Origin of the sequence: Corynebacterium heidelbergense, assembly GCF_028609845.1 — a bacterium.
Taxonomy (GTDB): Bacteria; Actinomycetota; Actinomycetes; order Mycobacteriales; family Mycobacteriaceae; genus Corynebacterium; species Corynebacterium heidelbergense.
In genome coordinates, this window is the sequence record NZ_CP063191.1 from 572,328 (window position 1) to 686,632 (window position 114,305).

General features: G+C 62.7%; 100 protein-coding genes, 5 tRNA genes, 1 other RNA gene and 2 pseudogenes (2 of these 108 cut by a window edge). 58 read left to right on the top strand and 50 right to left on the bottom strand.

Annotated features, from left to right (window positions below; translation table 11 throughout):
* Positions 1-615: the 3' portion of an NAD-dependent succinate-semialdehyde dehydrogenase gene (locus tag CHEID_RS02525; RefSeq protein ID WP_112770329.1), read on the top strand. Its footprint begins 1,062 nt before the window's first position; only the last 615 of its 1,677 coding nucleotides appear in the window; its start codon lies off the left edge, out of view; its stop codon occupies positions 613-615.
* Positions 616-754: 139 nt separating this feature from the next.
* Here the strand turns inward: CHEID_RS02525 and hisN are convergent, their stop codons facing one another.
* Both hisN and CHEID_RS02535 read right to left on the bottom strand, forming a co-directional pair.
* Complete coding sequence (hisN, locus tag CHEID_RS02530) at positions 755-1,771, bottom strand: histidinol-phosphatase (protein ID WP_112770378.1); 1,017 nt, start codon at positions 1,769-1,771, stop codon at positions 755-757.
* Positions 1,772-2,404: 633 nt separating this feature from the next.
* Complete coding sequence (locus tag CHEID_RS02535; protein WP_112770355.1) at positions 2,405-3,286, bottom strand: inositol monophosphatase family protein; 882 nt, start codon at positions 3,284-3,286, stop codon at positions 2,405-2,407.
* A 144-nt stretch (positions 3,287-3,430) separates the two neighbouring features.
* Between CHEID_RS02535 and prfB the strand changes: the two genes are divergently transcribed.
* Complete coding sequence (gene prfB, locus CHEID_RS02540) at positions 3,431-4,567, top strand: peptide chain release factor 2 (protein ID WP_112770356.1); 1,137 nt, start codon at positions 3,431-3,433, stop codon at positions 4,565-4,567.
* Between the two features lie 412 nt (positions 4,568-4,979).
* Here the strand turns inward: prfB and CHEID_RS02545 are convergent, their stop codons facing one another.
* On the bottom strand, positions 4,980-8,696 hold the full coding sequence (locus CHEID_RS02545) for a bifunctional proline dehydrogenase/L-glutamate gamma-semialdehyde dehydrogenase (RefSeq protein WP_273661227.1): 3,717 nt from the start codon (positions 8,694-8,696) through the stop codon (positions 4,980-4,982).
* A 1,711-nt stretch (positions 8,697-10,407) separates the two neighbouring features.
* Here CHEID_RS02545 and CHEID_RS02550 point away from each other — a divergent pair.
* Positions 10,408-11,691: a type IV toxin-antitoxin system AbiEi family antitoxin domain-containing protein gene (locus tag CHEID_RS02550; RefSeq protein WP_112769385.1), complete on the top strand. Its 1,284-nt coding sequence runs from the start codon at positions 10,408-10,410 to the stop codon at positions 11,689-11,691.
* A gap of 13 nt (positions 11,692-11,704) precedes the next feature.
* Here the strand turns inward: CHEID_RS02550 and CHEID_RS02555 are convergent, their stop codons facing one another.
* The gene (locus tag CHEID_RS02555) at positions 11,705-13,720 is read right to left on the bottom strand and encodes an AbgT family transporter (protein WP_438825430.1); all 2,016 of its coding nucleotides are present in this window, start codon (positions 13,718-13,720) and stop codon (positions 11,705-11,707) included.
* Positions 13,721-14,140: 420 nt separating this feature from the next.
* Here CHEID_RS02555 and ftsE point away from each other — a divergent pair, with 420 nt between their 5' ends.
* The 5 genes from ftsE to ssrA all read left to right on the top strand — a co-directional run bounded on the left by ftsE (position 14,141) and on the right by ssrA (position 17,942).
* A complete protein-coding gene (ftsE, locus tag CHEID_RS02560; RefSeq protein ID WP_112769384.1) occupies positions 14,141-14,830 on the top strand; it encodes a cell division ATP-binding protein FtsE in 690 nt (229 codons plus the stop codon).
* A gap of 19 nt (positions 14,831-14,849) precedes the next feature.
* Positions 14,850-15,752 carry a permease-like cell division protein FtsX gene (gene ftsX, locus CHEID_RS02565; RefSeq protein ID WP_273661228.1) on the top strand — a complete coding sequence of 301 codons (903 nt, stop codon included), beginning with the start codon at positions 14,850-14,852 and terminating at the stop codon, positions 15,750-15,752.
* A 39-nt stretch (positions 15,753-15,791) separates the two neighbouring features.
* A complete protein-coding gene (smpB, locus tag CHEID_RS02570) occupies positions 15,792-16,358 on the top strand; it encodes an SsrA-binding protein SmpB (RefSeq protein WP_112769382.1) in 567 nt (188 codons plus the stop codon).
* A gap of 47 nt (positions 16,359-16,405) precedes the next feature.
* Positions 16,406-17,515, top strand: a complete 1,110-nt coding sequence (locus CHEID_RS02575) for a hypothetical protein (RefSeq protein WP_112769381.1) — start codon at positions 16,406-16,408, stop codon at positions 17,513-17,515.
* A gap of 45 nt (positions 17,516-17,560) precedes the next feature.
* Positions 17,561-17,942, top strand: a transfer-messenger RNA (tmRNA) gene (gene ssrA / locus CHEID_RS02580).
* Between the two features lie 116 nt (positions 17,943-18,058).
* Here ssrA and CHEID_RS02585 read toward each other — a convergent pair.
* On the bottom strand, positions 18,059-19,432 hold the full coding sequence (locus CHEID_RS02585) for a metallophosphoesterase (RefSeq protein WP_238599303.1): 1,374 nt from the start codon (positions 19,430-19,432) through the stop codon (positions 18,059-18,061).
* 744 nt (positions 19,433-20,176) lie between these two features.
* On the opposite strand from CHEID_RS02585, the gene CHEID_RS02590 reads away from it, so the two are divergent.
* Positions 20,177-21,280, top strand: coding sequence for an esterase/lipase family protein (locus CHEID_RS02590; protein WP_146743850.1), 1,104 nt, complete (start codon positions 20,177-20,179; stop codon positions 21,278-21,280).
* Between the two features lie 166 nt (positions 21,281-21,446).
* Here CHEID_RS02590 and CHEID_RS02595 read toward each other — a convergent pair whose 3' ends face one another.
* Together CHEID_RS02595 and CHEID_RS02600 are read right to left on the bottom strand one after the other, a co-directional pair.
* Positions 21,447-22,217 (bottom strand): SDR family oxidoreductase, encoded by a 771-nt coding sequence (locus CHEID_RS02595; RefSeq protein WP_112769379.1) that lies wholly within the window; start codon positions 22,215-22,217, stop codon positions 21,447-21,449.
* 110 nt (positions 22,218-22,327) lie between these two features.
* Positions 22,328-23,776 carry an alanine/glycine:cation symporter family protein gene (locus tag CHEID_RS02600; protein WP_112769378.1) on the bottom strand — a complete coding sequence of 483 codons (1,449 nt, stop codon included), beginning with the start codon at positions 23,774-23,776 and terminating at the stop codon, positions 22,328-22,330.
* A 221-nt stretch (positions 23,777-23,997) separates the two neighbouring features.
* Here CHEID_RS02600 and pgm point away from each other — a divergent pair, with 221 nt between their 5' ends.
* From pgm to CHEID_RS02620, 4 genes are all read left to right on the top strand, one after another.
* Complete coding sequence (gene pgm / locus CHEID_RS02605) at positions 23,998-25,668, top strand: phosphoglucomutase (alpha-D-glucose-1,6-bisphosphate-dependent) (RefSeq protein WP_112769377.1); 1,671 nt, start codon at positions 23,998-24,000, stop codon at positions 25,666-25,668.
* Between the two features lie 161 nt (positions 25,669-25,829).
* A complete protein-coding gene (locus CHEID_RS02610; protein WP_238599302.1) occupies positions 25,830-26,696 on the top strand; it encodes a DsbA family protein in 867 nt (288 codons plus the stop codon).
* A 217-nt stretch (positions 26,697-26,913) separates the two neighbouring features.
* Positions 26,914-26,986 (top strand) — tRNA-Ala (locus tag CHEID_RS02615).
* Between the two features lie 607 nt (positions 26,987-27,593).
* Positions 27,594-28,001 carry a hypothetical protein gene (locus CHEID_RS02620; protein ID WP_112769376.1) on the top strand — a complete coding sequence of 136 codons (408 nt, stop codon included), beginning with the start codon at positions 27,594-27,596 and terminating at the stop codon, positions 27,999-28,001.
* A gap of 187 nt (positions 28,002-28,188) precedes the next feature.
* Here the strand turns inward: CHEID_RS02620 and CHEID_RS02625 are convergent.
* A tRNA-Leu gene (locus CHEID_RS02625) sits at positions 28,189-28,263 on the bottom strand.
* A 1,370-nt stretch (positions 28,264-29,633) separates the two neighbouring features.
* Here CHEID_RS02625 and CHEID_RS02630 point away from each other — a divergent pair.
* Both CHEID_RS02630 and CHEID_RS02635 read left to right on the top strand, forming a co-directional pair.
* Positions 29,634-30,059, top strand: a complete 426-nt coding sequence (locus tag CHEID_RS02630) for a hypothetical protein (protein WP_112769374.1) — start codon at positions 29,634-29,636, stop codon at positions 30,057-30,059.
* Between the two features lie 91 nt (positions 30,060-30,150).
* Entirely contained in the window at positions 30,151-30,414 is a 264-nt protein-coding gene (locus CHEID_RS02635; RefSeq protein WP_112769373.1) for a hypothetical protein, read from the top strand.
* A 91-nt stretch (positions 30,415-30,505) separates the two neighbouring features.
* On the opposite strand, the gene CHEID_RS02640 is transcribed toward CHEID_RS02635, so the two are convergent.
* From CHEID_RS02640 to CHEID_RS02650, 3 genes are all read right to left on the bottom strand, one after another.
* Positions 30,506-30,736: a hypothetical protein gene (locus tag CHEID_RS02640; protein WP_112769372.1), complete on the bottom strand. Its 231-nt coding sequence runs from the start codon at positions 30,734-30,736 to the stop codon at positions 30,506-30,508.
* Positions 30,737-30,884: 148 nt separating this feature from the next.
* Positions 30,885-30,959: transfer RNA gene (locus CHEID_RS02645), tRNA-Leu, on the bottom strand.
* A gap of 887 nt (positions 30,960-31,846) precedes the next feature.
* The gene (locus CHEID_RS02650) at positions 31,847-32,167 is read right to left on the bottom strand and encodes a hypothetical protein (RefSeq protein ID WP_112769978.1); all 321 of its coding nucleotides are present in this window, start codon (positions 32,165-32,167) and stop codon (positions 31,847-31,849) included.
* 213 nt (positions 32,168-32,380) lie between these two features.
* On the opposite strand from CHEID_RS02650, the gene CHEID_RS02655 reads away from it, so the two are divergent.
* Positions 32,381-32,453 (top strand) — tRNA-Ala (locus tag CHEID_RS02655).
* Positions 32,454-32,886: 433 nt separating this feature from the next.
* Here the strand turns inward: CHEID_RS02655 and CHEID_RS02660 are convergent.
* Positions 32,887-33,507, bottom strand: coding sequence for a suppressor of fused domain protein (locus CHEID_RS02660; protein ID WP_146743888.1), 621 nt, complete (start codon positions 33,505-33,507; stop codon positions 32,887-32,889).
* A gap of 458 nt (positions 33,508-33,965) precedes the next feature.
* Between CHEID_RS02660 and CHEID_RS02665 the strand changes: the two genes are divergently transcribed.
* The 4 genes from CHEID_RS02665 (at position 33,966) to CHEID_RS02680 (ending at position 38,183) form a co-directional block, all read left to right on the top strand.
* Complete coding sequence (locus CHEID_RS02665) at positions 33,966-35,126, top strand: MFS transporter (RefSeq protein ID WP_112769976.1); 1,161 nt, start codon at positions 33,966-33,968, stop codon at positions 35,124-35,126.
* Between the two features lie 171 nt (positions 35,127-35,297).
* The gene (locus tag CHEID_RS02670) at positions 35,298-36,626 is read left to right on the top strand and encodes an NAD(P)/FAD-dependent oxidoreductase (protein WP_112769975.1); all 1,329 of its coding nucleotides are present in this window, start codon (positions 35,298-35,300) and stop codon (positions 36,624-36,626) included.
* A 7-nt stretch (positions 36,627-36,633) separates the two neighbouring features.
* Positions 36,634-37,182, top strand: a complete 549-nt coding sequence (locus CHEID_RS02675; RefSeq protein WP_112769974.1) for a GNAT family N-acetyltransferase — start codon at positions 36,634-36,636, stop codon at positions 37,180-37,182.
* Positions 37,179-38,183 carry a uracil-DNA glycosylase gene (locus CHEID_RS02680; protein WP_238599380.1) on the top strand — a complete coding sequence of 335 codons (1,005 nt, stop codon included), beginning with the start codon at positions 37,179-37,181 and terminating at the stop codon, positions 38,181-38,183. The genes CHEID_RS02675 and CHEID_RS02680 overlap by 4 nt, the downstream gene beginning before the upstream one ends.
* Positions 38,184-38,281: 98 nt before the next feature.
* On the opposite strand, the gene CHEID_RS02685 is transcribed toward CHEID_RS02680, so the two are convergent.
* Complete coding sequence (locus CHEID_RS02685) at positions 38,282-39,412, bottom strand: NADP-dependent oxidoreductase (RefSeq protein ID WP_112769973.1); 1,131 nt, start codon at positions 39,410-39,412, stop codon at positions 38,282-38,284.
* 106 nt (positions 39,413-39,518) lie between these two features.
* Here CHEID_RS02685 and CHEID_RS02690 point away from each other — a divergent pair, with 106 nt between their 5' ends.
* From CHEID_RS02690 to CHEID_RS02700, 3 genes are all read left to right on the top strand, one after another.
* Entirely contained in the window at positions 39,519-39,839 is a 321-nt protein-coding gene (locus CHEID_RS02690; protein WP_181645945.1) for an Imm51 family immunity protein, read from the top strand.
* A gap of 261 nt (positions 39,840-40,100) precedes the next feature.
* Positions 40,101-40,751: a vitamin K epoxide reductase family protein gene (locus CHEID_RS02695; protein ID WP_238599379.1), complete on the top strand. Its 651-nt coding sequence runs from the start codon at positions 40,101-40,103 to the stop codon at positions 40,749-40,751.
* A gap of 12 nt (positions 40,752-40,763) precedes the next feature.
* Positions 40,764-41,273: a thiol-disulfide oxidoreductase DCC family protein gene (locus CHEID_RS02700; protein WP_112769972.1), complete on the top strand. Its 510-nt coding sequence runs from the start codon at positions 40,764-40,766 to the stop codon at positions 41,271-41,273.
* Between the two features lie 38 nt (positions 41,274-41,311).
* On the opposite strand, the gene nadE is transcribed toward CHEID_RS02700, so the two are convergent.
* Positions 41,312-42,151: an ammonia-dependent NAD(+) synthetase gene (nadE, locus tag CHEID_RS02705; RefSeq protein ID WP_112769971.1), complete on the bottom strand. Its 840-nt coding sequence runs from the start codon at positions 42,149-42,151 to the stop codon at positions 41,312-41,314.
* 464 nt (positions 42,152-42,615) lie between these two features.
* Here nadE and ykgO point away from each other — a divergent pair, with 464 nt between their 5' ends.
* The 9 genes and pseudogenes from ykgO (at position 42,616) to serB (ending at position 54,126) form a co-directional block, all read left to right on the top strand.
* On the top strand, positions 42,616-42,738 hold the full coding sequence (ykgO, locus tag CHEID_RS02710; RefSeq protein WP_005288826.1) for a type B 50S ribosomal protein L36: 123 nt from the start codon (positions 42,616-42,618) through the stop codon (positions 42,736-42,738).
* A gap of 691 nt (positions 42,739-43,429) precedes the next feature.
* Positions 43,430-43,906 (top strand): annotated as a pseudogene (locus CHEID_RS10475) (gluconokinase); the annotation flags it as partial.
* Between the two features lie 266 nt (positions 43,907-44,172).
* Positions 44,173-45,651, top strand: a complete 1,479-nt coding sequence (locus CHEID_RS02720) for a GntT/GntP/DsdX family permease (protein ID WP_112770374.1) — start codon at positions 44,173-44,175, stop codon at positions 45,649-45,651.
* Positions 45,652-46,474: 823 nt separating this feature from the next.
* Positions 46,475-46,705: a glutaredoxin-like protein NrdH gene (gene nrdH / locus CHEID_RS02725; protein ID WP_112769827.1), complete on the top strand. Its 231-nt coding sequence runs from the start codon at positions 46,475-46,477 to the stop codon at positions 46,703-46,705.
* A 105-nt stretch (positions 46,706-46,810) separates the two neighbouring features.
* Complete coding sequence (nrdI, locus tag CHEID_RS02730; RefSeq protein WP_112769828.1) at positions 46,811-47,254, top strand: class Ib ribonucleoside-diphosphate reductase assembly flavoprotein NrdI; 444 nt, start codon at positions 46,811-46,813, stop codon at positions 47,252-47,254.
* Between the two features lie 158 nt (positions 47,255-47,412).
* Complete coding sequence (gene nrdE / locus CHEID_RS02735; protein WP_112769829.1) at positions 47,413-49,575, top strand: class 1b ribonucleoside-diphosphate reductase subunit alpha; 2,163 nt, start codon at positions 47,413-47,415, stop codon at positions 49,573-49,575.
* Positions 49,576-49,644: 69 nt separating this feature from the next.
* Positions 49,645-50,640, top strand: a complete 996-nt coding sequence (nrdF, locus tag CHEID_RS02740) for a class 1b ribonucleoside-diphosphate reductase subunit beta (protein ID WP_112769830.1) — start codon at positions 49,645-49,647, stop codon at positions 50,638-50,640.
* 234 nt (positions 50,641-50,874) lie between these two features.
* A complete protein-coding gene (ctaD, locus tag CHEID_RS02745) occupies positions 50,875-52,575 on the top strand; it encodes an aa3-type cytochrome oxidase subunit I (RefSeq protein ID WP_112769831.1) in 1,701 nt (566 codons plus the stop codon).
* Between the two features lie 306 nt (positions 52,576-52,881).
* On the top strand, positions 52,882-54,126 hold the full coding sequence (serB, locus tag CHEID_RS02750) for a phosphoserine phosphatase SerB (RefSeq protein ID WP_181645930.1): 1,245 nt from the start codon (positions 52,882-52,884) through the stop codon (positions 54,124-54,126).
* Positions 54,127-54,220: 94 nt separating this feature from the next.
* Here the strand turns inward: serB and CHEID_RS02755 are convergent, their stop codons facing one another.
* The 3 genes from CHEID_RS02755 to CHEID_RS02765 all read right to left on the bottom strand — a co-directional run bounded on the left by CHEID_RS02755 (position 54,221) and on the right by CHEID_RS02765 (position 59,886).
* Positions 54,221-55,816 carry an AMP-binding protein gene (locus CHEID_RS02755; protein WP_112769833.1) on the bottom strand — a complete coding sequence of 532 codons (1,596 nt, stop codon included), beginning with the start codon at positions 55,814-55,816 and terminating at the stop codon, positions 54,221-54,223.
* A 563-nt stretch (positions 55,817-56,379) separates the two neighbouring features.
* Complete coding sequence (locus tag CHEID_RS02760) at positions 56,380-58,524, bottom strand: ATP-dependent DNA helicase (RefSeq protein ID WP_273661233.1); 2,145 nt, start codon at positions 58,522-58,524, stop codon at positions 56,380-56,382.
* Between the two features lie 75 nt (positions 58,525-58,599).
* Positions 58,600-59,886 (bottom strand): nicotinate phosphoribosyltransferase, encoded by a 1,287-nt coding sequence (locus CHEID_RS02765; RefSeq protein ID WP_273661461.1) that lies wholly within the window; start codon positions 59,884-59,886, stop codon positions 58,600-58,602.
* Between the two features lie 342 nt (positions 59,887-60,228).
* Here CHEID_RS02765 and clpS point away from each other — a divergent pair, with 342 nt between their 5' ends.
* Genes clpS through murI form a run of 4 tightly spaced genes read left to right on the top strand, consistent with a single transcriptional unit; the run spans position 60,229 to position 63,545 of the window.
* A complete protein-coding gene (clpS, locus tag CHEID_RS02770) occupies positions 60,229-60,546 on the top strand; it encodes an ATP-dependent Clp protease adapter ClpS (RefSeq protein WP_181645932.1) in 318 nt (105 codons plus the stop codon).
* 39 nt (positions 60,547-60,585) lie between these two features.
* Positions 60,586-61,203, top strand: coding sequence for a DUF2017 domain-containing protein (locus CHEID_RS02775; protein ID WP_112769835.1), 618 nt, complete (start codon positions 60,586-60,588; stop codon positions 61,201-61,203).
* Positions 61,204-61,221: 18 nt separating this feature from the next.
* Complete coding sequence (locus CHEID_RS02780; RefSeq protein WP_273661234.1) at positions 61,222-62,640, top strand: P1 family peptidase; 1,419 nt, start codon at positions 61,222-61,224, stop codon at positions 62,638-62,640.
* Positions 62,641-62,681: 41 nt separating this feature from the next.
* Positions 62,682-63,545 carry a glutamate racemase gene (gene murI, locus CHEID_RS02785; protein ID WP_112769035.1) on the top strand — a complete coding sequence of 288 codons (864 nt, stop codon included), beginning with the start codon at positions 62,682-62,684 and terminating at the stop codon, positions 63,543-63,545.
* Between the two features lie 652 nt (positions 63,546-64,197).
* Here the strand turns inward: murI and CHEID_RS02790 are convergent.
* Positions 64,198-64,953, bottom strand: coding sequence for a hypothetical protein (locus CHEID_RS02790; protein ID WP_181645876.1), 756 nt, complete (start codon positions 64,951-64,953; stop codon positions 64,198-64,200).
* Between the two features lie 118 nt (positions 64,954-65,071).
* Here CHEID_RS02790 and CHEID_RS02795 point away from each other — a divergent pair, with 118 nt between their 5' ends.
* On the top strand, positions 65,072-65,242 hold the full coding sequence (locus tag CHEID_RS02795; protein ID WP_181645877.1) for an LPXTG cell wall anchor domain-containing protein: 171 nt from the start codon (positions 65,072-65,074) through the stop codon (positions 65,240-65,242).
* A 103-nt stretch (positions 65,243-65,345) separates the two neighbouring features.
* On the opposite strand, the gene CHEID_RS02800 is transcribed toward CHEID_RS02795, so the two are convergent.
* Positions 65,346-66,566 carry an alpha-hydroxy acid oxidase gene (locus CHEID_RS02800; RefSeq protein WP_112769016.1) on the bottom strand — a complete coding sequence of 407 codons (1,221 nt, stop codon included), beginning with the start codon at positions 66,564-66,566 and terminating at the stop codon, positions 65,346-65,348.
* A 222-nt stretch (positions 66,567-66,788) separates the two neighbouring features.
* On the opposite strand from CHEID_RS02800, the gene CHEID_RS02805 reads away from it, so the two are divergent.
* The 6 genes from CHEID_RS02805 (at position 66,789) to CHEID_RS02830 (ending at position 77,171) form a co-directional block, all read left to right on the top strand.
* Positions 66,789-67,610: an MBL fold metallo-hydrolase gene (locus CHEID_RS02805; RefSeq protein ID WP_112769036.1), complete on the top strand. Its 822-nt coding sequence runs from the start codon at positions 66,789-66,791 to the stop codon at positions 67,608-67,610.
* A 172-nt stretch (positions 67,611-67,782) separates the two neighbouring features.
* Positions 67,783-68,217 (top strand): hypothetical protein, encoded by a 435-nt coding sequence (locus CHEID_RS02810; RefSeq protein ID WP_133258540.1) that lies wholly within the window; start codon positions 67,783-67,785, stop codon positions 68,215-68,217.
* Positions 68,218-68,327: 110 nt separating this feature from the next.
* On the top strand, positions 68,328-73,331 hold the full coding sequence (locus CHEID_RS02815; protein ID WP_112769037.1) for a DEAD/DEAH box helicase: 5,004 nt from the start codon (positions 68,328-68,330) through the stop codon (positions 73,329-73,331).
* Positions 73,332-74,434: 1,103 nt separating this feature from the next.
* Positions 74,435-75,475, top strand: coding sequence for a ParA family protein (locus CHEID_RS02820; protein WP_112769018.1), 1,041 nt, complete (start codon positions 74,435-74,437; stop codon positions 75,473-75,475).
* Positions 75,475-76,194: a hypothetical protein gene (locus CHEID_RS02825; protein WP_146743826.1), complete on the top strand. Its 720-nt coding sequence runs from the start codon at positions 75,475-75,477 to the stop codon at positions 76,192-76,194. Before CHEID_RS02820 ends, CHEID_RS02825 begins: the two co-directional genes overlap by 1 nt.
* A gap of 671 nt (positions 76,195-76,865) precedes the next feature.
* Entirely contained in the window at positions 76,866-77,171 is a 306-nt protein-coding gene (locus CHEID_RS02830) for a hypothetical protein (protein WP_112769019.1), read from the top strand.
* A 230-nt stretch (positions 77,172-77,401) separates the two neighbouring features.
* Here the strand turns inward: CHEID_RS02830 and CHEID_RS02835 are convergent, their stop codons facing one another.
* Both CHEID_RS02835 and CHEID_RS02840 read right to left on the bottom strand, forming a co-directional pair.
* On the bottom strand, positions 77,402-77,674 hold the full coding sequence (locus CHEID_RS02835; RefSeq protein WP_238599255.1) for a BRCT domain-containing protein: 273 nt from the start codon (positions 77,672-77,674) through the stop codon (positions 77,402-77,404).
* Between the two features lie 75 nt (positions 77,675-77,749).
* Positions 77,750-77,977, bottom strand: a pseudogene (locus CHEID_RS02840) (3'-5' exonuclease family protein); the annotation flags it as partial.
* Positions 77,978-78,445: 468 nt separating this feature from the next.
* Here CHEID_RS02840 and CHEID_RS02845 point away from each other — a divergent pair.
* The 5 genes from CHEID_RS02845 (at position 78,446) to CHEID_RS02865 (ending at position 85,230) form a co-directional block, all read left to right on the top strand.
* Positions 78,446-80,554 carry a DUF262 domain-containing protein gene (locus CHEID_RS02845; protein WP_238599256.1) on the top strand — a complete coding sequence of 703 codons (2,109 nt, stop codon included), beginning with the start codon at positions 78,446-78,448 and terminating at the stop codon, positions 80,552-80,554.
* Between the two features lie 65 nt (positions 80,555-80,619).
* Complete coding sequence (locus tag CHEID_RS02850; RefSeq protein WP_146743827.1) at positions 80,620-80,805, top strand: hypothetical protein; 186 nt, start codon at positions 80,620-80,622, stop codon at positions 80,803-80,805.
* 603 nt (positions 80,806-81,408) lie between these two features.
* On the top strand, positions 81,409-83,298 hold the full coding sequence (locus CHEID_RS02855; RefSeq protein WP_181645878.1) for an McrB family protein: 1,890 nt from the start codon (positions 81,409-81,411) through the stop codon (positions 83,296-83,298).
* A gap of 34 nt (positions 83,299-83,332) precedes the next feature.
* Entirely contained in the window at positions 83,333-84,649 is a 1,317-nt protein-coding gene (locus tag CHEID_RS02860) for a 5-methylcytosine restriction system specificity protein McrC (protein WP_112769023.1), read from the top strand.
* Between the two features lie 74 nt (positions 84,650-84,723).
* The gene (locus tag CHEID_RS02865; protein WP_238599257.1) at positions 84,724-85,230 is read left to right on the top strand and encodes a GNAT family N-acetyltransferase; all 507 of its coding nucleotides are present in this window, start codon (positions 84,724-84,726) and stop codon (positions 85,228-85,230) included.
* Positions 85,231-85,257: 27 nt separating this feature from the next.
* Here CHEID_RS02865 and CHEID_RS02870 read toward each other — a convergent pair whose 3' ends face one another.
* The gene (locus CHEID_RS02870) at positions 85,258-86,472 is read right to left on the bottom strand and encodes a GIY-YIG nuclease family protein (protein ID WP_112769024.1); all 1,215 of its coding nucleotides are present in this window, start codon (positions 86,470-86,472) and stop codon (positions 85,258-85,260) included.
* A gap of 686 nt (positions 86,473-87,158) precedes the next feature.
* Here CHEID_RS02870 and CHEID_RS02875 point away from each other — a divergent pair.
* The 4 genes from CHEID_RS02875 to CHEID_RS02890 all read left to right on the top strand — a co-directional run bounded on the left by CHEID_RS02875 (position 87,159) and on the right by CHEID_RS02890 (position 91,045).
* Positions 87,159-88,121 (top strand): hypothetical protein, encoded by a 963-nt coding sequence (locus tag CHEID_RS02875; RefSeq protein WP_146743828.1) that lies wholly within the window; start codon positions 87,159-87,161, stop codon positions 88,119-88,121.
* An 82-nt stretch (positions 88,122-88,203) separates the two neighbouring features.
* Positions 88,204-88,986: a ribonuclease PH gene (gene rph / locus CHEID_RS02880; RefSeq protein WP_112769026.1), complete on the top strand. Its 783-nt coding sequence runs from the start codon at positions 88,204-88,206 to the stop codon at positions 88,984-88,986.
* A gap of 7 nt (positions 88,987-88,993) precedes the next feature.
* A complete protein-coding gene (locus tag CHEID_RS02885; RefSeq protein ID WP_112769027.1) occupies positions 88,994-89,638 on the top strand; it encodes a non-canonical purine NTP pyrophosphatase in 645 nt (214 codons plus the stop codon).
* A 42-nt stretch (positions 89,639-89,680) separates the two neighbouring features.
* Positions 89,681-91,045, top strand: a complete 1,365-nt coding sequence (locus CHEID_RS02890; protein ID WP_112769028.1) for an amidohydrolase — start codon at positions 89,681-89,683, stop codon at positions 91,043-91,045.
* Between the two features lie 52 nt (positions 91,046-91,097).
* On the opposite strand, the gene CHEID_RS02895 is transcribed toward CHEID_RS02890, so the two are convergent.
* Together CHEID_RS02895 and CHEID_RS02900 are read right to left on the bottom strand one after the other, a co-directional pair.
* Positions 91,098-91,439 carry a DUF3817 domain-containing protein gene (locus tag CHEID_RS02895; protein WP_273661464.1) on the bottom strand — a complete coding sequence of 114 codons (342 nt, stop codon included), beginning with the start codon at positions 91,437-91,439 and terminating at the stop codon, positions 91,098-91,100.
* A gap of 92 nt (positions 91,440-91,531) precedes the next feature.
* Positions 91,532-92,101, bottom strand: a complete 570-nt coding sequence (locus CHEID_RS02900) for a hypothetical protein (protein WP_181645879.1) — start codon at positions 92,099-92,101, stop codon at positions 91,532-91,534.
* Between the two features lie 196 nt (positions 92,102-92,297).
* Between CHEID_RS02900 and CHEID_RS02905 the strand changes: the two genes are divergently transcribed.
* Positions 92,298-92,379: transfer RNA gene (locus CHEID_RS02905), tRNA-Leu, on the top strand.
* 258 nt (positions 92,380-92,637) lie between these two features.
* Here CHEID_RS02905 and bcp read toward each other — a convergent pair.
* Positions 92,638-93,153 carry a thioredoxin-dependent thiol peroxidase gene (gene bcp / locus CHEID_RS02910; protein ID WP_112769029.1) on the bottom strand — a complete coding sequence of 172 codons (516 nt, stop codon included), beginning with the start codon at positions 93,151-93,153 and terminating at the stop codon, positions 92,638-92,640.
* Between the two features lie 136 nt (positions 93,154-93,289).
* Between bcp and CHEID_RS02915 the strand changes: the two genes are divergently transcribed.
* Both CHEID_RS02915 and CHEID_RS02920 read left to right on the top strand, forming a co-directional pair.
* Positions 93,290-93,568: a DUF3618 domain-containing protein gene (locus CHEID_RS02915; protein WP_112769030.1), complete on the top strand. Its 279-nt coding sequence runs from the start codon at positions 93,290-93,292 to the stop codon at positions 93,566-93,568.
* 2 nt (positions 93,569-93,570) lie between these two features.
* Complete coding sequence (locus CHEID_RS02920) at positions 93,571-94,671, top strand: AbrB family transcriptional regulator (RefSeq protein ID WP_238599254.1); 1,101 nt, start codon at positions 93,571-93,573, stop codon at positions 94,669-94,671.
* Here CHEID_RS02920 and CHEID_RS02925 read toward each other — a convergent pair.
* Positions 94,657-95,658 carry an LLM class flavin-dependent oxidoreductase gene (locus CHEID_RS02925; RefSeq protein ID WP_181645880.1) on the bottom strand — a complete coding sequence of 334 codons (1,002 nt, stop codon included), beginning with the start codon at positions 95,656-95,658 and terminating at the stop codon, positions 94,657-94,659. The two genes, CHEID_RS02920 and CHEID_RS02925, sit on opposite strands and share 15 nt — an antisense overlap.
* Positions 95,659-95,808: 150 nt before the next feature.
* On the opposite strand from CHEID_RS02925, the gene CHEID_RS02930 reads away from it, so the two are divergent.
* On the top strand, positions 95,809-96,525 hold the full coding sequence (locus CHEID_RS02930) for a hypothetical protein (RefSeq protein WP_112769032.1): 717 nt from the start codon (positions 95,809-95,811) through the stop codon (positions 96,523-96,525).
* 30 nt (positions 96,526-96,555) lie between these two features.
* On the opposite strand, the gene CHEID_RS02935 is transcribed toward CHEID_RS02930, so the two are convergent.
* Together CHEID_RS02935 and CHEID_RS02940 are read right to left on the bottom strand one after the other, a co-directional pair.
* Positions 96,556-96,927 carry a hypothetical protein gene (locus CHEID_RS02935; RefSeq protein ID WP_146743829.1) on the bottom strand — a complete coding sequence of 124 codons (372 nt, stop codon included), beginning with the start codon at positions 96,925-96,927 and terminating at the stop codon, positions 96,556-96,558.
* A 230-nt stretch (positions 96,928-97,157) separates the two neighbouring features.
* Positions 97,158-97,361 carry a hypothetical protein gene (locus CHEID_RS02940; protein WP_112769034.1) on the bottom strand — a complete coding sequence of 68 codons (204 nt, stop codon included), beginning with the start codon at positions 97,359-97,361 and terminating at the stop codon, positions 97,158-97,160.
* A gap of 669 nt (positions 97,362-98,030) precedes the next feature.
* Between CHEID_RS02940 and CHEID_RS02945 the strand changes: the two genes are divergently transcribed.
* Complete coding sequence (locus tag CHEID_RS02945) at positions 98,031-98,690, top strand: tyrosine-type recombinase/integrase (protein WP_112769956.1); 660 nt, start codon at positions 98,031-98,033, stop codon at positions 98,688-98,690.
* On the opposite strand, the gene CHEID_RS02950 is transcribed toward CHEID_RS02945, so the two are convergent.
* The 21 genes from CHEID_RS02950 to CHEID_RS03050 all read right to left on the bottom strand — a co-directional run bounded on the left by CHEID_RS02950 (position 98,683) and on the right by CHEID_RS03050 (position 113,902).
* Complete coding sequence (locus CHEID_RS02950) at positions 98,683-99,816, bottom strand: collagen-like domain-containing protein (protein WP_146743885.1); 1,134 nt, start codon at positions 99,814-99,816, stop codon at positions 98,683-98,685. The genes CHEID_RS02945 and CHEID_RS02950 overlap by 8 nt on opposite strands.
* On the bottom strand, positions 99,813-101,324 hold the full coding sequence (locus tag CHEID_RS02955; protein WP_112769957.1) for a hypothetical protein: 1,512 nt from the start codon (positions 101,322-101,324) through the stop codon (positions 99,813-99,815). The genes CHEID_RS02950 and CHEID_RS02955 overlap by 4 nt, the downstream gene beginning before the upstream one ends.
* Complete coding sequence (locus CHEID_RS02960) at positions 101,321-103,255, bottom strand: phage tail family protein (protein ID WP_112769958.1); 1,935 nt, start codon at positions 103,253-103,255, stop codon at positions 101,321-101,323. Before CHEID_RS02960 ends, CHEID_RS02955 begins: the two co-directional genes overlap by 4 nt.
* Before the next feature lie 120 nt (positions 103,256-103,375).
* On the bottom strand, positions 103,376-103,651 hold the full coding sequence (locus CHEID_RS02965) for a hypothetical protein (RefSeq protein ID WP_112769959.1): 276 nt from the start codon (positions 103,649-103,651) through the stop codon (positions 103,376-103,378).
* Positions 103,652-103,653: 2 nt separating this feature from the next.
* Positions 103,654-104,091: a hypothetical protein gene (locus tag CHEID_RS02970; RefSeq protein ID WP_112769960.1), complete on the bottom strand. Its 438-nt coding sequence runs from the start codon at positions 104,089-104,091 to the stop codon at positions 103,654-103,656.
* Positions 104,092-104,577, bottom strand: a complete 486-nt coding sequence (locus CHEID_RS02975) for a hypothetical protein (RefSeq protein WP_112769961.1) — start codon at positions 104,575-104,577, stop codon at positions 104,092-104,094.
* Between the two features lie 3 nt (positions 104,578-104,580).
* Entirely contained in the window at positions 104,581-104,919 is a 339-nt protein-coding gene (locus CHEID_RS02980) for a hypothetical protein (RefSeq protein ID WP_112769962.1), read from the bottom strand.
* A gap of 2 nt (positions 104,920-104,921) precedes the next feature.
* Positions 104,922-105,215 carry a hypothetical protein gene (locus CHEID_RS02985; RefSeq protein WP_146743886.1) on the bottom strand — a complete coding sequence of 98 codons (294 nt, stop codon included), beginning with the start codon at positions 105,213-105,215 and terminating at the stop codon, positions 104,922-104,924.
* A gap of 13 nt (positions 105,216-105,228) precedes the next feature.
* The gene (locus CHEID_RS02990; RefSeq protein ID WP_181645943.1) at positions 105,229-106,797 is read right to left on the bottom strand and encodes an HK97 family phage prohead protease; all 1,569 of its coding nucleotides are present in this window, start codon (positions 106,795-106,797) and stop codon (positions 105,229-105,231) included.
* 3 nt (positions 106,798-106,800) lie between these two features.
* Positions 106,801-107,109: a hypothetical protein gene (locus tag CHEID_RS02995; RefSeq protein WP_146743887.1), complete on the bottom strand. Its 309-nt coding sequence runs from the start codon at positions 107,107-107,109 to the stop codon at positions 106,801-106,803.
* 81 nt (positions 107,110-107,190) lie between these two features.
* Positions 107,191-107,931, bottom strand: a complete 741-nt coding sequence (locus tag CHEID_RS03000) for an N-acetylmuramoyl-L-alanine amidase (RefSeq protein WP_112769967.1) — start codon at positions 107,929-107,931, stop codon at positions 107,191-107,193.
* Positions 107,924-109,000 (bottom strand): phage portal protein, encoded by a 1,077-nt coding sequence (locus CHEID_RS03005; RefSeq protein WP_112769968.1) that lies wholly within the window; start codon positions 108,998-109,000, stop codon positions 107,924-107,926. Before CHEID_RS03005 ends, CHEID_RS03000 begins: the two co-directional genes overlap by 8 nt.
* A 68-nt stretch (positions 109,001-109,068) precedes the next feature.
* Positions 109,069-109,281 (bottom strand): hypothetical protein, encoded by a 213-nt coding sequence (locus CHEID_RS03010; RefSeq protein WP_112769969.1) that lies wholly within the window; start codon positions 109,279-109,281, stop codon positions 109,069-109,071.
* The gene (locus CHEID_RS03015; RefSeq protein WP_273661235.1) at positions 109,281-110,684 is read right to left on the bottom strand and encodes a terminase; all 1,404 of its coding nucleotides are present in this window, start codon (positions 110,682-110,684) and stop codon (positions 109,281-109,283) included. Before CHEID_RS03015 ends, CHEID_RS03010 begins: the two co-directional genes overlap by 1 nt.
* Positions 110,674-111,099, bottom strand: a complete 426-nt coding sequence (locus CHEID_RS03020; protein WP_273661236.1) for a hypothetical protein — start codon at positions 111,097-111,099, stop codon at positions 110,674-110,676. The genes CHEID_RS03015 and CHEID_RS03020 overlap by 11 nt, the downstream gene beginning before the upstream one ends.
* Before the next feature lie 165 nt (positions 111,100-111,264).
* A complete protein-coding gene (locus CHEID_RS03025; protein ID WP_273661237.1) occupies positions 111,265-111,534 on the bottom strand; it encodes an HNH endonuclease in 270 nt (89 codons plus the stop codon).
* On the bottom strand, positions 111,531-111,824 hold the full coding sequence (locus tag CHEID_RS03030; RefSeq protein ID WP_112770385.1) for a WhiB family transcriptional regulator: 294 nt from the start codon (positions 111,822-111,824) through the stop codon (positions 111,531-111,533). The genes CHEID_RS03025 and CHEID_RS03030 overlap by 4 nt, the downstream gene beginning before the upstream one ends.
* A gap of 148 nt (positions 111,825-111,972) precedes the next feature.
* Entirely contained in the window at positions 111,973-112,422 is a 450-nt protein-coding gene (locus CHEID_RS03035) for a hypothetical protein (RefSeq protein ID WP_146743929.1), read from the bottom strand.
* Positions 112,423-112,808: 386 nt separating this feature from the next.
* Positions 112,809-113,264 carry a hypothetical protein gene (locus CHEID_RS03040; RefSeq protein WP_112768873.1) on the bottom strand — a complete coding sequence of 152 codons (456 nt, stop codon included), beginning with the start codon at positions 113,262-113,264 and terminating at the stop codon, positions 112,809-112,811.
* On the bottom strand, positions 113,261-113,440 hold the full coding sequence (locus CHEID_RS03045; protein WP_112768874.1) for a hypothetical protein: 180 nt from the start codon (positions 113,438-113,440) through the stop codon (positions 113,261-113,263). Before CHEID_RS03045 ends, CHEID_RS03040 begins: the two co-directional genes overlap by 4 nt.
* A 93-nt stretch (positions 113,441-113,533) precedes the next feature.
* Positions 113,534-113,902 carry a hypothetical protein gene (locus tag CHEID_RS03050; protein WP_112768875.1) on the bottom strand — a complete coding sequence of 123 codons (369 nt, stop codon included), beginning with the start codon at positions 113,900-113,902 and terminating at the stop codon, positions 113,534-113,536.
* A 57-nt stretch (positions 113,903-113,959) separates the two neighbouring features.
* On the opposite strand from CHEID_RS03050, the gene CHEID_RS03055 reads away from it, so the two are divergent.
* Positions 113,960-114,115, top strand: coding sequence for a hypothetical protein (locus CHEID_RS03055; protein ID WP_273661238.1), 156 nt, complete (start codon positions 113,960-113,962; stop codon positions 114,113-114,115).
* A gap of 35 nt (positions 114,116-114,150) precedes the next feature.
* On the opposite strand, the gene CHEID_RS10535 is transcribed toward CHEID_RS03055, so the two are convergent.
* A protein-coding gene (locus tag CHEID_RS10535) for a helix-turn-helix transcriptional regulator (protein ID WP_112768876.1) crosses the window boundary here: on the bottom strand, positions 114,151-114,305 show its 3' portion. Its footprint extends 28 nt past the window's final position; 155 of the gene's 183 nt are visible here — the last part of the coding sequence; its start codon lies beyond the right edge, outside the window — the gene reads right to left on this strand; the stop codon is at positions 114,151-114,153.

Genomic DNA, 114,305 nt, shown 5'->3' on the forward strand with positions numbered 1-114,305 from the left:
ATGGTGAGCGCCGATCAGTTAGAGAAGGTGGCCGGTTTGGTGGAGCGGGCTGTGGCGGAGGGGGCCACGGTGGAGCTCGGGGGCTACCGGCTCACGGAGGAGAAGTTGGCCCAGATGAAAAGCACCGGCGCTGGTGCGGAGGAGGGTTCCACCGTAGGCGATGGTGGACCGGGCGAGCAGCTCGCCGCGGCCGCCGGCGATGCTGGTGCGCCCGAAACCAACACGCCTCTGCTCACCGCGACGGACCTGGATCCCGCGGGCTACTGGTACCCGCCGACGGTGCTGAGCGGGGTGTCCAACACATCCGAAATCGCCAACGAGGAAATCTTCGGACCCGTGCTTGCGATCCAGACCGTCGACAGCGACGAGGAGGCTCTCCGCATCGCCAACGACACCCCATTCGGCCTGGCCGCGTACGTCATGGGCGAGAAGTTGGAGGCCACGATGAAGTTCGCGGAGCAGTTGGATGCCGGGATGGTTGGGGTCAACCGCGGTGTTATTTCGGACGCCAGCGCCCCGTTTGGTGGCGTCAAACAATCTGGGCTTGGCCGGGAGGGCGGGTTCGAGGGCATCGAGGAGTACCTGGAGACGGTGTACCTCGCGCTCGGCGTGTAGCGCCCTCGGCGGGTAGAGGCAGGCCGCTCCCCGGAGCGCCGGTGCCACACCCCCGCCCGCCGCTAGGCACAGCCTCCGGCGGCTAGAGGCCGCCCGGCCCGGAGCGCCGTTGCCACACCCCAATGGGGAAACTGCTGGCCTAGAAGTGGTTGAGGGTGGCGTCGTGCAAAAGACCATTGGACGCCACCGCCGAACCGCCATGCGGACCATCCACGCCTTCCAACGACGTGAAGCGCCCGCCCGCCTCGGTGACGACCGGCACGAGGGCCGCGAGGTCCCACAGGTTGACCTCGGGCTCCGCGGCGATGTCGACGGCCCCCTCCGCGACCAGCATGTACGACCAGAAATCGCCGTATCCGCGCAGGCGCCAGGCCTCGTCGGTGAGGGAGATGAGCTGCTCCCGCAGGCCTCGCTCGGCCCATCCGTTAAGGGAGCTGATCGCGATGGAGGCGTCCGCGACGTTCCGCACCTTCGACACGCGCAGGCGACGCGGGGCGCTGCTGGGGACGTGCTCCGGACTCGCGACGGCCGGGGCTGCAAAGGATCGCCACGCGCCGTTGCCCTGGGAGGCCCACCAGCGGCGGCTCAGAGCCGGGGCCGAGACCACGCCGACCACCGGTTCGCCGTTGACGACGAGGCTGATCAAGCTGGCCCACACCGGCACGCCGCGGACGAAGTTCTTCGTGCCGTCGATGGGGTCGAGGACCCACTGGCGGCCCTCCAGCGTGGGGTTGCCGCCGAATTCTTCGCCGAGGATGGCGTCGCCGGGGCGGTGAGCTGCGAGGATGTCACGGATTTCGCGTTCGACGGCCGTGTCCGCATCCGAGACCGGGGTGAGGTCGGGCTTCGACTCCACCTGCAAGTCCTCCGCCTCGAAGCGCGCCATTGTGATCTTGTCTGCGGCGTCGGCGAGCTTGAGGGCGAGGTAGAGGTCGTCCGCGAGGCTCGGCGAGGTGGGTGTACTGCGGTCGTCGGCGGTGCGGCCGGTGGCGTGGCCGGTTGCGGTGCCGCCGTCGGCCTGGTTATTGCTCGCATGGTCTGCTGAGGGTGGGTTGGCCTGTCGTGAATGGGGTGCGGTGCGGCCGTCGCTAGCGTGTTTGGTTGCGGGTGGGTTGGCCGCGTTGCGGTCGGATGCACCGGGCTCGGTCGCGCTCATGGTGTCATCCTAACCGTCTTCGGTGGGGTTGCGCTTCTTGAAATCTTGAGGACGCCACCTCAAACGCGCAGCACAGCGTTACCCGTGAATATTGAAGTGGAAGTTGGGAAAACTTAGTGGGCCTTAGCGACTGGGCCGAATAACTCGCCTTCTGGAAGTGCGGGGTGGGGACACAGCATTCCGACGGCTCGTATTGGTGAGTGAGGCTGATAGCTGGTTGCGGGAAGGGAGCCCGACGGCTCGCAGCGGGAAAAGAGTCAGCCGAACCGGGAGAGGGGGCGTTTTCCCGGACGGTGTTTGGGGGTGGCTCCTGGGGTTTTGCGGGTGGGGCGGGTGGAAGTGTCCGGGGTTTTGGCCCTCTTGGGGCGAAGTGTCGTGTGGGCGAGTGTCACCTGGGCCAGAAGGTGCTGGTGGGGCGTCGGCACGGAGGGGTGAATCCAGCGGGTAAGCGTGCCAACTGGGGCCAGTGGTGTTGGCGCTATCCCGATGAAGTGGGGCGGGGGACGGTGCGCCGGGAGAGAGGCTTGCAGGTGCCGTGGGGAGTTGAAAGGCGTTCGCCGTGCTGGGACGTGGGCCCAGCGCCGGGGGTGTGCCGGAGCGTGAGCCCAGCGACAGGGGGTTGAGCCCGCCGAACTATCCGGCCGCGCCGCCCTCGCTCAACACCTGGCGCACTTGCGCCACCGCCCGCGGCGAACCCGCCACGAACCACTCCAAACCACCGCTCGCGACCCGCTCTGCCGCACCTCCTGCGCCCTCCACGAGGGCGCGCCCCGGCAACCAGTCCCAGCTCGCCACCGAATGCTGCATCCAACACCCAATCTGACCAGTGGAAACGCACCCCAGGTCCACCGAAGCGGAACCGAGCATCCGAACGGTCGCGAAACTCTCCGCCACAGAAACCCACGTGTCGCAGATCGCAGGTGTCGCGAAATCGCCCGGATGGAGGTAACCCCCGAGGCACGTCAATTCGCACGGCGGACCACTTAATTCGGGCGCGCTGTTGGTGGCGTCGTGACCAAAAGAATCCGGCGACCCAAATCCGGCCACGGCCTTGCCATCCAACGTCGTCGGAGTTTCCGGTCCGCCGAACCACGTGTACCCCATTGCTGGCCGATGAACCGCTCCGAAAATCAGCCGAGACGGATTATCCGGATCCCCCTCCACCAGTGCCAACGCCGAGCACCAGTAGTCGGAACCCGTCGAAAAATTGTATGTTCCATCCACCGGATCGATAACCCACACGCGCCCGGACGTGCTCGGACGAGCGGCACCCTCCTCGCCGAGAATCCCATCCTCCGGCCGCACATTCGCCAGCACACCCGCGACGAAGGCCTCGGCAACGCGGTCGGCCGCAGTCACGACATCGCTCACAGACGTCTTCTGCTCCGTCTGCAACCCCGCCTCCCGCATTCGCCACGCCATCCGTCCAGCGTTGAACACCAGGGCTTGCGCGAGGTGTTCATCACTATCGTCCGCGTGGGCAATTGTGAACGTTTTGACCAGCGCGGAGACCATGTCATCGGAAACCGGAGAGGGATGCTGTGGAACCGGACCGTGGTCGCCACTATCGCCCCCGCTAGCGTCGGCGCCGGAAACAGAAGAGGAGGGGTTAGAAGGCATGCGTTCCATTGTGCCTGCCCCCGGGTAGACTTGCCGACTATGCACCCCGAAGTTTCCGCCGATCTTGCCGACCTCGACCGCACGCTCACCACGATCGAGAAGGTGCTGGACCTGGAGGAATTGTCTGACCGGGTCCGGGAGCTGGAAGACCAGGCGGCGGATCCGTCGTTGTGGGACGACCCGGAGCACGCGCAATCGGTGACGTCTGAGTTGTCGCGTGTGCAAGGGCAGCTCAAGCGGATTCGGGGATTGCGGCAGCGGTTGTCGGATGTGCCGGTCATGTATGAGATGGCCGAGGAGGAAGCAGCCGAGGATCCTACGGCTGCCCGTGATGCAAACGCAATGGCTGGGGAGGAACGCGAAAGTTTGCGTCGTGAGATTGAATCCCTGGAAGTGACGACCATGCTTTCGGGCGAGTATGACCAGCGCGAAGCCGTTGTTTCGATTCGCTCCGGGGCCGGTGGGGTGGATGCGGCCGATTGGGCCGAGATGCTTATGCGTATGTACACGCGGTGGGCTGAGAAGGCCGGGCACAAGGTTGATATCTACGATATTTCTTACGCGGAGGAAGCGGGTATCAAGTCCGCAACTTTCGTTGTTCATGGGGAATATTTGTATGGCACGTTAAGTGTTGAGCAGGGGGCTCATCGGCTGGTTCGTATCAGTCCGTTTGGCAGTGGGGACAAGCGCCAAACCTCTTTCGCTGAAGTTGAAATTTTGCCCGTTGTGGAGCAGACGGACCATATCGACATCCCGGAGTCGGACATTCGGGTGGATGTCTATCGGTCTTCCGGTCCGGGTGGGCAGTCTGTGAATACGACGGATTCAGCAGTGCGTATCACTCACAATCCGACGGGGATTGTCGTGACGTGTCAGAACGAAAAATCGCAGATTCAGAACAAGGCTTCAGCTCTGCGGGTGTTGCAGGCGAAGTTGCTGGAGCGGAAGCGGCAAGAAGAGCGAGCTGAATTGGATGCGCTAGGTGCCGGGGGAAATGCCTCGTGGGGTAACCAGATGAGATCCTACGTGCTCCATCCCTATCAGATGGTCAAGGATTTGCGGACGAATTTCGAGGTCAACGACCCTTCAAAAGTTCTAGACGGCGATCTGGATGGATTTTTGGAGGCTGGTATCCGGTGGCGCATGGCTCAGCAGCAGGAGGCGACTGGGAGGTAGACAGTCTGCTTGCGTTAGGGGGGCGATTGGTAGTGGGGAGCTTGGTGGGGCTGGTGAGGTAAAGCGGGTTTGGGAGGCGGGGCCGGTTTGCCTGGTGTGGGGGCGCAGCGGCTTTCTTTTTTTGGGGGTGGGGGGCGTTTTCCCGGACGGTTGGTGGGTGGTGTTTCCGGGTTTTGCCTGGTGGCGGGTTCTGAGGTGTCCGGGGTTTTGCCCCTAGCTGTGGGAGCGTGGGGTGGAAGTGGCGAGAGTGGTGGAAGTGACGGTAATGGCGAAGTGGCGGGCGGGCGAAGGGGGGGGCGGGGAAGGGGGTCATAGTCGAAGCAGCGCCCCCCCCTGCCGCGGGCGCTAGGCTCCTGGCGTCCGGAAACGCGAGACCCCTACTGCGGGCGCCAGGCCCCTGGCGTCCGAAAATCTACGGCGTCAAGCCATGGATGTAACCGAACCGATGCTCGGTCGTCGAAATCGCCTGCTCCAGCAGCAACGGCAGCAACTCGCGGCGCCCATCCGGCAGCACATCGCGGTCCAAAATCACCGACCCGGACTGCGCCGCTGCCTCGTAGAACGCCTCCGGGCTCGCCCCCAACGCCCGCACTCGCGCCGACTGGGCGGTAGAGACCTCCGCGGCGAACTCCATGTCGTTGCTGACCCGCATCCGCTTGCCCAGCTCCCCCCACTCCAGCGCGACCTCCTGCGTCGCGGAAACGTCCAGCTCCGTCCCGGTCGCCGCGCTCGCCAGGTACAGACGCAGCAAATCCCGCGGCCGCGCCCCCGCATTCACCCGCACGCGCAACGGCTCCAGCAGCGGCTTGTACCGGAACACGTTGGACTCCACCACCAGCGCCGTCTTATCGTGCTCCACCCCAAACTCCGTGGACCAGGCGTGCGCGTCGGATTCCGCCGCCCGTCGCAGCCACACGTGGTCCTCCTCCGTCAGTTTCGGGGACCCCAGCCCGCGAATCTCCCGTAGCAGTTGCGTGATGTGGGTGGGCAGCGTCCCGGGCGTTAGCTCGCTGACATCACCTTCCGTCCACACCCCCTGCTGGGCAACGTAGTTCGGCCCGCCGGCCTTCGCCCCGCCGCCGATGGCCGAGTTCTTCCACCCGCCGAAGGATTGCCGCTGCACGATCGCCCCGGTGATGCCCCGCTCCACGTAAGCGTTCCCGACCTCCACTTTCTCGCGCCACAGCGCGGTCTCGTCGCGGTCGATGGTGTGGATCCCGCCAGTGAGCCCGTAGCCGGTGGAGTTCTGCCACTCGATCGCCTGCTCCAGCGTCTCGGCGTGCATGATCCCGGCCACGGGCCCGAAGCATTCGTGCGTGTGGAACCAGCTGCCGGGCTTCACGCCGTCGCGCAGCCCGGGGCTCCACAACGTGCCCTCCTCGTTCAGCCGACGCGGCTCGACCAGCCATTTCTCGCCCTTTTCCAGCTTCGTCAGCCCGCGCAGCAGTTTCTCCCCGGGGGCTTCGATCACGCCATTCATCCACGTGGATAGGTCGTGACCGGGGCCGACTTTGATGGACTTGACGGCATCCACTAGCTGCCCAATGAAGCGCTGGGAGGTTCCCATGGATCCGACCGTGATGATCAGCGACGCGGCGGAGCATTTCTGCCCGGCATGGCCGAAGGCGGAGCGGTAGACGTCCGCGACGGCCAGGTCGGGGTCCGCGGCGGGTGTGACGATGATGGCGTTTTTCCCGGAGGTTTCCGCGTTGATGGCCATGCGGGGTTTCCAACTGCGGAACAACCGTGCCGTTTCGGAGGCACCGGTGAGGATCACGGAGTCAACGTTGTCATGCGAGACCAGGCGTTTCCCGGCATCCGCCTCGTCGGTGTTGACCAGCTGCAGCATGTCCTCGGTGATGCCGGCGCTGCGCAGCACGTCCACGAACACCTCGGCGATCCGGAGCACCTGCGGCGCGGGTTTGAGTAGCACGCAGGCCCCGGCGGCGAGGCATCCGCCGATGGGGATCGCGATGGGGAAGTTCCAGGGCGGGGTGACGACGACCGCGCGGTAGGGGGTGAACACGGAGCCCCGCACGCGGTCGAGCTCGCGGGCGGATTCGGCGTAGTAGCGCGCGAAGTCGATGGCTTCGGAGACTTCGGGGTCCGTTTCGGCGACGGTTTTGCCCGCTTCGAATACGGCTGCGGAGATGAGGCGGCCGCGGTTGTTGGCGAGGGCGTCTGCCGCCCGGTCGAGGATGTCGGCGCGTTCGTGGCCGGTTTTGCGGGACCATGCGGCGGCGGCGCGGATGCAGCGATCGACGGCGTTGTCGACTGCGGCGGGGTCGGTGATCAGCGGCGATGTCGCGGGGCCGGGGTTGGCTTCGGGGGATACGAGGCCTTGGGCCCAGGCGCGGTTGGCGGGCAGGGAGGGGTCGGTGTCCGGTTCGTTGACGAAGTTGCCGGGTGTGCCGCCGGAGCGTGTGCCGAGTTGCTGCGCTTCCTCCTCGAGGCGGTTTTGCGTGCGCCGGGGGCCCGCGAAGGTGGTCCAGCGGTCCCGCACGGAATGCCGGAAGCGCAGTTCTTGGGCTTCCATCGGGGACATGCCGCCGAGGCGGGTGGCCGCGGTGTTGTGGTTGCGGCGGTTGGTGGTGGGGGTTGTTTTTCCTTCTGGACGCCAGGAGCCGGACGCCTGGTCTGCGGTCTCCCCGGCGGGGTCCTCAGCCCCGTCGGGCGCGAACAGTGCATAGAGGAAATTCTGTTTTGCGCCGTTTTCCTCTAGGCGCCGCACGAGGTAGCTGACGGCGACATCGAAGTCCTCCTTCTTGACCACGGGGGTGTACAGGATGAGGTTGCCGACGACCTCGCGCACCGCTTTCGCCTGGGCGGGGGCCATGCCCTGCAGCATCTCAATATCTAGCTGGCGTTCCACGCCGCGCTCGACGGCGAGCTCGTGCGCGAGTGCCACGTGATACAGGTTGTGCGAGGCCACGCCGACGCGCAGGGTGTCGGCGCGTTCGGGTTGCAGGACCCAGTCGATGAGGCGGACGTAGTTGGCGTCCACCTCCGCTTTCGTGAGGTACGGGGCCTGGGGCCAGTCGTGGACTTCGCTGTCCACGCGCTCCATCGACAGGTTCGCGCCTTTCACGAGGCGTACCTTGATGGGCGCTCCGCCGGCGGCTCGTCGCCGGTCGGCGAAGTCGGAGAGCCGCTCGAGCGCGTCGAAGGTATCGGGAAGGTAGGCCTGCAGCACGATGCCGACCTGGAGGGGCAGGAACTCCTCTTCCGCGAGGAGCTCGGTGAACAGCTTGAGGGTGAGCTCCAGGTCGCGGTACTCCTCCATGTCCAAGTTGATGAATGGGTGCGGGGTGCGGGAGAGCGCCTGACGGTAGAGCGGCCGGAGCCGTTGCTTGAGTCGCTCGGTGGAGCCCTCCACGTCCCAGTGGTTGAGCTGCGAGACGACGGAGCTCGCCTTCACGGAGACGTAGTCGACCCGGGGGTTTTGCAGCAGGCGGATGGTTTCGTCCAGTCGGCGCTGGGCCTCCTTCTCGCCGAGCACGGCCTCGCCGAGGAGGTTGAGGTTCAACTGGATCCCGTCGGCTTTTGCGCTGTCGAGGAGGTCATCGAGCGCTTGGCTATTGGCGTCCAGAACTAGGTGGCTGACCGTGTTTCGCAGGTACTGGCGAGCAATGGGCATGACGACGTTTGGCAGCAACGGTGCTGCGACGGCGCCGGCGGTGACGAGAACGGAGGCGATGAGGCCCATGAAGCCGGGCACGGGCTCGCGGCGGCGGGTGGGGTGCGCGATTTTGGCGAATTCCGCGGCGGCGACTTTGTTGTCCTCGGGGCGGGCGACGCGGTCGACGAAGGCGAAGGTGAATTCGACGCCGTGAGGGTCGTGGACCATGTCCGCGAGCTGGTTCGTGGATTTGGAGGTTTCCTTGACCTCGAGCCACTTTTCCGCGCGGTTGATGGCGCGGTCCACGGCGGCCTCGACGTCGCCGCTGTTTGGGGGCGGGGTGTGGGCGCTGGTGGCGGTGGTGCGCTGCTTGGTGGTGTTGCGCGGGTCGGGGTTGGTGTCGGTGGTTCGCGGGCAGGGGGTGGTGTTGGTGGCGGTGTCTTGCTGGTCGGGGGTGTTGGTGGTGTTGCGCGGGGAGGAGTTAGTGCTGCCGTTAGTGGTTGGTCGCATGATGTCTCCTGTCGTAGTCGTGGGGGCTGTGGCCTGTAGCGAGTGGGGGGGGAGGAGTTGCTCGGGTCTGGTCGTCGCTTTCAGTGAGGTCGGAGTCGGGCTGGGGTTTGTTCGTGCGCGGTCTGGTGTGTGTCTGCTTCCGGGTCGGTGTGCGCCTGTGCTCGGGTCTGTGATGCTTGGGTCTAGGTGGGTCGACTAGTCGGACAGGGGTTGGACAGTATCGCCTTTGGGGGCGTTTCCCCGGACGGCTCGGGCCAAGATTGCTGGGATATTACCGGTATCAGGTCTGATAGTGTCCGGGGTTTTGCCCCTTTTCTGGCGATGCAGCCGGTGCCGGGCGGGTTTCTTGGGGGTTTTGCTGGGCTCGCGGCGCGCCGTCTCGCTCTCGTCGAGGCGCTGAGTGTCCGTCCCAGGTTGCTTGTCTGCGCCTCGTGACCTCACTTTGTCCCTACTGTCGAGCGTTCTCCGGACTGCCTAACGTTCTCCGGGGGATGAGGGTTTGAGAGGGCTGCTCCAGGGATGCACAACAGCGTGTTAGAGCAATGGGGCGGAAGTAACTCGGATGCGCGAGGTGTGCTTGGCGGTGGGCATGCGACGGAGTTACAGCAACTGGGGACGCGAGGCCGGCTCGGCTGCGGGCCTGAGACAAAGTCGCAGCAACTGGGCTACAGGGCAGTTGTCGGCGAGGGAAGGAGCTGCCTCAACCAAGAAAAGGGGGCCGCCGCAGATAGCCGTCGTGTGGTGCCGCCAGTTTGGAGCGAGAGCGCAATGCGTACGTCAGCAGTGCGCAAGGGCGAATGTTCACCCAATTGCTTGTTAAGCCAGCTCCAGACAGATGCCGCTAGAAGCCGTGCACCTTCGCCTGACTTGCCGTTCCAGCAGAAACGCCCGCGCTTTCCAGGCAAGGGGTGCCCCGAAGTCAGAGCCAGGGCCCGCTTCTCACACGGGTGGGCGGTCCCCGTCCGGCCGCAGTCGAGCCCTTGAGTCAGCGCTGCTCGTCCTGTGCAAAAGAGTCATAGGCATCCCCAACCGTTGAGGTCTGTGACGGGCGAGTTTACGCAAGACAGAGGAGTTCTGCAGCGCAATGGCCCGTTTCGCTCTTCCGGTAGCGAGCCTCAGGGGGCGTTTTCCCGGACGGTTGATGGGTGTTTCCTCGCGGTTTTGCCTGGTGGTGGGTTGTGAAGTGTCCGGGGTTTTGCCCCTCAAGGGAGTTGACATGGGGTTCTAGTGGCGGATGGTAACTACGGGGTAGATGAGGTCACGAATTGTGGGGACTGGCGAGGTGGGGGCCCGCAAGTGGCATGCAATGGCCAGGTGGGGTTCGCAAGTGGCACGCAGCGCTGTGGCTGGGGCCCGCACGTCACTTGTAACGCCGTGGGTGGGGCCCACAGGTGGCATGTAATGGCAGGGTGGGGGCCCGCCAAAGTTGGGGCAGCATCGAAGCCCGCAAGTCCCCGTGCCATGGGTGTGGATAAGGGCGGAACATTCGGGTGAGCTGTGGAAACGCGAGGGTGGTGGCGTCCTAAAGGGGATTACAGTGACCACAACACCGCCCCCAACGCATCCAGGCGACAACGCCTCAGACAGGAACCCACCCAACGCATCGAGACGACGACGCACCGAGACAACTCCGCACCCAAACAGCAACCCACCCAGACCAAACCCCTGCCCCGCCAACAACGCTAAGCCCCAGAACAAGAAAGGAGGGCGAATGACCATCTACCGGGCCGCTGAGCTGCGGCGACGCGGGGTGAGTAGTGGGCGTTTGCGGGCGTTGCTGGCGTCGGGGAAGTTGTATCGGGTCGAGCGCGGCAGCTACAGCGACACGCCCGTCAGCGCCCATGTCCGCCTCCGGGCGGCGCAGATGCGGCGTCGTGGACTGGTTTTCACGGGGGAGACGGCCCTGTTCCTCTACGGCGTGCGCCCGTGCCCAGAGCGGCTGACAGCCCGGATTCCGCGCGGGCATCGGTACCGCGATTCTGCGACGTTGACCCTGCGGGAGTCGCGGGTGCGGCGGCATAGAGTCGTCAACGGCGTCCGGGTCGTCACCCCCGTGGAGGCGGTGGCGGATTTCCCCGCTGCGCTGCCGTGGATGCGCGAGCTGCTGACCAGGGGATACGCCGGCACGAGGGGGCGCCAGGTGTTGGCGGAGGACCTTGCCGCGCTACCTCGCGCGGTGCCGTCGTGGTTGCGGTCGCTGTTGCAGGAGCTGCCGATCGGTGCTGCGAGTCATCATGAACGACGCCTATACCTCGCGCTGCTGGAGCGTTTCCGCGAACTCGCGGAAGTGGACACGGGCACACGAAGGCCAGGTGCCACGAACACACGACGCGCAACCCCAGCGCGCACACGTCACGCGAGCCCCACTGCGGCGCGCAACCTCGGCCCGGCGGTTCCACCCCTCGTCCTCAACGCGCGGGTCGCCGACTGGATCGTGGACATCATGGTGGGCGAGGACCTCGCCGTCGAAATCGACAGCTTCCGCTTCCACGGCGACGCCGGCCGCTTCACAATCCCGTCCCTGGAGGGCTGGGAAACGCCGAGCCCGGCTGGCGGTCCATTCATTCCGGACGCCACTAACCCCGCGCCCGCTGGACCGATCGTGCCGGGTTCCACCTCGCGCGGCCCGAGGCGGGGAGGGGAACAGGGCGCGATGGGGAGTCCCGTTCACCTGGACCTCGCCCGCGCGGAACTCAATGCCCGCGAGCGGACGTTCCTTCTGGATAGGTGCAAGGCGAACTACCTGCAGCGGCGGGGTTTGACGGTATTGAGGTACACCACGGATACCGTCGACTACCACCTGCGCGAAGTGGTGGACGAGATCGTGGATACGCTTGCCCGCCGTCGGATGGGGGCTTTGCAGACGGGCGCGTCGCTTTCGGGCGCATCGCAATCAGGGGGATCGCGTTCCGGGGCAGCGCAGCCGACACCCCTAACGCTCGTGACCGATCAGGGTCCGTGGCGATGGCACTGTGCGCTGACCACGACGCTTTAACCCCCTCGAGCCGCTACCCGGCGGGGTATGTCATCGGCGTCCCCGGCCCGAGCGGCAGCCCCAGGAGGTACCACACGGCGAAGAAGAGGAACCACCCGACGAGCATCGCCACGGCAAACGGGAGCGTCAGGCTCATTAGCGTCCCGATCCCGGCCCGCTTGTAGTACCGCTGCAGGAACGTCAATGCCAGCGCGAAGTACGGGCTCATGGGCGTGATGATGTTTGATGGCGAATCCCCCATCCGGAACAGCATTTGCGTCACCTCCGGCGAGACATTGACGTACATGAACATCGGCACTACGACCGGAGCCATCAGCGCCCACTGTGCGGAACCGGAGGTGATGAACAAGTTGATTACCGCCACCATCAAGACGAACAGGGCGAACATCAGCAGCGGCGGCAGATGCGCCTGCTCCAGCAGCTTGGCGCCGTTGATCGCGGTCCAAGACCCCAGGTTGGACCAGGTGAACCACGCGAGGAACTGGGAGACCGCGAAGAACAGCACCATCATCGGCAGTAGCGTCCGGATGCCGCGGATCATGAAATCCGGAATGTCGCCCCATTCGCGGATGGACCCGGACAGTAGCCCGTAGATCACGCCCAGCAGGAAAAAGGACGCCGCGATCGGCACACCCACGTCTTGAATCAGGGGGCTCTTCAGAACGTTTCCGCCGGGCCCCTGCAGCGGGGATCCACCGACGAAAAGCAGCGCAAAGTAAATCGCCGTCATGACGATGGCCGCCAACCCGGTGAGTTTCAGGGCCCGCTTCTCGCGCCGTGAGATGGTCAGGTTCGGTCCGTCGCCCTCGGCGTTTTCTTCGTTATCGACGCCACCCTCGCCCCGCGCTCCCTCAACTTTCGCGGTGGTGTCGGCGTGGTGGTCGCCTGGGCCACCCGCGCCGCGCGCCCCCTCAGATGCCCCGGCCGGCGCCGACTTCTCCGCCCCGGCGCCACTTGCGGCGGCGCTCGTGTTGGTGGCGTCCTCAATAGGATCGGAGCCGCCACCAAAGGCATCCCCGCCGAAGTCGACGGCGTCGTAATCCACCTCATCGTGGTCGACCAGCTCGCGCGCCTTCCTATCGACGTACAGCTCCGCCACGGCGGTGACGATGAGCGCGAGAACAAAGGAAGACCCAATGACGAAGAAGTAGTTCGCCAGCGGCGAGACCACGTACTTCGGGTCCACGATCTGCGCCGCAGACGAGGAAATCCCGGCGAGCAAAACGTCCGTGATGTTCAGCACCAAAGACGCGTTGAACCCTGCGGAGGAGGCCGCGAACGCTACCATCGCCCCGACGATCGGGGAGCGACCCACCGCCCGGAACGCCATGGCACCCAACGGCACGAGGATCACGAAGACCGCGTCGGAGGCGATGGATCCCGTCACCCCGGCGAGGGCGACTACGAACGTCAGCGTCTTCGGCCCGACCCGGCTCACCACGCTGCGAATCGCCGCGCTGATCAGGCCGGAGTGTTCCGCCACAGCCACGCCGAGCATGACCACGATGATGAGGCCCAGCGGCGGGAAGGAGGTGTAGTTCGTCACCGCCTCAGAGACGATGCGGCTCAGACTCTCCCCGGACAGCAGGTTAGTGATGTGGATCGTCTCGTTTTTGTTGGGATCCGTGGCGGTCAGCCCCAGCTTCGAACCCGCCCAACTGGAGATGAGGACGATGCCCCCGATAATGACGAAGAGCCAGAAGGGGTCCGGCAGTTTGTTGCCAATCCGTTCCACCGCGCCAAGGAACCCACCGCCGGACTTAGCCTTCTCGTCCCTGCGGTTGTCCGTGCCTTCGCGCTTGTCCGTCCCTTTGCGCTTGCCCGTGTCCTCCCGCTTGGCTCTATCCTCCCGTTTGCCCGCACGGGAGGAGCCTCGCCCGCCTTGTGCTTTTTGGAGGTTGCTGCGGGTGGCGTGGTCGGCGGGGGTTGTGTGATCGCCCGACTGCTCTTTGGTATCGCCCGCGAGGTCCCTGCGGTTTACGTAGTCGGCTGGAGTGGTGTGGGGTGTTGCTTCGGAGTCCTTAGTCATGGGCTGTCCTCGGCTGTAGGCTTTCGGCACCTCCTGTGCGGGGGTTCCGCAGCAGGGGAAGTGGCGCCGGCTCGCTCCTGTCGCGATCCATTTACCTTACAAAAGGCTCGGGACATCGGCCCCGGGCGCAGTGTGGTGGGCACCCCCGATGGTTGGTAGGAGCGTGCATTCGGTGGGCAAGGGGCAGGCGTCTGGGGCCCGGGAGGGTCGAGAGGTAGGTGGATAGTGATGTTGGGTTCTTTCATTGTGGACGCCACCCTCACCGGAATCCGGCGCCACCTTCCCCTCGGTCCCCTCACGATCCGCCAGGCAAACCCGCGCGCCGCACCACCCGCGCCCCCGGTGGCCCGATGGGCAACAGCAGCAACACCTGCCACAACTGTTTCTTCTGTAACACCGTCTCCGCTAAGGTGGGCACCCGTGATCACCTTCCAGAACGTCTCCAAGAGCTACCGGACCTCAACCCGGCCCGCGCTGAAGGACATTTCGGTCGATATCGACAAGGGCGAGTTTGTCTTCCTCATCGGCCCCTCCGGCTCGGGTAAATCGACCTTTCTGCAGCTCATCACCCGCCAGGTAAGCCCGGATTCGGGTACCCTCACTGTCGCCGGGAAGGATCTGGGGGCCATGAAGGGGCGGGACGTACCCAAGCTGCGCCAGCGCATTGGCTACGTTTTTCAGGATTTCCGTCTGCTGCAGAAAAAATCCGTCTTCGACAATGTGGCCTTCGCGCTGGAGGTCATCGGCAAAAGCCGGACGGATATCAAGCGGATGGTCCCGGAGGCCCTCAAGACGGTTGGCCTGGAAGGCAAGGAGAACCGCTATCCCCACGAACTGTCCGGTGGCGAGCAGCAGCGCGTGGCTATCGCCCGTGCCTCAGTCAACCGCCCGTTGGTGTTCCTCGCCGACGAGCCCACGGGTAACCTGGATCCCGATACGTCTAGTGAGATTATGTTCTTGCTCAATCGCATCAACTCCAACGGGACGACGGTTGTGATGTCCACCCACGACGATGTTGCCGTGGATTCCATGCGTAAGCGGGTTATCGAGCTGCACAACGGCAAACTTGTCCGGGATGATGCGCGCGGCGTGTACGGCGTGGGGCGATAGGGAAAACAGGGGTTTATATATGCGTTCAAATTTTGTTTTCCGCGAGGCCTTCACCGGCCTGAATCGCAATGCCACGATGACCATTGCGATGATCATCACCACGTCCATTTCGTTGGCCCTCCTGGCCACGGGATTTCTGCTCACCAACATGACGGAGCGGACAAAGGACATCTACATCGATCGGGTGGAGGTGATGGTCCAGCTCGATGACGAAATCTCCAACTCGGATAAGGATTGTTCTTCCCAGGAGTGTTCGGCCCTGCTTAAGCAACTGGAGGGCGACGATGGAGTCAAAAACGTCACTTTCCGCAATAAGGAGCAGTCCTACGAGCGGTTCGTGGAACTGTTCAAGGATTCGGATCCGCGCTTGGTGGAGCAGACGTCCCCAGATGCGCTACCTGCCGCATTACATGTGCGTTTGACCGATCCCACGAAGACCGGGCCGATCGATGCGGTGCGAGACAAGCCGGGCGTGCTGGCGGTTGTGGACCAAGGCAAGGATCTACAAGCAGCGACGGACAATCTCAATGCTATTCGCAACGCCGCCTTCTTAGTCGCCGCAGTCCAGGCGGTAGCGGCCATCTTCCTCATCATGAATATGGTGCAAATCGCCGCGTATTCTCGACGCAACGAAATTAGCATCATGCGCATGGTCGGGGCGACCAGGTGGTACACGCAGATGCCCTTCGTCCTGGAGGCGATCATCGGCGCGCTCATCGGTTCTGTTGTTGCCGTGGCGGGGATCTTTGCCGGGAAGGTTCTGGTTGTCGATCGAGCCCTCAAATCTCTTTACGACGCCAACCTCATCGCGCGCATAACCAACGCCGACATTTGGCTCGCAGCCCCCATCTTGGCTCTGGTGGGTGTGGTGGTCGCCGCAGTTACCGCACAGGTGACCCTGCGCTGGTACGTAAGGAATTAGGGTTTACCCACCAGGGGACTGGTAAGCTGTCAAGCCGTTATGGCTAAGAAAAGTACGCCGGTGAATCCCGTCGGATCCTCCAAGAAAAGTGCCGCTAAGGGCAGTTCCGGGCGCGGCCAGGCCGGTGGACGTAAGTCCGTCGGCCCCCTTGTCGTAGCCACCAACCGCAAAGCCCGGCACGATTACAGCATCGTGGAGACGATGGAGGCGGGCATCGCCCTTGTCGGAACCGAGGTCAAGGCGATGCGGGAGGGCAAGGCGAGCTTGGTGGACGCGTATGCCACGATCGACGAGGGGGAGGTGTGGCTGCGCGGGCTGTACATCCCGGAGTACTCGATGGGGCACTGGACCAATCACTCGCCGCAGCGCACTCGTAAGCTGCTGATGCATCGCCGGGAGATTGACTGGCTGATGGGGAAGGTGAGGGATGGGAACTCGACGCTCATTCCGCTGCAGCTCTATTTCGTCGGCGGTCGGCTAAAGGTGGAGTTGGCTCTTGCGCGGGGTAAGCAGGATTACGATAAGCGCCAGGACATCAAGCGCCGGACGGAGGAGCGGGAAATCACCCGCGAGCTGGGCCGCAAGATCAAGGGGATCCACGCCTAAATAGCGGGCCTGAGTTTCGGTATCCTCGGGGCCCGTGAGGTGTGATTGTGAGTGAAATCGAACGCTGGGTTTTGCAGCATCCCAAGCTGGGCAAGTTAGAGGTCCTGGTCGGGACAGCAGCTCAGTTGCGTGCTGAAGACGAGGGTTTTCCCGCAGATGTAGCAAAAAAACAGCCCGGTAAAGCCGATGTGATCCTCAACGCCGCTGCTAACCCTGTCGGACTAGTGGCGCGAAAGTTGCCACACAAGGGGAGTGTGAAGTCGGCGGCTGGGGAGGTGACGTCCACAAACAACAAAGATCGGAATCCCGGATCGGACCGCCAGGAACCGCGCCATATCATCGTGCGGCGGGACGGTCGGGTGCTCGCGCGCTGGGAGGACATTGCCGATCGATCAGTGGGCGTGGGCAAGAGCCAAAAGGGCCCGGAGCCGGGGAAATTCAGCGGCTTTGGGGCCGGGGGTGGTTCGCCGCGTCTCGATATCGAGGTGTCCCTCACCCGGGAATGGGTGCGGGAAGTCACGTTGCGGCACGGCAAAGAGGTCGTGGTTTTCGACGCACCAGCGGGATCGCGGGCGCAATGGCGGCAGGAGGAAATGGCGGCCAGCCCCTTCAAGCGGTGGCTTTTCCCGATCCTCGCCGGGATGGGCAAGGGCGGCTGGGCCGTAGTGGTTCTGGTGCTGGGGCCGCTGGTGGGTCGTTTGATCGACTGGGTGCTCTCGTTCCTACCGGATTTCGACATCCCCTGGCCGCACATCAACTGGCCTCACATCAATTGGCCTCACATCGATTGGCCGGATATCCACCTGCCGCACATCAATTGGCCCCATATTCCCTTCCCTCATATCGAGCTGCCGGATTGGGTGGTGTGGACGATGGAGCACCAGCGTATTTGGATGCCGATAGTGCTCGGAATTTTCATCGGGATAGGGGCGGTGCGCAGGCACAAACGATCGCAACGGGTCAAGCAGGAGTGGCAGGAGGGGAGCGGCGCAGGCCAGCCACCGAGCGAGCGGGATGACGGTGAGACTGCCGTGGGCGGCGAGCAACGGGAGCTATCCCCAACGGGGCGCACCCGGCAGGAGGAGTTGGAAAGGCTCGCAGCGGATATGCGCAGCCTGGGGACGAGGGGCTTTGCCAAACGGCGGCACCCGGAGTAGATTAATTTCTCCTGTGCCCAACGCTTCGGGTACAGGGTGTTTCAAGGGGTCGACTAGGTTTCGACTTCGTGCATTGAGCCAGGGGAAGCGTGCCGGTGCAGGCAGAGGACCACCGATTTTAAGCGTCGCTGCAAACCATTAAGCGCCGAGACCTCTCAGCGCGACTACGCCCTCGCTGCCTAATCCAGCGAGCGCGTGTCTGTCGGCCTAGGTTCGTTCCCGACCTAGTTACCGGCATCGACTCAGGGGACTTGCTGCACGGCCCCGCCGCCCGGGCCGTGTGGGACACCTTAGGGTGGCTGGGCCCGTCGTCCGGACTAGTTCGTGAGATCCGGAGGGCCGAGCAGGGACACTAAGACGGACTGCGCACGGAGAAGCCCTGGCAAGGTCGCGAAGGACCCGGGTTCAATTCCCGGCGGCTCCACTCTCAACACCCCCGGTTGTGTTACCGAGGGTTTCACTAGCTTCCGCCCTCCGTGAGACTTTCGGGTAGTGGTGTGGGCTTCAAATGGTCAGCGTTCGAGATCTGGTCTTGCATTCGTCCTACCACCGCACCACAAGGTTGCGGGCCTCCACCGGCCCGAGGCCGAGCAACGGGGCCAGCCCAAAGTAGGTCCACCGCGTCCGGCGGGCCCATTCGAATGCGGCGTCGCCCATGGCATGACGGAAATTCACGTAGATCCCGTCGGTGTGTATCCGCAGGTGTGTGGCTCCGGTTGGCCAATTCTTGGCGGAGGGGGTTTCTAGGTACGTCGCCCGGGTGGGCAGGTCTGGCGTGTCTCTACGGGCGCGGTGTGTATGTCCGCTACAAACGAGGCGAACTCCGGGAGCTTCTGCGATGAGGCGTTGTAGTCGCAGCATGTCTGCGTCGTTGAGGATGAACGCGGGGCCGCCGACGTGGCTCCACGCCGCGTCTCTGGTCATCGGGTGATGCAACAGAATGATGGTCGGCTGATTAGGGCGGGAAGCTAGTTCCTTTTCGATGTCGGTGAACTGCTGGGGCTCGATTGTTCCGCCTGCGGCATCCATGTGTGTGGAATCGATACCGATTACTCTCAGATCCCCGTAGGGTATGTGCTCAACCCACATCTTCTGTCGGGGCTCGAAAGCGCTTCCGAAGGCATCGGAATATTCACCCGGCGAATCTTTTCCAGCTAGTGGTGGTGCAGCGGCGTACTCTGCGCCGGACGAGAATCTATGCGGTCTGTCGTGGTTGCCCCGGGTGGTGCGCAGTGCTCCCGGAAACGCCTTGAACAGGCGCTCGGCAAGCTCCACCTCAGCCGGGCGGTTCTCGGAGGTGACGTCACCATTAACAAACAGATGACTTGCTCCTGCCCGGGTAGCCGCGTCGATAACGGATTCGGTCATGACAGTGGGATAGGGTTCGGCGCCTGGCGCCGAAACTGCGGCGGGCGGAAACCCCGCGATGATGTTCCCATCCGCAGTTTCCCCGAGGTGAAGATCATTCGCCACCACAATTGTGCCTAGATAGGTGCCGCTCAGTTTGGCGAGCGTCCGAAAACGATAACCCTCTTCCGGGTGGACAATCCCCTGCGCCCCGTATTGGGCCAAAACGGTCGCCGGGCTGTAGGTAGCAGGCGTGCCATGCGATGTTGCTCTAAAGCTGTAGTCCGTGTCTGGCTTAAGCCCCCCAGTCGTTAGCACGTGAAAGGCGCTGTCCGCTGGACTATCCACCGTCCTCATTTCGCCACGTGTATTGGTTGGCCATATTTCAAGCCGACCGGCCGTCTCCATCCCCACCGGTGTCTCCCCCGGGCTAATATCCGCGTCCCATGTCACCCAGCTCACGGTCGCCGAATCCTCGGTCACGGTGCAGATCTGGAGGTCGGACGCCAGGAACCGCCCGTGAGCATTCCGCCCCTCGTTGCCCACGACGATTCCGCTGGCGGAGCTCATAACAGCAGGGCTGCCAACACCGTCCCCTAGTTCGCCAGGGTTTGGGCCGTTCAAACTCGGCGCGCCCGACGTTGGCCCACTCGAGCCAAAAGTGCCGGCCCCAGGCGCTCCTAAACCGGACGCGCTAAAGCCAAGGTTCTCTAATGGCAACGTGGGCGCCGGTGAAACGGGGAGTTGAAAACTCCCGGGTTCTACAGCCCCTGGAGTGGCGAGGGATGGCGAGGGGCTTCCGGTCCAGGGGAGAGGCGTAGCGGCGGGCGCCTCTTGGGCTGCAACCTGATGTCGACTTCGAAGGGACTTCGGAAGTGCAGTGCTGCCCGCGAGCAACCCGAGGGCCGCCGTCCCGATCCTTAGGAACCCGCGCCGATCCATTTCCCGTCTGTGCATAGGCTCACGCTATGGCCCGACGATGAATTCGAGCTGAGGCTAGCACCAACGGCCGGTGACGAATCGTCTACCCGCGATGAACTGTAGGACAACCCGGTGAGCTGGTCGTGTTACTAGCCTGCATTCGTTGGCTAGACTGCGTTCTCCGTGTAACTTTGGCTTGTGGCCTTTAGATCAGATCATAAGCTGGCCGATTTATCCCCGGCTCTCGCGATTTTGTTCGGCCCGTTTTAGCGGTGGTTTACAGTCCTTAGCGGTGCCGACACGGTTTCACAGCCAGACCACAGAGCAGAAAAACATCATCGACATATCGCGATCGAAGGGCTGAACATGACTCATCGTCTCCTATCATTGGCAGTGTCTGTCGTCCTGTGGGCCGGCGCTCTGAGTCAGGGGCCATCGGCCGTAGCGGGCCCCGCCGATTCCTCCGCTCCCGCCGCCCCCAACGCTTCCGGTGCCCTACCGTCTACTACCGCGTCCACGGCAGATGGCAGTGCCCAAGGATCCTCCCTCTTCGCACCGCCCCCGCCGGCCCGCCCGAACGTTGCCTCAGCGCCCCAGAGTGGAACGGGCCCCGCGCTGACGGTGCCGGAACAGGAGCTGGCAAAGACGATGAAGTGCAATGGGGACCTGTCTAAGGGACCAGACCCCCTATTGCTTATCCACGGCACGCTTTCAACGGTAGACGCTACTTTTTCCTGGTCGTGGTTGCCGTCCCTGGAGATGGAAAAGCGGCCGTGGTGCACCGTGGAGCTGCCCAAGTCCGGGGTAGAGGATATTCAGATCTCAGCTGAATATGTCACCTATGCCATTCGAGAGATGCATAAGCGGGCGGGTAGGAGGATTGACATCGTTGGGCACAGCCAGGGCGGAATGATTGGCCGTTGGTCAACGAAATGGTGGCCCGACACCCGAGGAATGATCGACGATCTCGTGGGTATCGCGCCGACGAATAAGGGTACCGCAGGCTTTTATCCGGCATGCGCAACCCTCGGATGCGGGGCAGGCACTGCCCAACAGGGGCGAGACGCAAACTTCATCCACGCCCTCAATGAGGACGCGATGACCTTCCCCGAGATCGATTACACGACGATCAACAGCACTTTTGACGAGCTAGTCGTCCCGTACACGAACGGTTTCCTTCCGTCGGGGCCGAATGTCTCGAACCTCGTGGTGCAGGATTACTGCACCGCGGAGCCCATCGATCATTTCCTGATCATTGTAAGTAACGCGGCATATGTCCTCGCTAAGCAGGCCTTGGATAACGATGGCCCTAACGAGGCACCCGGTATGGCACCCTCCGAGTGTCTTCGATTAATGCCCGGGGTAAACCTCTTGACCTTCCCTTTTGATGGATTGTCAGCGGTGGGCCACAGCGTTCAGGTCGCTCTGTTTGGGCCCAAGGTACCGGGGGAACCGGCTTTGCGTCCATACGCGGAGGCCTCTCCTCCGTCGCCCTAGCCATGTCATCGTGGACGCCAGGAGCCTAGCGCCCCAACATTTTCAGTTGATGCGCTGCTCCTGGCCCTCCCAAGCGGCTTCGCGCAGATGGCTTCCGGTGCCCCCTATGCATCCGTAGTGCGGGCCCCTTTGGTCCGCATAATAGGACTTTCCCCCTCTTTTTGGCCTAACCAGCAATAAGCCGGTTCACCAATCGCGTCGCTGGTGCCGGCGCCAACCGTGCGGCGTAACGCATCACTAGATCCATGGTGGAAACCGAGTAGAAACAGCGTAGCTTAGAACGAACCCCGTCGGGGTGAACGGATTCCCAAACCTTGTCGGCAACCTGCTCCGGGGTGATGTTCACCCCAAGCCGCTTGGTGGAGGCCGCATCCACGTCGGCCAGTTTCGTCTTCGCCCACAGGGGCATCAGGGCGACAACGCGGATGTCATCCTTGCGCCATTCCAGGTCGAGGGCTTGAGTCATACCGTAGACGTAGAACTTCGAGGCGGAGTAGACGGCAATGTGCGGTTGACCGTAGATCGCCGAGGCGGAGCACATGTTGACGAGGTGTGAACCCGGGGTGTTCTTCAGATACTTGTGGGCCGCGCGAGCTCCCAAAGTCAGGCCGGTGCAGTTGACGTTGACCTGCGCCGCAATCTGTCCGGGAGATTGAGCGGTGATATCTCCATCCGCGATGATGCCGGCGTTGTTGTCCAGAACGTCTAGCCGACCGCCAGTCTTGGAGGTGAAGTCCTCCAGAGCGCGTTCCCACTCGTCGGAGTTCGTAACGTCAAGAGGACCCACGTGAATGTCCGGGTAACGCTTTTGCAGGTCAGCCAACCCGGCCTGGTCGATGTCGTAGGCACCTACCGTCCAGCCGGCCTTATGGAATTTGATGGCCACTTCGCGGCCCAGTCCCGCAGCACCGCCGGAAACAAAGATCGATTTACTCATAGGAAAGAGGCTACAGCTCAGATCTCCGTTTGTACGAAAAACTTCCCATTTCTCGAAGGTTTTTTTGTGTCCGTCGCGCCGTGGTAGATGACCGTTCACCATTCCACCGCTCACCCTATCTTGGAGCGCCAGGGTGACTTGCTGTCTAGCAGGAAGCGATCCACATCTTCCGGCCGGGCGCGGAGAGTCGGGTCGAAGTTGAGGTAGGCCCGAGTCTCCCGCGCCACCAGCCCGCTGAGGATCAGCAGCCCGATGAGGTTGGGTAGTGCCATGAGCCCATTGGCTAGGTCTGCGAAGGTCCATGCCAGCTCCAACTCGGTGGTCGCGCCCACCACAACGATGCAGGTAAACAGCATGCGGTAGGGCAGTGAGGCCCACGCGCCGAAAACCCGTTCGGCGTTGCGCTCCCCGTAGTAGGACCAGCCCAGGATGGTGGATGCGGCGAAGAACACGACGGAGACGGACACGATAGTCCCGCCCCACTCGGTGCCGAGCCCCTTGGAGAAGGCGGAGGCGGTCATGGAGGCCGCGTTCTCTTCCCCCAGGTCCCAACTGTTGGTGGTGACGATCACCAGGCCTGTCATCGTCACCACCACGATGGTGTCGATGAAGGTCTGCGTCATCGAGACGAGCCCTTGGCGCACCGGGTGGGTGGTCTTCGCCGCGGCTGCCGCCACTGCCGCCGACCCCATGCCGGATTCGTTCGAGAAGATGCCGCGGGCCACGCCGTATTGCAGAGCCAGCAGAATCCCCGATCCTAAGAAGCCACCGGTGGCTGCGCTGCCGGTGAAGGCGTCGCTGAAAATGAGCCCGACGGCGTGCGGGATCTCCCCGATATTCAGCGCCAGAACGATGAACCCGCCGACAAGGTAAATTCCGATCATCAACGGCACGAAGGCGCTGGTGACCTTGCCGATGGCCTGGATACCGCCCAGCAAGACAGCCCCGGTGAAAACGAACAACACCACACCGGTGACCATGGGTGGAACGTCGAATGTGTCCCGCATTCCCGCAGCGACGGCATTCGCCTGCGTCAGGTTGCCGATGCCGAAGGACGCGATGATCGCCGCGATTGCGAAGAACCACGCCAGGAATGTTCCCAGCCTGCCGGGGATACCGAGCTGCAGATAGCGTTGGGGGCCGCCGGAGACGTTGCCGTTGGCGTCCGCGGTGCGGAAACGTACGCCCAGGAAGGCTTCGGAATATTTGGACGCCATTCCCACGAGGCCCGTGATCCACATCCAAAACAGCGCGCCGGGCCCCCCGACGGAGATGGCCGTGGCCACGCCCACGATGTTGCCAACCCCCACCGTCGCCGCCAGCGCCGTTGTCAGCGCTTGGTACTGCGAGATGTCCCCGTGCCCGCCGGCGTCCTCGCGGTCGATAAGACCGTGGCGCAGCGCGACCCCAAGCTTGCGAAACTGCACCCCCCGCAAGCGGATCGTGAGCACCAGGCCGGTGCCCAGCAGGAGGGGGATGAGGAACCACGGTCCCCACACAAACGAATCCACAGCGCTAAGGCCATCTTGCAGGCGGGTACTAAAGGAGGCGTCATCCATGCCTGTCGAGGTTAGCGGGTCAAAACCCCCGTCAGGGGTAGTTCCTCTGCCAAGCCCGCGAAGTTGAGGCACCCTGGAACGTGAAACGGGGCGCCGCGGCACCCGCGCGGTTGCTGGTGGCGTCCTCAAAAGAAAACCCGGACCGCACACTGACGAACCACACGCACGAACGCAAGACAACCCCACCCGACGCACGAACGCGACTTCAAGGACAACACACCATGCATCCCCGCGCAGGACAACCAGCAACCGCCGACGACCTCACCGACATCCCCGCGCTGCTCGCCGCATACCGGGAGGTTAAGCCAGACCTGTCCGATCCCGGCCAGCGCGTGACCTTCGGTACCTCCGGGCACCGGGGCAGCTCTTTCGACGGCGCCTTCAACGAGGACCACATCGCCGCCACCACCCAGGCCATCGTGGATTACCGGTCGGACAACGGCATCACCGGGCCCCTGTTCATCGGCCGTGACCCCCACGCGCTGTCGGAGCCGGCGGAGCAGACGGCGCTGGAGGTGCTGGTCGCCAACGGCGTTCAGGTGCTCGCAGACGCCGATGGCGGTTTTGTCCCCACCCCCGCCATCAGCGTGGCGATCCTGGACTACAACAAGAACCTGCCCGGGGGCCCCACCGGAACGGACACCGGCCGGGCCGATGGCATCGTCATCACGCCCTCCCACAACCCCCCGCGCGACGGTGGGTTCAAGTACAACCCGCCCACCGGTGGGCCGGCCGACGCGGATGCCACCAACTGGATCGCCGATCGCGCGAACGAGTACCTGGATAAGGGCCTAACCGGGGTGCGGCGAACCGCCGACCTGGGTGCGGTGGAGAAGTACGACTTCCTCGGCCACTACGTGGACGCCTTGCCGGAGGTTATCGACCTGGAGGCCATCAAGCGCGCCGGGGTGAAGATCGGCGCGGACCCGATGGGTGGCGCCAGCGTGGAGTACTGGGGGCGGATCGGCGAGGTCCACGGGCTGGATCTCACGGTGGTCAACCCCAAGACCGATCCGGCCTTCGGGTTCATGACCTTGGATAGCGACGGCAAGATCCGGATGGATTGCTCCTCGCCGTCTGCGATGGCGTCTTTGGTCTCCGCTGTGGCGGGGGAGGGGCAGGGCAGCGGTCGGCCGCGGTTCGATATCGCCACGGGTAACGACGCCGATTCCGATCGTCACGGCATCGTCACCCCCGACGCGGGACTGATGAACCCCAACCACTACCTGGCGGTCGCGGTCGATTACCTCTTTTCCCACCGCGAGGGCTGGCCGCAGGCCGCTGCCGTGGGCAAGACGCTGGTGAGCTCCTTCATGATCGACCGGGTCGTCGCCGGGCTCGGCCGGGAGTTGCGGGAAGTGCCCGTGGGCTTCAAGTGGTTCGTCTCCGGGCTGGTGGATGGCAGCATTGGCTTCGGAGGGGAAGAGTCCGCTGGTGCTTCCTTCCTGCGCCGAGATGGGTCGGTGTGGTCCACGGACAAGGACGGGATCATCGCGGACCTGTTGGCCTCCGAGATCCTGGCCGTGACGGGGCAAACCCCTTCCCAGCGTTATGCCGAACTGGCCGATAAGTACGGCTCACCCGCCTATTCTCGTATCGACGCCCCCGCCAATCGCGAGCAAAAGGAGCGCCTAAAGAAGCTAGCGGCCTCCGACGTGACGGCCAGCGAACTGGCTGGCGAGGAGATCACCGCGATCCTCACGGAGGCGCCTGGCAACGGCGCGGCCATCGGCGGGCTGAAGGTCACGACGAAGAACGCCTGGTTCGCCGCACGCCCCTCCGGCACCGAGGACAAATACAAGATCTACGCCGAAAGCTTCGGGGGAGACGAGCACCTCAAGCGGGTGCTGGAAGAGGCACAGGCCGTGGTCTCTGGCGTTCTGGAGGGCTAAGGCGGCTAGTGTTTAAGCCGTGAGCACCCGCCCACATCCACCGCTGATCTGCCGTGCGGTGGGTCCTGCCGGTCTCGCGTAGACGGATGGAGCCACTGCGGTGGGCAGCTCGAAGGTGATAGAGGCGGGGCGAACTCTGCCCAACGTGGAAGGAACCGCAAGTGAGCGAAGAGAACAAGGCCGAATCGGCCAAGAAGGCCGCCCAGGCCAAGGCCGAGACGGCGAAAGATACCGCCAGTGGCAAGGTGCACGAGGTCAAGGGGCAACGCGCCGGTGGTGTCAAGGACGTCCGGACCAGTAAGAAGATCAAGTCCCCGAAGAAGTCCGGCGGTCGCGGCTTCATTTGGGCTGTTCTGGCCATTGTCGCGATTGCTGCTATGGTCGTGGCCCTCTTAGCATGGCAGGGATCGCAGAAGGACAGCATCGAAGGCAAGATGCCGCAACAGGACGTGAACTTCACGGCGAAGGTGGACGGCAACGCTGTGGAATTGGCGTCCCCAAATCTCAAAGACGGTGCCCCGACGGTCGAGATTTTCGAGGATTTCAGCTGCCCCCACTGCGCCGAACTGAACGAAGCTGACCAGGGCGATGTGCGCCAGGCCCTCAACGATGGCCGCCTCAAGGTCCGATACAACTTCCTAAACTTCCTGGACCGCAAGGGGCCAGCTTCCTCCACCCGGGAGGCCGGAGCTGCGATGGCAGTGGCGAATACCGGGAACGCAAAGGCTTTCTGGAACTACCACGACTACCTGATGGAAGAGCAGGCCACGGTTGTAAACCAGTGGGGCAACGAGGAGCTGGGCAAGGCCGCCTCGGCGTATGACCTGGACGGGTCCGTCGTGGACAGCATCAAGAACGGTGAGGCGGAGAAGCTCGGCGAGGAAGTGGGCAAAGCCAACGGTGACGAGCTGACGAAGCGGATCCAGACGGTTTCCTCCCCGGTTGTGTTCGTGGACGGCAAGCAGTACCAGATCAAGGCTGGGCCTGATGGAAAGCCGAAGTCCTGGGTCTCGGACGTGGTGAAGTAGGGCCACAGGTTGACCGGGGGCGGCGCCGAGACGGCCCCGGTGCGGGACTGGCCGGTTGGACGATTGAGACTACGGTGAGACCGCCCCGAACGGTGCCGGGAACAACCGCCCCGAACGGTGCCGGGAACAACCGCCGTGAGCTGCTGATTTGGCCGGGTTAGCGCCGGTGTTGTACCTTTAGGGCCGTTCGGTTCGGCACCTACAGTGCTGATCACGAGGGGCTATGGCGCAGCTGGTAGCGCACCACACTGGCAGTGTGGGGGTCACGGGTTCGAGTCCCGTTAGCTCCACAAGTACGTTTCCCCCCGGTCGTTTGGCCGGGGGTTTTTCCATGTCTGCGCTGGTAGAGGCCGGGTAGGGCGTTCTCGCCTGTGGACAGTTGTTGACTCTAGGGGACACCCGTAGGGCAAAGTTAGGACAATGTTAGGGCAAAATTGGGGCAACGCCTTGCCCCCAACCCCACCGCCCGCTCTCTGGCCGGAAGGCAAGCCTCATGTCCCGTAGGACGTTCGGCTCCGTTCGATACCTCCGTTCCGCAGCAGATGCCCCCCGCAAACGGCAAGGGCGATATTGGGCCCGCTATAACGCGCCGAATGGTGCACGCATTAAGGCCCCGTCCACACGGAATGTGAACATCCAATCGAGCCTATCAGCCACGAAAGCAGCTTAAAGTGCAAGTTCTACCTATGGTGGCGCGATGCCCCACTCATGGGCGATGGGGAAACCCCGGGGCAACCAGGGGCAATCTAAGTACGAGCAAAGAAACATCGAGTTTCGGTGTAACGGAGATGTGAATACGACGTTTATCGGCAATACCAAAGGTAATGTTGTATCCAACGGGGAAACCTTTCATGCCAGCGCGAATACCAAAGTGTTCGAGGAGGCCTGCAGAGTCTGATGTGGCGTCGACGTAAGAAGAGAGATATTCCGGAAGTCTTCATACTCTTCGAGCGAGACAACGAGTCGCTTAGTGAGCAGTTTGCAGGCTTAGCTCGCACAGAGCAGGAGGCCTGCGCCATAGCTAGGCCTTTAGATACGGATACCGCCCACTGTCTAATCGAACGCGTTGAACTGGAAGGCTGGGAAGGCAAGGTCACAGAATCCACTTTCCCCGATGTTGTCTATCTGGCTTTCAGGGAAGGGCGCGAGCAGGGAAAACCAGACTCCGGACGTGGACTGGACCCGGAAATTCTCGGGGCGTTCACGACAGGGGCTGCTGCTCAAAAGCGTATTGAGCAACGCCGACCCGAAAACACTGTTTCTACACAGTTCAACATCTGGCGCGTCGGCTTCGAGCTGGTCTAGTACCACACCCAAGCCGGGTGGCGGTGGCTTGCAGTCCCAGCGTCTCAGATGATTGACCGCAGTCACGGCTCGTCGTGGACGAGTTCGATGGGTTCATCGTCGTACACCGCGCCACCCCCTGGGCCCTGCTTGAAGTTCGGTAGCCCCGGGAGCGTGCGCTAGGCAGAGACCCGATCCGGGGCGTTCGTGCGCTCAGCAGGATTCGAACCTGCGCTGGAACGGATTTTGAATCCGTTGCCTTTAATAGTTGGGCTATGAGCGCGGGCGCGGGATTGGTGTTCAGGTACCGTTCCAGGACCGTTTAGCGTGCCTATGTGCGCGGGAAATGCCGCGCCAATCCCGGGGGACGATGCGGAGTAATAGGAACCGGGTGCTGGGCTGTGGCTAGGGGTGCGCCCTTGGCCAGCCCAGCGGCCCGGTGTTCGGTGATCCCCCCGGCCATGCCCGGGGGTTTCACACCCGCAGAGCACGCTTTGCCCGGCGCGGTGGGTGTGTCTGTGAGTGGGCCTAGGTCTGCGAGTAGTTGTTTGCGGCGTTGGTATGCCTATAGGTGATAGTGGGTTGCTTCACGGTAGGTTTTGACGCGGCATCCTTCGCTGCACCATTGCCGCCGCCCCGATACCTCCGTGTCGCAACCTCTGCATGCTTTCGGCACGCGTGAAAGCACCCCCCCGGTTATTCAGTTGTGTTGCTGCTGCGAAGTCCACCCGGGTGTCCGTGCTGGAACTGCACCCACCCCTTCGGGTATCCCCCGCGCTGTTAGGGTTCCTCAACTTTGCTGTTGCGTGATTGCGTATCAGCCATGTGGTCACACTCCCGGCGTGACGCCCTGGCGTGTTGGCAATGGTTCCCGTAGGTGGAAAGTCACACTCTGATCCGACTTGCAGCCTCGCCGAGGTGTTTCCCCCGCTCGGCCACAGCTCACCAGAACTGACACCACAGCCCCGCTGAACCCAGTCCGGGCTGTTGCGCTGCATATCAACTACCCGCGCCTTACCATAGGAGCTGCTCCCAACAAGACCAGCAGGGGAGCGACCGCACACCCGAAAGGACAGCGATGGGTACCCGTAAAACTCTGCGCCTCGCCAGCCTCGCGCTCGCCTGCGCGCTCCCCTTCTCCAGCACCGCGGCCGTTAACGCTCAGGAGGCCTCTACCCCCGCACCACAGGAATACGACATCAACCTCGGAGATCAACACGCAGTCAGGTACGTCTTGGACGGTTCCGATCAACCGCAGGGGCTCGGCGAAAAGCAACTGATTACCGAACGCTATGGCCCTTGCACTCTTTCGCCCTCCGTAGTACACGTTCGCACCGGCACCCCAAGCGAGGGAAAAGTCATAGGATTTAAACCATTCACCCAATGTGACCGGCCGGTTGAGTCCATCAGCCACGAAAGTAGGCTCAAATACGAGTACTACCTTTGGTGGAGGGATGCACCCCTCGCCGGAGGAGTGCCTGCCAGATCCAGCAACAGCAACGAGTCTAGACTCGAGCAAAGGAGCATCGAGTTCCACTGCAATGGCGACGTCGATACCAATTTTATAGGCAACACTGTGGGCACGGTAGTCGCAGCAGGGCGGACTTACCACGCTGCCGTAAATACGCCCCTGTTCCGGGAAGCGTGCAAAGTATGAAACTACGCAACGAGCGGCAGTGCTCAAAGGTGTTAGTGGTTTTCGCAAGGGACAGGGAAACCCTCGAGGAGGACTTTGTTGGTCTCGCGTTAGATCGCGAACAAGAGCTCCACGTCAGGGAAGTAGTGGAATCACCGGAACTACAGTGCCTAACGGAGGAGGTTAAACTCCGAGGGTGGGAAGGCGGTTACAGCGAAAACCACAAACCCGAGCTAGTTTACCTGGTTTTCCGTGGCGGACGGGCGCAGAACCAGGGCCACTCAGACGACGATTTTGATCCGGAGATTTACGGAGCGTTTGTCGATCGCCAGCAAGCAGAATGGTTCGCCGAGAAGGACCGCTACATCGGCCAAAAGATCGTACCCCTGCACGTATGGGAGCTAAAACCAGGGTGGACATCAAGCAACCTCAGATGGGATTGATGCGCCCCACGATAACGAGTCCGAGTAACGAACATATTCAGATCTCTCTGATGAGTGCTCCAACTAACTAGCTCCGCAGAAAAGTGAAGCAATGACAGAACGCACCCTGCTTCTTCTGGGGGTTGGCGCGCTTCTTGTGTCAGCCATAGCGTTCGGCTTCACTGGCAGGTACCTTCTCGCCGGGCTCATCACCCTCGCCGCTCTCCTTGTCTTCTGGTTCATGCCGAAACACGGCACCGCGATCCGGAAGTCTGACGGGCCTGTGCCGTCGCCATCCGAGGTGAAGGCTTATCGTCAGGAGCACCCGGGCACAAGCGTCTCGGAGGCTGTGTCTGAGCCTCAGAGAGGCAAGTAGTCTATCCGCCATCGTTCGCATTAAGCTTGCGGCGGATGTTCATGCATTCTGAATCGCATCCCCGCGTGCATCTTGGGCCATGAAACACCTTTCAGTCGCGTTCGCGGTTCTCTCGCCCATCGAGGCTGTGGTGCTTATACATCCACCCCATTCCGCCTTCTGGCCGGGGGCGGGGAACCACTTGTGGGCCACAGACGCACTCATTCGTTGCAATGTCGTGGCGTACTAGGTCGTTGGTGGGCCATACCGCAACGTGGACGTCGTTGATCTCATCTATCCCCCAGACCTTAAGGCCGAGCTGTTCGGCTTCGGTTGAGGTCATTAAGCCCGCCCTTTGTCGGCCTATCACGGCTCGTCGTGGACGAGTTCGATGGGTTCATCGTCGTACACCGCGCCACCCCCTGGGCCCTGCTTGAAGTTCGGTAGCCCCGGGAGCGTGCGCTAGGCAGAGACCCGATCCGGGGCGTTCGTGCGCTCAGCAGGATTCGAACCTGCGCTGGAACGGATTTTGAATCCGTTGCCTTTAATAGTTGGGCTATGAGCGCGGGCGCGGGATTGGTGTTCAGGTACCGTGCCAGGACCGTTTAGCGTGCCTATGTGCGCGGGAAATGCCGCGCCAATCCCGGGGGACGATGCGGAGTAATAGGAACCGGGTGCTGGGCTGTGGCTAGGGGTGCGCCCTTGGCCAGCCCAGCGGCCCGGTGTTCGGTGATCCCCCCGGCCATGCCCGGGGGTTTCACACCCGCAGAGCACGCTTTGCCCGGCGCGGTGGGTGTGTCTGGGAGTGGTGGGGTTTGTTTTTGAGTACACCTGTGGACCGGGCGGGAAACTTCGACCGCGTTCATTTAGGGTTGTTCAACTTTTGGGGCGGGGTGGGCGGTTCTGGGGGTTGGGGGTGTGCGCTCTGGGCACCGTTGTGGTTGGGTGCTTTCGAGGGGATATGCCCATATTCGCCTCAGAACAGGCCTTAGAGCGGTTTTCGCTTGTTCTCTAGCCCTTTGTTGCTACTTGAGAAGGGTGTGATCATTGCCTCAGAGGGGCCTACAGCGCGCCGGCGTCCGGAAACACACCACACCATGATTCCCGGGCCGTGAAGGCTGATAGTGCCGACATGGACTAGATCCCCCCGGGGGTTCGCGAGACCTGTACACACCACTAGCGACTGTGAAGCCCGAGGCCGCGTCGATGGCACGGAGGGAGTATGTCCCCCTACCGGGTCACGGGCGGTCGATAGGGCACGCCTCAGCCGCTAGCGCGGAATACCCCTACTTGGATGGGGGTATTCGACGGGGAGTGGCCACGGCACACGTTAACCCGGTTGAGTAGAGCGCGGGCCGGTGGGGATCCCAGGTGGGCAGCATGGGCCTATGGGGCCGTGGCAGGGTGAACCCGGCGCGGTGACCTGTCTTCAGGAGCGCGGGCGGTGGCGCGGCTATCGCGGCGCGGGCGGGCGTTTGTGGTCTGCTTCCCAGCCTGTTGCAGCGTCTAGTTGCTGCATGGCGGTGCACAGTTGGCAGTGAACGTTGACGCGCTTACGGCGCGGGGGCCTGCCGTCGATGGTGCGCAAGCCCGGGGTGCCACGGTAGGCAAGCGTCTTGGCGTTGGGGATGGCTTCACCGCAGTAGGTGTGGCAGTGGGTGGCCCCGTGATAGAGCACGTCGATGGGGTTGGTGGCCAGGTGGATGACCCGGGGCCGTGGTTTATCGCCGGTGGGCCGTGGTTCGGTAGTGGGAGCGTATTCGTTGAAATACATGCCGGGGCCCTAGGGTTGCTCTATAGAGCAAAGTTAGGGCAAATCCTGTGGACTAGTATTCCCGTTGCGGCCCTGAACTGCACCAACGCCGGTTTCGGTTCGATTTCCGTTCGCTCCACGCCAGAGATTCCCCTGGCCTGTTTGGCTAGGGGGTTTCCTGTTTCTGCGGTGGGCGGGTGTAGGATGAACGCGCTGGTCCACGCCGGTAGAACTGGGGCTATGGCGCAGTTGGTAGCGCGTCTCGTTCGCAATGAGAAGGTCAGGGGTTCGAATCCCCTTAGCTCCACCCAAGATGAAAGTATCGGGAACTGCCCCGCCTGATGGCGGGGCGGTTTTATTTGGGGGGAGAGGTGGGGCAGGCTGGCCTTTTAGACAGTGGTCGTGTTTCTGGGTCGTTCGTTGAGGGGGTTGTTGGCTCTGGGTACCTGTCAACCCGAGCTAGGGGATGTACCGAACGAATGGCTACAGGCACAGAGCCTACGTGCTTCGCGTTAGCGTCGTCCTTTGGGATACAACTGTTAGCGGCGGTTGATGTTCAAGTTGGCTTTCCCCGACTAACCCGGCTCCAGGGCCCGGGGCCAGTCCAAAGACACGACGGATGGCCGCTGTCTCATTGCACAGCGACGCTGGGACGATCTACCCCGAACAGTCAACGACACTTGATGGGCCGCAAAACGCCGGAAGAGCGCCTCGGAAGCATCTTCGCTGTTGACTTTGAGCTACATTTCCTCTTCGTACGCTGGAAACAGGCCGTATAACGACACGGGTGTCCCGTCCACCTCGTAGCTCCCGAACTCCACGGGCAAGTCGACCGGAGCGCCCAAGACAACTCCATCGAAGTTAGTTCCCGGGTAGGTGTCAGCCGGTTGACCGTTTGGGATACTGTGCCCATTGCCTAGCCACGTGCTGTACGCATGAGGCAACTGGGCCAAAGTCTTCATCCACTGAATTGGCCAATAATTTACCGGATCTTCCAACGCGTCTTGATCTAGCGGCCATGATGAGGGGAGGCGCATAACCAGCTCGGCGCGTTCGTCGCTAAACCGTACTTGCTCGTCCACGGTGTCGGGCAACGTCATCGGCATGTCAGACATCCCTGACGTAATCAGCGTGCCGAAGGGTCGCTCTGGGGTGGCCGCGGCCATATACACATCAACGTGTATCAGTTCGGATGGGAGCTTATGCCACACCCTGACTTTATTGGGATCGAAAAAGCGGGCTAGATGGTTCTCGAAACCCTGGCGGAATGCTCGCTTCGGCTGTTGCCCCGCCTCGCGGGTCTCCAGCGAATGATAATGATAGACGGACTGACCGCCCTCGGTCGTTTCCTGATCACTCATGATGTACTCCCGCCTGAGGTACCTCACCTGGGCCAGCGCACCGCACGCCTCTATCCATGTCGGCAGAAGGTATCAACAATCAGAGATGTGGCTCGCGCTGTTTTTAACCGCTGCGCGGAACGTATGCCGATGTCAATCACACGCTACACTCCAGCACCGTTTCGCGCCTGCTCAGTTTTGTCGCCCGCCGAGGGGAATCAACCGTTACCGCCGGAGCGCCTAAAGTGCCGCCTACACCCACTGTGTCGATTGTCTAATAGCACATCCTCGGCTAGGAATAGGAAGGGTCGCCCAGCGTTGAGGGCAGCTACCACGGCGAGTAGCGGTATGCCGTTTCGAGTCTCACGCGGGGCAGCAGCGGTGGGCGGCAAGCGGAGGGGACAGCGGTGAATAGTTCTCAGAGGTGTTGGTAGCGGCTCGTGAAGACTTGGGTGAATTCGAATGCCTCTTTTCTTTGTATGACCGCCAGGGTCTTGAACGAGGCTTACTTCTTCGTGCCGTACACAGCCGTGTATGCGCTCGCGATCGGACTGTCTGTCAGTGAGCTAATTTTTGCCGAAGCCGTGTTCGCCGCTGTGCTTGTAGTGGCCGACATCCCCCTCGGTCACCTAGCTGACAAGGTCGGTGAGAAGTTCTGTGTAGTGACCGGAACGATAGTCCATGGGACTGCCTTGATGCTCATCGGCCTTGTTCACAGTCCCGAGCTGTTCGTCATGCTGCAGCCGGTTATCGCCTTCGGCTTATCTTTCTGCATGGGTGCCGATTCCTCCCTGCAGAGGAAGCTGGCGATGCGGCGGAGCGGCCGCAACCGTTTTGAACTCTGGGAACAGCGGTTTCAAACCAGCAGGCTAGTGGTAACGGCTCTGTGCTTCGCCCTGGCCTCGGTGCTTGCCAAGTTCTCGCCGAGCCTGACATTCATCGCAACAGCCCTGTCAATGTATGTTGCTGCCGGGGTGTTTTGGGTTCTACCAACGCCACCGTCGTCCGCAACGGCACCGCCGTGTGCGGCCGATCAACACCGAAGCCAGGAACTCTCTACCCTGACGGGGCGGGTGCAGGTCCTAACGAGGGGCCTACGTCGTGGTCCGGGGCTAGGCCGAGATGTAGCAGCGATGGTCCTCGTAGGGACCACATTTTCGCTCCTGCTATACCTGATTCCCCTGTTCTACGAGACTTCTGGGGTACCCACGCAGTGGATCGGAGGAGTGGCAGCGGTGGTTCTCCTGGCGTCTTCCTTCTGCACCGCGCTCCTTTTCCGGGGCAACGCTGGTCTGACTCTTCCGCTTCTCGCGACCGGTATCTGCTGCTTTCTACTTCCGATGGATGTCCTCGCTATCGCGCTCGCAGGAGGCCTTCTAGCGAACGTGTCTCAAGCGGTTGCGATGCCCAAGTTCCGCACGCGGATCGTGGACGAACTGTCGTCGCTGGGCAAGTCCACGGCGCTGAGCCTCGTCACAACGGCTCGCAATGTGGGTTTCGCGTTGCTGGCGCCTCTGCTCGGCGTTCTCACTGCTGTTCTCGGAGTGGCGGGTTTAGCCGCGGTGTCCGGGGCATTGATAGTGGTCGGCGTCGCCTTGGCTACCCCTTCGCTGGTGCGAGTCGGATCCGACAGCCATTGATTTTTCGGGGCGAGTGCGAGGCGTTGACCTAGCTGCACTCTGCGCGAACAATCCACCACTTCACGTGCGTAGGCTGGGGGTTGAAACCGCGCGGGTGCCGAAGTCGCCAGGTGTCACCACCCACACCCGCGCACCGGCGTTGCCACTTGACCCCAGCAGGAGAAGAACTCCATGACCACAACCCCCAGTCCGGCCAACCCCTCCACCACCCCCAGGGAGAAGTACTCAGCCGACGTCATCATCGTCGGCGCAGGCGTCGCCGGCCTCGCCGCAGCTGGCCGCCTCCAGGCGCAGGGTCGCACCGTAATCGTGCTCGAGGCCTCCGATCGCGTCGGCGGGCGCATCAACACGGATGCGGTTGATGGTTTTCTCGTGGACCGCGGGTTCCAGGTCCTCAACCCGGCCTACCGGCACATGCGCAAAAGCGTGGACATCGCCCGCCTCGGGTTGCGCGATCTGCCCCGTGGGGTGCGAGTGCGCACTGGCGACGGTCTCAAGGAGATACGCGATCCCTCGCGTCGCCCCCAAGCCCTGCCGGGGGTCCTGGCGTCCGGACTGATTACGGGTAAGGACCTGCGGGCCGTGCGTTTGGCAGGGAGCTTGCTCCGCAGCATGCGTGGCGGGGACAAGCCGCGCGGCCAGGCCTTCGATGAGGCGGGTTTCACCGGGCCGCTGCGTCGTAGTGTCGTGGATCCTTTCCTCTCCGGGGTGGTGTGCGAGCGGGACGGTAGCACCTCCTGGCGCCATACCGCGTGGCTGCTGGGGACGTTTGCCCTGGGCACTCCCGGGCTGCCGAGCGGGGGGATGCGGACGCTGCCGCGGATCATGGCCGAGGGGCTCGATGTGCGCCTGAATACGCGGGTGCGGGCCGTGGATGCGGCGACGGGGCTCGTCACTGTGGGGGCCGGGGGAGAGGCCGGGGGTTCGTTGCCAGGGTCTGAGCTTCCCGACGGTCAAGCGCACAGCCAGCTACGGGGTCGCGCGGTGATCTTGGCTGCCGGTCCTCGCCCCACCGCCGAGATGCTCAACCAGCCGTGCCCGAAGACCCACGGCACCCGCACGTTTTGGTTCGCCGCCGCCGAGCCGCCCACCGAAAGCGCCATGATCCACGTCGATGGCCGTGGGGTGGCCGGTCAGCACGGTCCGGTGGCCACGGCGTGCGTCGTCAGCAATGCTGCGCCGGAGTATGCGCCCGACGGGCAGCACCTCATTGCCGCGCTTACCTTGACGGACGACCAGAACCCCACCGAAGAGGCCACCCGGCGGCAACTAGGGGAGGTCTTTGGCGTGGATCCTTCCGATTGGCGCCTGGTGGCCACCCACGACGTGCCCGATACTTTGCCCGCCGATCTTCCGGGTAAGCCGCCGCGTCACAAGGCACAGCGCAATCAGCGCCTCGTCATCTGCGGCGATCAGTTCGGCAACGCGTCGACAGATGGGGCCATCGAGTCTGGCCAGACTGCAGCTATGTTTGCCGGGGAAGTTATTGATGGTTTTTAGTACCACTATGCCCCTGAATAACACCGCTGCGCGCCTGATCCTCCGTCCTCCCGAAGAACGTGATGAAACTGCCGTCCGCGGTTTGTTTGCCGAACTGCGCCAAGAGAACTTCGATTTCCTAGCCCTCAACCAGGATCCGACGGCCGCCGATTGGGATTGGTCCGCCGTTATCAATCACCTGCGGCGCATTGCCGATGGAAAGGATTTGCCCCCTGGTATCGTCCGAGCCGATTTCCTGCTCGCGGAGGTAGACGGCCAGGTTGTCGGGCGCAGCTCCATCCGCTACGGCCTCACCGACTTCCTGCGGCGGGAAGGCGGCCACATTGGATATGCGGTCGGCCCCCGTTTTCGGCGCCGGGGATACGCCACCGATATTCTGCGGCAGTCCATCGATCGGTTGCGCGCCAATGGTATCGGCAAGGTTCTTGTCACTTGCGACGCCACCAACACAGCGTCGGCCGCAGTCATCGAAAAGTGCGGCGGCCAACTGGCTGACGTGGTCCCCTCCACTAGGCGGAAGCTCGTGCGTCGGTACTGGATCGACGCGGACGCATGAAACCGCCGGAAGGTGCCGACAGCCGACTGCTTCCGCACCCGGTCACGGGCCAGAAGTTCCCCACCCCGGTGCCTCCCGGCTCTGGGTGGCCCGGTGACCCCGCTGGCAGTGACACCCCAGTATGCCGCTCCAGGGAGGACATCCTCCGGGCTGCGAAACTAGCCACGGGAGAGTTGGTGGAATGGATACAAGAGCCGGTGGAACGGGTGGAAGACTCGGTGGAATGGGCGCGAGAGTCCGTGGGAAAGGCGCACGGCGGAACACCCAGTATCGGCCACGCGGGCCATTCGCGTAGCAGTGAGGAGGGGTTACCAACGCCGCTGCAGAAGCTTCAAGCCTTCATTTCCGTGTGTGAGGCTTGCCCGCGCTTGGTGGGGTGGCGTCGACAATTGGGAGAGGAAAAGCGGGCGGCCTACAGTGACCAGCCCTATTGGTCCCGCCCCGTGCCCAGCTTTGGCAATCCCGAAGCCAGACGAGTGATTGTGGGACTGGCGCCGTCTGGTCATGGCAGCAACCGCACGGGTCGAAACTTTACGGGGGACCCTTCCGGCCGTTGGCTCTATCGGGCGCTATTCAAAGCAGGGGCGTGCACCCGGGAGACCAGCGAGGCGGCGGGCGATGGCATGGAGGTCACGGGCGCGCGCATTATTCCGCCAGTGCACTGCGCTCCACCGCAGAACAAGCCGACGCCGACCGAGATGGAAACGTGCCGACAGTGGTTCGTGCGGGAAATGCAGCTGATCCAGCCTATCGCCATTCTGGCGCTGGGTCAGATCGGGTGGAATAGCGTCTTCCAGGTCGGGGCCGCGTTGGGATGGAAGGGGGTGCGGCCGCGTCCAAAATTCGGCCACAATAGTTCTGTGCGGGTAATGGCTGATTGGGGAGAAGTGGCCGTTATCGGCTGCTATCACCCCTCCCAGCGGAATACATCCACAAAGCTCCTCACAGAGGAGAAACTGGACGCCGCCATCGCGACGTTCCTCGGCGCCGGAGATCGCTGACTCGCGCCGGGGGCGGTAGGGCGCTGGGGGGGGCGATTCGCGCTGGGCAGTGGCAAGGGCGGGAGAGCAGCCACTACCAGCCTGCAGAGCGCCGGTAGCTAGTCTGCAACCTTCACAACGAGCTTGCCGAAATTCTTGCCGTTGAGCATCCCGATAAAGGCATCAACGGCATTGTCCAGTCCGTCGACCACGTCCTCCCGGAACTTCACGGAACCATCGGCGACTGGCGGCGTCATCTCCTCGAGGAAATCGCCCATCTGGTCCGCGTATTCGGTCTGAATGAATCCCCGGATTGTCAGGCTTTTGCGCAGAATTGTCCCCATCAGTTGTCCGGAACGATCCGGACCCTCCGGCAACTCCGTCGAGTTGTATCCCGAAACAAGTCCGCATACGGGCACCCGGGCATACGTGTTGAGGCGGGGGAGTACGGCCTCCCACACCTTCCCGCCCACGTTTTCGTAGTAGACGTCGATGCCGTCCGGAGTGGCTGCAGCCAGTTGCTCCTCGAAATCCTCGGCTTTGTGATCAATGGCAGCGTCAAAGCCCAGTTCCTTGAGGTATTCGACCTTCTTCGGTCCGCCGGCAATCCCGACAGCTCGTGCGCCGGCGAGCTTCGCAACTTGCCCGACCATGCTGCCCACCGGGCCCGTCGCCGCTGCTACCACGACGGTTTCGCCCTCCTTGGGGTGGCCGATGTTGTTCATGCCGGCCCATGCCGTGAACCCGGGCATACCCAGCACGCCCAGGGAGGTTGACGGCGACACCTCGGCCTGCTTGTCCAACTTCCGCAGATGTGCGGTCTTCTCCAGCGAATGTGTCTGCCACCCGCCGTAACCCAGGACAAGATCGCCTTCGGCAAATTCGGGGCTGCCGGAAGCAAGCACCCGAGAGACAGTTGCCCCCACGACCACATCCCCGATCTCCACCGGATCGGCGTAGGACTCGGCGTCGCTCATCCGTCCGCGCATATAGGGGTCCAAAGAGAGGAACAGTGTTTCCAGCAGGGTCTCGTCCTCGCCCGGGTTCGGCAAGTTTGCTGTCTCGGTGCGGAAATTGTCCTGCGTGGGTTCGCCGTGTGGGCGCGAAGCCAGCACAATGCGCGTGGTCGTTGTACCGGCGCTAGGCGTATTGGCGTCTTTAATCGTATCGACGCCATCACCGCGCGCACCGGCAGCGGATTCGATGGGCGATTCGGGGGAATCGGATTGGGAATCGTGTGTGTTGCTCATGGCGACTTTAACGCGCAAGGTTCCGCGGTATTCCACGGGTGCCGAGTCGTGTCCGGGCTCGATGGACGGCGAGCAGAACCGGCGGAGGTGCCCTATCTTCGAGGGCATGGCTTACTCACAGATTCTGGCTACCGATGAGTTGACTTCGCTCTTCTTCGAGTGTGGCGAGCTTCCCACCGATGAGGCCGTCTTCGAGGCCGGGCACGAGCCCAACGGCTACTTCTGGCAGGGGGTTGCGAAGGTTGTGGCCCCGGAGGTGTGCGAGAAACTCGAGATGGACTCGGAGGCGGGGATGTTCTCTGCGTCCGGTTCGCGCGCGGACCTGGAGGCCCTGCAGAGCAAGCTCGAGCCCGTGCTGGGCGACCCCGAGGCAGTGCGCAAGGCTATTGAGAAGGGTGAGGCTGAGGGCGTCGACTTCGACGATTAGCCAGGGCTTGGGGGACTAGCCGTGGCTGGAGATGGACCGGTCTGGGCTGGGGGGCTGGCCATGGCTGCGCGGACTGGCTAGTAGTGGGGGCGGACTGACGCGTGCCGCACCCCTTGACGCGGAGGCCCACTGACGCGGTGTCCCGTGGCGTTGTCCCACAGCAGTACTACACTGAGTGGCGTTGACTTCCGGGCCCCATCCTCGGGCTCACCCCAATTCCGACAGCCCCCCGAAGCTGGCCGGAGCCAAGGAGCAAAACCCGTGTCTACCAGCGAAACCATCACCCCGGACGGCGCCTCCACGGACCCGTCCATCGCGGACCATGGCTCATCCCCGGTCCCGCGCAAACCGCTGCTCGGATCCACTCGCCTGTTTGGCCTCGCGCTGACCGTCCTGAGCGCGATTGGACTGTTCTTCTCGGGTTTGATCATGCAGGACAAGATCAAGCTCATCCTGGAGCCCGGCTTCAGGCCCGCCTGCACGTTCAACGAGGTGATGAGCTGCACGAACGTCATGGCTTCCGAGCAGGCCAGCGCGTTCGGCTTCCCCAACCCCATCATCGGGTTGATCGGGTTCTCCGTGGTGCTGACGATCGGCGTGGCCCTCATCGGGGGATCCCGGTTCACCCGCCCCTTCTGGTTCGGTCTTGCTCTCGGCTTGGCTCTGGGGGTGGTTTTCGTCCACTGGTTGGCATTCGAGGCGATCTTCGAGATCGCAGCTCTGTGCATCTACTGCATGATCGTCTGGGCCTGCGTTCTGCCCATGTTCGTGATGACAGTTGTGCATATCGCTCGCGAGCGGCGCCGCGTGCAAGGGGAGGAGGTCGGCCACGGGATCGGCCTGCCCCTGTTGGTGATCCTCGTGTGGTACCTCGCGTTCTTCGTCATCATCGCGCAACAGTTCTTGTTCTAAGGAGGGGGACAGGTGCCTCGAAGTGCGGTGGCTCCGTCGTGCGCTGTGTTCCCGGCGTCGCCGGATAATCGGCCCTATCCCAGCGGCGCACCGACATTTTTTTACGACGCCAATTGCGGCTTCTGTCAGCGCTCCGCGAACATCCTCCGCGCGCTCACCAGCACTGTGGACATCTGCCCGGCGCGCCCCGACTGGGACCTGCCGACCCAGGTAACTAGTCAGATCTCGGACTACGCGGTGTACCTGCCCAGCGGGCTGCGGGCGGGAGCCAAATCGGACGGGCCGAGGGAGGAATTTGTGGGCGGGACTCCTCGGGTGAACCCGCCCGTGCTTCTGGGTCACGAGGCCATAGGGGCGGTCCTGGCCGAGCAGGGGCAGACTCTTAGGGCCAGGTTGGTCGGGCGCCTCATCACGTTTCCGCCGCTAAGGTCCGTTTTCGCCGCGGGATACCGATTCGTCGCGGACAATCGCTACCGCCTCGGCTTTGCGCTGCGGATGTTCCCGCAAGAACCCGCCGAGTAGGGGCGGCTGCGGCTTTCCCCAGGACCCTGCTCCCGCCGCTACTGTGGCTTCTGCTCCTGCCACCATCCGTCGACGGGCGTCACGGGCAACGCGCGCTTGTGCCGACTGACCCACCAGAGGTGCTCGATCCGCTCCGCCGCTTCCGTCGGGACATCCTTGCCCTCCAGGTAGCCGTCGATGTGCGCGTAAGTTACGCCCAGCGCCTCCTCATCGGGCAGCGCTGGCCGGTCCTCCTCAAGGTCGGCGGTCGGGATCTTTTGCCAGGTGGAATCGGGCGCCCCGAGGAACTCCAACAGCTTGGCACCCTGATTCTTGGTCAGGCCGTGCAGCGGCAGGATGTCCGCAGCTCCGTCGCCGAACTTCGTGTAGAAGCCGGTGACGGCCTCCGCCGCATGATCGGTCCCCACGACCAGTAGCTTGCGTTCGGCGGCCAGCGCGTACTGCGCCACCATCCGCTGCCGAGCCTTGACGTTGCCCTTGTTGAGGTCCGAGAGCCGATCGATCTGTAGGGCGTCCGCCACCGCCGCAGCGGACTCATCCGCCGCGCCCTCGATGTTCACCGTGACGGATTCGCTGGGCTGAATGAACTTCAGGGACGTCTGTGCATCCTCTTCGTCGGCCTGCACGGCGTAGGGCAGCCGGACGGCGATAAAGGTCGCGTCGTCCCCGTCGCCGCGCAGCTTGTCCACCGCGAGCTGGCAGAGCCGCCCGGCGAGGGTGGAGTCCTGCCCGCCGGAGATCCCCAGCACGAAGCCGCGGGTGCCCGTGGTGCGGCAGTAGCTGGCGAGGAATTCGACGCGCCGCGTGACCTCCTCCTGCGGGTCGATGGCGGGGCGTACCCCCAGCTCCTCGATGATGGTCTGCTGCAGCTTTCTCATGGCATCTCGCCTTCCTGTGTGCTCTCGGCCGCACGGTGCATCCCATTATTGTCCCCTTTCTTCAGGACGCCACCACCCCCTCGGCACCCCGACCTTCCCCAAGGGGTCGGCGCGGGCTGTCGGTGGGGCGGCTTGAGGTGAGGGATCCGTGTAGTAGTGGGTGCTGCGGGTGAGCACCGAGCCCCGCCGACACTCGGAAGTCCGCGCCGGTCACACTGCTTTGTGTTTCACTGCCCCGGCCCGGTAGACTGCTCATTCGTGTTTGTGCTCGGCACGGCGCGAGCTTCATCCACCCCAATCAGCCGGTATCCAGGCCCCGATATGGGATGGTGGGGATGCGCGCTGCTGGTGGCGTCGTAGGCAAAAATGCCAGCGACACCCGGCAACCACATGTGCTCCGCCCCGACTTGGCTGGGGACGGAAGCCGCCGAGTTAGTTACCTCGATATAGAAAGGAGCGCCCGAATGAAGGTCCGTAAGTCCCTTCGGTCGCTGAAGAACAAGCCGGGCGCTCAGGTCGTTCGTCGCCACGGCAAGGTGTACGTGATCAACAAGAAGGATCCCCGGTTCAAGGCTCGTCAGGGCTAGTCGGCGAGGATCCTCCGAGTGGCCGAGATGTCTCGGTTGCGAATCCCGTTTGCGTCGATTTCGGCGTGGGCGGGATTTTTTCGTTGTCTGGGGTTGGGTGTGGCGTGGGATGTAGGCCAGTTGAGCGGTGGGGTGTAGGCCAGTTGAGCGGCGATAGGGGTGTCGGTTGGTGGTTGGGGGCGTTTTCCCGGACGGTTGTGGTGGGTGCGGGGTGTGTTTGGGCTGGTGGTGGTTGTGGGGGTGTCCGGGGTTTTGCCCCTTTGGGCCGGCCGTAGTTGTGCTATGGGCACCGCAGGTGCTACCCACAAGGGCAGAACCGTCCACCGCTCGTGCCCGGTGCCCGCCCGTTCAGGAGGCAACCTAAAACCGTCTGGGCAAATGATCCTCTGAACGAACGACCCTCGCAGCAGCGTCCAGAGGTGACTCCCCCAGTGGTCCACCTTCACCCCAGCGGCCACCATCGAAAGGACCCCTTGTGACAGCCTCGTCCCGGCAGGAAGGCGCGCCGGATGTGGTCGATGCTTCCTCGCAGCTAGATCGCGTTCATTGCGAGGACCCGGTCGCGTCGCCTCGCTCGGCAGACTGCGCCCCCGCCGCGCTTCGCCCAGCAGATCCCGATGCCGCGTCGCCTCCCTCGGCAGCCCAAGCCCCCGCCGCGCCCGCAGTCCCAACCCCGATCCACTTGGTCCTCATGGGCGTTAGCGGCTGCGGCAAGACGTCGGTCGCCACGCTCATCCACGAGCGCCTCGGTTACCCCTACGCGGAGGCGGACGAGTTCCATCCACCCGCGAACAAGCAGAAGATGGCGTCCGGCCAACCGCTGACAGACGAGGATCGTTGGCCCTGGCTCACCACCCTCCGCGACTGGATGACGTCCCACGCCCGCGCCGGCGAGTCCACCATCGTCACCTGCTCCGCGCTGAAGCGCGCGTACCGCAGCCTGCTCTCGGACGCGGAGGGGCGAGTGTTCTTCATCCACTTGGCCGGCCCGATGCAGGTCATTGCCGATCGGATGTCGCAGCGCACGGGGCACTTCATGCCGACTTCCCTCCTGCCGTCGCAGTACGCAGATCTGCAGCCGCTGGCTCCCGGCGAGGATGGCGTGACGCTCAATGTGTTGCTGTCTCAGGCCGAACTTGCGGAGGAGGCGTTGCTAGCGGCTGGTCTTCTTGAGGACGCCAACACCCTAGCGCTCCAGGAAACCCCCGCTAGCGGGGGAGTGGACCCGGCTGGACCCCGCGCCGCCACCCCCGCCAGCGCGAACTGCCCCACCCACCCCGACCCGTCGCCCAATCCTTCCCCGGAGGCTCCGAAGTGATCCCCGCCCTCACTCATCTTGCCCAGCCCGCGCCAAGCTTCGCCCGCACCGCGCCGGACTTCGCCCACGCGGCCACCGCCTTCGCCCAACCCGCTGGCACTGACACCTCGCATGCAGTGCCGCGGGCGCTGTTGTTGGCGGCGTCCAAGAGCCCAGAAGTGACCGTGCATGCCTCACCGACCCGACTGGTAATCGCCGCAGCAATATCCATCGCGCTGATTATCGTGCTGATCACCTGGACGAAACTGCACCCCTTCCTGGCCCTGCTGCTGGGCTCCGCCGCGTTGGCCGTCGGCGCCGGCATTGGGCTGAGCGACACGTTCACCGCGTTCAGCTCCGGCCTCGGCTCAACCGTCGGTGGCGTGGGCGTGCTCATCGCGTTCGGAGCGATGATCGGTGGGCTGCTGGTGGCTTCAGGGGCTGCGGACCGGATCGTGGACACGTTCCTGGAGCGCACCCCGGCTGGGAAGCTGCCGTGGGTGATGGCCGCGCTGGCGTTTATCATCGGCATTCCGCTGTTCTTCGAGGTTGGGCTCGTGCTGCTGATCCCGGTGATCATGCTGGTGGCGCGGCGCGTGCGGCAGCCGATCGTGCTGCTGGGCATTCCGGCGCTGGCCGGGCTGTCCGCGTTGCACGGGCTGGTGCCGCCGCACCCCGGGCCGCTGTTGGCGATCAGCGCGCTGCACGCGAACTTGGGGTTGACGTTGGCGCTCGGGCTGCTTGTGGCAGTGCCGACGGTTGTGATCGCTGGGCCCTTGGCGGCGCGGTTCATGGCGCGGTGGGTGCCAGTGGCGGCGCCGGATCTGTTCGTGCGGGCTGGCGATGCTGTCGGTGCGAAAGGTGCGGACGCGGAAGGCGCGGATGCGAGTGCCCCCGCTGCCGGTGCCCAAGGAGCCGGCCACACCACCGACCGCGCCAATCGACGCCAACCGTCCTTCGCCGTGTCCCTCTCCGTGATCCTGCTGCCGGTGGTGCTGATGCTCGCCCGCACGGTGGTGGAGACCGCCGGCCTGCCCAAGACGTCCCCCGTCCGCGTCGCTTTCGACTTCCTCGGCGACCCGATTGTGGCGTTGCTGCTCACGACGTTGTTCGCGATGGCCGTCCTTGGGGTGGGCACGGGGCGGTCGCTGAAGCAAACGTCCTCTATTGCGGGGGATGCGCTGGGCCCCATCGCCGGGATCTTGTTGATCGTTGGCGCTGGCGGTGGTTTCAAGCAGACTCTTGTCGATACCGGGGTCGCCGGGATCATCGGCGGGTGGATTCATCAGGCTCCGGTGTCGCCGTTGATCGCGGGGTGGCTGGTCGCGGTGGCGATTCGGCTGGCCACGGGGTCCGCGACTGTTGCGACGATTACTGCGGCCGGCATTATGGCCCCGGTGGCGACGGGGCTGTCGGATCCGCATGCGGCGTTGCTGGTGTTGGCGATTGGCGTGGGGTCGGTGTTCTTTTCGCACGTCAACGACGCCGGCTTCTGGTTGGTCAAGGAGTACTTCGGCCTGTCCGTTGGTCAGACGTTGAAGACGTGGTCTCTGATGGAGACGATTCTGTCCGTCACGGGGTTGGGTGCGGTGTTGCTGTTGAGTCTTGTTTTATGACGCCAGGAACCTCCAGCACGGGCCCCGCCGCTTCGTGAGGTGTGTGCGGTTGCACCGGGCGTGGAGGGGTGGAGGGGTTTCGCAGGGCCCCGGGCCCGGTCAGTCGCGGGTTGGGCGGTGTGGTGGGTCTTTGCGGTGGGTGGGGTCGTTTTCCCGGACGGTTGTGGTGGGTGTGGGGTGTGTTTGGGCTGGTGGTGGTTTGTGGGGTGTCCGGGTTTTTGGCCCTTCGGGTGGGTTGGGGGGCTATTTCCGGCGGGCAGCGAGCATCGCGTGGGCCAAGGCACGCGAAGACCGAGGGGGGTGGCGAAGCGGCGCGGGGGTAGGTGGCGTCCAGAAGAGAAGAACATGTCCATTCGATTGACCCGCAGGCCATCCCGGCGCGTCGCGAGGCACCGGCCACCGTGGGGCCCAAACCGCGGCGCGCGAGCGGGGGGGAGGGGCGGAATCAACATCGTGAAATTACAAGAGTGTTTTTTGCGATGGCATATCTGGGGGCTGACTTCGGGGCCACCTGCAAATACCCTCCGTGTAACTACTACATGTGGTGTTTAAGGCCTTTTCGGTCCACCAAATGTAGTGCTCATCCGTCTTGTTGCGGACCCCGCTGATGTGTACTGTCTTCACCAGACGCCAGCGGAAGAACCGGCGGCCCACGCTCCACCAACAAGCCCGAACGGCGCGTTGCCACCAGGGGGGGGAAACGAGGGACCACCACCGGAACCGAAGCGGCACGACCCAGCCCTCGATAGAACCGATACGAGCCCATCGCTATCGGACGTCGACCATCCGACCGCAACCCTCGCACCAAGGAGCCCCGGAAGCCATGATCACCGTCTACACCAAGCCCGCTTGCGTCCAGTGCACCGCGACGAAGAAGGCCCTCGACAAGGCCGGTCTGGAGTACGAACTCGTGGACATCAGCCTGGATGATGAGGCCCGTGACTACGTCATGGCCCTCGGTCACCTGCAAGCACCGGTCGTCGTCGCCGGAGAAAGCCACTGGTCCGGTTTCCGCCCCGATCGCATTCGCGGCCTTGTCGCGGAAGCGGCCTAAAAGGGCAACGCCTACAACGCCACCGAAACCAGCCAGCCGGGTCCTGCCAGCCCGGCTTCTTTTAGCCCCCGACCAGGGCACGAACCCGAACAGCGCCGAAGAACCATGCTGATCACCTACTTCTCCTCAACGACCGAGAACACTCACCGATTCGTCCGCAAACTTGGGATGCGCTGCGCCCGCGTTCCGCTGCGCCGTCACGAACCACCCCTCGTGGTCGCGGAACCGCATGTGCTGATCGTGCCCACGTACGGAGGAGGGGCGGGCATGACCGGCGAGTTCTCCCGGCCCGTGCCCCGGCAAGTCATCACCTTCCTCAATCACGAAGCCAACCGCCGCTACCTCCGCGGGGTCATCGCCAGCGGAAACCTGAACTTTGGCGTGGACTTCGCGAAGGCCGGGGATATCATCGCCGCGAAATGTGCCGTGCCGTACCTCTACCGCTTCGAGCTGATGGGGACGGACCGGGACGTGGAACGGGTCCGCGCCGGGCTGGCGGAGTTCGAAGCGGCGTTGCGCTCCGAGGGGCGGTGGGAATCGGTAGCATGACAAGCCCCGTAGCAGCGGTGTTTTAGCGGACGGTTGCCTGGCTGGCGACTTTGAACGATGACGAGTAGCACCCATCCGCCCAGTGAACTGCCCCAGCGTCCGCCCACCGAACGAATTGCCTGAAAAACCGAAAATTCCAACACAAGGAGCCCGCCATCGTGACCACTGCCGAACTCGGAAAGTCCGTCGCAGAGCCCGTCCGCCCCAGCGAGCAGCTGGACTACCACGCCCTGAACGCCATGCTCAACCTCTACGACGAGCAGGGCAACATCCAGTTCGACAAGGACCGGGAGGCTGCCAACCAGTTCTTCCTGCAGCACGTTAACCAAAACACGGTCTTCTTCCACGACCTGCAGGAGAAGCTCCACTACCTGATCGAGAACAACTACTACGACCGCGAAATCCTGGACAAGTACGACTTCCCCTTCGTCAAGTCCCTGTTCCAGCGCGCGTACGCCAAGAAGTTCCGCTTCCAGTCCTTCCTCGGGGCGTACAAGTACTACACCTCCTACACGCTAAAAACATTTGATGGACGCCGATACCTCGAGCGCTTCGAAGACCGCGTGTGCATGGTCGCACTGGGTCTGGCCGACGGCGACCACAGCCTCGCGGAGAACCTCGTCGACGAAATCATCGACGGCCGCTTCCAACCCGCCACCCCCACTTTCCTCAACGTGGGCAAGGCTCAGCGCGGCGAACCGGTGTCCTGCTTCCTGCTGCGCATCGAGGACAATATGGAGTCCATCGGCCGCTCCATCAACTCCGCCCTGCAACTGTCTAAGCGGGGCGGGGGAGTGGCGCTGCTGCTGTCCAACATCCGTGAGGCCGGGGCCCCCATCAAGCGGATCGAGAATCAGTCCTCCGGCGTGATCCCCGTCATGAAGCTGCTGGAGGATTCCTTCAGCTACGCCAACCAGCTCGGGGCCCGCCAAGGCGCCGGTGCCGTGTACCTGCACGCCCACCACCCGGACATCCTGCGCTTCCTGGACACGAAGCGGGAAAACGCCGACGAGAAGATCCGCATCAAGACCCTCTCCCTGGGGGTCGTGATCCCGGACATCACCTTCGAGCTGGCCAAGCGCGACGATGACATGTACCTGTTCTCCCCCTACGACGTGGAGCGGATCTACGGCAAGCCCTTCGCGGACGTGTCCATCACGGAGCACTACGAGGAGATGGTGGAGGACCCGCGCATCCGCAAGCGCAAGATCAACGCCCGCCAGTTCTTCCAGACCATCGCCGAGATCCAGTTCGAATCCGGCTACCCCTACATCATGTTCGAGGACACGGTGAACCGCTCCAACCCGATCCAGGGGCGGATCACCCACTCCAACCTCTGCTCGGAAATCCTGCAGGTCTCCACACCCAGCGTGTTCAACGCGGATCTCAGCTACGCCGAGGTGGGGGACGATATCTCCTGCAACCTGGGGTCCCTCAACATCGCCACGGCCATGGACTCTGAGGACTTCTCCAAAACCATCGAGACCGCCATCCGCGGACTCACCGCAGTCGCAGATCAGACCAGCATCGACTCGGTTCCCTCCGTGCGCCAGGGAAACAACCACTCCCACGCCATCGGTCTGGGCCAGATGAACCTCCACGGGTTCCTCGGACGCGAGCGCATCCACTACGGCAGCGAGGAGGCCCTGGACTTCACCAACGCTTACTTCGCCGCGGTGATGTACGAGTGCATCAAGGCCTCCAACGCCATCGCCAAGGAACGGGGCACCACCTTCGACAACTTCGCCAACTCGGACTACGCCAGCGGTGCATTCTTCGACCGCTACGACCCTGCGGAGTTCGCCCCCAAGACGCAGCGAGTCATTGAGCTGTTCGCCAACTCCACTATCCATACGCCGACGGCTGAGGATTGGGCGGCGCTCCGGGCGTCCGTAAGAGAACATGGCCTATACAACCGCAACCTGCAGGCCATCCCGCCGACCGGATCCATCTCCTACATCAATAATTCGACGTCGTCGATCCATCCGATCGCATCGAAGATCGAGATCCGCAAGGAGGGCAAGATCGGGCGCGTTTACTACCCCGCCCCGTACATGACGAACGAGAACCTGGATTACTACGCGGATGCCTACGAGGTCGGTTACCAGAAGATCATCGACACCTACGCCGTGGCCACCAAGTACGTGGACCAGGGGCTGTCGCTGACGCTGTTCTTCAAGGACACCGCCACCACTCGCGACATCAACCGCGCGCAGATCTACGCGTGGCGCAAGGGCATCAAGACGATCTACTACATCCGGTTGCGCCAGACCGCGCTCACCGGCACTGAGGTGGAAGGTTGCGTGAGCTGCATGCTGTAGGCGCTCGGGGCGGACTTCGGTTCGCCACCACCCCACCTCACCGCCCCCAACGAAGGAGACCAACCCCAAATGACCGCAACCCTCTCCGTATCCCCCGCCCATCACATGCCCGGCAAGCCCGTGGGCGCGGTGAACTGGAACAGCATCCCGGACGACAAGGACCTGGAGGTCTGGGACCGCCTGACCGCCAACTTCTGGCTGCCCGAAAAGGTTCCGCTCTCCAACGACGTCCAGTCCTGGTCCACCCTCACGGAGCTCGAGCGGCAGACCACGATGCGCGTCTTCACCGGCCTGACCATGCTGGACACCATCCAGGGCACCGTGGGTGCGGTGAAGCTCATCGACGATGCCGTGACGATGCACGAGGAGGCGGTGTACACGAACATCTCCTTCATGGAGAGCGTGCACGCGAAGTCCTACTCCTCCATCTTCATGACGCTCGCGAGCACCAGCGAGATCAACGATGCCTTCCGCTGGTCCGAGGAGAACGAGAAGCTGCAGGCCAAAGCCGATACGGTGTTGAGCTTCTACGAGGGCGACGACCCCATGAAGCGCAAGATCGCCAGCGTGCTGCTGGAGAGCTTCTTGTTTTACTCCGGGTTCTACCTGCCGATGTACTGGTCCTCCCACGCGAAGTTGACGAACACGGCGGACATCATCCGCCTCATCATCCGCGACGAGTCCGTGCACGGGTACTACATCGGCTACAAGTACCAGCGGGCCCTGGAGAAGCTGTCGCCCGCGCGCCGGGATGAGCTCAAGGAGCACACCTTCGAGCTGCTCTTCGAGCTCTACGACAATGAGGCGCAGTACACGGAGGACCTGTACGACGAGTTGGGGTGGACCGAGGACGTCAAGCGGTTCCTGCGCTACAACGCAAATAAGGCGCTGAACAACTTGGGGTACGAGGGCTTGTTTCCGGCCGATGAAACGCGCGTGTCCCCGGCGATTCTCTCCGCGTTGAATCCCGGTGGGGATGAGAACCACGATTTCTTCTCCGGTTCGGGGTCTTCTTACGTCATCGGCAAGGCGGAGAGCACGAGGGATGAGGATTGGGATTTCTAGACGCCAGGAGCACGGCGCCGCCGCCCCTTGTCTCCGACCTACCCCCGAAAACGTGGGGGAAAGAACCCGGGAGGGGCACCGGGCTATCAAAAGTCCCCACAACCGGATAAGATAGGGCTATCTCTGCACCTGTAGTGTCTGCGATCCGCTTTGCTGAGGGGCAACGCTGCTGGTGAAGAACCTTTTTGGGTGAGGTGGACGACGACCACCAAACCGCGTAGTCAGGAGGAAGAAATGACCGCAGTAGCGCCTCGCGAGGAGCAAGTAATTGCTGCTCCCGCACGGCCTGCCCCTTTTGGCAAGCCTGCCGCCGGCAGCTTTGCCTGGAAGGTGTTGACCACTACCGACCACAAGTTGCTCGGCATCATGTACCTCATCATGTCGTTCACCTTCTTCATGGTGGGCGGCCTGATGGCCCTGCTCATCCGCCTGGAGTTGTTCCACCCGGGCATGCAGATCGTGTCCCCTGAGCAATTCAACCAGTTGTTTACCATGCACGGCACCGTCATGTTGCTGCTGTATGGCTCCCCGATGGTGTTCGGCTTTGCCAACTACATCATGCCGCTGCAGATCGGCGCCCCGGACGTGGCGTTCCCCCGGCTGAATGCGTTCGGCTTCTGGCTGACCACCGCCGGTGGCGTGATCATGCTCAGTGGCTTCCTTACCCCCGGTGGTGCCGCTGACTTCGGCTGGACCATGTACCAGCCGTTGGCTGATGCTATCCACTCCCCGGGTGTCGGCTCGGATCTCTGGATTATGGGCGTCGGAGTCGGTGGTGTCGGAACTATCTTGTCTGCGGTCAATATGATCACGACCATCCTGTGTCTCCGTGCTCCGGGCATGACGATGTTCCGTATGCCGATCTTCACCTGGAACATCCTGGTGACTTCCTTGCTGGTTCTGCTGATCTTCCCGTTGCTCACCGCTGCCGCCCTGGGCGTGTGGTACGACCGCAAGCTCGGTGGCCACATCTACGACCCGCAGAACGGTGGCGCGGTCCTGTGGCAGCACCTCTTCTGGTTCTTCGGCCACCCCGAGGTGTACGTCCTGGCGCTGCCCTTCTTCGGCATCGTCTCGGAGATCTACCCGGTGTTCTCCCGTAAGCCGATGTTTGGCTACGTCGGACTTGTCTTCGCGACTCTTTCGATCGCCGCTCTTTCCATGGCAGTGTGGGCTCACCACATGTTCGTCACCGGCGCAGTGCTGCTTCCGTTCTTCGCCTTCATGACGTTCCTCATCGCCGTGCCGACCGGCCTGAAGTTCTTCAACTGGCTGGGCACGATGTGGGGCGGACGGTTGACCTTCGAAACGCCGATGCTCTTCGCCGTCGGCTTCTTCGCGACGTTCCTCTTCGGTGGCCTGACCGGCATCATGCTGGCAGCCCCCGCCCTGGACTTCCACGTCTCGGACACCTACTTCGTGGTCGCCCACTTCCACTACACCCTGTTCGGTACCGTGGCCTTCGCATCCTTCGCCGGGATCTACTTCTGGTTCCCGAAGATGACCGGCCGCATGCTGGACGAGAAGCTGGGCAAGCTGCACTTCTGGCTGACGCTGATCGGATTCCACACCACCTTCCTCGTCCAGCACTGGGTCGGCAATATGGGCATGCCGCGCCGCTACGCCGACTACCAAGGAACGGACGGTTTCACGATCTACAACCAGATCTCGACCGTAGGCGCAGTGATACTTGCAATCGCGACGCTGCCGTTCCTGTGGAACGTCTTTAAGTCCGCTCGATACGGCGAGGTCGTGACCGTGGATGACCCGTGGGGCTACGGCAACTCCCTGGAGTGGGCGACCTCCTGCCCGCCGCCGCGCCACAACTTCACCTCCCTGCCGCGGATCCGCTCCGAGCGCCCTGCGTTCGAGCTGCACCACCCGCACATGGTGAAGAAGATGCGCGACGACGCTCACATCGGCCGCCACTTCTAGACCACCTGCCGGGGTTGCCGCCCGAGTGGGTGGCGCTCGGGTTGGCAACTCCCCGAGTTGGCCGGAACCCCGAACCGGGGATAACCAAAACCCCTGGGCTGAAACCAGTCCGGATGGGTCGGCAAGAAATTCAACGATCGCACCTCAACTACGCGAGGTGCGGTCGTTTTTTGCTGCTCAAAGGGCGGGGGTGCGAAGATTGCGGGCGTGAACGAACCAGCCCCACATCGACCCGACCTTGCCCACGGCCGCGCAGACGCGGGCTCCGCCCCCGCCGACGGACAGCCGCCGGTCCCCGCCGACACCCTGGCTCACTCGTTGACGCCTGGCCTGGAACCTTGCATCGTCACCGTGACCGGCCCAGACCGCCCTGGCGTTTCGGCTGCGTTCTTCCGAGTCCTCGCTGCTTACGACGTGCAGCTTCTAGATATCGAACAGTCCGTGTTCCGTGGTGGCCTCAGCCTCGCCGCCCTGTTGGGCGCCCAGCGCAGCGACCTCGATCAGCTCCGCGCGGGGCTGAAGGACACACTCTCCGTCCACGGCGTGAGTGTGGAGGTGACAGTGGATCGCGACCTCGAAACCACCCGCCCCCACTCCACGCACGCGATGGTGGTGCTCGGGCACCCTGTCACTGCCGCGCACATCTCCCGAATCGGCCAAACCCTCGCGGACTATAGCGCGAACATCGACACGATCCGGGGAATAGCCGACTACCCCGTCACCGGCCTGGAGTTCAAGCTGACGGTTCCGGATCCGACGCCTGGTGGTGGCGTCGCCCTGAGAAAGGCCCTTGCCCCCCTGACCTCCGAGATCGGCGTGGACATCGCCATCGAGCGGGCCGGCCTGGCGCGTCGCAGCAAACGGCTGATCTGCTTCGACGTCGACTCGACGCTCATCCAGCACGAGGTGATCGAGATGCTCGCGGCGTACGCGGGCCGGGAGCGGGAGGTCGCGGAGGTCACCGAGCGGGCAATGCGCGGCGAGCTGGACTTCAGCCAGTCGCTGCACGAGCGCGTGAAGGCGCTGGCGGGGTTGGACGCCAACGTCATCGACCGCGTCGCCGCCGATGTGCAGTTGACCGCCGGGGCCCGCACGACGATCCGCACCCTCAAGCGGCTGGGATACAAGACCGGCGTGGTCTCGGGCGGGTTCATCCAGGTGATCGAACCGCTGGCTCGCGAGCTGGATCTGGACTTCGCGCGGGCGAACACCCTGGAAATCATCGACGGCAAGCTGACCGGCCGCGTCATTGGACCGGTGATCGACCGCCGCGCGAAGGCCGAGAGCCTTAAGGAGTTCGCCTGGTCCAACGGGCTGGCGCTGCACCAGACTGTCGCGGTTGGGGATGGTGCCAACGACATCGACATGCTCTCCACCGCTGGCCTCGGCATCGCCTTCAACGCGAAGCCGGCGCTGCGGGAGGTGGCGGACGCGGCTGTCAATCGCCCGTTCTTGGATCAGGTGCTGTTCCTGCTGGGTATCTCTCGTCATGAGATTGAGGACGCCGACCTCCGCGACGGAACCTATCGCCGCGTGCCCCTGAATAGTTGACCGCCCGCGGGGGTAGATCAAACAGGAGGAGCAGCGGTTAGGTAGCGGCAGGGCGTGGCTGGGCGGGGAGCGGACGGCGCAGGAGGAGCAGCGGCTAGGACTTCTCCATTGCCTTCAGTTCGCGCCTTAAGATCTTGCCGGTGGCAGACTTGGGGATGGTGTCGACGAACTCGACCTCACGGATTTTCTTGTACGCGGAGACTCGCTCGGCCACGAAGTCCATGATGTCCTGCTCGCTGGGCTGCTCGCCACCCCCGCCCTGCCGCACGACGAAGGCCTTCGGCACCTCCTTGCCGTCGCGCGTAACCCCGATGACGCCCGCGTCCGCCACCCCGGGGTGGGTCAGCAGAAGCGCCTCCAGTTCGGCCGGGGGCACCTGGTATCCCTTGTACTTAATCACTTCCTTCAGCCGGTCGACGATGTAAACGCGCCCGCTAGCGTCGTGAACCGCGAGATCGCCGGTTCGTAGCCAGCCGTCGCCGGGGAGCGCGATGCGGGTTTCCTCCTCGTTGTTGAGGTAGCCCGCCATAATCTGGGGTCCGCGAACCCACAGCTCCCCGACCTCCGACCGACCCGACTCGGACCCCTCCCCGCCGCCCTGCGGCACGGGAATCTCCCTGCCAGTGTCCACTTCCACCAGCTTGTGCTCGGTGTTCGCTACTGGCAGCCCGATGGACCCCCGCGAGACATTCTCGTCCAGATTCACGTGCGTCACGGGGCTCGTCTCCGTCAGGCCGAAACCTTGCTGAACGGGCACTTTCAGCCGTCGTTCCACGGCATCGGCCAGGCCCTCGTCGAGGGACGCGGCGCCCGACAGCAACCCTCGCAGCTTCGACAAATCGTAGCTATCCACCGCCGGGTGCTTGGCCAGCAGAACCGCTATGGGAGGTGCGATGAAAGTGAACGTGACCCCATACTTCTCGTGCGCAGCCAGGAAGGAGTCGATCGAGAACCGCGGCTGGGTGATCACCGTCGCCCGCTGGTAGATCGACAAGTTCACCAAAGTGGTCAGGCCGTAGATGTGGAAGAACGGCAGCACGCCGAACACCACGTCGTCGCGGCGCAGCAGCTGATAGTCCGCGGACTGGGCGATGTTCGCAACGAGGTTACGGTGCGTGAGCTGCACGCCTTTGGGAAGCCCCGTTGTCCCCGAGGAGTACGGCAGGGCGGCGATGTGCGTGCGGGGGTCGAACTCAACGGGCGGCGGCGCGATCCGCTCCGCGATCATCTGTCGGATGCCGCGAGAGGTGTCGAGGTGGATCACTTGATCCGCGCCCAGGCCGGCCGCCGCGGCGCCCTCATTCCCGGAGTCGCCAAGAGCAGCGCAGGTCAGGAGTAGTTTCGCCCCAGAGTCGACGAGTTGGGAAGCGATTGTTTCTGGCGTCGCCAATAAAGGAAGCGGACTGACCACCGCCCCGAGGCGCCATAGGGCATGGGCGTAGATGATGAAGGCCTCCGAGTTCGGGCAGTGGAGGGCGACGACGTCTCCCGTGCGCACGCCGCGTTGGGCCAGGCCGCCGGCGACGGAGTTCACGAAAGTGCGCACCTCGGCGTAGGTGGTTTGGGAGCCGTCGGCGATGTCGATGACGGCGATGCGGTCCTCGTCGTTGTAGTCGAGGGTGCCGTAGACGAAGTCGTAGAGGCCGACGTCCGGGATGGTGAGGTCGGGGCGGCTGCTGGAGACGGGCATGTGGGGCTCCTCGGGGCGGTTGGTGGGGGTGGTTGTGGCGTCATTCTAGTTTTGTTTGGGTGCAAAAAAGTTCATTTTTCCGGACGCCAATAACCCCGCGCCCCAATCAGCTCCAGCGTGGGGGTGCTAGGGTTTGGCGGGTTCCGGCTGGTGAGGGGGTCGGCTGGTGGAGCAGTGCCGGGTGTGGGAGGTGTGTCCCGGTTGGGAGGGCAACGGCGTCGGTTTGGTGACGGTGGGGGCGTTTTTCCGGACGGTTGGGTCGGGTTGGGGTGGTGTTTGTGCTGGTGGGCGGTTGCGGGGTGTCCGGGGTTTTGCCCCTTTTGGCCCGGTTGGGCGGCTCAGGGCTCGCGATTGTGGAAAGCGGCGGTGGGTCTGAGAGGTGTCGCCGGTTGGACGGCACGGGGGAGGCGGTTGTTTGAAGCGGTGGGTGCGAGCGGTGGCACCCGGGCTAAGGCGCAGCGGTAGCGGTTGTTCGAAGCGGCCTTAGCCGAGCCCAGTAAGACCCGCCGCCACTGCCCACCGCGCCGGCCGGGCAAGGTGCGCGGCGGGAGGGGCGTCCTAAATCAACGGCCCCCAGCCAACCTCCGCAGCGCCTTGCGCACCGTGTCCCGATCCGTCGTCTCCCAGAAATCGGGCATAGACCTGCGGATATAGGAACCATACCGAGCGGTAGCGAGCCGACTGTCGAGCACCGCCACAACCCCCCGGTCCTCAGTGGACCGCAACAGCCGCCCCGCCCCCTGCGCCATCAGTAGCGCTGCGTGATTCGCCGCCACCTCCATGAACCCATTGCGCCCCGACTTCGCCGCAGCCTCCTGCCGCGCCTGCTTGAGCGGATCGTCCGGCCGCGGAAAGGGGATCCGGTCGATGACCACCAGCGACAGGCTCGGCCCCGGCACATCCACCCCCTGCCAGAGCCCCAGCGTGCCGAACAAGCACGCCGACTCGTCGTCGCGGAACCGCGTGACCAGCCCGGACAGGCTATCCTCGCCCTGCAGCAGAATCGGGTACGGCACGACGGTGCGCAGCTTCTCCGCCATCGCCTCCGCCGCTCGACGCGAGGAGAACAAGCCCAGAGTGCGCCCACCGGCGGCGTTGATGAGCTGCGCGGTGGCGTCCACGGTTTCGTCCGGGGCACCCTCCCGCCCCGGCTTCGGCAGGTCGCGCGCGACGTACAGAATCCCGTGCGTGCGCGGCTCGAAGGGCGTGCCGACGTCCAGGGTGGTGGTGTGCTTCTCCGACGTCCCCCACTGCGCCAGCATCGCCGAAAACCGCCCGCCGAGCGCGAGCGTCGCCGACGTCAGAATTACCGTGTTCGCCGCGAAGATCCGCTGACGTAGCAGATCCGCGACCGATAGCGGCGCGACAGCGATGACGCGACGGTTGTCCTCGCCCGTCAGCCAGACCACGTCCTCACCGAGGAGGGGATCATCTGAGGACGCCAGGGAGGGGGCAACGTCACCACCGGCCGCGCTGCGCGCCCCGCCGCGCGATTCGGCAGCGCTTGGCGATTGGGCGCTGCTTGCACTGGCCGCGGCGCCGCCCGGACCGCTCAAGGCCGGCGAGGCCTCAAGAATCCGCACAATCGTGTCGTGCATCTCCTCCGTGGACACCATCAGCGATTGCCGTTCCGCCGCCCGCTCCGGCTCCGAGACGTACTCGCTCGGATCCATCGCGAACATGCTCCGGTTCACCTTCCACACGGTGTCTTTCAGCTCGCGCAGCGGTCCATCCAGTCCCGCCGGGATGCCGGTCCAACGGCCGGTGATGTCCCGTTGCAGCAACGCTTGGTTGAGGGCGTCCAACCAACCATCCCCGGCTGTTTGCAGGTCATCGCCGTCGGCCTCGAGGCCCAGCTTCTGCACCCGCTTCGCCAAGATCGCGATGGCAGTGGCACTGAGCTCCTGCGTGGCGGTGGAGGTGATGCGCGGCTCGAGCTCGTGGGCTTCGTCGACGATGACGACGTCGTGCTCGGGGAGGATGTTGACGTCCGAGAGCGCGTCGATGGCCAGCAAAGCGTGGTTGGTGACGACGATGTCCGCCTCCCCCGCGCGGCGGCGCGCGAGTTCGGCGAAGCAGTCCTCCCCGTGGGGGCAGCGGTTTGCGCCGATGCACTCGCGGGAGGTCACGGAGACTTGCCGCCACGCGGTGTCCGACACCCCGCGCTCCAGGTTGTCGCGATCCCCGTCTTCGGTCTGATCGGCCCACGAGTGCAGCCGGGCGACCTGCGCCCCGGTGGAGGAGATCGCGGCGGCGCTCATCAGCGAGTTCTCCTCCGGTTCGGGTATGCCGTCCGTCGCGGCGCCACGCACCTTGTTCAGGCACAGGTAGTTGTTCCTGCCCTTGCAGATCGCGCTGGTCAGCTTCCGGGGGAGTTCGCCGTCGAGAGCTTCGGCGAGTCGCGGCAGGTCCCGCTCGACGAGCTGGCGCTGGAGCGCGATTGTCGCCGTCGACACGACGACGGTGGTGTCGGAAGAGACGGCGTGGATTGCGGCGGGGACGAGGTAGGCCAGGGATTTACCCGTGCCCGTCCCGGCCTGCACGGCGAGGTGCTGCTCGCGCTCGATCGCCCGGGCCACGGCGCGCGTCATCTTGCGTTGTCCTGCGCGCGGCGCACCGCCGAGGTCCTTGACCGCGACGTCCAGCAGGTCTTGCGCCGCGTCCTCCACGGAACGTGGATCGTCCCCGGCCATGGTGTCTGCGTCCATCGCTCCCGTGTCCTCCACGGAACGTGCATCGTCTCCGGCCAATGCCTCGCCGCCCATCGCGTTCCCAGCCATCGCTTAGGTGGCGTTCACGTGGCGAACGTGCAGCGCGGGCTCGTCGCGCGACAGCGCGAGCCCTTCCCACGGCAGGGTCACGAGCTGGCCCGCGCAATACTCCCGGGATTCCTCCAGCGTGGCCAGCCCTTCCACGATGTCCCCGTCGCGCATGAGCGGCACGACCAGCTCCACGGCCTTAAGAACTCCGGTATCTGGGGTGTTGGCGCCGAGGGGGTACGTGATTTCCTCCACCGCAGTGCCGGAGCTGCGGCAGGCGCGGACGGCCGCCTTGGCCCCGCCCACGCTCGCTTTCCCGCGGGATCGTTTCGCGACGTGCACGCCCTCGACCTCCACGAGCTTATAGACGAGCCCGGCGGTGGGCGCCCCGGATCCCGTCACCACGGAGGTGCCCACCCCGAAACCGTCGACGGGCTCGCTCCGCAGCGCCGCGATGGCGAACTCGTCGAGGTCGCTGGAGACGATGATGCGGGTGTTGTGCGCCCCCAGCGAGTCGAGCTGTTCTCGCACTTGGCGGCACAGAACGCCGAGGTCCCCGGAGTCGATCCGCACCGCCCCGAGGGAAGTCCCGGCGACTTCCACGGCGGTTTTCACGCCCTGGGTGATGTCGTACGTGTCCACGAGCAGGGTGGTGTCCGTCCCGTGCGCTTCCACCTGCGCGCGGAAGGCGGCGGCTTCGTCGGGGGTGCCATCGGCGTGGGTGTGCAGCAGGGTCCAGGCGTGGGCGGCGGTGCCGGAGGCGGGGATGCCATATCGGTATGCGGCTTCCAGGTTGGAGGTGGCATCAAAGCCGGCGATGTAGGCCGCGCGGGAGGAGGAGACGGCTGCGTATTCGTGGGTGCGCCGACTGCCCATTTCGATGATGGGGCGCCCGGCTGCGGCGGTCACCATTCTGGCCGCGGCCCCGGCGATGGCGGAGTCCGAGTTGAGGATGGACAGGATGACCGTCTCCAGCACAACGCACTCCGCGAAGGTTCCGCGCACGGTGAGGATCGGCGATTGGGGAAAGTACAGCTCGCCTTCCCGGTATCCGTCGATGTGCCCGGTAAATCGATAATTGCGAAGGTAGTCGCGGGTTTCCTCGTTGAGGAACTCAAGCTGATCCAGTTGGTCTTGCGTGAACACGAAATCCCGCACCGCCCGCAGTACTCGCGCGGTGCCGGCCACGACCCCATACCGGCGCTCATTTGGCAGGCGCCGGGTAAAAACCTCAAAAGAGCACTGTCTGTGCGCGGTGCCGTCGTGCAGCGCCGCTTCCAGCATCGTCAGCTCGTATTTGTCGGTCAGCAGCGCGGAGGAGCGGGGGCCGGGGCCGTGGTGCGCGCTGTATTCCGTGGTGGCGGTGGGAGCCGGGGTGCTGTTCTCGGTCCGATTGGGGACGCCACCAACCGGGGCCTGTTCCGCGCTGGACGCGAAGGAAGCGGGGTTGTCTGTTGTCACAGAAAGCATCCTAACCCCTGGCCGGGGCACCGCTGATGGGCCTGAGGACAACGGTGGGTTGGAGCGATGGGTGGGGTGGCGTCCGGAAGAGACAAAGAGATGGGGAACGAGGGACGCGGGGGAGTGGGTATCGTGGTGACCATGACTGCTTTCGCCGCGAGCCCAGCCGAGCCGTTGCTGGTGGGACCGCCGATGGTGCCCCACGTTACAAGCCCCGCTGCTCCCACTGCGACCCCAGTTGCGGAAAGAGTGCCGGACACGGCCACCAAGGCCGATTTGCCGTGGTTGTGCATCTGCTGGGATGACCCGGTGAACCTCATGAGCTACGTGACCTACGTGTTCCAGACGGTACTGGGGTACTCGCGAAAGCGGGCCACGGAGTTGATGATGGAGGTACATACGAGCGGTAAGGCCGTGGTGAGTTCTGGCGAACGGGATAAGGTCGAAGCGGATGTGAAGAAGTTGCACACTGCCGGCCTGTGGGCCACGATGCAACGCTCGGACGGTTAGGGCGGAGTGCCACAAACAATAAGGAGGGGCCGGAGGTAGATGGAACCCTGGGTGAAGAAAGGTAGCCTGCTGCGCGGCGCGAGGTTCATCACGCGCCTGGAGCCGATGGAGCGGGAGATGCTGGGTGATTCTGCCGCGTCGGTGTCCGAAAAGCTTATGGAGCGGGCCCGGACTGCACCGAAGGACGAGCTCGCGGAGATGACGGGGATGCCGTCCGGACATGCGCATGCGCCTGATGACCCTGGGTTGCGCCGGGTACTGCCGTCCTTCTTCCGGGAGGGCGGTGAGACCGTGGAGGGGGAAGCTAGTTTGACCCGGCAGCTCAACGAGACGGACATTATCAAGGCGAAGCTGGTAAATCTGCGGTTTATCTCTGATGCGTTGGGGCCTGATGGTTCGGTGAATGTGAGCCTGACGCCTGAGGAGACCCACCCGTGGTTGGGGGCGATCACGGACATCCGCAACTATCACTCCGCGCAGTTGGAGCAATTCGCAGCTGAACTGGGTGAGGATTCGCAGCAGGTTCAGGCAGGCCGGAATTACCTGGACTGGTTGGGTTTTCACTTGGATAGTCTGCTGCAGGCCGTGATGGGGGAGTTGGACGTGCCGGGCGATGGCGATGCTTCCCGCGGCGGTTCGCAAGGCCGCGGAGAGTAACGGGAGTGTGACGGGCCCATGACGTCGGATCTGTTTGGGTGCGTGCCAGGGCCACGCAATGGTTTAGCGGATGTGCCGGGTTTGGGCGTCGGGCACGCGGAATGCGGCGGTTGGCCTGAGGGAGATGGAAGGGCCGACCAGGGCTCTAGCGGCGTGACCGTTATCGCGACTCCTGCGGGGGCCGTGGCAGGTGTGGACGTCCGCGGTGGGGGCCCGGGCACGCGTGAGACGGATCTGTTGTCGCCCTGGAATACCGTGGAAGCCGTGCATGCGGTGGTGCTCGCAGGCGGTTCCGCTTTCGGATTGGACGCCACCAGCGGCGCAATGGCCGAACTCGAACGCGAAGGCGTCGGCTTCCCCGTGCTGGGAGCTAAGGAGCATCCGGACAAGGTCGTGCCTATCGTTCCCGGGGCCGTGATCTTTGACTTGCTAGTGGGGTCCTGGCGGGAGCGCCCCGGAGCTGAGGAGGGGGCCTTGGCCACTCGCCGGGCGTTGCGGGCCGCGGAGCTGGAACTTCGGGCCGCGGGGGCGGGGGAGGCGCCGGGGGCGGCTGTCGGCGCGGAGGCAGACCAACGGAGTGAAGATCCGGGCTCCAATGCCGGCACCAGAAGCAGCTGCATTGGAGCGGGTCGCGGGGCTACGGCCGGGGCGCTGAAAGGAGGCTTTGGACAGGCAAGTGCGGTGTTCCCGGAGGGAACGGCGCTGGCTGGGCATGTCGTGGCCGCTGCCGTAGTGACCAATCCGCAGGGCTCGGTGTTCGACCCGACCACCGGCCTACCCTGGGGCATCGGGTCGGAGATGGCGGGGGAGTTTGCCGTTTACGAGCTTTCTATCCTTGGCCGTCGGGATGAGTGGGGAAGGGTTGCCCCGTTGAATGACGCCGCAATCCGTAGGTTGGTAGGGTGCAACATCGCCGGAACGAAGTTCCCGGTACCGGAGAACGGCACCGGGTCGGCTTCCACCTCGGCTGACCCCCACGGCGGCCCCCAGACCAGATCCCAGGGTGACTCCACGCCGACCCGGCCCTCACCACAATCCCAGTGCAACACCACAATCGGCATCATTGCTACTACTGCACCCATGACGAAAGCTCAGGCCAAGCGCCTCGCGATGGCTGCTCACGACGGGTTGGCCCGCGCCGTTCGCCCCGCTCATATGCCGATGGATGGGGATACTTTCTTTGCGCTTTCACTACCGGCCTCTGGTGAGTGCGAGACGGACGGCACGCAGGATGATGGGAAGAACCGACCCAAGCTAGATCCGGCATCGATCACCCCGATGCAGATGACGATGTTGTCCGCCGTAGCAGCGCAGGCGGTGGAGCGGGCAATCGTTCACTCCGTGCTGGCTGCAGAGCCCATGTTCGATGTCCTGTCATGGTCGGAGATCGCTGAACACGTTGGCGGCGTGGATGCGGGAGCCGAGGTTCAACGGTGAGTTGGGGAGCCGACGGCACCGAGTTCGGAAATGGCGGGCCATTGAACAAAATCTGTAGCGGCGATGAAGGAACGAGAAAAGCCTATGCCAATGATGCTCCTATTGGAATCTTCGATTCCGGAGTGGGAGGTCTAACCGTTGCCCGTTCAATCGTCGATCTGTTGCCTAACGAATCTATTGTTTACATTGGCGACACTGCAAATTCACCGTACGGCGATAAGCCGTTATCGCAGGTTCAGATCTTCGCCCGTGCCGTGGCTGACGAACTCGCTCGACGAGATTCTAAAATCATCGTCATTGCTTGTAACACCGCGTCTGCTGCTTTCCTAGCGGATGCCCGGAAACGCTACCCGGTCCCCGTAGTTGAAGTGATACTCCCTGCGGTGCGCCGAGCGGTGGCCACAACTCGCAATAAACGGGTCGGGGTGATCGGCACGGCGGGGACGGTCGCTTCTGGCCAGTATGCGCGTCGGTTTAGGGAAGTGGATCCCTCAGTCGATGTCTTCTCTCAGGCGTGCCCGCAATTTGTACCGTTTGTGGAGCGAGGTAGGACTACTGGTCGGCAGATACTTGGCCTGGCGGAGATGTACCTTGAACCCCTCAAGGAGGCGGGGGTGGATACTTTGGTTCTTGGGTGCACCCATTACCCATTGCTGGCGGGGGTGATCCAGCTGGTCATGGGGGATGATGTTACTCTGGTGAGCTCTGCCGATGAGACGGCCAAGGTGGTGTATCGCACTCTTTCTGAACGGGGTGCGCTCGCGGAACATGCTGGCCGACACGCGTCGGCAGCTTGCAAATCATTTGAGTCGACTGGTGATCCTCAGAAATTCGCAAACCTGGCCACCCGTTTCCTCGGTCCGGACATCACGTCTGTCGCTCAAATACCGCGATTACTTCGATAGGCACGGTAGTCTTCCGGAGGGGTTTGGGGAAAAGGGGTCAAGACTGTTATTTTCGGAAAACATTCAAGGGGAGATCTGTAACCGATGTTTGCAATGTGGATGCAATGCAAGCTGTGGTGTTGCGGGGTTGCGGGCCGTGTGAAATAGTGATCCTGGGAAAGCATAAACCGGCATCCCACCAGCTCAGAGAAGCGGACACTATGCGCACTTCATCCATCAAGGCGTCGGCTGCTACGGCGGCTATTTTCGGCCTCATTTTTGCCACCGGGGGACAGACCCTTCAAGCCCAAACGGCCCCCTCCCCGGCCCTGTCCGGGGTGTGGACCAACAACTGCTCAACCTTCACGATCACTTCCACAGGGGATTTTCCCCCCGGAACCCGTTTCAGTGCATACCAGCCAACGGGGGTTGGCACCACAACCGTCTACGCGGGCGACGCTAACTTCTCACAGCCGCTCGTCTTCACCGGCTTGGACGGGACTAGGGGCGTGACCGTCCAGCTCGACGGAGCCCTCAGCGGACAGGCCTACGCTTGCGTGCGCACCACAAAGAGCTATGTCGACGCGACTCCGACGACGTGTAAGAGCGTCCAGGTGAACGGGGGAACCGGTAGCCGCACAGAGGTGTACACATACCCTCGCCAAATACGGCTCTACAACGCCGACGGAACGGACACCGGAAGAGTCATTGAAGCTGACCTCATCGGCCCGGGCCCCGACGGATCCCCGGCATATCGCCTGCCGCTATCGGGCGTGTTCGACGGTTTGACGCCCGGATCCGCATACACCGTAAAGTTTGGGCTGGTCTCCGGTGGCCAGTTTTTCACGCAAGCCACGGCTGGGTTCTCGACACCCGCAGAGTGTGAGACGCCCACCCCAACCTCGACTGCTCCGACGGAAACGACACCGGCTGAGCCCACCACTGCTGAGCCCACGACCTCTGTGACGTCGTCTGAGCCGACGGCTTCCGAGACGACGTCGGAGCCCACTACCTCTGAAACGACGTCGGAGCCGACGACCTCCGAAACGACGACGTCGGAGCCCTCTACCTCCGAAACGACGACGTCGGAGCCCTCTACCTCCGAAACGACGACGTCGGAGCCCACTACCTCTGGAACGACGTCGGAGGCCACCACTTCGGACCCGACGACTGCTGAGCCCACGACGTCTGAAACGACGTCGGAGCCGACGACCTCCGAAACGACGACGTCTGACCCCACCACTTCGGAGCCGACGACTGCGGAGTCGACCACCTCGCAGCCAACCTCTTCCGAGTCTTCGACAAGCTCGGCCGCTCCTTCCACCTCGGCCTCCGATACCGCTGCGTCCACGAGCTCGCCGGCCAGCTCGTCGGCTACTAAACCGGCAGCCCCAGCTGAGGGCTCGACTGCCTCAGCCTCCCCATCCACTAATACGGGGACGTCATCAGCTCATCCCGTCCCGCTGACGGGTGGCGGCACCACCGGAGGAACGGCCGGTGGTGGGGCCGGTGAGGCGCCAACCGATACAACCGGTAAAGCTCCCGCTGTGCACGGCCCCAGCCGGGCACCTCAGTCCGATCCTGCCGACGATTCCAGTCAGGGCCTGGCCGATACGGGTGTGGACAACATCGGCCTCAGCCTTCTCATCGCGGCCATGGCTATCGGTGGCGGTGCTCTGCTCCTCCTGGCCCGCCGGAGGAAGGGTAGCGAGAGCTAACAGCCTGCGTGGCTGCGATGCACCCCGGTTGCGTCATTGACGGGGTGCCTCGCGATAGGGGCCCTGGGCGCTGCCCATCGAGGGCAGATGCCCAGGGCGCCATTTAACTGAGGCGCTTGACGTGCTCCGGCGTCAGCTCCTCCAGGCGCTCCACCTGCAGCAACTTCATCGTCCGCTCGATTTGCTTCCGGAGGATCGAGATCGCCCGATCAACCCCGGCCTCCCCACCAGCCATCAACCCGTACAGGTAGGCCCGTCCGATGAAGGTGAACTTCGCCCCGTGCGCCAGCGCGGCCACGATGTCGGAGCCGTGCATGATCCCCGTATCCATAGCGACATCTACATCCGCCCCGACCTCGCGAACAACATCTGGCAACAGCTGGAACGGAACCGGCGCTCGGTCGAGTTGGCGTCCGCCATGATTAGACAGCACGATCCCATCCACCCCAAGATCGGCCAGCTTCTTCGAATCGGCGACGTTCTGCACCCCCTTGACCACGAGCTTGCCGGGCCACATATCGCGGATGGTCTGCAGGTCGGCGAACTGGATGGACGGGTCCATGGCCTTGTCCACCAGCTCCCCTGCGGTGCCGCCCGTCTCGGTGAGGGAGGCGAACTCGAGCGGGGGCGTGGTGAGGAAATCCCACCACCACCAGGGCCGGGGGATGGCGTTGGCGATCGTGCCCAGGGAGATCTGCGGCGGGATAGAGAAACCGTTGCGCTTGTCGCGCAGGCGGGCGCCGGCAACTGGGGTGTCCACGGTGAACAGGAGCGTATCGAACCCGGCCGCGGCGGCGCGCTCCACCAGGCCGTAGGAGATGTCTCGGTCCTTCATGACGTAGAGCTGGAAGAAGTTTCGGCCGGTGGGGTTGGCGGCCTTGACGTCCTCGATGGAGGCGGTGCCCAGGGTCGACAGGCTAAACGGAATGCCAGCTTTCGCGGCGGCCGAGGCGCCGGCGAGCTCCCCCTCGGTCTGCATGAGGCGGGTGAAGCCAGTCGGTGCGATGCCGAAGGGGAGCGCGGAAGGACCGCCGAAGACGGTGCAGGAGGTGTCCACGCGGGAAACGTCGTGGAGGATGGAGGGGCAAAACTCCACGTCGCGGAATGCCTGGCGGGCGCGACGCATGGAAATCTCCTCGTCGGCGGCGCCATCGGTGTAGTCGAACGCGGCAGCGGGGGTGCGTCGCTTGGCGATGTCGCGCAGATCCCAAATCGTCTGGGCCTCCGCGAGGCGACGCTGCTTGAAATTCAGGGTTGGCTTCTTCAACTGCACGAGGTCGAACAGCTCCGTGGGGTTCGGGATCTGCCGTTTCATCTGGACCATGATGGGGGGATGTGCTCCTTTCAGTATTGCTAAAGGCTACCGCCGGATAGACAGGCCGCGATGGGTGTGTGACCTGACGGTCAGCTACCCGAGCTCATTACACCGGCCGCCGAACCGCGGCGAAGGTGACAAATCTGCTTTTCTAGTAACCATTGTGATCTTTCCCGTCAATCGGGTGGGCTTGTCGATTTTTCTGCCCAGGCCGTGCAACAATCAGCGGTCATGGAATTGCTTGTCGTGGGTTGCTCGGGGAGCTTGGCCGGGGTTGATTCCCCGGCGTCTGGTTATGTCCTGCGCGAGAACCCACGGGAGGCGGGCGGAGGGAATTCCCAGCCGCTGCTGTTGGACATCGGCCCTGGGGTGCTTGGTGCTTTGCAGTCTTACCCCGAGGTGCAGATCTCCGATTGCCACCTGGTGCTATCACACTTGCACGCGGATCATTGCCTTGATTTCCCTTCGCTATTGGTGTGGCGGCGCTTCCACCCCACCGATTCCGCGCAGGAACGGCACAAACTACTGGCGCCAAGCATCACGGTCCGCCAACTGGGCACGGCGGGTGCGGATCATCCGGACGCCCCAGATGATTTCAGCGATACGTTCGAAGTCCTGGTTCATGATGCGGGGCCTTCATCTTTCTTCGACGCCACCACCTACCCCTCCACCAGCATCGGCACTTTCGACGTGTACTCGGCACCGGCTGTCCATGCGACGGAGGCCTATATCACGAGAATTCACGGCGCGGATGGTTCCTCGCTGGTGTACTCCGGGGATACGGCGTTGACTCCGCGGCTAGCGCAGATCGCTCAGGGCGCGGACGTGCTGCTGTGCGAGGCAACATGGGGGGAGACATCGGAGGGGAAGCCGGACGGCATGCACATATCGGGGGAGGACGCGGGTCTGGCGGCAGCACAGGCCGGGGTGAAGCACCTGGTGCTCACGCACATTCCGCCGTGGGGAGACGGCGAGGGCGCGCTGCGTGGGGCGCGGCGCTACTTCGACGGGGAGTTGACGTTGGCGCGACCGGGGATGCGGATAGAGGTGTAGGAGGGGGTCGGGGGTTTTCACCGGTTTCGTGCCGCCAGGAAGCTAGGGGGTTTTACCGGTTTCATGCCGCGGTTCGGCCCTTTTTCTGGCACAGAACCGGTGAAAGCGGCTGGCTGCGCTTGTGCTGGGCGGAAACCTGCGGAGTCTCAAGACCCCAGGTACGCTATCCCGCGTGACACGAGGAAAAGGTTCTGTCGGCGGTTTCGCCCAAGCGCTTCTGGTTGTGTTCTTCGTCGCCTCCCTGGCGGGCGTGGCCTGGGCAGCCTTCGCAGACTCTGATCAAATCGGCAGCCCAGCCTTTTTGGCTCTGACTGCGGGTTTCATGGCGTTGGTGTGCGCTTCGAGCACCGTGTACTGGTCAGTTGCGGATGGAAAGCTGACTGTCCGGCAGTACTTCGTGCCGAGGGTCATTCCACTCTCCGCAATCGAGAAAACAACGGTCGCGACCTCCATGCACTGGAAGCAAGGCATCGGCATTCGGTGGTGTGGACCCGAGGAATGGGCGATGGTGTGTGGGTCGAGAGACGTCGTCACCGTCACCTACGGGGAGAAGGTTTTTCACTTCAGCGCGGATGATGGGGCCGCGATTGAGGGAGCAATTCGCTAGCGGCTTAGCTCCAAAAGTGGGCCGGTAGTCTGCCGACACCCGTGTCACCCATCGGGGATGCCCGCCCAGCCTGCCCCGCGTTCACCAACCCCTGGCCCATAATGGTGGGCATGGCTACATTCGATACGGCACTGGACCAGCTCCGCGAGAATCAACCTCCGGGTAGGTACGGCATCGCCTTTGAGAAGTTGATGGTCAACTACTTCCGCAGCGACCCGGTTCTCAGTGCCGAGTACGCGGATGTATGCCGCTGGATCGATTGGCCCTACAACGGCGGGAACCCGGACACGGGCATTGATCTCGTCGCCCGCCGCGCCGAGGACCTGCAGTGGGTCGCGATTCAATGCAAGTTCTACAAGCGCACGACCAGCATCCAAAAGGCCCACCTGGACTCCTTCTTCGAAGCCTCCGGCCGCACCTTCACCACCGAGCACGGCACCGAATCCTTCGCCCAGCGCATCATCATCTCCACCACGGATAAGTGGAGCAAGAATGCCGAGGCAATGCTGGAGAATCAGGGCATCCCCACGAATCGGATCGGCACCGCCGCCATCGCGGATGCGCCCATTGATTGGGATCTGACCTTCCCCGGCTCGGATATCGAGATCAATCTGTCCCCGCGCCACACTTTCGAGCCCCGCCCGCACCAGGCCACCGCGATCGCCAAGACCATTGAGGGATTCAACACTCATGACCGCGGCAAGCTCATCATGGCCTGTGGCACGGGCAAAACGTTCACGGCTCTCCGCTTGGCCGAGCAGGTGGCCGAGCTCAACGGTAACCGTGCCCGAGTGCTCTTCCTTGTGCCGTCGATCTCTTTGCTCTCGCAGACGCTTAAGGAGTGGACTGCCCAGGCCCGCTTGGATCTGAAGTCCTACGCCGTGTGTTCCGATACGAAGGTCTCGAAGAAGGCCGAGGATATCGCCTCGTACGATCTGGAGGTCCCGGTCTCCACGAACGGTGCGGACGTTGCCGAGCGTTTCTCTCACGGCAAGCGCGCCGCTGGCCTGCAGGTGGTTTTTTCCACTTATCAGTCCCTCCCAGCCGTCCATGAGGCGCAGGCCGCTGGTCTGGATGATTTCGACCTGGTGATCTGCGATGAGGCCCACCGCACCACGGGCGTGACTCTGGCCGGCGAGGATGCCTCCAACTTCGTGCGTATCCACGACGCGGATTACATTCGTGCTGCTCGCCGCCTGTATATGACCGCGACCCCTCGTTTGTTCGACGACGCCACGAAGGGCAAAGCCGCAGAGCATTCTGCGGAACTCGCGTCCATGGATGATGAGGCTGTGTACGGGCCGGAATTCCACCGTCTGGGCTTCGGCGAAGCCGTGGAGAAGGGCCTGCTCACGGACTACAAGGTGCTGGTCATGACCGTGGATGAGGAAGTGGCCGCCGAGGCCCTGTCCCGCGGCCCGCAGGAGGTCAACCTCTCGCTGGCTTCGGCGATGATCGGTGCGTGGAATGGCCTGGCGAAGCGTTCCGGCAAGGAGCAGGGCACCAAGCACGGCTTCGATATCGATGCCGCCCCGATGAAGCGCACTGTGGTGTTTGCCAAGGACATCAAGACCTCAAAGCAGATCGTGGAGAGCTACCCCACGTTGGTTGCCACCCACCAGCAACTCCTGCGCGAGAAGGCCGCACTCAACGAGGTCTCCCTGCACAACGTGGACCTGGAGATCGCCGCCCGGCACGTCGATGGCGCGATGAACGCGATGGAGCGCAACTCGCGCCTGTCGTGGTTGGAGGCCGACGTGCCGGAGAACCAGACCCGCGTGCTCTCGAACGCGCGATGCCTCTCGGAGGGCGTGGACGTTCCCGCCCTCGATGCGGTGGTGTTTTTCAACCCCCGCAATTCCATGGTGGATGTGGTCCAGTCCGTGGGGCGGGTGATGCGCAAGTCCGAGGGCAAGGATTATGGCTACATCATCCTGCCTGTGGCCGTGCCACCCGGAAAGTCCCCCTCGGAGGTGTTGAGCGATAATCGTCGCTTCAAGGTGGTCTGGCAGATTCTCAACGCGCTGCGCGCGCACGACGACCGCTTCAACGCGAAGGTGAATTCCATCAGCTTGAACGAGTCCGCGCCCGACGAGCTGCCCATTGACGTGGAGCATGTAGACAATCCGAACAAGTCGGACCGGCAGAAGTTGGATGAGGCAGAACAATCTGGTGCGCGAACCGCGGCGCTGGATTCGGCCGACGAGGTGACTGCGCAGACGTTGGCGCTGTTCTCTCTGGAGCAGTGGCAGGAGGCCTTGTACACGAAGTTGGTGGACAAGGTGGGTACGCGCACCTACTGGGAGGATTGGGCTGATGACGTGGCTGATATCGCCGACGCCCAAACGGCCCGCATCCGCAGCCTGCTTGAGGGCGCCGATGCTGCGCTGCGCAAGGAGTTCGAGGCGTTCGTGGAGGGCCTGCGCGGTAACCTCAATGACTCCATCTCGGAGGACGAGGCGATTGGAATGCTTTCGCAGCATCTGATTACCGCGCCGGTGTTCAATGCGCTGTTCGCGGAGTACGACTTCGCGGCGCACAATCCGGTTTCAAGGGTGATGCAGCGAATGGTGGATGCGCTGGCGGACAAGCGCTTGGAGTCGGAGACGGAGGGGTTGGAGAAGTTCTACGAGTCCGTTCGCGTGCGTGCCTCGGAGGTCACGAGTGCTTCCGGTAAGCAGCAGGTGGTCAAGGAGCTGTACGAGCGCTTTTTCCGTAAGGCCTTTAAGAAGCAGGCGGAGGCGCTGGGCATTGTGTACACGCCGGTGGAGATTGTGGATTTCATTCTGCGCAGCGCCGATGACTTGTTGAAGAAGCACTTCGGGCGCGGGCTGACGGATGAGGGCGTGCATGTGCTGGATCCGTTTACGGGTACGGGCACGTTCATGGTGCGTTTGCTGCAGTCTGGGCTGATTGAGCCGGAGGATCTGGCGCGCAAATACGCCAAGGAGCTGCATGCGACCGAGATCATGTTGCTTGCCTATTATGTCGGCGCGGTGAACATCGAGACGACGTATAACGCGCTCATGGCGGAGCGCGCACAGCGCAACGCCGACTCTCTCTCGGGAAGTTCCGAACAGGACAGTGGGGCTCAGTATGTGCTGTTCGAGGGCATCGCGCTGGCCGATACGTTCCAGGTGTACGAGGAGGGCGACGCCCTCGACCTGGACGTGTTCGTCGAGAACAATGCGGCCATCGAGCGCCAGAAGCAGGCGCCCATCCACGTGATTGTGGGCAACCCGCCGTATTCCGTGGGCCAGACCAGCGCGAATGACAATAACGCCAATCTGAAATATCCGACGTTGGACCAGCGAATTGCTCAGACCTACGTGGCGAAATCGACTGGTGCGCGAAAATCTCAGCTGTATGACTCGTATTTGAGAGCTTTCTGTTGGGCCACGGACCGCATTGGCAATCACGGCATTGTCGCCTTTGTGTCGAACGGCGGTTGGCTTGACGGAAATACTGCCGACGGTGTCCGTCTGTCCTTTGCCGAGGACTTCAGCGACATTTACGTCTTTGACCTGCGCGGAAACGCGCGAACAGCCGGTGAATTGCGCCGCAAGGAAGCAGGCAACGTGTTCCGCGATGGAGGTCGGACCACGATCGCGGTAACGCTCTGCGTGAAAGATCCCAAGCGTTCTGGTTGCACGATTCACTACCGCGATATTGGCGATTATCTCAGTGCCGAGGAAAAGCTCGATATCGTTCAGCACGCTTCAATCGAGTCGCTGCCCTGGGAGGAAATTAAACCCAATAAGTTCGGCGACTGGCTGAGTCAACGCTCGGAGTTGTTCGAGACCTGGCCGGTGTTGGGCGATAAGAAGGATACGCAGGTCAAGAAGTTCTCTGAAAACTACTCCCTCGGGTTAGCCACAAATCGGGATGCATGGGCTTATAACTTCAGTTTGTCCAAACTCGAGCAAAACATAAGATGCGCAATCAAGTTCTATAATTCTGAAACGCGTCGGCTTACGGGATTGGTCGGACAGGGCAAAAGTGAAGATGAAGCACGAAAAGAAATTACGTTCGACAAGACGAAGTTTTCGTGGGATCGTGTGAACAAGCGGAACGTCGTGCGTGGCCGTTATCTTGACCAACGCACTGATGCATACCGGATCGGCTTGTACAGGCCGTTTACCAAGAATCATGTCTACTTCGACCAGGAACAGCAGCTCAACAACTGCACCTATCGAATGCCGCAAATGTTCCCAACGCCGGAACACGACAATATTGGTTTCGCTGTTGTCAATCCGGGCGAATCCACAGGATTGAGCGTCCTCGCTACTGATAAGATTCCCGACCTCCACTTAATTGCGTCCTCGCAGTTCTTCTCTCGGTGGACGTGGGAGCGTGTCGAGGTTTCTGACAGTGAGTTGGATTTGGCGTTGGGGCAGTCCTCGTCGGCAAGTATAAAGGGTAGGGAGGGCGAAATCCTCTCCGGGTACCGACGTGTGGACAATGTGACGGATGAGATTTTGGCGCAGTACCGCTCGGCCCTGGGGGACGTGACGAAGGACGACATTTTTCATTTCGCGTACGGCCAATTGCACGACCCGGCTTACCGCGCGAAGTATGCAGCCGATCTGAAGAAGATGCTGCCGCATATCGCGACGCCGCAGTCGCGGGAGCCGTTCGACCAGGTGGCAGCGGCCGGCCAGGCGCTGATGGCTCTGCACGTCGGCTACGAGGACGTGGAGCCGTACCCACTTGATGTACAAATCAAGGAGGGGTTCTCCGAAGACGACCGCGAGACCTGGCGTGTAGCTAAAATGAAGTGGGCCAAGCGAAAGGACTCGGAAACTGCAAAGACGGCCAATGACGTCACCAAAATCATCTACAACACAAAGGTGACGATCTCCGGTATCCCAGCGGAGGCTGGAAATTACATACTCGGGTCGCGCTCCGCACTAGCGTGGGTGATCGACCGCTACCAGGTGAAGAAAGACAAGGCCTCAGGCATCGTCAACGACCCCAACGACTGGGCAGACGAGGTGGGAAACCCGCGCTACATCGTCGATCTCATCCGGAAGGTCACGCGCGTCGCTGTGGAAACAGTGCAGATAGTAAAGCAGTTGGAAATCAGTCATTGGAACACACAGGACGTTCGGTAGAAATATTTGCAAACAAGATAGCTATGACAACCAGCCTAGTTGCGTCATAGGGAAGTCAACCCCAGGTCTCGTTTCGGCAAAAAGGTCGACAGATAGCAGTCAGATCGACAAACTTAATCCACGTTGAAATCTCTAACGAAAAATGCCCTAGATTTAACATAAGGCGATGTGTACAAAGCGGCGTTGCTCCTTCATTCCAACCGGAAAGTGTTAATTAAACAAATTGACGCTCTTACCTCTGATAAAGTTCTTGTTAGGCTAAGTAAGGCTGATCTATCGTTATTCAAATACAACTACTTCAGGTTAATTAACTTCATGGAGACTAGATATACACCTAAAATCGAGACATGGCCTCTGTCGTGCTACTTTTGACCCCAAGCGTTCTATTGTCGTCCGAATGATAATGTAAACCCGCTTCAGTCAGGGATATTAATTAATAACAATAAGGTCCACCTGTATTCAACTAATTGGTTGAATGTACCGATGTTCACTGAATAATAGCTCTGAATCGACGGTAAGTATAAAGGATTCTCGCTGACGAACGAGAGCAATTTGTAGCCGAGCAAGCGCCGGGAATACGAGGAGCGGAAGAAGCTTCCGAGATTGAGGCTCTGGTTGAAATGGAAAGCTCGGCAGTAATCAACAAACCAATGGATTAATAGGGTCACGTACGGGGTCCCCACAAGCCAAGTTTCTACGCCTATCTTTCTATGATGAAATCAGCTCGGCCGCCAAAAGAGTCTTAGTAACATTGTACGGTCGGCTATGATTTGGATTCGAAATCGGTCTTACTCGGTCGATCTTGACGGCAAAATCGGTACTCATAGTGATGGAAAGCAGTCGGGTCTTCTTTATGCGGCCGCGCGAGGTTGAGGTCGATCTATTGTGGAACTACCCATACGGTAGCCAGCAGCTACAGGTAGTCTGGGGATGCAGGAAGTCCGAGTCGACCCAAAGGGGGGGCTTCGCGTCGGGGGAAACCAACGCTGCCTGACGAAGAGCAGCAGTGGCTTCCTCTTTGCGGAAAGTCGACACCTCTAGGGCATCTGTGTGTTATATTAGAGCCAGTCGTTGTCGCGTCAAGATGGAAATGGATACCAGAGATGAAAATAATAGCATTTTTTAATAACAAGGGTGGCGTTAGCAAGACCACGACCTGCCTGAGTGTCGGATGGAAATTGGCACAAAGTGGAAAAAGGGTTCTCCTTGTCGACCTTGATCCGCAGTGCAATCTGACTGGATCAATCCTCGATCCGGAAGACGAAGCTTTGCTTGCTGAAGACTATCAGGGGTTCGCAGCTTCTAACATTCACGATGCGCTGCGACCCGCAATGAAGGGTATAGGTAAAAAGATTACTGCACCTGACTGCGTGGAAGTGACTCAACGAGAAAATCTGAAACTTCTGCCGGGTAATGTAAAGATGGCCGAGGTAGAGACGCAGCTTGCTACCGCGATGAACATGGGGAACGTGATGCCTGCTATGCAGAATGTGCCCGGGAGTTTCGGTGAACTCTATAACCTACTGGGCGAGCATAATGACTTGGACTTTATTCTGCTCGACATGAGCCCTAGTCTAGGTTCCATAAATCAGGTGAATTTGCTGCTAGCCGATTACTTTATCGTTCCGATGATGCCCGATATTTTTTCCGTCATGGCAACAGAGAGCCTCGCGAGAATTCTTCCGCAGTGGGCGAGCTGGTCTAAAAAGGTGGAAATATTGGAGCTTTTCAAGGATGACGACATAGTGTATGAGTTCTCTCCCTCAATTCCTAAATTCTTGGGGACCATCGTACAGAAATATAATGTCAAAAATGGCAGAGCGACCCGCGGCTTTCAAATTTATATGGATAATCTTCAAACAGCTGTTGACGAAACCTTGGTCCCGGCCCTTCAGGATAGTGGTTTTATGTTGAAGGAGGATATCTACAATAGGTATAATTTGAAGTACACGCTAGCTGAGATTAAGGATTTCAATTCGCTAATAGCGGCGGCCCAAAACGTCGGGCGACCTGTATTTTCCTTAACTGAGGAAGACCTCTACACGCAGGGAAGTGTTGCTGAGGCCCAAATCCAGAATATTAAAGCATTTGATTCAGTATTCACCGAGCTTGCGGTACGTATTGTTGAAATGACTGATGCATAATGGGTTATAGATTTGAGTTCCGTAGCCAGGTGGAGATGCAGCGAGCTTTGTTTGATGAGAATCTTCAGCGGTTCGACAAACTATTAATTTGGGTTACAGCCAATCGGCGTGGCACCTCGGGTCACAGCTCTCCGGGTTTGGATTTGAACGGTGAAGGTTCGGATCCTTCTGTGGGAAACGCCGTTGTTGCTCGAGAAGTCGATTCAATCTTGCCGATTTACTTGGTTGGGGCTCTCGATTCCTTGCTTAAAGGTCTAAAATATGTAGCTACAGTGGGATATCTATCGGAACAGTATGAATCTCCCCGACCCTTCAGGGTGACGATTCCAGCTAAGGTTGCAAGGGTCTTGGTTTCGGATGATGATAGTGAGATCACCTTCAATTATATGGAGCCAATTAATCAAAGTCTGTTGCACTATTTTAGTCGTGCTAATTTTCAGGGCTGGTCCGATTATAGCGGTTTCGCGAAAGATATTGGCCTACGGTCACCATCTGAGTTTGTCAAGAACAAAGATGAGGTGCGTCAGCAATACGATGTGCTTTGTGAACTGCGACATGATGCCAGTCATAGACTGGGCATGATCGTACGGAGTGCGATTACAGATGAATGGTTTATAGATCTAGTCGACTCCGAGTATGCTCGCAATTGTGTTGAGTCTATGGGGGAGGCAGTATGCGCCGAAATGCTAGGCTGCATGAAAGGCTCACTGGCAGATTAGGTTTGTTTTTTCTAGTGATTCACCCTTTTGAGGAGGGGCCTTAGAGAGCGCTACGGTTGGTTTACACGGTCGGTATAGGTTCAGTAGTAGATAGCTGGCTTCTGGGTCGGGGCAGAGGTCGTTCTACTTGAGATCTCGAACGAATTTTGTGTAAATAGGCGTAGAAGATCGTGGAACACGAGTGTGGTATTTGAGCGATTGTGGTCTGCTAGAGGTGTGGCGGCGAGAAAATGCGCCAGATCTAGGACCCAGTGCTGAGGGCGGCTAAACGTCATTGGGGCGGACGGGAATTAGTGACAGTACAGTAGTCGAGTCTGGTGTCCACTTCGTTTGGGATGATGTTCTTGATGAGAATACCGAGGTCGCGGGAGATCGCCGAGTGCAGGCTCCGCCAGATTCCTCGCTGGTGTGAGGGTTGTGCGAAGAAGGCTGCTGGCCTGGTGGTAGTCGAGCTGTCGGGTCGGGGGAGTAGAGCTTGCTTGAGTGCGTGATTCTGAGAGCGGATGACTTGCCGTAAGGTGTTCATGCAGCCTGTTGAGAGTGTAGCTGGGTGCCCCGGTCGCCTTGTGGTGCTGTTTTTCGATAGAGACGACGGCGTCGAGAGGCGCCGGTTGTCTGTGGCCTAGATTCCCGACCTTGTTCCGCAATGTGTGTCCAGCAATTCGTAACCGTTGGATTTCGGAGCGTTCCGCCTCGCCGAGGTCGCCCTCGGGGATGGGGCGGAAGCGAAGGGCAATGATGTATGCCCATGGCTCGTGATGAGAAGAGCCGTGAACGTGGGTTGCGAAGCGCGTGACAACGTCTACGGACTGGCCCACATAAAGTTCGCCGTTTGCGAACTCAAGCACATAGATGCCGCGGCGGTCGCGCCGGATGAGAGGAGCAATGGATTGCCCAGGGGAGAGAGGCCAATGGTGATAGACGCTGAAGGCATCGGGGTTCTGGCCGCTCATGTGGATCTTTGGTTTCGGGTATAAAGCTGGTCTTATTGTACCGGGTGCTGGTGTGCTCCCATGGCCCGGTGCAGCGCCGCAGGTGGAGTAGTCATAGCGGGGAGCAAGACAGGCTACTGCTCTTCGCCAAGGCGGTGAAGGAATTTTTCTTCGGTAAGCACCTCGATGGGAGACCCAGCCTCGCGTAGCTTTGTAGCCTTAGTGAGTTTGCGGAAGGCGTATGATCCCTCGGACCATGAGCTCGTATTTGGGATCTAAACCACCAAGATCGTCGTCTTTTTGGTGAGGTTCTTTTCCACGGCACCCCCCAAAGCCTCCACGAGCTGCTGAACTTCGGCGCGCTGACCCCGCTGTAGTGTTCCGGTAATCGTTACTCTCTCGCCCTTGAGAACCGTGGAGTTCCCAACTCGCGCAAGCCGATCCTGAACTACGGCCTGGTTGACTTCAGCTACCGATTTCCGTCGGCGGCGGGTACCACTGGGAGGGCATAGCTCAATCAGATGGTCAAACCCGTAATCTTCCTGCATACGTGCGAAAAACCGGCCGCACGCTTCAGCATCTTCGGTGGCTTCATGGTGGTTGAAAGCCTCGCCCGGAAAGTAATAGTAGAGGACCGCATCGAGATTCTTTCGGTCCAACTCTATAGCGAGAATCCGGGGAGCTATTCGCAGCGTGCACAGCTGAGAGATGCTTAATGCTGGGTAACCGTAGGTGACGTCGAGGTCGGACAGGACATAACCATCGAAGGCCATGTTGTGGGCCACGAGCGGGTGATCCCCGACGTAGTTGGCCACGGACTGCCGAATGCCAGACCAATCTGGTGCATCGGCAACATCCTCGGCCGTGAAGCCGTGAACCGATACGCTGACGGGGTTGAAGAAGCTAACGTCGGCATGGTGTGGAGCAAAGTGGGGAAACGATCCTTAATGTTTCCCTGGTTGTCGAAGGCCACTAAGCCTAAGGAACAGTCGGTACGGCGTTGCTCGTTGGCGGTTTCAAGGTTGATAGCGACAAAATCTTGCATGGCTACTCTTTCGGTAAGTGAGGGGCCATGCCAACTCTCCTGAAACCACAGCGTCAGGCGGGTAAACAGAAGTTGACGCTGGTACGGATGATCGAATCTGGGGAGGTGTCCCCAGAAACCGTCTAGCACGCCGGTAGTGTGAAGGGCACAGTCACATGCGTGATCACATGCTAGGCGTTGGAGCACGAACCTCAACTCCAAGGAGCTAAAAAGTTGGAAAGGTAACGTTCGGGATATCGTTCTTCTCTTCGACGGGAACGATAAGCAACTAATTATTCCCGTCTACCAGCGCAATTACGACTGGGGTGAAACGCAGTCTGCTCGGCTCTTCGACGACTTGATTGGAACAATTCGACATGACCGGGTCAAACATTTTTTCGGTGCTGTGGTAGGTAAGCCTGAAACGTCCTTCGATTGGATTGTGATTGACGGTCAGCAACGTCTGACCACGACCAGCCTGTTGATGCTGGATCTCGCGGACTCAAGCGATGCTGGAGTCATTGAGTCGAAAGATAGAGAACCGAGCAGCAAGATTCGTCGCAACTACCTCAAGGGTGCTGGCTACACGGCAGATTCTGAGACGGAGCTAAAGTTGAGGCCTGTGAAACACGATTTGGACGCCTACCGGAGACTGCCTCAGCGAGATGAGCCTAAAGCGGAATCGACGATCACGCGCAACTACCGGTACTTACGCGAGCGCATAGCTGAGAGGGCACTCACTGGCGATGAATTATGGACCGCGATCCAGCGGTTGGAAGTCATGGCTCTGGACCTAGAACCGCACGATGAGCCTCAGCGCATCTTCGAATCGTTGAACTCCACAGGTAAGGAGCTCAAGGAATCTGACACGATTCGGAACCTCGTGCTCATGGGTTTGGATAATCCTACGCAGGAACGCCTATACGAGCGGTACTGGAATGAGATCGAAAGGAACGTCGGCTTCGAAACGGACACCTTCATCCGTATCTACCTAATTTGGCAAACTCGAAGGACTCCACGATTCGATGCCGACAACGAGGCCTTCAAGGTCTACCTTCGGGGGCTCGATGAACTCGTGGAGCAAACCTTGGCGCTCATGCGCAGCTATTCGGAGCACTACCGCGATATCAACAAATCGCGTACGGGGGTGCCCACCGCGGACCGGAGGCTCCGCCGATTTAACCTCCTCAACCGCGAAGTAGCTTTGCCGGCTCTCATGCCGATCGTGGGGGACTTCAAGGAGGCAGTGCTCTCCTCCGAGGAGTTCACGAAGATTATCATTCTGGTGGACAGCTACCTGTTCCGACGGGCAGTGGTGGGCGCCCAATCAAACGCCCTCAACAAAAGTTTCGCCACGCTTTATAGCGATGCTCGCAGGCTGGTGACCGATAACAGCTCCCTAGAAGACGCAATCACCTACCTGCTGCGTCGCAAAGATGGTACATCGGGAGAATTTTCGAACGACGAGCAGTTCAGTGAGCGGTTCTTGAGTCGAAACTTCTACAATTTCCGTCTCGAAAATAGGCGTTACTTGTTTGAGTGCTTGGAAAACCTCGACTCGAAGGACATCGTGGATGTCGCCTCCGGTATTGACGCGGGCGACATCTCTATCGAACACATCATGCCGCAGACCCGCACTAAGGAATGGCGTGAAGAGCTTGGCCCGATTTGCGAGGAAATCCACAAGACGTGGATGCATCGGATCGGCAACCTAACCGTTACCGGCTACAACTCTGAGTACAGCAACTACACCTTCGCTCGCAAGAAAGAGTTGCCAGGAGGATTCGACTCCTCCCCGTACCGTCTTAACTCGGATGTTCGCGACGCTTCAAGGTGGGACGAGGCCACAATGAAACGGCGATCTCAGAGGATGCTCCAGGATGCAATTAACTACTGGCCGATGATCGAGACGGACTTCGAGCCGGTGAGGGAGCCACAGCCCTCTTTGCCAATGGGTGAAGACAACAACTTCAGTAAACGGGCTATTGTCTCCTATGAATTTGACGGAGCCTCTCACACCGTAGGGAGTTTCCGGGATCTCATTCGCGGCGTGATTCGAACATTGTCCGGAGAATACTACGAAGCTATTCGCACTTATGCCGCACAAGGCGCCCCTGGTCTGTCTGCAGGCAGTGAGCCGGGATACAGCGGCCGAGAGGAGATTGTTCCGGGATTATGGGCTGTCACCAGTTCGTCAACCGCTTCGAAAATGCCCTTGCTCCGAGGACTTTTCCGCGCACTCGGGTTCGACCCCAATGAACTTGTGATGTATGTGCGCCCGCAGACTGGAGCCGAACCAGAAGAATATACAGGGGGAAAAAGTTCGCGGAATTTACGAAGTGTATTTCTCGATTCGATGAGTTGGTCGATGTACCTAGTTCCGATCCCATGCTCCCAGAAATAAAAGCAGAGTTCTGCACCGTGTTCACAAAGTTCGCTGTTCCGGAGTGGCATGGGATTGTAACCTCCGTGCCGACTAAACCTGAGCTGGATAGGGACGTGTCCAGCTACAACGCGGAAAAGTCCTTGGCAGTTCTGACAGCAATCCAGCAGATTGACACGATGATGCCTGGGACGTTTAAGTCCAAGGTGTGCGATGGCTCAGTAGGTCAGTTGTTGGAGCGTCTTGCTCATGTGGACACAGTCGAGACCTAGGTTGGCTACCGCCTGAACTCCAGACCCAGGAGCAGACGTGTGGCGCGTATAGCGCAACGGGTAATCCGCAAGAAACCACTTCTTCCAAGCCAAACGCTCGCCAGGTTCACAGTTCGTCTGGGCGCTTCTGGGTAAACCCGTCAGCTCAGGAGGCGAACCCGAGGAACTGTCCTGGCAGGACAACCCGCTCTGCCCGGATCGCGGTTTGTCTAGGCAGCAGCATCAGCGACCACCAGCGAGGAATTGAACAAAGCGACTGTCATCGACTGTGCTCACCTGCTCAGATGATTTCGCAACGTTCCTCGCGAAGGTGACTGTGTGGTTGTATTTAACAGGACAACTGGGCACCTCTTTACGTAGGAGCTGTGGATGGTTCCACAGGGTAACTATCCCCGGTGAACCAGTTATTGCCCCAGTTGAGGCGGCCGAACATTGCCGTGCCAGCGTACCCGTACAGTGGGGCCCGAACATGCTTTGATGCAGTAGTTCGAAAGTGATTTTCAGAGCTCAGCCAAGCGTTCAACCACTGTAACCTTGGTAAGGAGCAACAACGCAACCGCGAGACGCGAAGCTGTGATGTCAAGAGAGGAAGATCTCAGCCCAATGGAAACTACACCAGCCAGCGACGAACAGGGCCTAAGCTGGGTGCCCTTTTTTGCCGAGATGGCAGACACACTCAAGCATTATCAAGGCCGTCGCGCAGAGCTGCTCATCAAACTCCGTGACGCAGCTGAGGCATCCAGTCGACCCTCGTTGTTCAACTTCCTATGGACCTACGGCAAGGGCAGTGCGCGCTACGAGGCAGATGATGTAGACCCATTCACCATCTTCGCCGTGATCAATCGGCAAATCTCCTTGAGCAGTAAAATTGCCGTATGCACTGGGTTCAAGCAAGCCCTCGGACTGAGTTCACCTGTACCTACAGGGTTCGATGGGGTGCCCCAGGTCAATAACATGCGCTCCAGGTTCGAATCGCGGGATGGAGACGCAGGCAACACCACCTTTTACGACAACATCTGGGCGCTCTTCACCGCTGGGCTGGAACTGGCCACGCCAAACACCCCAACTGTTCCCGCCCAAACCGAGAACCCCGCTGGCAACCGCAATGAGCGGGCATCCGGTGAATACGGCAGTGGCGGCGTCGAGCTGGAACTAGACACCGAAGGCGAAGCCTACGAAAGGTTTGTTACAGCCTTCGACACTGCAACTGCCGGGCGGGCGCGCGGGTCATACACCATGGCGCTGTTTTGGATCAGAGCCCAGCACTACCTGCCACTCGATTCGCGCACCATCGATTACCTCCGAGGGCTAACCAGTACCGAATCACCGGATGAAGAGCCGATTGCTGCGCGCATGCCGTGGTTGAAGTTGCCTCGATCCATCAAAGGCAGTGAGTACATCGACGTATGCAACAACGTGCGAGCCTGGATTGCCGAAGACGCATCGCTACCAGCAACGTTCCCAGAGCTATCGGATTCGGCGTATCGAGCCCCCGCGGCCAGCGACGGGGATGTGGAACCAGAGGAAGCCCCATCGTCACCAACGGCGCAGCCGGCAGATGACACCGGTGGCACAGAGGCGGTAGAGGCCGCCATCAGCTACACCGTCGCGGACATCGTGGCCGCAGGTTGCTTCATTCCCAAAGATGGCCTTGAAGCCATGCTCACGCGTTGGCGGGAAAAGAAGAACCTTATCCTCCAAGGCCCACCCGGTACAGGCAAGACATGGCTGGCGAGGAAGCTCGCCTACGCTCTCATCGGCACGGACTCGGACGAGACCATCACTGCAGTGCAGTTCCACCCGTCAACCTCCTACGAGGATTTCGTCCAGGGGCTCCGGCCCGATGCCGAACGCGGCCTCGTGGTACAAGATGGTCCTTTTATGGACGCCATCTACGCCGCAGCGGGCGAAGAGGACGAAAAGACCAAACACGTGGTCCTAATCGAGGAGATCAACCGCGGCAACCCGGCGCAGATCTTCGGCGAGATGCTAACTCTCCTCGAGGCTGACAAGCGGGATAGCGGTAGTGCACTGAAGCTGCTGTACGCCTCCGGTGATGATGATGCGATCTACGTCCCGCCCAACCTGTACGTCATCGGCACGATGAACCAGGCCGACCGGTCACTGGCCATGGTCGACATGGCACTGCGGCGCCGATTCGGATTCGTCACGTTAAAGCCGAGCCTGGGCAAGGAATGGTTACAGTACTGCACTAGCAAGTGCGGCCGCGACGAACCGGTTCTGACACAGATCGCGAAGCAGATCACGGCCGTCAATACGTTGATCGAGGATGACGTGAACTTGGGCTCGGCCTATTGCATCGGGCATAGCTTCGTGACTCCTGGTCGGCGCAACAACCCACTATCCGCAGACGAAACCAAAGCATGGTTTGGTCGGGTGGTGGACACAGACCTGAGGCCGCTATTGGAAGAGTACTGGCACGACGACCCCGACCGTTTAGGGGAGGCCCTAGCCTTGCTGCGCGAGGCCTAGAAGCGGGGAAGGTTCGAGGTGGAGGTTCTGCGCTGTGAATGAGGATGAAACGTTCGGCGTCAGCAGGTACGTCCCGGTGCGGAGTCTATGGCTGCTGCAACTCTACGCCTCCGAGTTGTATCGCTGCGGGTTAGCAACTGATGCGGACGTCGAAGATCCAGATGTAGACATACCGTTGCTTGTGGCAGGCCTGCTGTGTGACGCTGTGGAGCAACGGTTGCAGCGCGAACTGACCATCGGGTTTACACGTACCCAGCGGGATATGAGTCGTATCCGCGGGAAAATCAATGTCATTCCAACTGTCCGCGGGCAGCTGATGGAGAAAGGCCTGGTCAACTGCACGTTCAACGACCTGACCGTCAACAGCCCAGTTAACAGGTATCTTTTGCGAGCACTCGACCGCGCAGTGTCTATGTTGCAGACAACGAAAAGAGCCGGACTTCGGAGCCGAACGTTGACACCGCAACAAGGGGCTGCAGCCGAAGCGCTATCAGCGCGCGTTCGGCGGCTGTATCGAACACTGGCTAATGCTGGTGTTCCTTTTCACGCTAATGCCCCGGAACCCAAGGGGCGCCTGGCTCGCCAAGACCGCAAACCGGTGGTGATAGCCACGCTGTTGCTTCAACTACTCATTCCTAGCCCAGGGACAGGGCGGGCGGCGATTAGGCGGTCAGACGTAAGCGAGGAAGCTCTACGCCGGTTGTTCGAAAGGGCCCTTCTCGGGATCTATCGGCACCACCTAGCGCCAGAAGGCTGGGTGGTCAGGGGATCGAAGACCATTAAGTGGGCAGTGGATGAGGTTGCCGAAGGGGACAAGCTGGGCAAGGACGCCAAAACCGGTGGTGGTGGAGTCACTGGGGCCGAAACTCTGAGCTCACGAAGCCCCGTGTTGCCACTGATGAGGACTGATATCACTCTCCGCAGTCCGGGAGGGCGGTTGATAATCGTGGACGCCAAGTTTGCGAACATGGCAGCACGTGGCCCTTTCAGCAGTAAGCCAACGTTGCCCTCCGCTTACCTGTATCAGCTTCACGCTTACGTGACAATGGCGCAGCTGGAGGACAGAGCAGTGATGAGGGCCGAGCCGTGCGCTAAAAGCAAACGGAGGAGTAGCGAGACGACGAGTGAGCTCTCGGCACCGCAGCTCATTGCGGCACAGATGCCGGGCCCTAAGGTGGCAGGAGCGATGGTATTCGCCGCACTGGGTACGCAAAGCAGCACCGACTTTCCCGAGCATCAGGAATGGGTGATGAATGGGCATCCAATTACTTTCGCGGCGTTAGATCTGACTCGTTCCGCCAAGTCTATACGTGAGGCTGTTCTCGGAGCCGTTGGCCCTGTGAGTGGTTGAGTCTGCCACCGTTATCCGAAGAATCCAGACATCGATTTGCGGTCAATCTAGAGGTGGGAGCATTGATAGATTCTGTGGGGTCTTGTCGTAATGATGGGTCATCGGCCCTGGTTTTCCGTCCCCTCCACTCTGACGAGCAAGGCCTGCTTGAGGAAGCCACGCTGGAGAATATGAACTGGTGCGGTCAACGGTTCACGATGTGTGACATCCTGCGGGAGCGGAAGTTTGCCCACTACACGCGTGTTGACGCCGACCGTGGCGATTTTGCACTTGCGGCGGTACGGCAGGGTGATGTTGTCGGCGTGGTCTGGGCGCAGTTCCTTGGCAGTGCTGACCCTGGCTATGGGTACGTAGATGACTTCACCCCCGAGGTGAGTCTGTGGGTTCACAGTGAAGCGCGGAAAAGAGGCATCGGCAGGCAGCTCCTCCGGGCCGTTGTGCAGGCCGGACGGCAGAGGGGCTTCCAACAACTCAGCTTGTCGGTCGAGGAAGGGAACCATGCTCGCGAGCTGTACGAGTCCGAAGGGTTCGTCGCCGTGGCTGGACGCGAGGAGGACGGTGTCATGATTCGGGAGCTGTAGCTGCTCTACTGCGGAGGTGAGAAAGACCTAGGCGTGGTTGGGCAAGATAGGGCCTTCCGGCTCGTGACGCATGACCTCCGTCACGAGCGCGTCCGAGTGCCAGCGGCGGAACATCCCGGATGGATTCTGACGCATCAGGGAAATGGCAAACTTTCGCAGAGTCGTTAGTAGGTAAGGCTGTGAACCGATGAAGTCGCGTACGTAGCCAATGGGGAGGGCCAGACTGTCTGTGCTCGTCAGGGCGTAATCGAAGCGCGTGATGGCAAACGGTATGGAGCCGTCTTCTGTGCCAAGAAACACGATGCCTTCGCGGGATTCGAGGTCCACGTGCTCGTTTGGATCATCCGAAAACCAAGGTGATTGCTGAAGCGATTTTGGTGGGAAGTTTAGATGGACCGTCAGGTCGCCATCCCAGTTGTCGTCGCTGGTCTCTTCGTCGCGAAAGAAAGGAAGCAGGGTCCGGGGGAAGAAAGCCAACTCCAAAACACCTGTGCTGAGACAAGCGAAGCGACCGCCAGCCGTTGACGGCATCTCAGTGAGCACCCAGAACGTCTTCTCCGTTTCCACTGCATTGGGGATAACCTCCGTGAGGAGAAATGAAAGGTCATCCAAGATCGCCTCTCTGGCACCCTCCCAAACACCCTTCCTGTGGGCTGGCTTTCGGAAGAAGGCGTCAAATCTCGCCCCGGAGGTGGAGGCGCGTGTTCTCGTCCGGCGTGAACCTTGGCGAGAGCTGCGCTTTGTTCGCCTCGGCGGCGCCTGGTCTGCGGTGCGGGCAGCGCTGGAGTTGATGGCTGCGCCAGCCGCAATGCGTTCTGGGAAGCCCTTGCGTTCGTAGTTTGGAGCACCGGTCGCCCAGTGTTTCTGCTCCTCGACCGTAACAACTTCATCAAGAGGCGCAGGCTGCCCATGGCCCAGGTTGCCCGCCTTGTTGCGGAGAGTAAACCCTTGGGCGGCAACGCGCTTGATTTCAGATCTCTCGGCGGCGTCTAGATCGCCGGATGGGATAGCCCAGAAGCAGACCGCAATGATGTCCGCCCAGGGGGCGTGGTGCGCCGAGCCGTGCACGTGCGTGGTGAAACGAGAGGCGAAGTCGACGGTTTGTCCGACGTAGCGGTCCCCGTTAGCGAACTCCAGAATGTATATCCCACGTCGACTGAGCCCCAGGAGAGCGCCGATTGTCTGCCTGGGTTCCAGCACCCAACGCTTGTAGTGCGGGTTGGGGCGTCTAGCAGAAGCCATTCCTTCATTGTATTGGTCGGTCGTTTGCTCACAACCAATCTCTCGGCCTCGATGGAGCAAGGAACTCTCCACGGAAAGTCCGATTCACTTTTGCTCGGGAACTGCCGCAAAATTCATTGGGAAAGCTCTTTCTTCAAGCTAGGGCCTCCACGGCGGCACCTCGTGCGAACGATCGTTTCTCCTGGCATAGTGGAAGCCCAGATCTAGGTGGACTACCGAGCTCAAGAGGTCGTGGAGAAGGAGCGACGAAAGCAATGACACCAGAGGATTTGGATGAGACAGGAGACGGTCAGCCTTCCCTGCCTAGGGCCTCGAAGAAAGCTGGAGGACGAACGGAGCCAGAATTGGGTGCTCAGGTCCCAGCTCATAGTGTCAATCCCAGTTCGGCGGGCGATGCGGGGGATGCGCGACCTGTAGTTCTCAGCGCTGAAGGCGTAACTGTTATCGAGGGAGATGAGGGCGCTCTGCTGGTTGGGGAAAGTACGGCAGTTGCCCGGTTCGTAAAGCGGACTGGTCTGGAGACGCTCACCTCCGACGTTGGTATCACACGGGTGTTGTCCCAGCTCGCTAGCGTTGGCGCTGCAGCCTCCAGTGTGGGGCGCACAACTGGTACCTACGTCCGTCTCACAGGAGAATCGGCGAGACGGGTCGACATGCACGGTTTGGTTAAAACGAGCCAGGAGGGCGTGAATTACCTCATGGCGGGCAAACCCGGAACGCACACCATGGGATGGCTTCGTGCAGACAAAGTTGTGCGACGGTCTTTCGGTTTGAATCCTGCTGTACTGCTTGCCCAGCTAGCCCAGCAGGCAGCGGCCGAAGAGATGCGGAAAACGCTCGACAGCATAGACGAAAAGCTGGATGATGTCAGGCGTCACCAACGGGACGAGGTCCTAGCCCGATTGCGGGGAAGTGAGCACGCGATCAAAGACGGGCTAGATCTGCTCGAATCGGAAGGCGATGCTCGAACGATGTGGGGCAAAGTGGCTGGGGCTAACAGGTCGATCCTATCTGTGCAGGAACAGACTTTGCTGGCTCTAGACGCGATCGCCCAACGCCTAGAACAGTCGAAGAATGCTAAGGAACGGGCAAAAAACGCCGAGAAAGCGGCGGCAGACATAGGGGTCCACTTGGCAGTGTTAGCCAAGTGTTTCGAGCTGCTGGAGGAGTTCGGCGCGATAGAGCTTGAATACGTTCACCGGACCGCACCAGAGTCCTCCGCGGGGCATAGACGTGGTCTAGACCAGGCGCGCATCAGGCGTAGAGAAGTCGCTTCCGCGCGAACCGGTGCGATTATGGAGCGCATGGCCCTCACCGGTGAAGATCTGAATCGGAAAGTGCTGGTCCATTTCTTATCGGCCCCGAGAGTGGTGAACGCTCTGAATGAAAGCGGGGAACTCATCGAACAATTTCACCGCTCGCTTGGAGTTGATACATCAAAACGGAGCCTGGAAAAAATCTCTTGGATGACCGCTGTGCAAAGCGCCGAGCAATGGAGAGCGTCGGTGCCGGGAGCAGGTGCGGCGATGGATTTGTCCAACCAAGTTATGGATTCAGTTGCACGAGAAACCAATTCCCGTGAGGTTAGACAGCGCGTGGTGCAAGCCCTACCTTGGAAATCCGATCCGGAGAGAGAACGTCGACCTTAGTAGACCGCTTATCCTGATGCGCTCATCTTGATGGTCGTTCGGGAGTTCACGGTGTTCTTCCATCTGGCTAGACTCGAGCTCCATGACCGCCGCCCAGATTCACGACACAGATCCCTCAAACAACCCACCCCAACCCCTCACCCGCGCCGACGGCCGCGCCGCCAACGAGCTGCGGCCCATCTACATCACCCGCCGCTTCACCACGAACCCCGCAGGAAGCGTGCTCGTCGAGTTCGGCAACACCCGGGTGATGTGCACCGCCAGCGTGGAGGAGGGCGTTCCCCGCTTCAAGCGTGATTCCGGCGAAGGCTGGCTCACCGCGGAGTACGCCATGCTCCCCTCCGCCACGCACGAGCGCATGCCCCGCGAATCCATGCGCGGCAAGGTCAAGGGCCGCACCCACGAAATCTCCCGCCTCGTCGGCCGCGCGCTTCGAGCCGCGGTGGACCTCAAGCAGCTCGGCGAGAACACCATCGCCATCGATTGCGACGTCCTCCAGGCCGACGGCGGAACCCGCACCGCCGCCATCACCGGCGCCTACGTTGCGCTCGCAGACGCCCTATCCGTGCTTCAACAGCGCGGCGTGGTCCCCGGCCAGCCGCTGCTTCCGCCCGTCGCAGCGGTTAGCGTTGGCGTCCTCAATGGAACACCGGTCCTGGACCTGCCCTATGAGGAAGATTCCCGAGCCGACGTGGACATGAACGTCGTCATGACCGAACAGGGCCGATTCGTGGAGATCCAGGGCACCGGTGAACACGCCGAATTCAGCCGGGAGGAGCTCAACACCCTGCTCGACCTCGCGGAGGGCGGCCTGCGCCAGATCATCGACATCCAAAAAGCCGCGCTCGCCGAGAACCTGGAGTAAACCACCGATGGTCCAGATCCTCGTCGCCTCCCGCAACGCCAAAAAGCTCCGCGAGCTGCACCGCGTCCTCCACGCCGCCGGAATCACCGACGTGGAGCTCCTCAGCCTCCGGGACGTGCCCGAATACCCCGAAACCCCCGAAACCGGCGCGACCTTTGCCGACAACGCGCTGATCAAGGCCCGCGACGGCGTCCACCACACTGGCCTGCCCACCGTCGCCGATGATTCCGGCATCTGCGTGGACGCGCTCAATGGCATGCCCGGCGTTCTTTCCGCCCGATGGTGTGGAAAACATGGTGAGGACGCCACCAACAACGCGCTACTCCTAGGGCAACTCGCAGACGTGCCCGAAGAACGCCGCGGCGCCCACTACGTCAGCGTCTGCGCCCTGGCACTCCCCGCAGACCTGGCCCCGGCGGCCGGCCTGCCGGAAGAAACAACGGTGGAGGGCGTGTGGCACGGCACGCTGCGCACCGAACCTCGCGGCGGGGGAGGGTTCGGCTACGACCCCCTGTTCATCCCCGAGGAGGAACCGGGCACCACGGTCGCGGAGCTCAGCGCCGAGCGCAAGGATGAGCTCTCCCACCGCGGCAAGGCGCTGGCGCAGCTCGTCGAGCCGCTGAAGCAACTGGCCGCCGCACGTAAGCTGTAACACGCTACCCGGCCCGAACCCCGCATCGAGGAAGAAGACCACGTGACCGCGCCCCGGACGCCCGCCGCCATCGTCGCCGACACCACCGCCGACCTCAGCTGGCAGGAGGACCTGTACAAGTACCTCCACGCCCACCCCGAGCTTTCCGGGGCGGAGGAACAGACGGCCAAGCGCATCGAGCAGGAACTCCAGCGCTTCCCCGAGTGGGAGGTCACCCCCAAAATTGGCGGCCACGGCATCGCCGCCGTGCTGCGCAACGGGGAAGGGCCCACCGTGTTGTTCCGCGCCGACTTCGACGGCCTGCCCGTCGCGGAGAGCACTGACGTGGAGTATGCCTCCAAGCATTCCCAGCTCAACGCGCAGGGGGAGCGCGTGCCCACCATGCACGCCTGCGGTCACGACCATCACACGACCAGCCTGCTGGGCGCGATGGCCATCCTTACGGACACGCGGAAGCACTGGTCCGGGACGGTTGTCGCCATCTTCCAGCCTGCGGAGGAAGCCAGCATCGGTGCCCACCGGATGGTCACCGACGGCCTGGGCAAGGTCATTCCGCGACCCGACGTGTGCCTCGCCCAGCACGTCGTCGCAGGTCCGGCCGGGCGCGTCTTCACCGCCCCCGGGCCGGTCATGACGAGCTCCACGACCATCGAGATCACCCTCTACGGGCGCGGCGCGCACGCCTCCATGCCGGATCGCTCCGTGGACCCGGTTGTGCTCGCGGCGAGCACGGTCATGCGGTTGCAGACGATCGTCAGCCGCGAGGTGCCGCCGGGGAAATTTGCGGTGGTCACCGTGGCGTCCGTGGAGGCGGGTAAGGCGAACAACGTGATCCCGGATAGTGCCAAAATCGCGTTGAGTTGCAGGTTCTACGATGAAGAGCTGCGGAAGAAGTGTGTGGACGCCATCAAACGGATCGTTCGCGCAGAGGCCGTGGCAGCCGGGGCGGAGCGCGAACCGGACTTCAAATTCGTGGGTCTGCTGGGTGCGACCGATAATTCTCCGCAGGTTTTCGGGGCGCTGCGCCCGGCGTTCGATGAGGCCTTCGGGGAGGATTCCACCGACATGGAACCCTGGAGCGCATCGGAGGACTTTCCGGTGCTGCCGAAGGCCTTCGGCGCGCCCTACCTGCTGTGGACCGTGGGGATCACGCCGCGCAAGCAGTGGGAGCGGGCTGTGCGGGCGGGGAGGCTGGACATCGACATCCCCACAAACCACAATCCCGGCTTCCTGCCGGACCTCAGTACCCTCCCGGTGGCGACGAAGGCGGCGGCGGTGGGTGTGCTCGCATGCCTGCAAAGCCAGTGGCCCAGCGAGGAGGAACGGGCTGGGGGAGCGGCGGCCCCCTCCACCCCGACCGACCGGGAGATCGACGAGGTTGCGGTGGAGACCTCCGGGGCGGAGTAGGGGAGTGGTTCTGGGGGATGAGGGGTCCGAAGAGTGGGTGGGGTGCTCTGCACTACTGGAGGGCGAAGGTCTCTTTCACCTCGTTACGGCGGACCTTCTCCACGTAGAAGCTGAGGAGGGGGACGACGCCCGCGAGCATCGTTGTCAGCCACTTGACGGGCTCCCAGCGGGCCTTAGTGCCTAGGTCCAGGGAGGCAAGGATGAATGCCATGTAAGCCAGGCCGTGGACAATCCCGAAGTAGTCCAGCCATCCTGGGGCGTTTTCTTTCCCAACGATGAGGTAGACGTACACCATCTTCGCAACGAGAAGGAGCAGGAATACACCCGTGACGTAGGCGGTGACGCTGAAGACCTTCAGCGCCCTGGCCACCCGGGCCTGCCGCTGGGGGTGAATGAGAGTCGCGCCGTTGTTAGTGGTGCCAGTGCTGGCGGTGTTCGCGGTCTCGGGTTGAGGGGCATTCTGGGGTTCCTCGGGTGGAGTGGTGCTCACTTGGGAACGTCCTTCCGGTGGTCGCTATCGGGTGTGCGGCGGTCTGCGCTGGGGTTTGGGATCGGGTTTGGGGTGGAGGCGTTATTCGGTTCCGCAAGTCCCGTTTGGAATTTGGCAGGCCGTGACTGCGGCCTCTCAGGCTGCGGTTGAGGCCCCTCAGGCTGTGACTGGGACCCTCGTCGGTCCCGGCGTCGGGTGTCCTCGAAACCACGTTCGTCGATGACGGCACGGCTGGTTCCTGGGAGCAAGAGGAAGTCCTCCGGAACCTCGGTCATGGCGCCCTTCCTATCGATCGGCACCGCTGCCTCGTCGTTGCCGAGGGCGCGCTCCTTTTCGTACTTGAGGTATTTGCGGTAGACGACGACGAGGAAACCGCCGAAGATCGGCCATTGGACTGCGTAGCCCAGGTTCTGAAAAGTCCCGTCCACCTCATGCCACCGCTGCCATTGCCAGTAGGCCAAAGCCAGGGTGAGTAGCACGCCCAGCACCACGAAAAACACCTGTACGATCCGCACGCGCAGCGGGATCGGCTGGGGCTGGGGCTCGGTGGGACGGGGAGTGCTCACGGTTGGCTAGTCTACTTGGGGTGGCAAGAACTAAAAGTTGATGCAGTGGGGTGCGGCAAGGTGAGGCGGGTGGCGCGGTTCCCGCCCTGAGTGGCAACAGCCAGCCCGGGAGTTCGATTTGCGCCGGTGCGTTGCTAGGATGTTCCCAGCGCAGAGACGAAGCACGCCCGGCCGTTCGCTTCCGACTGACGCTGAGGCGCCTGTGGCGGAATTGGCAGACGCGCTGGATTTAGGTTCCAGTGTCTTATGACGTGGGAGTTCAAGTCTCCCCAGGCGCACAAAAACCCATCTAACTGCGTAGATGGGTTTTTGCATGCGCGGGTGAAACCGACGTGTGCGGGGGGACCCTGGGCGGGGTGGTGCCAGTTCTTGCAGCAGGGGGGCTAGTTTTTACTGGTTTGGCGCCAGAGGTTGGGGGTTTCGTGGCATGAAAGTGGTAAAACGCAGGGCGGCCGGGGATCGACCCGGGGCCGCAGCCTGAGGCGCGGGCTGACGGGCCACCGACCGCATCCCACGGAAAGTCTTATGCGCCCGAGCTAGAGCTCCTTGATAATCCGGGCCACGTGCCCGGTTGCCTTCACGTTGTACTTCGCGGCCGCGATCTTGCCGGACTCGTCAACGATGAACGTGGAGCGGATTACACCCTGCACCACCCTGCCGTAATTCTTCTTCTCGCCGAACGCACCGTAGGCGATAAGCACCTCCTTCTCTGGATCGGACAGAAGGGGGAATGTCAGCTCGCGGTCCGCCCGGAACTTCTGCAGCGCGGTCGGCTTGTCCGGGGAGATACCGATGACTTGCACCTGCTGCCCGTTCAACTGCTCGAGCGAATCCTGGAAGTCGCAGGCCTCCGTGGTGCAGCCAGGGGTGTTGGCGCGAGGGTAGAAGTACACCACAACCTTCTGGCCCGCGAAGTCCGAGAGGCTGACGATGGAGCCGTCGTCGGCAGGGAGAGAGAAGGCCGGGGCGGTATCGCCAGGCTGCAGCTTGACTTGTTCCGAGGGCGCGCCGTTGGTGGCGTCCAGAAGAGAATTACCGTTGTTCTGCGTCATGCTGGCTACTGTACGTGTGAGCGACCTGCCCATCCCGTACAATGCCGAGAGGTAACGCTTTCACCGCAACAGCGAACCTGCAAGTGGGATCAACAATGATCCTGACAGTGGGATCAAGGACCTAGGGAGTTTTCACGTGGCCCGTAGCATCGACGCCATCCAGCGCGACATTGAGCGCACTCGCAACCAGCTGGCTCGTACCCTTGACGAGCTCTCCGTGCGCGCAGACCCGAAGAACCTCGCCGACGACGCTCGCGGCCAGGTCATGGGCACGATCAAGGACCCCAAGGTGCAGATGGTTCTTGGCGGCATCGGCGCCGGCGTGCTTCTGCTGGTCGCCATTGGCATGTCCAACAAGCGCAAGCAAAAGAAGCAGATTAAGGAGATCCAGCGTCTCCTCGCCGCCACGCGCTAAGGGTGCAGGCCCCAGCAGCACGCGGCCAGCACTTCCGCAGCCTCCTCCCGCTCGCCCTGCTCAGCCTCATCGGAGCGGGACTGGCGATCTTCGGCTCACGCGCGGGAATCCCCGCAGCGTGGGTTTTCGCGTTTCTCGTCGTTTTCGGGGTGTACTCCATCGGAGCCGATCGGCGCGTGGTGCCCCATCGCCACCTCATCACCCCCGCGCAGGTGGTTATCGCCATGCGCTCAGCCTCCCCACTGACCACAGTGCACGGCCGCGACCTGCTGCGATACCTCGGGCCCACCGTGCTCAGCCTCGCAGTCACCCTGCTCGTCTGCGCCGCCGCGGCCTACGTGCTCAAACGGCTCCACGGCGTAGACCCCGCCACCGGCATCCTGGCGACCCTGGCCGGCGGTGCCAGCGCAATGGTGTTGGCCGCGCGTGATCTCAAGGCGGACGTCCAGTTCGTCACCCTCACCCAGTACCTGCGCCTCGCAATCGTCGTGCTCACCCTGCCCGCCTTCGTCGCGGTAATGGGCGGGGTGCAGGTCCACGGCGCCGAGGCAGACGAATCCTGGTGGAAGACCTCCTGGCAGGGGCTGGTGGGCACCGCCGTGGTTTTCGGCATCGTCTGGGCGATCACCCACGGGGTCAGCCGCTGGGTCGCACTGCCCTCCCCCTACCTGCTGATGTCCATCGCCCTCGTGGTTGTGGCGGTGCTTCTGGGCGTGCCCGAGCGATTTTTGCTGCCCAGCGGTCTGGCGGTCACCATCACTTACGCGGTCATCGGGATTCAGGCCGGGGGCACGCTAACGAAGTCCGCCCTGCGGCAATTTGGGCAATCCCTGCCCGTTATATTGCTGGCGATTGCGCTGATGATCGGCTCCTCGATCGCGGTGGCCTTCGCCATTGCACCCATGGCCCATATCGACGTTCTCGGGGCCTACCTGGCCACTGTGCCCGGCGGAATCTACGTTGTGCTCGCCTTTGCCAACGAAGCGCACACCGACCCTTTGGTCACCGTCGTGCAGGTCTTGCGGGTCATTGCGATGCTCGTCGTCGCGGCTTATGTGCCGCGAATCGTCGGGGCGCTGCGGGGTAGGTCAGCGGGGCGCTAAGTTGGTGGCGTCCGCGAGAATTTCCATGGACCGCAATGATTGGGCGCCGGAAGGGGCATTGAGCGCGACCATGAGCTCGTCGGCTTGTGCCCGGGCGCGGAAATCGGCGAGGTAATCGCGCACCTCGCTGCCGGTTCCCACGGCGGTATAGCGCAACATATCCAACACCTGCTGGGCCTGCGGGGTGCTGAGGAGAATGTCGAGCTCCTCATCGGTAATGGACCGCCCCCGCGCCAGCATTGCGCGTGCCCTTTTGCGCTTGACTTGGCGGTCCTGCTCCACGGCATCATCTGTGCTATCCGCCGCCGTGACATTGACCGCTGCAATGACGTAGGGCTCCGGATGCTGCTCACTAGGCTGGTAGTTCTGCCGATATGTCGCCACGGCCTGCTCCAACGCGGCGGGGGCGAAATGGGATGCGAAAGCGTAGGGCAGACCCAATTGTGCCGCTAATTGAGCACCGAACAGGGAGGAACCGAGAATGTACAGGGGAACATTCGTCCCCGTCCCCGGAACCGCCGTGACGCCCGGAATTGTCGATTTTCCGCTGAGGTAACCGGCCAGCTCCACAACGTCTTGGGGGAATGTCTCGGCAGCGCGTGCATCCCGGCGTAGCGCCTGGAGAGTTCGGGGATCCGTCCCGGGGGCCCGCCCTAGCCCCAGATCTATCCGCCCCGGATGCAACTCGGCGAGCGTGCCAAATTGCTCTGCAATAGTCAGCGGGGCGTGATTGGGCAGCATCACTCCTCCCGCACCCAGATTGATCCGGTGCGTATTGGCCGCCACGTGGGCAATCAACACCGCCGGGGAGGAGGACGCAATCCGCTTCATATTGTGATGCTCGGCGTACCAAATCCGCTTAAATCCCAGGCGTTCGGCCTGCTGAGCAAAGGCGACGCTGCGGTGAAAGGCGTCCCCCGGCCGCTCCCCGCTGTGCACGGTAGCGAAATCGATAAGCGAAATAGGGGGCGTGGTTGCCGGGTCCATGTGTGTCGTCATCCTCTCTTAAGGCGTGTTGTTCTGCGCGTGTTTCTTAACGACGCCACCAACCCCGCGCATTCCCGAAGCACTCGTGCCGTGTTTATCCACGGCTTCGCACCCCCCCCACCCGGGGCGTGGGTGGCTACTCTCGCGCAAATGTTGCAACTTTACTTCCCCCACGACGATGCTGCCGACCACTGCGTTCTGGCCGAGCGCACCGATGGCGGGTGGACCCTCCACTTCGACGGTAGCGGGGAAAATGTCCGCGAGGGGTGCCCGACCGTGTTGTTTCACCAGGTCTACACGGCAGAGCCACCGCGGCCGCTGGCGTGGATTGGGGATGACGCAGGGCAGAGCCGTGGGGCCGGGCCGAGCGGCCGTGGGGCTGGGCCGGGTGGCAGTGGGGATGGGCTCCGCGGCGAGGTGGGTCAGGGTGATGCGGCGGTTACCGATGGCGATACGGGTGGCGCCGTTGAAGCGGGATCAGGGGTTGATGCGGGTAAGGATGGCGATTCGGCAACGCCCCCAGTGGACCTCAACCAACTGGTGACCGATGGGACCCACGAGCTGCGTTTCTGCGACAACATCCAACAGCTTCAGGACCTGGCCGACGCGGCGACCGCGGCTGATGCGGCAGCCGCACCTGGTTCGCCGGGCCGGTCTGGATCTGTGGGACGGGCGGAATCGCCGGGCGGGAGCGAGCGCGGGCACGGCGAGGAGGATGGGAACAGTACAGAGGCCCTGGGCCTAGTAGTTCTCGACCCGGCGAACTGCCGGATCGGAACCGCGGGGGATTTGTCACCCTTTACCAAGACGTCCAGCTTTCCGGTGGTGGTTGCAGTGCCAAAGCGGGACGAGGCAAGGCCGGGTTGATGGGGTGAGGGTAGGTAAAAGCTTCGCGATCTACCAGCCGTTTTCGTTCGCCTTGTCCTGAACCTGGGCGCATCGCTCGGGGTCTTGGATATAACCCTCCTGGCAGCCATGTAAGAGCTGCAGCTCCCCGCTGCTTGGATTGGGTTTGCCGTTAGGGCCGATCCCATAACCACATACCGCTGCCGGGCCGACGCACTGCTCGAAATTGCTGTTCTCAGCCGGAGCCTGCTGGTTCTGCGGCTGGTTACCTGCTGCGTCCATCATGGGTTGGAAGCAACTGGCCTCGTAACCAGTGCGACCGTCGTCGTAAATGGCAGTACCTGCCTGGTAGAGGTGCCAATCACCACAGGTGAAATTGGCTTGTCCTGCTCCGGGGGATGCTTGTGGGACGGGCTGAGACATATCCGACTCCGTGCTAGGGGACGGTTCAGAAGTAGCGGGTCCTGATGTCTTCTCGGTGTTCGTCGGTGCCGAGAGCTGGGAAGTCTTGACCGTCGATTCGTCGTTTGCGCTGCTGCACGCGGCAAGACCGAGCAACAAGAGGCCAGGCATCACAGGGCGAAGTTTCAACTCGATAGTCTCTTTCTGGGTTTGGCGGAGGTGTGGCGACGCGGCAGCCCCCGGGCTAGCCTCTACTGCGCTCGAGTGCGGTCCCAGTCCACCACTTCATCCTCATTCCACAGTGGCCTGTTCCTCAAGTAGGTGGCTGGCTGCGGAGCATACCCCCGTGCCTCGCATGCGGAGTAGGTGGTGGTCTTTGCCCCGAAAGCTTCAGCCGCTTGGTGCGCGGTGAGGTACCGCTTACCGGTGTCCTGGTCTATGACAATGAGGTTCATGCCTTCCTCACCCGCCGTCGTTCAAGGTCAACGCCGAGACGTAGACCGATGACTAGGGCGGCAGGTATCGCCAACCACAGGGGAGCCAACCCGGTGACAGCTATCAGGAGCACAATAACCGGGCCTAGATACTTGAGAGGATGGGGCATAATGCTTGTTTCCGTTAGTGGGGATAGGGGCCCGGAGGCGGTACCTGGCTAGTTTGAGTAGTCAGGTACCGTCGCGGTTTCTTTACTTCTTCCGTATGGCCTGAAGGGGTTGCTACGGGTGGGGGCTGCAGGGCATCGCATCGCCTACGTTTTGGCTCCAGTCTTAGTCGCCACGAGTGCTCACGTCGCCTCAGATTGCCCTGACGCAGGCTGCCACTAGGTCTCGAACCCAGCGGATGGAACTCAGGGGCTCGAACCCTCCGGATACGGAGATCCCCCGGCCATAGGGCCGGGGGATGCGCCTTAGTGGGTCATCAGGGACTCGAACCCCGAACCCGCTGGTTTGACGTCTCCCCTCTACGTCCCGTGGCGTGACCTGCGTAAGTAGCTTTACTGCATGGATGACGTTTCAGAGTGGACAGAGTACCTTACGGCGGCGGGATTGAGCCCGGGCACGATCGCGTTACGGGTTTCACACGTGCGGCGGTGTATCCGAGCGGTAGGTAAACCCGTCGAACAGATGAACGAAAGCGACCTCGTAGCCTGGCTAGCTAGCCAGCCGTGGGCCCCGGCCACGCGCCGTAGCGTGCGGGCTAGCCTGCGCACCTACTGGGCATGGCGCGCGCGGACAGGCCGCGGTGTGAACGCTGCGGCTGAACTCCCCCGGGCAGCGGTACCCCGGGCGGTGCCGCGCCCGGCGGCGGATACTGTCATCCTGTCGGCTCTTCGGCGCGCCGAGCCCCGGGTGCAAACGATGATTGAACTCATGGCCTACGGGGGATTGCGGCGGTGCGAGGTGGCCACGGTGCGCGGTGAGGATATCGCCGGGCACTGGCTCCGGGTGACTGGTAAGGGCGGGCACGTCCGCGCGGTGCCCCTACCACCACACCTCGCAGCCCGGATAGCGGCCAACCCGGGGTGGTTGTTCCCTGGCCAGATCGACGGGCACCTATCCGCGCGGCGGGTGGGGGAGTTGGTCGGCGAGGTACTTCCCCCGGGGGTCACGGCCCACCAACTGCGGCACCGCTATGCCACCACCGTGTACGCGGCGAGTCACGATATCCGCGCGGTGCAGCGCCTCCTTGGCCACGCCAAGTTGGACACCACGATGATCTACACGGCGGTGGATGATCAGGTGGCCAGCTCGGCGGCGGCGGGCGCGTGGCGGCTGTCTAGCTAGATCCCATGTACCGGATGGAGATCTTCGATCGGGCGTTGCCGAACCCGGCGGGGATAATCGTGGTGTCCTCGGCATACCAGTAGGCCCACCGGATGAGATCACCGGCGGCCAGCTTCACGTCCGTGGACAGCTGCATAGTGGGTCCCTCGAGCGACGGGGTAGCGGTCCGGCTGGCAATGCTGTTGCGGGTAACATCCGTGCCGTTGAGCAGCACCTTCATAGCGCCACCGGCGCGGGCGTTATCGCCCTGGTGCATGAGCTGGTACAGGATCAGGTACCGGCCAGCGACGGGGGCTCGGTAGTACGTTTGGCCGGGCGTGCCCGATCGGGTGAACGCGCCGTCGGTATCGACCAACGCCGTCCACTGGTTGTTGCACACCTGGTCAGACCAGCGCGGTACCCATAGGTTCGAGCCGAGGGCTATCTCGGCATACGGGGCGCGGGTACGGGTAGCGCCGCCGAACAGTTCCGCTCGGAGTGGTCCGAGGTCCACCGCCGGGCCGGTTGGGCCTACCGGCCCGGTGTTGCCGGCGTCGCCTTTGGGCCCCTGTGGACCAGTAGCACCGGTATCGCCCTTCGGCCCCTGCACGCCCGGGTCACCCTTCGGCCCCCGCGGTCCGGTCGCGCCGGTATCGCCCTTCGGTCCCTGGGGTCCGGTCGCGCCGGTATCCCCCTTGGGTCCCTGGGGGCCTTGAATGTTTCCCACGTCGTTCCACGTGGTGCCATTCGATACGTGCATGTGGCCGGTGTCGGTGGCTATGTAAGCAGTGCCGGGTGTTTGTGGCCCGGTGGGCAGGTTTGCGGCGCTGGGCACGCTACCTTTGATTGTCACGCCGGTACCATCCTTGCCTGCTGGCCCGGTCGCGCCGGTGTCGCCCTTCGGTCCCTGCGGTCCGGTTGCGCCGGTATCGCCCTTCGGTCCCTGCGGTCCGGTTGCGCCGGTATCGCCCTTTGGTCCCTGCGGGCCTGATGGTCCGGCGGGGCCCTGCGGGCCCGTTGCGCCGTCGGCGGCCCACGTCTGCCTGTCTATGGCTTCGGCTAGCGCCTGTATTTGGCGTGCGCCCTGCCAAATGGGTTCCCCGTCGGTGGGGTAGGGCAGGCGGAAGCGGGGGGTGTATCCGGTCATGTCAAAACGTCCTTGATTTCGCGAGTAGTGTTGTCGAGGTACTTCAGATCGGCCCAGGTCATCGACTCGTCGAACCGGTATTCACGGGTAGCCGAGCCCGGCGAACCCCACCGAACATCCCGGTCCGGCGTCGGCTGGCCGGTGGTGATGGGCGCGGGCGGGGACATGCCGATCAGCCGGGCCCACCATGGCTGGGTGGCCGTGGTGGTGGTCCACTTCATCTGTCGCAGATTGATCCACACCATGGGCGTGACTTGCGACCGGTCGTGCATCCACTGCACGTGGAGGTGGATCGTCCACCCGTCGGTGGCGCGGTAGGTCACGGTGCCGCCGAGGGGGGAGACCAGCGGAGGCCAGTCGGCGGCTTCCTGCATGAGCCAGGCGTGGGCTAGATCGCCGTTGACGAATGCGGGGCGGGTATCTTCCCAGCACCGTAGCCACCACCGGGCTAGGCGCTCGGTGGCGAAGGTCTTGCCCGGGCTGTGGTGGAGCTCTGGGTGTTTTGGGCGGCGGCCCTCGGCGCGGGCGCGGTCCCATGCGCTTTGTAGCTGGAGCTCAATTGCCCAGTCGGTGGTCATCCACGTGTCGTTGGCCAGCATGCGGCGCGGTTGATTGAGCGCTACGGCGTCCTTGTACGCCACGCGCGCGGACCAGTTGTCGCCGCCGTCGTACCACGTGGATTCCACGCGGTTGATATCGGTGTCCGCGCTGGCCTCGATCTCGATGCCATCGGGCACGCCGAGGCGGCATGCGGATAGTGCTACGCCGGGGCGGCTTACCCCGTCGATGACGGTATCGCTCGCGGCGATCATCACCGCGCCGCGCGCGTCGTCGAAGCTGGCTAGATACGTGGTGAAGTCGCCATCGTGCCGCTCGCACTGGCGCACGGCGTTCGCTTCCGGGTCATAGGTCCAGGCGTCCCCACTCATGGATTCGTAGAAAGCGCCGAGCACCTCTAGTGCCGAGTCCTTGCCGACCTCTACCGGTTTCGTCTGGGCGGGGGCGTAGCCGCTCTGGTAGTCGATGTCGGCGATTTTCAGCCCGCCGTACTCGGCTAGTCCGAGTAGCCACTGCTTGCGCTGGTCCATGGTCTCCCCGGGCTGGAGCACGCCGGGTAGCGGGTAGACGCTGCCAAGCGCGGTGGTGGGGTCCGCGGCGGTGAGTGTCACTTCCCATACGTCGGTGTTCTTCCAGTCTCGGTGCCGAGTACGGCGGGCATGCGCGTGCGCGATAACGCCCCGGAACATGGTTACCGTGCCGCTGGGCGCGGCCCACTTCACGTAGACGTGAACGCCGAGGGCCTGGCTGTCGCGGATACGCCGCGCCCATGCACCGGTGGAGTCCCACAAGCGGACTGTGGCGCGGGCGGGTTCGGCCTTCTCGTAGTACCCGTCGCGGCCCCACTTAATCTCTAGTCCGTCCATGACTACGGGGGTCATGCCGATATCGAGGAAACCGCAGGGCACGCGCGTGCCGTCGATCTCTACCCATGGCTTAACGGTAATCATCGGACCACCGCTAGCGACTGGCCAGTGATACGGGCCTTATCCCGTAGGGCCCGCTCAATGAGCTCGGCGAGCTCTGCGGTGGTGCCCACCATCGCCCCGGATACGTTCACGGTCACGTTGACTGTTGGTGTGCCGGGCGGGGTAGCGGGCGCGGTGGCCACGCGAAGGAACCCGGCGGGGTCTCCGCTGGCGAACTGGCCGTAGGCCGATGGGTACATGCTGGCTACCGGGTCCGCGCCGAACATGGACGATAGCCAGCTCGGTGGGGAAGGCCAGCGGATTGAGGCTAGCTTGCCGATCAGGTTCGCCACCCACCCAACCACGTCAGCGATGGCACCGGCTACACGCGAGAACACGCCTGTCACGCTGGATAGCTTCCCGTGAAGTCCCACAAGGTGCCCGGCCAGATTGAGGAACTTTCCACCTAGGCTTCCCACCCATTCCATGAGTTTGACGAGCCCCCCGCCGAGCCTGCCCACCGCGCCGAAGAGGGTCCCGAATCCGAGCCCTAGGGACACGGCTAGCTCAATGACAGGTGCCAGCATGCGCGCTAAGAATCCCAGGATACTGGCGAGCACGTTGATGACCGGGACAAGAATTGCGCCGATCAGATTAATCAGTGGTGTGAGTCCTTGGATAAAGCTTGCTGCGCCTTGCGCTACGGCCACGAATGCGGGCATGAGCGCGATGATGACATTCACTAAGGCTGGCAATAGACCGGCTGCCAATTGCACGATAGGCGGAATTATTCCCACGAATGCCTGTACCAATTGGCCGATTGCGGGAATGAGTGGCTGCATTCCAACAGACAGTTGGGTGAATGCGTTGGCGATGACGGGGAGCACTGGTTGTAGTGCCTGGAAAGCGGAGGTGATACCGCTGGCCAGAACGCCTGCTAGTTGTGTGAGTAGAGGCGCTATGGCGGATAGCGCGGCTGCCAGCACTTGCCCAAACAGCGCGGCGATCTGGGCGATGGGGCCTACCAGTGGTGCGACCGCGCTAATCAGGGAAGCGAACGCCTCGGCAATGGGGCCGACAGCGGGCGCTAGCGCGGTGAATGCGGCGCCGAGGGCGGAACCAACTACGCCTGCCACCTGCGTAAGTGGGCCCACTAGGGCGGCGGCGGCCTGGCCTAGTGCCTGTAGAGCGACCTGTAGGCCGGGGCCGATAGCCGCGCCCATCTGAATGAACGCAGTCATCAACGTGCCAGCGATGGGGGCTAGTGCTCCGAGTATCCCCGCAAAAGATTGGAACAGGCTGCCGAGGGTGCCGAGTTGGGCGGCGCTGCTTAGCGCCTGGCCGATCTGGCCGACGATTCCGCCGAGCGCTGCTCCGATCGCCCCGGCGGCGGGCGCGATCGCCGGGCCTATCGCTGCGAATCCCGTGATGAGCTGCGCTATCCCGGGGACCATGGCGGTGACCATCGTCCCGGCCGCGTCCATTATTGCGGTCAGTCCGCCCATGATTGCGGGGTTATTGATCTGCGTGGCCAGGGCACTAAACGCGTTGCCCACGGTCGTGGATAGCTGCGTGAACGCGGGCGTTAAGCCCACCATCATCTGGTTGAGCGCCTCGAATCCCGGGCGCATGCTGCTTTCCAGTGCTCCGCTGGCCGCTGTCTTCAGGCCGTTGAAGCCCTCGGCGGCGGCACCGGCGGCGGCCTTGACCCCATCCATGCCGAGAATGAGGGGGGTTAGCGCGGCCCCGGCTAGGGCACCCACCCCGATCATGCCCACTCCCAAGTTGCCGATCGCACCGCCGATCGCGGCCACGGCGGCGGTCGCTGCGCTTCCCATGGTCGTGAACTTGCCGAGCGCCGGGCCCAGTTTGCTTAAGCCCCCGGTGAACTTTTCGACGTTCCGGGCAGCTTTACGAAACCCTTTATCGTCGGCGTCGCTGACAATCGAGATTGCAAGAAACTTCTTAGCCATTGTTCTGTTCCTCCAGAATTGTCAGCATTGTCACAATCATTTCATCTGGCTCTTGCATGAGTTGCGCTGGGGCGATTCCAGTAGCGACAGCCAGCGCCGCATACAGGCGGCGCGGATCGTCTACATCGTAGGGGGGAGCTCATCACCGAAGTCGGCCATTACCCCGGCGCACTCTGTCACGAACTCGTCGAATCCTTTGTTTGGGTCGTAGACACCTGTCCGAGTCATCGCGGCGTAAGCCATAAACGACTGTGCCGTGATCGGATTATCTTGGAGACCTCCCCACTTATGTCTCTTTGCTACCTCTTCGTAGCGAATCATGTCGGCCAAGATGATGCGCACGTCTTTGTGCTCGGTGCCGTCCATCATTTCGATATCGGCGGTGATCTTTTGCATTGCTATGCTCCTTTAACTGAATCGATAATCGCGTCCACGTGGCGTTCGTACTCCTTGAGCCACGCGGGTTCGGTTGCTTTCGCGGCGGTGGACATCCACGGGTTCGGGCGAATGCCGCTGCCCTGTACGCCCTTCGTGCGCGGCCAGCCCCAGTGGACCGGGGCGGCGTAGGGCACGCGGGAAGCATTGCCCGCGCGGATTTGGCCCGATCGCTGGCTAGCGAACGATCGCACGGTTGCCTTGAGGCGGCCCCCGGTGCGGGGGCGGCCCCGGCCCGCTTTCTTGTACGGTCCACCCACGGGCGTAGCGGCCACGGCGGCGGATTTCGCGATCTCGGCGGCGGCCTTGTTTGCTGCCTTGAGCCGCTTCAGGTCCACCCCGGCCTTGCGTAGCGTGCGGCGTAGCCGCTTGCCGCCGCGTACCCGTAGCGTGGCGCTCATTTACCCGGTGGCCCCCGGGCTAGCGGCCACGGTCGCGGCGGTAGCGTTCGGGTTGAAGTTCGGGGCCCCGGCGAGCTGCCATTCGGCTTCGGAGGTGTTCTTCTGGCGTACCTTGCCGCCGATCTGTACGGGGTCGATGATCACGCGGCCGGTCACGGCGGCGGTGCCAGCGGAATCGGGCACGAACTTGAACGGCATTTCCTTACCGGCGTGCTTCCAGGTGAAGTCGATGACACCATCGGCTTCGAGGTCCTGGAACGCGGTGACGTTCATCGTCCAGGTGTAGGTGCGTTCACCGGCCACGGTATCGCCACACAAGGTGTATTCGGGATCTTCCGAGTCACCTTCGGCGCCGATCGTGATTTCGGTGACCTGGCACGATAGATCGAGCTGCGTGCCTACGCTGCCGAGCACAAGGGTGCCGGGGCCGAGCACGGTCTTCTTCCGCTTCGGGGATTCGCTGGGCAGTGGGTTTGGTGCGGTCATGGTCTAGTCCTCCAGTGGTATGGGTGTGAGTCGTAGGGCGGGGAGTGTGGGCAGCTCGGACCACGTGAACGTGGCCGGGGTAGCCCCGGCGGTCAAGTCTGAAACCTTGTCGAACAGGTCGAACAGCGATTCCATGGCGGCGGGCATGCCGTTATCGGCGGCTACCAGCATGACTTCTGCGGTGGCTACGTGGTCACCGCACATGGTGGCGTCCGGGCCGATTTCGGCCAGGCTCACCACCGCTCCGGGCACGGTCAGATCGCGGGGGTCTAGCGTGGCTGGCACGCCCCGGTTGGTCAGGGTCTCGGCCAGATCGTGGAGTGCGTTCATGTAGTCAGCCATGGCTATCCCACCTGTGGTGTGGCCCATGCGTTGATTCGCAGTAGCCGGTCTAGGTCGGCGTCGTAGCGCGGTATGTAGGCCGCGCCGGAATCGCCGAATGTCTCTACGCCGCCGGGGGAGTTGCGGCGGCGGTGGTAGCGGGCGGCCAGCATGACGGCCCCCTGGTGCGCCCCGGGCGGCCACTGCTCACCGTGCCAGTCGGTGACTAGCGCGTTCACGGTATCGACGCACGCGGCCAGATCGGGGTCGGCGGCGTCGATTCGTGCCCACCGTGCGACCTCGGCGGTGGTGATCATGCTGGCCATGGTGCTACGCCCCCGTAGCGGGCTTCGGGGCCGGGCCGAATGTCACTTTTCGGAGTCCTTCGGGGCGGTTGATCATCAGGGCGGTGTAGCCGAACAGCGCGGCGTCACGGCCACCGCGTGCGATGTGCTCGGCCTCCACGCGCAGCGGGGAGCCGGGAAGCTCGAAGTGGGTCACGGCGGACTTGTTGCCGAGCACCACCGTGCCAGCGGGCACGAATTGGCTGGTCACCCACTTGGACGGGTCGGTGGCCGGGATGAGGTCCAGGTACTTCGGGGCCTCCAGCGCGGTGAGCTGCAGAATCGACTCGTAGTCCGCCGGGTTCAGTAGGACAAACGAGGCGGGGGAGTGGAGGTCCTGGTCGATCGCGATGGACCCGCGCGCCACGGCGTGGACGATATGGTCGGCGGTGCCGTCGATCGCAGTGGCGTTGTCTACCAGGAACTTCCCGGTTTCCTGGTCGGTCTCGAAGGCGTAGGACTCGGCCATGGCACGCCAGTAGGCGTTGAGGAACTCGGTCTCCTTGAAGTCCCAGAAAATCCGGTCCAAGTCGTTACCCCCGGCCCAACGCACGGCGTCGCGTTCCACGGCTTCCACGGCGGCGGGCTTCGTGGGGATTTCGGCCTTGTTACCGGCGTACTTGTCCACGCCGGGCTTCTTGGTCCACCGGTAGCCGATCGCCTTGCGGCCCTTGAGCGGGGCCTGGGTGATCAGGGGGATGACCCGGCGGGTGTAGGTCACGCCGTTCCACAGCTCTCCGAGCCACTGCGGTGCAGACCGGTTGATCATGCCGGCGTCGGTGATGTCGGTCAGTTCGGCGTGGAGCTCGGCGGTGCGGTCACCGTTGGCGGCGGCGGTGAGGTAGTCCAGCACGTCGGACAAGCTGGCGTGCACGGGCTCGGCGCTGGCCGGGGTGCCCGGGGTGGGCATCACGCCCGGGGATAGGGTGTTCTTCTTCACGGTCTCGGTCTCCTTGTTGGTGGTGGTGTCGTCGTCGTCCTCGTCGGACTCGTCATCCGGCTCGGCGGGGTCATCCGGCGGCGCTGCGTCGGTGTCGTCCTCGTCGTCGGACTCGTCATCCGGCTCGGCGGGGGTCTCATCCTTTGGGGTGGGTGCCTGGGCTAGCACGCTGGCTACCCGGGCGTTCGCGAACGCGGGCATGGGCACAAGTGCCACGGCGGACAGGATCGAGCTAGTGACGGTGGTTCCGTCCTTTTCGATGCCGTAGGCCTCGATGCTGAGCGCGTCGATGACGTGCTCGGCGGCAGCGGTGAGGGCTCGGTCACCATCGGGGCCGCTGCCAACCTTGAATGTCATTTCCACGCCCTCGGCGGTCGCTTCCCAGTCGGTGGCGTGGCCGATAGGCGTGCCCTCTGGGGAGTGCCCAGCGAGCAGCTTCACGCGGGTGATATCGGCGGGCACCCGGATCGAGCCGGGGGCGAACTTCAGCGCGCCCCCGCTGGTGCGCCCGAACTCATCCCACGGCAGGATCATGCCGCGTATGGTGCGGGCGGATTCGGCCACTATCGGCGGGGACTGTACCGCCGGGGTGAATGTGTCGGTCGTTGTGGTCATGGGTTAGTCCTTCCGGTGCTTGCCGACGTAGTCCAGTTCGTCGGCTTGCTGGTCGGCGGGGTGGGTGGAGCTGAGAAACGTGGTGTGGTTGCGGAGCCACTTCTCGACGCCGGGGACTGCGAGCACCCGCTGGATGGCGGCGGTCACGGTGAGGAAGCTGACCACGGCGGGCACGGTGTCGATGTTCGCGGCCTCGGCTATTTCAGGCAGTAGGGGTAGCAGCGCGATGGCGGCCACGATCGTGGTGCGCAGGGTGGCGCGCCACGGGTAGCGGATAACCGCCGGGGCGTTGCTCAATCTTTCGGGCTGCATGCGCCACGTAACTCCCTACTGCAAACACCATGAGGATCACGCCAGCGGCTACACCGGCGGCGAAGATCAGGGCCATGATCATCATTTCTTCAGATCGGTCGTGCCAGGCACGCCCGCGCGGGCGGCGGTGGCGGCCAGTAGGTCGTACATCGTCCGGTTGCCGCCCTGCGGCCAGCCGCCGAACTGGCCGGGGGCTTTCTCACCGCCGAGCTGGGCAAGGATGAACCGGCATAGGTCGCGGGTCTCGGTCAGTAGGGCGCGGTCTTCGGGGGTCATGTCATCGTCTCCTTTGGGTGGGGTGGGGTGCTGTGCTTCGGCGACCATGGCGAGGAACCGATCCCACGGGAACCCCGGGCCGGGGTCTACGTGGTCGGTCTCTCCCCATGCCTGGGCGGTATCCACGTGTCCGCAGAAACCACCACGGCCAGCGCGGAGTTCACCTGCCGAGCGCTTGACCACGGGGATTCGATAGCGGCGGGCCCACTCGGCGCATACCTGGGCACCGGCCCGTAGCATGCGGTCCTGGGCTAGCCACTGTTCGCGGGTCTCGGTGCCGCGCATGACGAACGACAGGTGCAGCCCGGACCGGTTCGAGGTGGGCCCGGCGGACCACGTTTGCCAGTCATCGGTGTTCTCTTTCAGCACCACGAGGCGGGTGTCGACCAGCATGTGGTAGCTACCGGATTCGCTGTCGATCTGGTACTGCGCTACGTTCTCCGCCGGGGTGCCGGGGCTGTTCACGGTCACGTGAATGCAGATGTGGTTGATCGCGCTGAGCGGGCGCGGATTGCCGAAGTTGAAGCGGGGGGACCAATCAAGCATTGCCGTTCTCCTGTGGTGTGTCGTGGTCGGGTTTGTCGTCGTCGGGCACGTCAAGGTCACCCACGGTCGGGCTCGTGAGGTCGGTCAGATCGAAGGCGACGGCGGTTCCACGTGGAACCACATCGTCGAGTCCGAGGCGGGCGGCGATCGCGGCCATGTACGGGGCGAGCGCGTAGTCGATCAGCTCGACGTTCCGGGCGGCGGCGTTGCTGTAGGTGATCGTGCCGGTACCTGCCGTGCCAGCGTCGATCATCATGGCGGGCACCCCGGCGGCGCGAGCGATATCCACGGCGGCCGCGTTACGCCCCCCGATGAGTAGATCGGTGTTCGCTTTGCCGAGTTCTTGGACGTCGATGGACTGGTTCGCGAATGCCACGCCGCCGTTCTTGCCTCGGCGGGCATCGGCCCACGATTCGACCAGGGCGCGGCGCTGGGCGTCGGTGAGTGGCTGGCCGCCGGTTTGCTTCAAGAGCACCTGGGCGGCGGGGGTCTCGGCGTACCGGGTGGCGAGCTCTTGGAGCTGCACGGCGTGGCGTATCGCGGCTGCCGAGGTCTGCAACAGGCCTTCATCGGGGCCGGGGATGAGGCACACGTCCGACGGGTCCACGATCTGGCCTTGCACGATCACGCGGTTGTCCTGGTCCACGTCCCACAGGTGGTAGGGGATACGGTCGGCGCGGATGACTGCGCCGCTGGCGTCACGTTCGAGCGCCCAACAACTCCACCCGTAGAAAAACAAATCGTCCACGGTCCATGTCATGCGGAACACCGGGGAAGCTACCCCGTCGGTGCGGACCATCCACAGGGGCTGGCGCACGGCGCGCTTGCCGTCCTGGCGTGCCTCCAGCGGGCACCGGGCGATAGCACCGACGATCAGGCGGCGGGCCCGGGCGATCGCGGGCACACCCATGGCCATGGCGCGGGATACGGGCCGGGGCGCATCCGGCGGCGTGATGGTGAGCAGGTGGTTCGGGCTAGCCCACGGGGACTCGTAGGGCACCGCGTCGTAGGGCTGGGCGGCCAGGTATGGCAGCGCCAGCCATTGACGTAGTGAGTCGGTGATTCCCATGGCTCTAATGGTGCCGAGGGGGGCGGACGTTCCGACGAATTACGCGGTGAAGTCGCAGGTGAAGCGGCCTAATCGGTGGCGGCTAGGCGGCGGGCGTGGCGGGCGGCGCTGCTGGCCGCGTGTAGGTCTCCGTGGTAGCGGCGGAGGTGGAGCGCTAGCCAGCGCCACGCGGCGTAGTCGCTGGTCTCGAGAGTGCGCTGTTCGCACCGTGGACAGGAAATCACGGTGCCGGTGGTCTCGGAGGTATCGGCGCGGCGGCGGGTCATCTTCTTGGTGGTCATTAGCAGGTCCATATCTCTGGTGTGGGGGCGGGCGCGGGGCGCTGGGCGATAGCGGTGAACGCGAGTAGGCAGGCCTCAATGTGAGCTATCGACCCGCTGGAGTGCTTGCGGTCCAACATCTGGCCAAGGTCACCTACGAACTTCAGGGTTAGGCCGTCGAACGATCGGGCGAGGTCTCGGTCGTAGCGCAGTCGGAGCTCGGCGCGGTTGATGGAGTCCAGGAACAAACCGGTGCCCCCGGCCAGCTCGGCGCTTGCTGGGGTGCTGATGATCTCGGTTAGCGCGGGGTCGGTGGCGATGGTGCTGGCCGGGGAGCGGGCGTCGACCAACGTGGCGCGCGGGTGGTGGCGCTGGAGCTCGGTCAACCGGTCGGCCACCCACCCGGTGCCGGGGCGGGCGTCGACGATTTCGCAGACCGGCGTGCCGTCGGCGGCTTCACCGGCGGCGGCGATGACGGATATCGAGCGGTCGAACGCGGTGGCCACCCCGAAAGCGACCTCGGCGGCGGGGGCCATGGTGGCGGTCTCGGTGAGTACGCGGGCGAGCACGTCCGAGCTGAACACCGCTACACGGGTCTGTGTGCGCACGTTGGCGTAGGCGCGGGCGAACTCGGCGGGCTTCATCCGACCGGCGGCGGTGCGCACCGTCTCCGGTTCGATCGTGTGGCCCACCGCCGGGTGGGCGCGGATGACTGCCTCAATGTCGCTAGGGTCATGGCCCTCGGGTAAGCCCCAGTCGATGATCGCGGTATGCGGGTCCTCGGCGGCGCGGGCGGCGTCCACGATGGCGTGCCACCACGTGGACCGGGCGTCACCCATCGTGGAGAGGTAGATCGTCTGCGCATTCGGGCGCGTGTTCTGCGTGGGCTGGATGGCCTGGATGAGCCCGTCGCCCTGGACTTCCGAGAATGCCCACGGCTCGTCGATGAGGTTGAGGTCGGACTGCTCGGAGTGCAGTGACGTGTCCGTCGGCGGGTGCGGGCGGAACTGCGAATGAATCGCGGGGAAGATCAGGCGGGTATCGCCCGCGCCGCGCTTCACAGCCACGGTGGGGGATAGCAGCCGCTCGGCGTCGACGGCCATGTCTTCGAGGAACCGTTCCCGGGCGATCTGGCCGGTCTGGGCTGTGTACCAGACCTTGCCGTTCGGTGTGATCAGAGTTCGGTGAAGCCCGGCGGCCAGCACGAGCGCGGTCTTTCCAGACTGGCGCGGCACGGTGATGACCACCGTCTTGTAGTGGAACCGGCCCCGGTCATCGACTTCCAGCGCCACGTCGAGGGCCTGGCGCTGCCACGGCATGCACGCCCGGCCCATCATCGCCGAGAGTTTCGCGGCCTTAGCTCCGAGGGTGCGGCGGCGGTAGTCGCGGGGCGTGTGGAACCGGGGGACTGCCTCACTCATCATCGCCGCCGAAGCACCGAAGCTCGGCGCGGTCCTCGGCGGGCGCGGGGTCGGCGGCATCCGCAGCGGCCAGATCGTCGATCAGGGCGGCGATCTTGTCCTCGGTCTGGGTCTGGCGACTGTCAGGGGTCATCCGCGCCTCTCGAAGCCCCTCCACCATCGCGGGGATCACCTTCGACGGCCCGTAGGGCTGGTTCTGTGCTTCGTGGCTGTCGAGCTCCCACGCCCCGGCCAGCAGCACGGTCGCTAGCCCGTCGTCGATCCGGTCGATCAGGCCGGCGTCACGGGCGGCGGACAGCGCCCCGGCCATGGCACGGGAGTGGCGGCCCCCATCGAGGCGCTGCGAATCCTTCGTGGTGGGCGGGTCGAATAGATGGGCCTGGCCATGGCCGGGCGTTCGCGGGTCCTGTCTGGGCAAAACCGGCTCCTTCCTGGGCTTTCCCGGGGATGTACCTCCCCCGGGGGCTGAATTTTGCTTGAAAAAAGGGCAGGGGCGCGCGGGACTTCCTGGCCCCGTCTGACCTAAAAAAACCGCAGGTCAGACGGGGTTTTCGCTTTTCGCGCGTTTTCGCAGGTCAGAGACCTACCAACGTCGCGATGGTGGAGCTCGCGAAGGCAGTGGATGCGCCGCGCGCCACTGCTCTAGCGGCATATCGCGGCGCGCGCTGTTGCAGCGGCGGTGCGCTGGTCGCAGGTTCGCCAGATCGTCGGTGCCACCGTGCGCACGCGGTATCACGTGGTCCGGTGAGTCAGCTCCGGGCATGCCGCATAGGTGGCAGGTGGTGCCGTAGTGAGCCAGCACGGCCGCGCGTAGCGCTGCCACCCGGCGGCCACCCCACCCCCCGGTAGTCATGGCCCCACCCCCGCTATCGCCCGTAGGCGGGTGAACGCCATACGGCGGCGCACCTTGTTACCGGCCCGCTCTGGTACTGGCACCCCGGCCCGTATCACGCCCTCGGCGCGGGTGGCCAGCGCGTCGGCGGCGCACTCGCGTTGCACCGGGCATTCCCGGCATAGCTCGGCGGCGTAGCGGTGGATCGCGCCAAGATTGCGCCCGCGCGTAGGGGAAGCGTCGATCAGGGCGGCATCCACGCCATGGCACGCGGCGCGGTCCATCCACTCGGTGCCGGGGCGGATCATCATGCGATTCCCCCCCGGCGTAGGGCGCGGGCATGCTGCGCCCGCGCGATTGCTTCCCACCTCGACCAGTCACCACGGGCCGGGCGGTAAAGCCGCTCGGTCGGTAGCTTCGTCTCAATCACGCGGGACCGGGCGGCGCGGCGGGCGCGGCTCATGCGCGGCTCCACGCCAGCGGGCGGGTATTGCCGTACCGGTCCCGTCCTAGCTTGCCCAGAATCTCCAGGGCGTCGTCGTCGTCCATCATCTCGGTGTCGATGTACTGGTCTGTCTCTTCCTGGATTTCCTCGGCGGCGTCCATCGCGGCGTACGTACCCACGGCGCTCGGGTCCTCCAGGCAGGCGCGGGCGAATTCCTCCAGGTGAACGTCATCGACGTGATTGGCTGGCCAGCGGGCATTGTCCATGCACGCGGACCAGAACGCTTGTAGCGGGGTCATCTCCTGGCCGCCGTCGAAGCGGGGGAGCTCCACGGTGAAGCCCTCGGCGGTGGACGTGGTGATTCGGCGGGCGATTGATTCGGTGTCGTACCAGAGTGGGTCAATCCCCATGTGGGCTAGCTGGCGCGTGAACTCTTCGATGGTGGGGAAGTGGGTAGTGGTCATGGTGGGGTCCTTTCGGGGAAGCGGAAGCAGGGGGGGGGCTGCTCCGGTTGAGTGAGGGAGGGCGGGAAGTGGGCGCGGGTGGCCCTTAAGTGGTTTGGACACTTAGGGACCACCACACTGGCCGTCCGTCTATCGGTCGGTCGGTTGGTCGTCGGTATGCGCCGCCTGGAATGGCGGTAAGTGTGCGGCCGGGGATTACTCGGCTGCCGAGACTGGCTAAGACGGTTCGATAGCCCACGCCACCACGGCGTGCCTAGTCCGAGTTCGCCTTTACCTAGGTCGAACCGTCTTTCGGAATGGGAAGCAATCCCGCTCTAACCGGGGACAGCACCGCTGGTGAGGCGGCCACCGCGCATTACGCCACGCGGTCAGGGCGATCGGGGGGCTTAGACCAGTGCGGTGGTCTGTTGCATGTGGGAAGTCAGAACCTCCAGCGCGGCGGTCGCCCGCTCGTAGCGCTGTTCGGAATCGGCGGCGCACTCACGGGCCGCTTCGGCGTCCTCTGTACGGCCAGCGGCGGCATGAGTTTCAGCCGCTTGGCGGAACGTGTGAGATAGGTTCTCTTGCTGGTAGGCGAGCTTTCGCAGCTCTCGTAGCGCGGCGTACTCTTTCGCAAAGCTTTTGTCGGTCTCTCTAGCGGCGCGGCGTGCCAGCATGACGGTGCGCTGGCGCTTACGGGCGGCGCTGATCACGGTCTGAATTGTGTCCGCGCATTGCTCCCAGATACCGGCTAGGTCGTCGCTATCGGCGGCGCGGGCGGCATGCGCGTGGCGCTGCCAGTCGGTGACCACACGGGACAGTTCGGAGGTGGCCACGGTGGGGAACTTGCTGGGGTGGGTCATTCGTCATCTCCTCGGCTGGCCGCCTCGAACGCCAGTGCGCCGAGGGAAGCGGCGGCTAGCAGAATCGCGGTGCGGGGCCCGGGTAGGTAGAACGCGCCGCCTAGTAGCGCGGACATTGATAGGGCGATGGTGCCGCGCTGTAGCCAGCGGGGCGGTTCCAGTACGTGGGTAGTCATGCGGCTACCTCCTCGCATGGCGCGTAGCGGTCGGGGTTATCGGCGTGGAGCTCACCGGCCGGTCTATCCACGCCGGGGTGTAGCCGCTCGAAATCACCGGCCACTGCGTCCAGCCTTCGCGCGGACCTCCCGGTATTGGCGGTGTTGTTCGCGATCACGGGAGATTTCCAGTCCTTCGCCGATCACGGGTTCGACGTTGGTGGTCAACCGCAGCTCAATCTCGTAGATCCCACCCGAGTATGGGTTGGTGATCTTTGCCGGTGCCAGGATGAGATCGCCGGGGATGAGGATGTTGTCCGGGTCATCGGCGAAAGCCACGCCGTCGAAGGTCAGCAACAGAGCCCGGTCTTCGGGGGCTTTGCTGGCTGGACGTTCCCGGGACAATTTCTCGCGAAGGTTCTCGGCAATTAGGTCGGAGAGTTCATCAACGCTCACGGGGTAGCGCGGTGAGTCATCAGTCATGGTTGTTCCTTAGAGTGGTGGGGTAGTTTGCCTAGAGACGGGAAGGGGGTGAACAGCATGGGTAACCAGAACTGGGGTGACATCCCGAAGGATCAGAAATGGGAGGATGTCAACCCGAAGCAGACGTACAAAGACCTGGAAGATCAGGATGTCGATACGTCGAAGCCTCGCGATGTCATTGAGTGCTGGATGGACGAAGATGACAACGAGTAGGACCAGGTAGCCCTCGGCGTTCCAGCGCCGGGGGCTTACCCCTTGCATGTTTCCCCCTCGGCAATCCGGTCAATCACGTCAGGATCAAACAGATATGCCCCTGAATTCGGTAAGCGCACTGCAAACGGGAGGTGCCCTTTCCGCACGCGCCACGTCACTGTGGAGTAGGGAACGCCGAGGCGTTCAGCTA

What these genes read in the sequence shown, in the direction of transcription:
- CHEID_RS02930 (WP_112769032.1), top strand. Translation starts at nt 95,809, where the DNA reads ATGTTGCAACTTTACTTCCCCCACGACGATGCTGCCGACCACTGCGTT.
- CHEID_RS02680 (WP_238599380.1), top strand. Translation starts at nt 37,179, where the DNA reads ATGAAACCGCCGGAAGGTGCCGACAGCCGACTGCTTCCGCACCCGGTC.
- CHEID_RS02995 (WP_146743887.1), bottom strand. Translation starts at nt 107,109, where the DNA reads ATGCAGCCCGAAAGATTGAGCAACGCCCCGGCGGTTATCCGCTACCCG.
- clpS (WP_181645932.1), top strand. Translation starts at nt 60,229, where the DNA reads ATGGTGCCCCACGTTACAAGCCCCGCTGCTCCCACTGCGACCCCAGTT.
- nrdF (WP_112769830.1), top strand. Translation starts at nt 49,645, where the DNA reads ATGACCGCAACCCTCTCCGTATCCCCCGCCCATCACATGCCCGGCAAG.
- rph (WP_112769026.1), top strand. Translation starts at nt 88,204, where the DNA reads ATGACCGCCGCCCAGATTCACGACACAGATCCCTCAAACAACCCACCC.
- CHEID_RS03005 (WP_112769968.1), bottom strand. Translation starts at nt 109,000, where the DNA reads ATGGGAATCACCGACTCACTACGTCAATGGCTGGCGCTGCCATACCTG.
- CHEID_RS02665 (WP_112769976.1), top strand. Translation starts at nt 33,966, where the DNA reads ATGACCGCCAGGGTCTTGAACGAGGCTTACTTCTTCGTGCCGTACACA.
- CHEID_RS02690 (WP_181645945.1), top strand. Translation starts at nt 39,519, where the DNA reads ATGGCTTACTCACAGATTCTGGCTACCGATGAGTTGACTTCGCTCTTC.
- CHEID_RS02660 (WP_146743888.1), bottom strand. Translation starts at nt 33,507, where the DNA reads ATGAGTGATCAGGAAACGACCGAGGGCGGTCAGTCCGTCTATCATTAT.
- CHEID_RS02550 (WP_112769385.1), top strand. Translation starts at nt 10,408, where the DNA reads ATGACCATCTACCGGGCCGCTGAGCTGCGGCGACGCGGGGTGAGTAGT.
- CHEID_RS02780 (WP_273661234.1), top strand. Translation starts at nt 61,222, where the DNA reads ATGACGTCGGATCTGTTTGGGTGCGTGCCAGGGCCACGCAATGGTTTA.
- CHEID_RS02545 (WP_273661227.1), bottom strand. Translation starts at nt 8,696, where the DNA reads ATGCGACCAACCACTAACGGCAGCACTAACTCCTCCCCGCGCAACACC.
- CHEID_RS02585 (WP_238599303.1), bottom strand. Translation starts at nt 19,432, where the DNA reads ATGAGCTCCGCCAGCGGAATCGTCGTGGGCAACGAGGGGCGGAATGCT.
- CHEID_RS03035 (WP_146743929.1), bottom strand. Translation starts at nt 112,422, where the DNA reads ATGACCACTACCCACTTCCCCACCATCGAAGAGTTCACGCGCCAGCTA.
- CHEID_RS02935 (WP_146743829.1), bottom strand. Translation starts at nt 96,927, where the DNA reads ATGTCTCAGCCCGTCCCACAAGCATCCCCCGGAGCAGGACAAGCCAAT.
- CHEID_RS03030 (WP_112770385.1), bottom strand. Translation starts at nt 111,824, where the DNA reads ATGATGATCCGCCCCGGCACCGAGTGGATGGACCGCGCCGCGTGCCAT.
- CHEID_RS02825 (WP_146743826.1), top strand. Translation starts at nt 75,475, where the DNA reads ATGGGTTATAGATTTGAGTTCCGTAGCCAGGTGGAGATGCAGCGAGCT.
- CHEID_RS02960 (WP_112769958.1), bottom strand. Translation starts at nt 103,255, where the DNA reads ATGGCTAAGAAGTTTCTTGCAATCTCGATTGTCAGCGACGCCGACGAT.
- CHEID_RS02635 (WP_112769373.1), top strand. Translation starts at nt 30,151, where the DNA reads ATGACAGAACGCACCCTGCTTCTTCTGGGGGTTGGCGCGCTTCTTGTG.
- pgm (WP_112769377.1), top strand. Translation starts at nt 23,998, where the DNA reads ATGCATCCCCGCGCAGGACAACCAGCAACCGCCGACGACCTCACCGAC.
- CHEID_RS03000 (WP_112769967.1), bottom strand. Translation starts at nt 107,931, where the DNA reads ATGCTTGATTGGTCCCCCCGCTTCAACTTCGGCAATCCGCGCCCGCTC.
- CHEID_RS02650 (WP_112769978.1), bottom strand. Translation starts at nt 32,167, where the DNA reads ATGTATTTCAACGAATACGCTCCCACTACCGAACCACGGCCCACCGGC.
- CHEID_RS02675 (WP_112769974.1), top strand. Translation starts at nt 36,634, where the DNA reads ATGCCCCTGAATAACACCGCTGCGCGCCTGATCCTCCGTCCTCCCGAA.
- CHEID_RS02670 (WP_112769975.1), top strand. Translation starts at nt 35,298, where the DNA reads ATGACCACAACCCCCAGTCCGGCCAACCCCTCCACCACCCCCAGGGAG.
- CHEID_RS03040 (WP_112768873.1), bottom strand. Translation starts at nt 113,264, where the DNA reads ATGACCCACCCCAGCAAGTTCCCCACCGTGGCCACCTCCGAACTGTCC.
- CHEID_RS02925 (WP_181645880.1), bottom strand. Translation starts at nt 95,658, where the DNA reads ATGGACCCGGCAACCACGCCCCCTATTTCGCTTATCGATTTCGCTACC.
- CHEID_RS02965 (WP_112769959.1), bottom strand. Translation starts at nt 103,651, where the DNA reads ATGCAAAAGATCACCGCCGATATCGAAATGATGGACGGCACCGAGCAC.
- CHEID_RS02955 (WP_112769957.1), bottom strand. Translation starts at nt 101,324, where the DNA reads ATGATTACCGTTAAGCCATGGGTAGAGATCGACGGCACGCGCGTGCCC.
- CHEID_RS02805 (WP_112769036.1), top strand. Translation starts at nt 66,789, where the DNA reads ATGGAATTGCTTGTCGTGGGTTGCTCGGGGAGCTTGGCCGGGGTTGAT.
- CHEID_RS02775 (WP_112769835.1), top strand. Translation starts at nt 60,586, where the DNA reads ATGGAACCCTGGGTGAAGAAAGGTAGCCTGCTGCGCGGCGCGAGGTTC.
- CHEID_RS02555 (WP_438825430.1), bottom strand. Translation starts at nt 13,720, where the DNA reads ATGACTAAGGACTCCGAAGCAACACCCCACACCACTCCAGCCGACTAC.
- smpB (WP_112769382.1), top strand. Translation starts at nt 15,792, where the DNA reads ATGGCTAAGAAAAGTACGCCGGTGAATCCCGTCGGATCCTCCAAGAAA.
- CHEID_RS02815 (WP_112769037.1), top strand. Translation starts at nt 68,328, where the DNA reads ATGGCTACATTCGATACGGCACTGGACCAGCTCCGCGAGAATCAACCT.
- CHEID_RS03010 (WP_112769969.1), bottom strand. Translation starts at nt 109,281, where the DNA reads ATGACCACCAAGAAGATGACCCGCCGCCGCGCCGATACCTCCGAGACC.
- CHEID_RS02600 (WP_112769378.1), bottom strand. Translation starts at nt 23,776, where the DNA reads ATGGATGACGCCTCCTTTAGTACCCGCCTGCAAGATGGCCTTAGCGCT.
- CHEID_RS02640 (WP_112769372.1), bottom strand. Translation starts at nt 30,736, where the DNA reads ATGACCTCAACCGAAGCCGAACAGCTCGGCCTTAAGGTCTGGGGGATA.
- CHEID_RS02800 (WP_112769016.1), bottom strand. Translation starts at nt 66,566, where the DNA reads ATGGTCCAGATGAAACGGCAGATCCCGAACCCCACGGAGCTGTTCGAC.
- CHEID_RS02950 (WP_146743885.1), bottom strand. Translation starts at nt 99,816, where the DNA reads ATGACCGGATACACCCCCCGCTTCCGCCTGCCCTACCCCACCGACGGG.
- CHEID_RS02990 (WP_181645943.1), bottom strand. Translation starts at nt 106,797, where the DNA reads ATGACCACAACGACCGACACATTCACCCCGGCGGTACAGTCCCCGCCG.
- CHEID_RS02945 (WP_112769956.1), top strand. Translation starts at nt 98,031, where the DNA reads ATGAACGAAAGCGACCTCGTAGCCTGGCTAGCTAGCCAGCCGTGGGCC.
- CHEID_RS02760 (WP_273661233.1), bottom strand. Translation starts at nt 58,524, where the DNA reads ATGGACGCAGACACCATGGCCGGGGACGATCCACGTTCCGTGGAGGAC.
- nadE (WP_112769971.1), bottom strand. Translation starts at nt 42,151, where the DNA reads ATGAGAAAGCTGCAGCAGACCATCATCGAGGAGCTGGGGGTACGCCCC.
- CHEID_RS02630 (WP_112769374.1), top strand. Translation starts at nt 29,634, where the DNA reads ATGAAACTACGCAACGAGCGGCAGTGCTCAAAGGTGTTAGTGGTTTTC.
- CHEID_RS02980 (WP_112769962.1), bottom strand. Translation starts at nt 104,919, where the DNA reads ATGGCTGACTACATGAACGCACTCCACGATCTGGCCGAGACCCTGACC.
- CHEID_RS02940 (WP_112769034.1), bottom strand. Translation starts at nt 97,361, where the DNA reads ATGAACCTCATTGTCATAGACCAGGACACCGGTAAGCGGTACCTCACC.
- CHEID_RS02620 (WP_112769376.1), top strand. Translation starts at nt 27,594, where the DNA reads ATGTGGCGTCGACGTAAGAAGAGAGATATTCCGGAAGTCTTCATACTC.
- ykgO (WP_005288826.1), top strand. Translation starts at nt 42,616, where the DNA reads ATGAAGGTCCGTAAGTCCCTTCGGTCGCTGAAGAACAAGCCGGGCGCT.
- CHEID_RS02755 (WP_112769833.1), bottom strand. Translation starts at nt 55,816, where the DNA reads ATGCCCGTCTCCAGCAGCCGCCCCGACCTCACCATCCCGGACGTCGGC.
- CHEID_RS03045 (WP_112768874.1), bottom strand. Translation starts at nt 113,440, where the DNA reads ATGACTACCCACGTACTGGAACCGCCCCGCTGGCTACAGCGCGGCACC.
- CHEID_RS02870 (WP_112769024.1), bottom strand. Translation starts at nt 86,472, where the DNA reads ATGGCTTCTGCTAGACGCCCCAACCCGCACTACAAGCGTTGGGTGCTG.
- CHEID_RS02975 (WP_112769961.1), bottom strand. Translation starts at nt 104,577, where the DNA reads ATGACCGCACCAAACCCACTGCCCAGCGAATCCCCGAAGCGGAAGAAG.
- CHEID_RS03025 (WP_273661237.1), bottom strand. Translation starts at nt 111,534, where the DNA reads ATGACTACCGGGGGGTGGGGTGGCCGCCGGGTGGCAGCGCTACGCGCG.
- nrdI (WP_112769828.1), top strand. Translation starts at nt 46,811, where the DNA reads ATGCTGATCACCTACTTCTCCTCAACGACCGAGAACACTCACCGATTC.
- CHEID_RS02970 (WP_112769960.1), bottom strand. Translation starts at nt 104,091, where the DNA reads ATGAGCGCCACGCTACGGGTACGCGGCGGCAAGCGGCTACGCCGCACG.
- CHEID_RS02535 (WP_112770355.1), bottom strand. Translation starts at nt 3,286, where the DNA reads ATGGTCTCCGCGCTGGTCAAAACGTTCACAATTGCCCACGCGGACGAT.
- CHEID_RS02685 (WP_112769973.1), bottom strand. Translation starts at nt 39,412, where the DNA reads ATGAGCAACACACACGATTCCCAATCCGATTCCCCCGAATCGCCCATC.
- CHEID_RS02820 (WP_112769018.1), top strand. Translation starts at nt 74,435, where the DNA reads ATGAAAATAATAGCATTTTTTAATAACAAGGGTGGCGTTAGCAAGACC.
- CHEID_RS03050 (WP_112768875.1), bottom strand. Translation starts at nt 113,902, where the DNA reads ATGACTGATGACTCACCGCGCTACCCCGTGAGCGTTGATGAACTCTCC.
- CHEID_RS02885 (WP_112769027.1), top strand. Translation starts at nt 88,994, where the DNA reads ATGGTCCAGATCCTCGTCGCCTCCCGCAACGCCAAAAAGCTCCGCGAG.
- CHEID_RS02985 (WP_146743886.1), bottom strand. Translation starts at nt 105,215, where the DNA reads ATGATCACCACCGCCGAGGTCGCACGGTGGGCACGAATCGACGCCGCC.
- nrdH (WP_112769827.1), top strand. Translation starts at nt 46,475, where the DNA reads ATGATCACCGTCTACACCAAGCCCGCTTGCGTCCAGTGCACCGCGACG.
- CHEID_RS03015 (WP_273661235.1), bottom strand. Translation starts at nt 110,684, where the DNA reads ATGATGAGTGAGGCAGTCCCCCGGTTCCACACGCCCCGCGACTACCGC.
- ctaD (WP_112769831.1), top strand. Translation starts at nt 50,875, where the DNA reads ATGACCGCAGTAGCGCCTCGCGAGGAGCAAGTAATTGCTGCTCCCGCA.
- CHEID_RS02595 (WP_112769379.1), bottom strand. Translation starts at nt 22,217, where the DNA reads ATGAGTAAATCGATCTTTGTTTCCGGCGGTGCTGCGGGACTGGGCCGC.
- CHEID_RS02835 (WP_238599255.1), bottom strand. Translation starts at nt 77,674, where the DNA reads ATGCAGGAAGATTACGGGTTTGACCATCTGATTGAGCTATGCCCTCCC.
- hisN (WP_112770378.1), bottom strand. Translation starts at nt 1,771, where the DNA reads ATGAGCGCGACCGAGCCCGGTGCATCCGACCGCAACGCGGCCAACCCA.
- ftsX (WP_273661228.1), top strand. Translation starts at nt 14,850, where the DNA reads ATGCGTTCAAATTTTGTTTTCCGCGAGGCCTTCACCGGCCTGAATCGC.
- CHEID_RS03055 (WP_273661238.1), top strand. Translation starts at nt 113,960, where the DNA reads ATGGGTAACCAGAACTGGGGTGACATCCCGAAGGATCAGAAATGGGAG.
- CHEID_RS02855 (WP_181645878.1), top strand. Translation starts at nt 81,409, where the DNA reads ATGGAAACTACACCAGCCAGCGACGAACAGGGCCTAAGCTGGGTGCCC.
- bcp (WP_112769029.1), bottom strand. Translation starts at nt 93,153, where the DNA reads ATGACGCAGAACAACGGTAATTCTCTTCTGGACGCCACCAACGGCGCG.
- prfB (WP_112770356.1), top strand. Translation starts at nt 3,431, where the DNA reads ATGCACCCCGAAGTTTCCGCCGATCTTGCCGACCTCGACCGCACGCTC.